The organism is Novosphingobium sp. (genome assembly GCF_040398825.1).
GTDB lineage: Bacteria > Pseudomonadota > Alphaproteobacteria > Sphingomonadales > Sphingomonadaceae > Novosphingobium.
In genome coordinates this window covers 57,245-154,084 of record NZ_JBBATI010000005.1, presented here as the reverse complement: position 1 = coordinate 154,084, position 96,840 = coordinate 57,245, and the positions used below count along the sequence as shown (strand labels likewise).

The 96,840-nt window shown below is 64.7% G+C and carries 86 protein-coding genes, 4 tRNA genes, 1 other RNA gene and 1 riboswitch (1 of these 92 running past the window's edge); of the genes, 28 read left to right on the top strand and 63 right to left on the bottom strand.

The features are described from left to right. Window positions 1–89: 89 nt before the first annotated feature. The 4 genes from ABWP89_RS04870 to ABWP89_RS04855 form a co-directional block, all read right to left on the bottom strand. Window positions 90–4,133 (bottom strand): amino acid adenylation domain-containing protein, encoded by a 4,044-nt coding sequence (locus ABWP89_RS04870; RefSeq protein ID WP_353227622.1) that lies wholly within the window; start codon window positions 4,131–4,133, stop codon window positions 90–92. Between the two features lie 129 nt (window positions 4,134–4,262). Further along, window positions 4,263–5,555 (bottom strand): hypothetical protein, encoded by a 1,293-nt coding sequence (locus ABWP89_RS04865; protein ID WP_353227621.1) that lies wholly within the window; start codon window positions 5,553–5,555, stop codon window positions 4,263–4,265. Between the two features lie 180 nt (window positions 5,556–5,735). Continuing rightward, window positions 5,736–6,290, bottom strand: a complete 555-nt coding sequence (locus ABWP89_RS04860; protein WP_353227620.1) for a YqhA family protein — start codon at window positions 6,288–6,290, stop codon at window positions 5,736–5,738. A gap of 392 nt (window positions 6,291–6,682) precedes the next feature. Then, window positions 6,683–7,009 carry a hypothetical protein gene (locus ABWP89_RS04855; protein ID WP_353227618.1) on the bottom strand — a complete coding sequence of 109 codons (327 nt, stop codon included), beginning with the start codon at window positions 7,007–7,009 and terminating at the stop codon, window positions 6,683–6,685. Window positions 7,010–7,332: 323 nt separating this feature from the next. Between ABWP89_RS04855 and ABWP89_RS04850 the strand changes: the two genes are divergently transcribed. Together ABWP89_RS04850 and ABWP89_RS04845 are read left to right on the top strand one after the other, a co-directional pair. Beyond that, window positions 7,333–8,742 carry a purine-cytosine permease family protein gene (locus ABWP89_RS04850; RefSeq protein WP_353227617.1) on the top strand — a complete coding sequence of 470 codons (1,410 nt, stop codon included), beginning with the start codon at window positions 7,333–7,335 and terminating at the stop codon, window positions 8,740–8,742. Beyond that, window positions 8,739–9,800 carry an alpha/beta fold hydrolase gene (locus ABWP89_RS04845; protein WP_353227616.1) on the top strand — a complete coding sequence of 354 codons (1,062 nt, stop codon included), beginning with the start codon at window positions 8,739–8,741 and terminating at the stop codon, window positions 9,798–9,800. Before ABWP89_RS04850 ends, ABWP89_RS04845 begins: the two co-directional genes overlap by 4 nt. Here the strand turns inward: ABWP89_RS04845 and ABWP89_RS04840 are convergent. Both ABWP89_RS04840 and ABWP89_RS04835 read right to left on the bottom strand, forming a co-directional pair. Continuing rightward, on the bottom strand, window positions 9,790–10,983 hold the full coding sequence (locus tag ABWP89_RS04840; protein ID WP_353227614.1) for an MFS transporter: 1,194 nt from the start codon (window positions 10,981–10,983) through the stop codon (window positions 9,790–9,792). The two genes, ABWP89_RS04845 and ABWP89_RS04840, sit on opposite strands and share 11 nt — an antisense overlap. Beyond that, complete coding sequence (locus tag ABWP89_RS04835) at window positions 10,980–12,002, bottom strand: GlxA family transcriptional regulator (protein ID WP_353227613.1); 1,023 nt, start codon at window positions 12,000–12,002, stop codon at window positions 10,980–10,982. The genes ABWP89_RS04840 and ABWP89_RS04835 overlap by 4 nt, the downstream gene beginning before the upstream one ends. A gap of 170 nt (window positions 12,003–12,172) precedes the next feature. Here ABWP89_RS04835 and ABWP89_RS04830 point away from each other — a divergent pair, with 170 nt between their 5' ends. Genes ABWP89_RS04830 through ABWP89_RS04805 form a run of 6 tightly spaced genes read left to right on the top strand, consistent with a single transcriptional unit; the run spans window position 12,173 to window position 17,729 of the window. After that, window positions 12,173–13,264 carry a TauD/TfdA family dioxygenase gene (locus ABWP89_RS04830; protein WP_353227611.1) on the top strand — a complete coding sequence of 364 codons (1,092 nt, stop codon included), beginning with the start codon at window positions 12,173–12,175 and terminating at the stop codon, window positions 13,262–13,264. A gap of 14 nt (window positions 13,265–13,278) precedes the next feature. Next, entirely contained in the window at window positions 13,279–13,854 is a 576-nt protein-coding gene (locus ABWP89_RS04825; protein WP_353227609.1) for an HD domain-containing protein, read from the top strand. Then, a complete protein-coding gene (locus ABWP89_RS04820) occupies window positions 13,851–15,065 on the top strand; it encodes a TauD/TfdA family dioxygenase (RefSeq protein WP_353227608.1) in 1,215 nt (404 codons plus the stop codon). The genes ABWP89_RS04825 and ABWP89_RS04820 overlap by 4 nt, the downstream gene beginning before the upstream one ends. Beyond that, window positions 15,065–15,817, top strand: a complete 753-nt coding sequence (locus tag ABWP89_RS04815) for a class II aldolase/adducin family protein (protein WP_353227606.1) — start codon at window positions 15,065–15,067, stop codon at window positions 15,815–15,817. Before ABWP89_RS04820 ends, ABWP89_RS04815 begins: the two co-directional genes overlap by 1 nt. Window positions 15,818–15,827: 10 nt before the next feature. After that, a complete protein-coding gene (locus tag ABWP89_RS04810) occupies window positions 15,828–16,742 on the top strand; it encodes an NAD(P)-dependent oxidoreductase (RefSeq protein ID WP_353227605.1) in 915 nt (304 codons plus the stop codon). Between the two features lie 9 nt (window positions 16,743–16,751). Further along, entirely contained in the window at window positions 16,752–17,729 is a 978-nt protein-coding gene (locus ABWP89_RS04805) for an MBL fold metallo-hydrolase (protein WP_353227604.1), read from the top strand. A gap of 43 nt (window positions 17,730–17,772) precedes the next feature. Here the strand turns inward: ABWP89_RS04805 and ABWP89_RS04800 are convergent, their stop codons facing one another. The 11 genes from ABWP89_RS04800 to ffh all read right to left on the bottom strand — a co-directional run bounded on the left by ABWP89_RS04800 (window position 17,773) and on the right by ffh (window position 27,677). After that, on the bottom strand, window positions 17,773–18,798 hold the full coding sequence (locus tag ABWP89_RS04800) for an aspartate-semialdehyde dehydrogenase (protein ID WP_353227603.1): 1,026 nt from the start codon (window positions 18,796–18,798) through the stop codon (window positions 17,773–17,775). A gap of 41 nt (window positions 18,799–18,839) precedes the next feature. Continuing rightward, on the bottom strand, window positions 18,840–21,152 hold the full coding sequence (locus tag ABWP89_RS04795) for a S9 family peptidase (RefSeq protein ID WP_353227601.1): 2,313 nt from the start codon (window positions 21,150–21,152) through the stop codon (window positions 18,840–18,842). Window positions 21,153–21,299: 147 nt separating this feature from the next. Beyond that, window positions 21,300–21,680 (bottom strand): 50S ribosomal protein L19, encoded by a 381-nt coding sequence (gene rplS / locus ABWP89_RS04790; protein WP_353227600.1) that lies wholly within the window; start codon window positions 21,678–21,680, stop codon window positions 21,300–21,302. Further along, window positions 21,658–22,422: a tRNA (guanosine(37)-N1)-methyltransferase TrmD gene (trmD, locus tag ABWP89_RS04785; protein ID WP_353227599.1), complete on the bottom strand. Its 765-nt coding sequence runs from the start codon at window positions 22,420–22,422 to the stop codon at window positions 21,658–21,660. The genes rplS and trmD overlap by 23 nt, the downstream gene beginning before the upstream one ends. Continuing rightward, the gene (locus ABWP89_RS04780; RefSeq protein WP_353227598.1) at window positions 22,419–22,763 is read right to left on the bottom strand and encodes a hypothetical protein; all 345 of its coding nucleotides are present in this window, start codon (window positions 22,761–22,763) and stop codon (window positions 22,419–22,421) included. Before ABWP89_RS04780 ends, trmD begins: the two co-directional genes overlap by 4 nt. A 2-nt stretch (window positions 22,764–22,765) precedes the next feature. Further along, window positions 22,766–23,143, bottom strand: a complete 378-nt coding sequence (locus ABWP89_RS04775) for a type II toxin-antitoxin system VapC family toxin (RefSeq protein WP_353227597.1) — start codon at window positions 23,141–23,143, stop codon at window positions 22,766–22,768. Then, the gene (locus ABWP89_RS04770; protein WP_353227596.1) at window positions 23,140–23,418 is read right to left on the bottom strand and encodes an AbrB/MazE/SpoVT family DNA-binding domain-containing protein; all 279 of its coding nucleotides are present in this window, start codon (window positions 23,416–23,418) and stop codon (window positions 23,140–23,142) included. Before ABWP89_RS04770 ends, ABWP89_RS04775 begins: the two co-directional genes overlap by 4 nt. 53 nt (window positions 23,419–23,471) lie before the next feature. Continuing rightward, a complete protein-coding gene (locus ABWP89_RS04765; protein WP_353227595.1) occupies window positions 23,472–24,992 on the bottom strand; it encodes a serine hydrolase domain-containing protein in 1,521 nt (506 codons plus the stop codon). A gap of 220 nt (window positions 24,993–25,212) precedes the next feature. After that, a complete protein-coding gene (gene rimM, locus ABWP89_RS04760) occupies window positions 25,213–25,716 on the bottom strand; it encodes a ribosome maturation factor RimM (protein ID WP_353227594.1) in 504 nt (167 codons plus the stop codon). A 3-nt stretch (window positions 25,717–25,719) separates the two neighbouring features. Beyond that, window positions 25,720–26,154, bottom strand: coding sequence for a 30S ribosomal protein S16 (gene rpsP, locus ABWP89_RS04755; protein WP_353227593.1), 435 nt, complete (start codon window positions 26,152–26,154; stop codon window positions 25,720–25,722). Between the two features lie 47 nt (window positions 26,155–26,201). Beyond that, window positions 26,202–27,677, bottom strand: a complete 1,476-nt coding sequence (gene ffh, locus ABWP89_RS04750) for a signal recognition particle protein (protein WP_353227592.1) — start codon at window positions 27,675–27,677, stop codon at window positions 26,202–26,204. Window positions 27,678–28,092: 415 nt separating this feature from the next. Between ffh and ABWP89_RS04745 the strand changes: the two genes are divergently transcribed. From ABWP89_RS04745 to ABWP89_RS04715, 7 genes are all read left to right on the top strand, one after another. Further along, the gene (locus tag ABWP89_RS04745) at window positions 28,093–29,859 is read left to right on the top strand and encodes a putative bifunctional diguanylate cyclase/phosphodiesterase (protein ID WP_353227590.1); all 1,767 of its coding nucleotides are present in this window, start codon (window positions 28,093–28,095) and stop codon (window positions 29,857–29,859) included. Between the two features lie 69 nt (window positions 29,860–29,928). Next, window positions 29,929–30,774: a diaminopimelate epimerase gene (gene dapF, locus ABWP89_RS04740; RefSeq protein ID WP_353227589.1), complete on the top strand. Its 846-nt coding sequence runs from the start codon at window positions 29,929–29,931 to the stop codon at window positions 30,772–30,774. Next, window positions 30,771–31,988, top strand: a complete 1,218-nt coding sequence (locus ABWP89_RS04735; protein ID WP_353227587.1) for a MiaB/RimO family radical SAM methylthiotransferase — start codon at window positions 30,771–30,773, stop codon at window positions 31,986–31,988. Before dapF ends, ABWP89_RS04735 begins: the two co-directional genes overlap by 4 nt. 13 nt (window positions 31,989–32,001) lie before the next feature. Beyond that, window positions 32,002–32,928 carry a signal recognition particle-docking protein FtsY gene (ftsY, locus tag ABWP89_RS04730; protein WP_353227586.1) on the top strand — a complete coding sequence of 309 codons (927 nt, stop codon included), beginning with the start codon at window positions 32,002–32,004 and terminating at the stop codon, window positions 32,926–32,928. Between the two features lie 166 nt (window positions 32,929–33,094). Then, the gene (locus tag ABWP89_RS04725) at window positions 33,095–33,760 is read left to right on the top strand and encodes an inner membrane-spanning protein YciB (RefSeq protein WP_353227584.1); all 666 of its coding nucleotides are present in this window, start codon (window positions 33,095–33,097) and stop codon (window positions 33,758–33,760) included. Between the two features lie 192 nt (window positions 33,761–33,952). Continuing rightward, the gene (locus tag ABWP89_RS04720) at window positions 33,953–34,309 is read left to right on the top strand and encodes a type II toxin-antitoxin system RelE/ParE family toxin (protein ID WP_353227582.1); all 357 of its coding nucleotides are present in this window, start codon (window positions 33,953–33,955) and stop codon (window positions 34,307–34,309) included. A 1-nt stretch (window position 34,310) separates the two neighbouring features. Further along, window positions 34,311–34,688 carry an XRE family transcriptional regulator gene (locus tag ABWP89_RS04715; RefSeq protein ID WP_353227581.1) on the top strand — a complete coding sequence of 126 codons (378 nt, stop codon included), beginning with the start codon at window positions 34,311–34,313 and terminating at the stop codon, window positions 34,686–34,688. A 117-nt stretch (window positions 34,689–34,805) separates the two neighbouring features. Here the strand turns inward: ABWP89_RS04715 and ABWP89_RS04710 are convergent, their stop codons facing one another. From ABWP89_RS04710 to rpsB, 23 genes are all read right to left on the bottom strand, one after another. Next, window positions 34,806–35,072: a hypothetical protein gene (locus ABWP89_RS04710; RefSeq protein WP_353227580.1), complete on the bottom strand. Its 267-nt coding sequence runs from the start codon at window positions 35,070–35,072 to the stop codon at window positions 34,806–34,808. A 113-nt stretch (window positions 35,073–35,185) separates the two neighbouring features. Further along, window positions 35,186–36,934 (bottom strand): PQQ-dependent sugar dehydrogenase, encoded by a 1,749-nt coding sequence (locus tag ABWP89_RS04705; RefSeq protein WP_353227579.1) that lies wholly within the window; start codon window positions 36,932–36,934, stop codon window positions 35,186–35,188. A 23-nt stretch (window positions 36,935–36,957) separates the two neighbouring features. Continuing rightward, window positions 36,958–38,880: a potassium transporter Kup gene (locus tag ABWP89_RS04700; RefSeq protein WP_502915231.1), complete on the bottom strand. Its 1,923-nt coding sequence runs from the start codon at window positions 38,878–38,880 to the stop codon at window positions 36,958–36,960. Between the two features lie 112 nt (window positions 38,881–38,992). After that, entirely contained in the window at window positions 38,993–39,715 is a 723-nt protein-coding gene (locus tag ABWP89_RS04695; RefSeq protein WP_353227577.1) for a tetratricopeptide repeat protein, read from the bottom strand. Continuing rightward, entirely contained in the window at window positions 39,712–40,179 is a 468-nt protein-coding gene (locus ABWP89_RS04690) for a cytochrome c-type biogenesis protein (RefSeq protein ID WP_353227575.1), read from the bottom strand. Before ABWP89_RS04690 ends, ABWP89_RS04695 begins: the two co-directional genes overlap by 4 nt. Next, on the bottom strand, window positions 40,176–40,748 hold the full coding sequence (locus ABWP89_RS04685; protein ID WP_353227574.1) for a redoxin family protein: 573 nt from the start codon (window positions 40,746–40,748) through the stop codon (window positions 40,176–40,178). The genes ABWP89_RS04690 and ABWP89_RS04685 overlap by 4 nt, the downstream gene beginning before the upstream one ends. Further along, window positions 40,745–42,721, bottom strand: coding sequence for a heme lyase CcmF/NrfE family subunit (locus tag ABWP89_RS04680; RefSeq protein WP_353227572.1), 1,977 nt, complete (start codon window positions 42,719–42,721; stop codon window positions 40,745–40,747). The genes ABWP89_RS04685 and ABWP89_RS04680 overlap by 4 nt, the downstream gene beginning before the upstream one ends. 37 nt (window positions 42,722–42,758) lie before the next feature. Beyond that, a complete protein-coding gene (ccmE, locus tag ABWP89_RS04675) occupies window positions 42,759–43,235 on the bottom strand; it encodes a cytochrome c maturation protein CcmE (RefSeq protein ID WP_353227571.1) in 477 nt (158 codons plus the stop codon). Next, window positions 43,232–43,372 (bottom strand): hypothetical protein, encoded by a 141-nt coding sequence (locus ABWP89_RS04670; RefSeq protein ID WP_353227569.1) that lies wholly within the window; start codon window positions 43,370–43,372, stop codon window positions 43,232–43,234. Before ABWP89_RS04670 ends, ccmE begins: the two co-directional genes overlap by 4 nt. 35 nt (window positions 43,373–43,407) lie before the next feature. Further along, window positions 43,408–44,136, bottom strand: a complete 729-nt coding sequence (ccmC, locus tag ABWP89_RS04665) for a heme ABC transporter permease CcmC (protein ID WP_353227568.1) — start codon at window positions 44,134–44,136, stop codon at window positions 43,408–43,410. Window positions 44,137–44,385: 249 nt separating this feature from the next. Next, window positions 44,386–44,462, bottom strand: a tRNA-His gene (locus tag ABWP89_RS04660). Window positions 44,463–44,560: 98 nt separating this feature from the next. Next, a complete protein-coding gene (rpmE, locus tag ABWP89_RS04655; RefSeq protein WP_353227566.1) occupies window positions 44,561–44,788 on the bottom strand; it encodes a 50S ribosomal protein L31 in 228 nt (75 codons plus the stop codon). Between the two features lie 225 nt (window positions 44,789–45,013). Continuing rightward, window positions 45,014–45,487 carry a 3-hydroxyacyl-ACP dehydratase FabZ gene (gene fabZ, locus ABWP89_RS04650; protein WP_353227564.1) on the bottom strand — a complete coding sequence of 158 codons (474 nt, stop codon included), beginning with the start codon at window positions 45,485–45,487 and terminating at the stop codon, window positions 45,014–45,016. Between the two features lie 13 nt (window positions 45,488–45,500). Next, a complete protein-coding gene (locus ABWP89_RS04645; RefSeq protein WP_353227563.1) occupies window positions 45,501–46,205 on the bottom strand; it encodes an OmpH family outer membrane protein in 705 nt (234 codons plus the stop codon). Continuing rightward, window positions 46,205–49,234 (bottom strand): outer membrane protein assembly factor BamA, encoded by a 3,030-nt coding sequence (bamA, locus tag ABWP89_RS04640; protein WP_353227561.1) that lies wholly within the window; start codon window positions 49,232–49,234, stop codon window positions 46,205–46,207. The genes ABWP89_RS04645 and bamA overlap by 1 nt, the downstream gene beginning before the upstream one ends. Window positions 49,235–49,521: 287 nt before the next feature. After that, entirely contained in the window at window positions 49,522–50,643 is a 1,122-nt protein-coding gene (gene rseP / locus ABWP89_RS04635) for an RIP metalloprotease RseP (RefSeq protein ID WP_353227559.1), read from the bottom strand. Continuing rightward, window positions 50,640–51,794, bottom strand: a complete 1,155-nt coding sequence (locus ABWP89_RS04630; protein ID WP_353227634.1) for a 1-deoxy-D-xylulose-5-phosphate reductoisomerase — start codon at window positions 51,792–51,794, stop codon at window positions 50,640–50,642. Before ABWP89_RS04630 ends, rseP begins: the two co-directional genes overlap by 4 nt. 282 nt (window positions 51,795–52,076) lie before the next feature. Further along, on the bottom strand, window positions 52,077–52,823 hold the full coding sequence (locus tag ABWP89_RS04625) for a phosphatidate cytidylyltransferase (RefSeq protein WP_353227632.1): 747 nt from the start codon (window positions 52,821–52,823) through the stop codon (window positions 52,077–52,079). After that, entirely contained in the window at window positions 52,789–53,514 is a 726-nt protein-coding gene (uppS, locus tag ABWP89_RS04620) for a polyprenyl diphosphate synthase (RefSeq protein ID WP_502915230.1), read from the bottom strand. The genes ABWP89_RS04625 and uppS overlap by 35 nt, the downstream gene beginning before the upstream one ends. Further along, the gene (frr, locus tag ABWP89_RS04615; RefSeq protein ID WP_353227557.1) at window positions 53,511–54,068 is read right to left on the bottom strand and encodes a ribosome recycling factor; all 558 of its coding nucleotides are present in this window, start codon (window positions 54,066–54,068) and stop codon (window positions 53,511–53,513) included. Before frr ends, uppS begins: the two co-directional genes overlap by 4 nt. 3 nt (window positions 54,069–54,071) lie before the next feature. Then, window positions 54,072–54,794, bottom strand: coding sequence for a UMP kinase (gene pyrH / locus ABWP89_RS04610; protein ID WP_353227629.1), 723 nt, complete (start codon window positions 54,792–54,794; stop codon window positions 54,072–54,074). A 188-nt stretch (window positions 54,795–54,982) separates the two neighbouring features. Beyond that, window positions 54,983–55,909, bottom strand: coding sequence for a translation elongation factor Ts (gene tsf / locus ABWP89_RS04605; protein ID WP_353227555.1), 927 nt, complete (start codon window positions 55,907–55,909; stop codon window positions 54,983–54,985). 153 nt (window positions 55,910–56,062) lie between these two features. Beyond that, complete coding sequence (gene rpsB / locus ABWP89_RS04600; protein WP_353227554.1) at window positions 56,063–56,818, bottom strand: 30S ribosomal protein S2; 756 nt, start codon at window positions 56,816–56,818, stop codon at window positions 56,063–56,065. A 608-nt stretch (window positions 56,819–57,426) separates the two neighbouring features. Here rpsB and ABWP89_RS04595 point away from each other — a divergent pair. Further along, entirely contained in the window at window positions 57,427–57,744 is a 318-nt protein-coding gene (locus tag ABWP89_RS04595; protein ID WP_353227553.1) for a hypothetical protein, read from the top strand. Here the strand turns inward: ABWP89_RS04595 and ABWP89_RS04590 are convergent. Continuing rightward, on the bottom strand, window positions 57,695–58,468 hold the full coding sequence (locus ABWP89_RS04590; RefSeq protein WP_353227628.1) for a CDP-alcohol phosphatidyltransferase family protein: 774 nt from the start codon (window positions 58,466–58,468) through the stop codon (window positions 57,695–57,697). The two genes, ABWP89_RS04595 and ABWP89_RS04590, sit on opposite strands and share 50 nt — an antisense overlap. Window positions 58,469–58,596: 128 nt before the next feature. Then, window positions 58,597–59,346, bottom strand: a complete 750-nt coding sequence (locus tag ABWP89_RS04585; RefSeq protein ID WP_353227551.1) for a phosphatidylserine decarboxylase — start codon at window positions 59,344–59,346, stop codon at window positions 58,597–58,599. A 146-nt stretch (window positions 59,347–59,492) separates the two neighbouring features. Between ABWP89_RS04585 and ABWP89_RS04580 the strand changes: the two genes are divergently transcribed. Continuing rightward, complete coding sequence (locus ABWP89_RS04580) at window positions 59,493–60,749, top strand: MFS transporter (protein WP_353227550.1); 1,257 nt, start codon at window positions 59,493–59,495, stop codon at window positions 60,747–60,749. A 6-nt stretch (window positions 60,750–60,755) separates the two neighbouring features. Here the strand turns inward: ABWP89_RS04580 and ABWP89_RS04575 are convergent, their stop codons facing one another. From ABWP89_RS04575 to ABWP89_RS04565, 3 genes are all read right to left on the bottom strand, one after another. Continuing rightward, on the bottom strand, window positions 60,756–61,247 hold the full coding sequence (locus ABWP89_RS04575; RefSeq protein WP_353227548.1) for a hypothetical protein: 492 nt from the start codon (window positions 61,245–61,247) through the stop codon (window positions 60,756–60,758). A gap of 122 nt (window positions 61,248–61,369) precedes the next feature. Continuing rightward, window positions 61,370–62,305: a DMT family transporter gene (locus ABWP89_RS04570; RefSeq protein ID WP_353227547.1), complete on the bottom strand. Its 936-nt coding sequence runs from the start codon at window positions 62,303–62,305 to the stop codon at window positions 61,370–61,372. A 101-nt stretch (window positions 62,306–62,406) separates the two neighbouring features. Continuing rightward, window positions 62,407–62,492 (bottom strand) — tRNA-Tyr (locus tag ABWP89_RS04565). A gap of 178 nt (window positions 62,493–62,670) precedes the next feature. On the opposite strand from ABWP89_RS04565, the gene rlmB reads away from it, so the two are divergent. Both rlmB and ABWP89_RS04555 read left to right on the top strand, forming a co-directional pair. After that, complete coding sequence (gene rlmB, locus ABWP89_RS04560) at window positions 62,671–63,519, top strand: 23S rRNA (guanosine(2251)-2'-O)-methyltransferase RlmB (RefSeq protein ID WP_353227546.1); 849 nt, start codon at window positions 62,671–62,673, stop codon at window positions 63,517–63,519. A gap of 16 nt (window positions 63,520–63,535) precedes the next feature. After that, window positions 63,536–64,438 (top strand): hypothetical protein, encoded by a 903-nt coding sequence (locus ABWP89_RS04555; RefSeq protein ID WP_353227545.1) that lies wholly within the window; start codon window positions 63,536–63,538, stop codon window positions 64,436–64,438. Window positions 64,439–64,579: 141 nt separating this feature from the next. On the opposite strand, the gene ABWP89_RS04550 is transcribed toward ABWP89_RS04555, so the two are convergent. The 5 genes from ABWP89_RS04550 to ABWP89_RS04530 form a co-directional block, all read right to left on the bottom strand. Then, a complete protein-coding gene (locus ABWP89_RS04550; RefSeq protein ID WP_353227544.1) occupies window positions 64,580–64,852 on the bottom strand; it encodes an HU family DNA-binding protein in 273 nt (90 codons plus the stop codon). A gap of 299 nt (window positions 64,853–65,151) precedes the next feature. Beyond that, complete coding sequence (lon, locus tag ABWP89_RS04545; protein ID WP_353227543.1) at window positions 65,152–67,572, bottom strand: endopeptidase La; 2,421 nt, start codon at window positions 67,570–67,572, stop codon at window positions 65,152–65,154. Window positions 67,573–67,762: 190 nt separating this feature from the next. Next, window positions 67,763–68,917, bottom strand: a complete 1,155-nt coding sequence (locus tag ABWP89_RS04540; RefSeq protein WP_353227542.1) for an MlaA family lipoprotein — start codon at window positions 68,915–68,917, stop codon at window positions 67,763–67,765. A gap of 392 nt (window positions 68,918–69,309) precedes the next feature. Next, a complete protein-coding gene (locus tag ABWP89_RS04535) occupies window positions 69,310–69,645 on the bottom strand; it encodes a YbaB/EbfC family nucleoid-associated protein (RefSeq protein WP_353227541.1) in 336 nt (111 codons plus the stop codon). Further along, window positions 69,642–71,495 (bottom strand): DNA polymerase III subunit gamma/tau, encoded by a 1,854-nt coding sequence (locus tag ABWP89_RS04530; RefSeq protein WP_353227540.1) that lies wholly within the window; start codon window positions 71,493–71,495, stop codon window positions 69,642–69,644. Before ABWP89_RS04530 ends, ABWP89_RS04535 begins: the two co-directional genes overlap by 4 nt. A 79-nt stretch (window positions 71,496–71,574) precedes the next feature. On the opposite strand from ABWP89_RS04530, the gene ABWP89_RS04525 reads away from it, so the two are divergent. Continuing rightward, window positions 71,575–72,084, top strand: coding sequence for a DUF4188 domain-containing protein (locus ABWP89_RS04525; RefSeq protein ID WP_353227538.1), 510 nt, complete (start codon window positions 71,575–71,577; stop codon window positions 72,082–72,084). A gap of 7 nt (window positions 72,085–72,091) precedes the next feature. Here the strand turns inward: ABWP89_RS04525 and ffs are convergent. From ffs to hrpB, 3 genes are all read right to left on the bottom strand, one after another. Further along, window positions 72,092–72,186: signal recognition particle sRNA small type (gene ffs / locus ABWP89_RS04520), an RNA gene on the bottom strand. Between the two features lie 60 nt (window positions 72,187–72,246). Then, on the bottom strand, window positions 72,247–72,525 hold the full coding sequence (locus ABWP89_RS04515) for an ETC complex I subunit (protein WP_353227536.1): 279 nt from the start codon (window positions 72,523–72,525) through the stop codon (window positions 72,247–72,249). 73 nt (window positions 72,526–72,598) lie between these two features. After that, window positions 72,599–75,070: an ATP-dependent helicase HrpB gene (hrpB, locus tag ABWP89_RS04510; RefSeq protein ID WP_353227535.1), complete on the bottom strand. Its 2,472-nt coding sequence runs from the start codon at window positions 75,068–75,070 to the stop codon at window positions 72,599–72,601. 187 nt (window positions 75,071–75,257) lie between these two features. On the opposite strand from hrpB, the gene ABWP89_RS04505 reads away from it, so the two are divergent. Further along, window positions 75,258–75,479 (top strand): hypothetical protein, encoded by a 222-nt coding sequence (locus ABWP89_RS04505; RefSeq protein WP_353227534.1) that lies wholly within the window; start codon window positions 75,258–75,260, stop codon window positions 75,477–75,479. A 36-nt stretch (window positions 75,480–75,515) separates the two neighbouring features. Here ABWP89_RS04505 and ABWP89_RS04500 read toward each other — a convergent pair whose 3' ends face one another. Continuing rightward, a complete protein-coding gene (locus ABWP89_RS04500) occupies window positions 75,516–76,574 on the bottom strand; it encodes a polysaccharide deacetylase family protein (protein ID WP_353227533.1) in 1,059 nt (352 codons plus the stop codon). Between the two features lie 197 nt (window positions 76,575–76,771). Between ABWP89_RS04500 and ABWP89_RS04495 the strand changes: the two genes are divergently transcribed. Then, entirely contained in the window at window positions 76,772–76,921 is a 150-nt protein-coding gene (locus ABWP89_RS04495; protein ID WP_353227531.1) for a hypothetical protein, read from the top strand. Window positions 76,922–77,034: 113 nt separating this feature from the next. After that, window positions 77,035–78,051, top strand: coding sequence for an aldo/keto reductase (locus ABWP89_RS04490; RefSeq protein ID WP_353227529.1), 1,017 nt, complete (start codon window positions 77,035–77,037; stop codon window positions 78,049–78,051). A gap of 285 nt (window positions 78,052–78,336) precedes the next feature. Here ABWP89_RS04490 and ABWP89_RS04485 read toward each other — a convergent pair whose 3' ends face one another. Then, window positions 78,337–79,350 (bottom strand): polyprenyl synthetase family protein, encoded by a 1,014-nt coding sequence (locus tag ABWP89_RS04485; RefSeq protein WP_353227527.1) that lies wholly within the window; start codon window positions 79,348–79,350, stop codon window positions 78,337–78,339. Between the two features lie 112 nt (window positions 79,351–79,462). Between ABWP89_RS04485 and ABWP89_RS04480 the strand changes: the two genes are divergently transcribed. Continuing rightward, entirely contained in the window at window positions 79,463–79,747 is a 285-nt protein-coding gene (locus tag ABWP89_RS04480) for a chorismate mutase (RefSeq protein ID WP_353227526.1), read from the top strand. A gap of 10 nt (window positions 79,748–79,757) precedes the next feature. Here the strand turns inward: ABWP89_RS04480 and ABWP89_RS04475 are convergent, their stop codons facing one another. The 3 genes from ABWP89_RS04475 to ABWP89_RS04465 form a co-directional block, all read right to left on the bottom strand. Then, complete coding sequence (locus tag ABWP89_RS04475) at window positions 79,758–80,126, bottom strand: type II toxin-antitoxin system VapC family toxin (protein WP_353227524.1); 369 nt, start codon at window positions 80,124–80,126, stop codon at window positions 79,758–79,760. Next, a complete protein-coding gene (locus ABWP89_RS04470) occupies window positions 80,123–80,326 on the bottom strand; it encodes a type II toxin-antitoxin system VapB family antitoxin (protein WP_353227523.1) in 204 nt (67 codons plus the stop codon). The genes ABWP89_RS04475 and ABWP89_RS04470 overlap by 4 nt, the downstream gene beginning before the upstream one ends. 71 nt (window positions 80,327–80,397) lie before the next feature. Then, window positions 80,398–80,871, bottom strand: coding sequence for an Lrp/AsnC family transcriptional regulator (locus ABWP89_RS04465; RefSeq protein ID WP_353227522.1), 474 nt, complete (start codon window positions 80,869–80,871; stop codon window positions 80,398–80,400). A 387-nt stretch (window positions 80,872–81,258) separates the two neighbouring features. Here ABWP89_RS04465 and ABWP89_RS18025 point away from each other — a divergent pair, with 387 nt between their 5' ends. The 3 genes from ABWP89_RS18025 to ABWP89_RS04445 all read left to right on the top strand — a co-directional run bounded on the left by ABWP89_RS18025 (window position 81,259) and on the right by ABWP89_RS04445 (window position 85,757). Then, window positions 81,259–84,207, top strand: a complete 2,949-nt coding sequence (locus ABWP89_RS18025; RefSeq protein ID WP_502915229.1) for a histidine kinase dimerization/phospho-acceptor domain-containing protein — start codon at window positions 81,259–81,261, stop codon at window positions 84,205–84,207. A 50-nt stretch (window positions 84,208–84,257) separates the two neighbouring features. After that, a tRNA-Ile gene (locus tag ABWP89_RS04450) sits at window positions 84,258–84,334 on the top strand. 100 nt (window positions 84,335–84,434) lie between these two features. Then, on the top strand, window positions 84,435–85,757 hold the full coding sequence (locus tag ABWP89_RS04445) for an O-acetylhomoserine aminocarboxypropyltransferase/cysteine synthase family protein (RefSeq protein WP_353227521.1): 1,323 nt from the start codon (window positions 84,435–84,437) through the stop codon (window positions 85,755–85,757). Between the two features lie 62 nt (window positions 85,758–85,819). Here the strand turns inward: ABWP89_RS04445 and ABWP89_RS04440 are convergent, their stop codons facing one another. Continuing rightward, window positions 85,820–87,793, bottom strand: coding sequence for a TonB-dependent receptor plug domain-containing protein (locus ABWP89_RS04440; protein WP_353227519.1), 1,974 nt, complete (start codon window positions 87,791–87,793; stop codon window positions 85,820–85,822). Between the two features lie 169 nt (window positions 87,794–87,962). Continuing rightward, window positions 87,963–88,153, bottom strand: a riboswitch (cobalamin riboswitch). 186 nt (window positions 88,154–88,339) lie between these two features. On the opposite strand from ABWP89_RS04440, the gene ABWP89_RS04435 reads away from it, so the two are divergent. After that, window positions 88,340–88,416, top strand: a tRNA-Pro gene (locus ABWP89_RS04435). Between the two features lie 71 nt (window positions 88,417–88,487). On the opposite strand, the gene ABWP89_RS04430 is transcribed toward ABWP89_RS04435, so the two are convergent. The 4 genes from ABWP89_RS04430 to ABWP89_RS04415 form a co-directional block, all read right to left on the bottom strand. Next, a complete protein-coding gene (locus ABWP89_RS04430; RefSeq protein ID WP_353227517.1) occupies window positions 88,488–89,336 on the bottom strand; it encodes a TauD/TfdA dioxygenase family protein in 849 nt (282 codons plus the stop codon). 207 nt (window positions 89,337–89,543) lie between these two features. Beyond that, the gene (locus ABWP89_RS04425; RefSeq protein ID WP_353227516.1) at window positions 89,544–90,476 is read right to left on the bottom strand and encodes an acetyl-CoA carboxylase carboxyltransferase subunit alpha; all 933 of its coding nucleotides are present in this window, start codon (window positions 90,474–90,476) and stop codon (window positions 89,544–89,546) included. After that, window positions 90,473–94,156, bottom strand: a complete 3,684-nt coding sequence (locus ABWP89_RS04420; RefSeq protein WP_353227514.1) for an SDR family oxidoreductase — start codon at window positions 94,154–94,156, stop codon at window positions 90,473–90,475. Before ABWP89_RS04420 ends, ABWP89_RS04425 begins: the two co-directional genes overlap by 4 nt. A 110-nt stretch (window positions 94,157–94,266) precedes the next feature. Further along, on the bottom strand, window positions 94,267–96,840 hold the final stretch of the coding sequence (locus ABWP89_RS04415) for an AMP-binding protein (RefSeq protein ID WP_353227513.1). It continues 2,913 nt past the right edge of the window; the window shows 2,574 of its 5,487 coding nt (coding positions 2,914–5,487); its start codon lies beyond the right edge, outside the window; its stop codon occupies window positions 94,267–94,269.

The following is a 96,840-nucleotide window of genomic DNA, read 5'->3' as shown; positions in this document are numbered from 1 at the left end:
TACCATCATGCTGTGGTGGTCGGGTGGGGAGGCGGGGCGGGAGGTCTGACTGCACGCCAGTGCAGTTTCGCTTTGCGCAAAGGCGCCGATCAGGCCACTTCTTCGCCCATCGCGCGCGACGGCACCCCCTGATAGCGCAGGCCCGGCAGCAGGTGTTCGGCCTTCATCACCACGCTGTTGGCGCCCAGATGCGTGCGGTCATCGATCACCGCGCCGTACAGCGGCACCGTGCCGCGCGCCATCGTCGCGCCGGCGCCGATGCGCACGCGGCCAACCTTCAACACCCGGTCTTCAAATGTATGTGCCTGAAACATTGCGGAAACGGTCGCTCCGTCACCGATTTCGATCATGTCAGGATCGACCACTTGCGCAAATTGCGGCCCCAGCACCACCCGCCGGCCGATGCGCAGCCCCATCAGCCGCAGATAGACCGGCAGCAAAAACGTGCCATCCAGCCGCCGCAAAATGCGCGCGGCATAGCGCGCCCAGGCGACATAGATGTAATCCCAGCGGCTGCACCAGCATGACCACAGCGGATGCTGCCCCGGCTTTACCCGCCCGATCAGCAGCCATTTCAGCATGAGCACCGCGCCGCACAGCGCGACCATCGGCATCAGCGTGACCGCCGGGATCACCGCCAGCGCATAGACCGGGGCCGACACCATGGCGCCCGTATCGTTCAACGCCATGAACCACAGCGCGGTCAGCAACAGCGGCAACACCGGCAGGGCAAAACGCGCAATCTCCCAAAACACACGGTTGGCATAGCGCAGCGGGCCGGGTTCGTGAGTCAGCCGCCGGTCGACCTCGATGACTTCGCGGCGCGGCAGATCAAATGCCGGATGGCCGAATCGCGCCTGCCCCGATGCGATATCATGGCCATTGGCCGGGGTGGCGATGCCGATCAGGATATCATCGGGCAGCTGTTCCCCCGGCGGGATCACCACATGATTGCCCAGGAACGTGCGCGCGCCCAGCCGGGTATGCCCCAGCCGCACCGTGCCATGCCGCACCGTGCCGCCGCCCAGATAGATGCCATCGGCAAAAAACGTTTCAGGCCCGATCGTCACCAGTTCGGGCACGACATCGATGATCGTGCTGATTTCGCAATGCTTGCCGATGTCCATCCCCGCCAGCCGCAACCAGCGCGGCCAGAACACCGTGCCGGTCAGCCATTCACCCGCCAGCGTCAATGCGCCGGCCTTTAACCAGGCACGCAGATAAGCCAGGCTCCAGCGCGACACCAGTCCCGGCCGCACCGGGCCCATCAGCCGCAACAGCACCGCCGTCCACACCAGCGTCAGCGGCAGCGACAATACCGTGACCGCCAGCACCACCGCCCCGGCGCGCGTGGCAAAACTGGGGTGCCAGGCCCAGCGCCACACATCGGCGGCGCGGGTGCCGGTCAACCAGCACAGCCCCACGGCCAGCACCTGTGCCGGGATCGCGGCGGCAAAGCCCAGCCCCGCCTCACCCAGCAGGGCATACAGATCCCACAGTCCATGCGGCAGCGCGCCCGGCGGTGGCGGCGGCGGCGCAGGGGCGTGGCCGATCGACCGCGCCGGCACGCCATCCCACAGTTCGTCTGCGGGCACCGTCATGCCGGGGTTGAGCGCCGACAGCGCGGTCAGCACGCTGCCCGCACCCATCCGGCACCATCCGCCGATGCCGGCGCGCGTCATCAGCGTGGCGCCAGGTTCCAGCACGATCGGGCCGATCACCACATCGCCGCGATCCAGATCGGCCAGCCCGATCATCGCATCCGCGCCGATCGCCACATCATCGCCAATCTCCAGCAGGTCCCACCCGCCGCGCGCCAGATCGACGCCCCGATGAATATGCACCCCGCGCCCGATGCGCGCGCCCAGTGCGCGCAACACCATCTGTTGCAGCGCAGACCCCTGCAGCAGGGGCCACGGGATCAGCCGGGCGGCGGCCACCACCACCCAGTGGCGCAGATACCACGCGCTCCACACCCGCGCGCGGATCGGCCGATAGCGTCCGATCACCAGGCGTTTAACCACGACCGCAAACACCACCGTGGCGGGAATATAGACCGCCAGCGACACCAGTGCGATGGCCGGCGCGGCCAGCACCAGCCCGACTGGCCCGAGCGCGCCATAGACCAGCGGCAACACGCGAAAGGCGAGCAACCAGCCCAGCCAGCCGCTAAGGCACAGTTCACCCGCCAGCCAGCCGATCTGCACCACATTGGCCAGCGCCGGCCGCACCGTGCCGGTGCGCGGCTGATCGAGCTCGGCCGGGGCTGCCAGCTGTGCCTCACCCGACGTGGGTTCGAACAGGCCGTGCGCGGCCCGCGCCAGGGCGCGCACCGTACGGCCATCGTAAATATCGCTGACGGTCACCCATTGCGTGCGCACATCATCGCGCAGCAGCGTGACCAGCAGCGCCGCGCTGAGCGAATCACCGCCCAGATCGGCAAAGAAATCATCGGCCACCGACACACCATCGGGGCGGCGCAGCACGTCGGCCATGGCCGTGGCGATCAGGCCTTCCAGTTCGCCCTCTGGCGCAACCATCGCCCGATCTGCGCCCGTGGCTGCCAGCGCCAGCAGTGGCAGCCGCGCGCGATCCAGCTTGCCCCCCACGCTGACCGGCAGCGCGGAAATTACGGCGATCTGCACCGGCACCATATAGGCGGGCAGCTGTTTGGCCAGCGCGGCGCGCAGCCATTCCGGTTCTGGCGCGCGGGCAGCGTTGACGGGGACGATAAACGCCACCAGTTCGCTGCCATGCCCGGCCGGTTGCATGCGGCAGGCGGCGGCGCGCACCCCGCCCAGCGCCGCCAGCCGCGCCTCGATCTCGCCCAGTTCCACGCGATAGCCGCGGATCTTGACCTGCGCATCGATCCGCCCGTGGTAGGTAAGCGCGCCGTCGCGGCCGCAATCGGCCAGGTCGCCGGTGCGATAGATCCGGCCGTGGCGCGGATGATCGACGAATTTTTCGGCGGTCAGATCGGGACTGTGGCGATAGCCGCGCGCCAGCCCCGCCCCGCCAAGGCACAGTTCGCCGCGCGTGCCCGCCGCGACATCATCCAGTTCGGCGTCCAGCACATAGGCGGTCATGCCCGGTATCGCGCGGCCGATGCCCACCGGTTGCCCCGGCACCACATCGCCACGCACGCAGGTGACCGCACATTCGGTCGGACCATAGCCATTGACCATGCGGCGGCCGGCGGCCCACAGATCAGCGAGGTCCTGCGGCAGCGCTTCCCCGCCCACGTACAACAGCCGCAGGTCGGGCAGCGCGCGTTGCGGATCGGCACAGCCCGAACTGCGCAACAGCGTGGGCGGCGGGCAGAACACCGTCACGCGTTCATCGCGCAACCAGCCGATCACATCGGGGCCAAGCCGCGCGGCTGCGTCGTCCATCACCACCATCGTCGCGCCGGTCGCCAGCGCCAGCCACATTTCTTCGATCGAACTGTCGTAGGCGGTCGATGACCCCTGCACCACGCGGTCGCCTGGGCCGAGGCCGAATTCGGCGATGTCGTATTGCACCAGGTTGGCAATGTTGCGGTGTTCGATCTCCACGCCCTTGGGCCGCCCGGTGGTGCCCGAGGTGTAGATCACATAGGCCAGCCGTGACGATGCCAGATCGGTGGGCAGGTCGCCATCCGCGCCGCTGGCCGCCTGCAATGCCGCCGCATCGACCACCAGCCCCGGGTTCAGCCCCAGCCGTTCCAACCGCGCACGCCCTTCGGCATCGGCCAGTACCACTACCGGATCGGCATCGGCCAGAATTTCGCCCATGCGGTCATCGGGAAACGTCGGATCAAGACAGGTGAATGCCGCCCCTGCCTTCAGCACAGCGATCTGCGCAACATACAACAGCGGCGAAGTCCGCCCGATCAGCAGCGCAACCACGGGCTCCGCACCACTGCGCGCGTTGCCAGTCCTTTCGGCCAGCGCACGCGCCATCTGCGTCGACAGCGCATCAAGATCGCCATAGCTGAGCGTCTGCCGCAGCGGACGGTTGCGCCCCGGCGGCACATCAATGGCCAGCGCAGCAGGATCGCGCGCCAGTGGCACATCAAGAAACGCGTGCAACAGCATTGCCCGCGATGCCTCTGGCGTGGCCGGAACCGGCCCTGGCAGATCGACTGTATTCATGCTTTCCTGCGTGACCGCCAATGCCGTTCGCGTCGTATCTGTTCGCGTTCCGGTGCTTGCGCGTTCCGTCGGATTGCCGGGTTTGTCAAGCGGGCGGCATGGATGGCCGGGGATGTTGCGCGCGCGGTCTTAGGGAAAACGACAGAGCGGTGACCATCCGGTCGGCAGGGCGGTTGGCGCCACCGGTGCGATCCCCAGCGCGGCGGTACCTTCGAGCGCGGCGATGATCTGGTTGTTGGCAGTCGTGCCGCATGCCCCGCCCTGGTTCAGCCCGTTGCGCCAGAAACACAGGGCTTGCGGATTGGACGCCGCCGGCCCGCGCAGCAGGTTGTTGACAAATTGCGCGTCGGCCAGCGTGGTTTTGAGATCGAGCACCACGACCAGCCGATCATAGGGCACCGTGCCGTTGCAGGCATAACCTTTGATCATCGCAATCTGGTTCTGATACGATTGCGCAACGTTTTCGCCAGTGTTGCCGGACCACAATTGCACCGAGGTCAGATCGCAGGTTTTGGTGACAATTGCCGGCAGATTGACGAAGTCCAGCCCATGGGTGTTGGCGGTACGGTTAAGCGGATTGGTCCACAAAAACAGCTTGGCCCCGGCGCCGTGGATGTCGGCCGCAACCGCATTGAGGAACAGCGTCGTAACCTGGTTGCTGCGGTAATCGTTCACCTCGTAATCCAGCACGATGCCGGGCACCCGCGCCTGATTGCCGCTCATCATCGTGGCGCGGGTAAAACTGCCCTGCCCGCCGACGATCGTCGATGGCAACCACGGGATATCGGTCATCACCTGATACGACACGTTCTGCGCGGTAACCACGCGCGTGAAATAGCGTTCCGGATAGTCGAGCAGGTGCGAATAGAACACGAAATCGCTGGCCAGCCCGCCCGCGTCGATCCACGGCTGGGCATAGTCGGCGCGCCCCAGCCAATAGCGGATCAACGACCGGGTAGCGGCATTGGCCTTGGCCACCGTGGTATATTCAACCCGGCATTCCAGATTGTTGTAGATCGGGGTCGGGTTCTGGATCGGGTTGGGTTTCAGTTGCAGGAACTGGTTGCCCGCGGTGACCTTTGCCACTTTGTTGGCGCGGTTGGCCCAAACATACATCCAGCCATTGCCACCGGTCCAGGTCGAGGTGTTCATGCCCGCGTTGACATCCTGCCGCCAGCTGAAGGCATCGGTGCAGGGAAAAGTGGGATAGGTGGATGCGGTGTCATGCGCATTGTCCGCCGGCGGTTGCGCATTTTGAAACACCCGCCACGTGCCAGCCGGGCCCAGCAGCCCGTTGTTGCCCGCGATGCAATCGGCCAGCGCGCGGCCCGGCAACACCAATGCCCCGGCACAGGCCGCACCACCGGCCAGCAATTGCCGACGCCCGATCAGGCCCGCCAGGCCGGTATTGTGCGGTGCCATCGCTGCATCCCCCGATTGTGTCGGTGCCAGCCCCGGCGATCGGCGATACCCGCTGCCCCGCTGCCACCAATCGGGGTCTATGGCGCGATTGCGGCAATGTCAGGCCAATTCCCCGATTGTCACCGTTCCCGCAAAAACCGCACAGCGCGCGAATTTCGGGTGATCGCCCGCCGCGCCGGATCAGTCCGACAGCGTGTCACCGTCTTCGCCCTGCCCGGCCGCGCCATCGGCAGAGCCGGCAGCGCCATCGCCGGCGGGCGCCGCGTGCGACAGCAGGTTCATCGCCGCCAGCAACACCCCCGACACCACGAACAGGCCATAGGCGCCCATCATCCACGCCAGATCGGATTTGGCGATGCCCTGGATGTTCATCGTCGCTTCCAGCAGCTGGATCGCCGAAATCGCCACGATTGATGTGATCAGCTTGATCTTCAGATCGCCAAAGCCGACTTTGCCCATCCACGATGGCCGGTGCGCATCCGGCGCATGATCGATGCTGGACACAAAGTTTTCATAGCCGGCCAGCATCATGATCACCACCAGATTGCCGACCAGCGTGATATCCAGCAGCTTGAGCACGGCAATGATCAGCTCACTGACATCCATGGCAAACACTCGCATGGTCAGGTCGGCCAGTTTCAACCCGAATTTGGCAATCAGCACCAGCAGGACCCAGATCAGCCCGAGATAGAAAACCACCAACAGCTTGCGGCTGGATAAAAGCAGGCGTTCCATCGCATGTTCCATCGCGTCGTGCTCCTCCGTCCGGCGCATGCGCAATAGCAGGGCCATCGGCGCTGCGCCATGGGCGTCGCGCCAGCGCGGGGCGGATGGGCAAGTACGGATCGGGGTGTGCAGACAGGGTCTGACCCGCCTTTTCGATTGGTCATCGCCCGTGCCCCCTTTCCCTGACAGGCACTGTCGGTCGTGGGAGGAAGTTCCGGATACAGCATACACGATCGTGCCGCCCTGAACCTGACTTTCAAGATCGACAAAAAACTGCGAAATCAGTCAGCCCTGCGCGGGGGCGTATTGCCGATGATGCACCCGGAACTCCTCCGCCCTCATGCCGAATAGGTACATCTTGGCCGCTGGAACAAAATAGCCGAAATCGGCGCGACGAACTTTCACAGATTTTTGCGCGGTCCAAGATAGATCGTTCCGTGTTCCCATCCCGGAAAATCATGCCGCGCGCCCAATGCGACACGTTTTACCAGGGATCCGCTATGATCTTCAAGAAAAACCTTTAGTTTCCGGTGTTCTATATAGGCCTGAATTACTGTTTCAATTATTTCCTTCGACCCTTCCAGGGCAAAATCTCTATAAAAAACCGGATCAATGGCCGTGCCATATTCATTGATTTGCGAAAATATAAAGTATGACTTTCCATCATTGTTTATAAACGCCGGAAATTCAATGCTATAAACCGCCCGATCATAATTTGGTTTTTCCATTTCATCATCCTCTTTTTACGATTTTTGGGCTTGCTTTAACAGAGGTGCAAAATCCTGATTGTACACGCCGCCGCATGCTGGTCTGGCGACAAGAGTGATGAAAGCGGGTCCGCGGGTCAAGCCCGGGGCGACGAATGGGGTTTGCTGTGCCGACTGCGGTGGGTTGGCGATTCCGGCATCGGTTTCCGCCCGCCGTTTTTGCTGAACTGCGCCTTTTCCCGACCCAAACCATCCGTACCCCTTTCCCCTGCACGCGCAGTCGGGCATGAAACCGCAGCCGGGCACCCCACCGCCCGGACGATCCCGTACGCGAAAGCCCGCCAATGCCGTTGATTGAAAGCCATTCGATTGATTATGTGCCCTTGGCCGAACGCCATGGCAAAGTGTGGCACCTGTGGCCGATCTGGTTCAGCGGGGATGCGCATCTGGCCACACTGGCGACCGGCGCGATCGGCATGGCAATGGGGCTGGGGTTTGGCTGGTCGGTCATCGCGATCCTGACCGGGTGCGCGCTGGGCACGCTGTTCATGGCGTCGCATTCCAGCCAGGGGCCAGAACTTGGCCTGCCGCAAATGATTCAGTCGCGGCCGCAGTTCGGATACCAGGGCGCGCTGCTGGTGTGGTGCTTCGCACTGGTGACCTATGTCGGCTATACCGTGTTCAACGAAGTGGTGTTTGGCGTGGCGGTGCAGGACCTGACCGGTATGCATCTGTCGCAAACCGCGCTGATCGGGGTGTTTTCGGCATTCAGCCTGGCCGCGCTGGCGTTTGCAGTGGCGGGCTATGACATGATCCACCTGGCGCAGCGCGCGCTGGCCGGGTTTGTGATCGTCGCGCTGCTGATCTATTCGATCGGGGTGGTACGGGTGGCGCATGGCCTGCCGCAGATGGGCATGGGCAAATGGGCGACCATACCTTTTCTGGTGCAGTTTTTTGCCGTGGCCGGATACCAGCTGTCGTGGTCGATCTATGTTTCGGACTATTCGCGCTATCTGCCGCGCGATGTCGGGCTGGTCGCCTCGTTCTGGTGGACTTTCATCGGTGCGTTCATCGGCGGGGCATGGATGATGCTGGTTGGCGACGTGGCCGTGGCGATCTTTCCGGGCCACGAAATCGTTGGCGCCGTGCTGGCGACGGGCAATCTGGTGTTTCCGGGGTTCGGCCCGATCCTGGTGGTGCTGTCATCGCTGTCGCTGGTGACGATCACCACGCTCAATCTGTATGGCGGGTCGCTGACCATGCTGTCGATCGTCGACAGTTTTCACCATATCAAAAACCCCGGGCGCGCGCGGCTGATCGCGCTGGTGGTGCTGGGCGCGGTATCGACCGCGCTGTCGGCGCTGGCCGGGGCCAATGTGCGCGAACTGATTGAAAACCTGCTGTCGGTGCTGATCTATCTGTTCACGCCGTGGACCGCGATCAACCTGGTGGATTTCTTTTTCGTCCGCCACGGGCATTATTCGGTGCGCGAAATTTTCAACCCCGATGGCATCTATGGCCGGTGGAACTGGCGCGGGATTTCGGCCTATTTCATCGGTTTTCTGGCGATGGTGCCGTGTTTTTCCACGCCGGTCTATGTCGGCCCGGTGGCGCGCATGCTGGGCGGGGCGGATGTGTCGATGCTGGTCGGGCTGCCGGTGTCGGCGCTGTTCTACTACGTCGCGTGCCGGTCGATCGATCTGGTGGCCGAACGCGCGCATATTGCCATTGCCGATGCGGGGCTGGAGGCATGATCATGCGCGCCGCGCTGGTGCCGCTGCTACTGGCCTGCGCCGCGCCGGCACTTGCAGATGCGCCCTCTGTGCCCGCCCTGCCCGCGTTTCAGGCGAAGTTTGACGCGATCGGCCCGGCGGTGATGGCGCTGCCCGGCCCGCATGGCCGCGTGCTGCACTATGCCGACACCGGCGAAGCGGGCTGGCGCCCGGTGCTGTATATCGGCGGCACCGGTACCAGCGCGCGGGCGATGCTGATGACCGGGTTTCTGGAAACGCTGCGCCGCCAGTTGCACATCCGCCTGATCAGCGTGGAGCGCAACGGGTTTGGCGACACGGCATTCGACCCGGCGTGGACGCTGGCCGATTATGCCGATGATGCCCGTGCGGTGCTGGACCATCTGGGCGTTGCGCGGTTTGCCGTGGTCGCGATTTCGGGCGGCGGGCCTTATGCTGCCCATGTCGCCGCCGCGATGCCCGACCGCATCGTATCGCTGCATTTCGCCGCCGCGCTGGCCGATGTAACCGTGGGGGGCAGCGCCAACTGTGCCGCCGGGGCCGATGCCCTGGCCGCCGGCCTGGCGCCCGTCATCGGCAATCCGCAAAAGTGGTGGGCATTTCCCGCCACCAGCCCGACCCATGCCATCCCCGGCTTTGCCGACCGCGCCTTTGACGAAGGCGCGCGCACGTTCTTCATCCGTGGCCAGATGGGTGACGCCCGGCCTGAAGCGGCGGAAATGCAGCGCTATTGCACCGCGAAACTGGCCGAACTGCCGCTGAAACGCGTGACCGCGCCGGTGTTCACGTATTATGGCACGGCCGATCCGCTGGTGCCGCCGGGCAATGCCGACCGCTGGAAATCCTGGCTGGGCGGGCCGGTCATGGCGCGCGCCTATCCGGGTGCCGGCCACGATGTGCAGTACCGCCACTGGGACCAGGTGCTGATCGATCTGTCGGGGCTGGCCGGGACCGGGCCAAAGGCGCGCACGCTGGTGTGCAGTGGCGGCCGCGCGCGGCTGGTGGCAGAAATGCCGACAGGCGCGCAGCTGGGACTGTGCCTGTGGCCGGTCAAACCGTGAGCGCAGCCCGCCGCAACCGCGCCTGAAACCAGATGACAATCCCCACGGCACACGCGCACGTGATCATGCCAAGGCACCCGACCAGGCCATAGCCGGCGGTTGCCTGCGCCACAAACCCGGCCGCCAGCGATCCCGCCGATTGCGCCAGCAGCCAGGTGCCGGTGGTGCGCACCGCCAGCCGCCCGTGCGGATCGTGCGCATAGGCCAGCCCCAGCAGCAGCGGATAAGTGATATACCAGCTGACATTGTACAGCTGCAGCGCGATCGCGAACACCAGCTGGCTGTTCACCGTGGTCAGCAGCGCGCACATCGTGCCGCAGGTCATCAGCGCAATTTCCAGCAGCCAGCGCCGGGGCCCCCGCGCCAGCACCATGGTGAGTGTGAAATTGCCAAGGCAGCTCAGCACCATGGCCATGCCCTGATACAGGCCATAAGTGGTCGCGGGCAGGTTGATGGCATGCGCGGCGCGTTCCATGAACGGCCAGATCGCCATCGTGCCGAAGGCAAACAGCGCCATCGCCGCCAGCACCGGCCAGCCGCCCGGCGCCATCGGCGGAATATCATGTTTTTCACCACTGGCGGTGGCGGCGGCATCGGCGCGATCATCGGGCAGCGGGATCATGCCCACTGCCAGCGCGGCCGAAATCATCCCCAGCGCGATGAACATCGCGCCCACCCCGCCAAATTTGCCGATTGTTGGAATGGTCCAGTTCATCGCCGCAAACAGCACAACCTGCAGCGATATCCCCACCGATATCGCGCGCGCCGGCTGTGCGGTGCGACCGGCCGCCACATTGACCGCGGTGTTGAGCATGCCATAGCTGAAACCCGTCGCTACCCGCCCGACCAATAGCAGCGGGAAAAACCCGGTCAGCGACGACACGACCTGCACCGCGGCGATCACCGCGCTGGCCAGCAGGGCCATCCGTCGCGGCCGAAAACTGTGCGCGCGCGGCGCAAACACGAACATCGCAATGGCAAACGACAGCGTTTCGGCAGTGGCAAACACCCCCATCAAGGCCGGGCCAAAACCATATCGGTCAATCAGCCCGCCGACCAGAAACGGGGTATAGTTGATCCCCAGATGCGCCGCGCCACTGGCCGCCGCGATGCCCAGGCAGAACAGCAGCGGGATTTTCGCGTCGATCCGCGCACGGTCATCGGTCATTGGCAATGCGGTCACGGGACCATCCTTGTGGTTATGCGCGGGTGTTCGGCATGGGTGCGGGTCTCGCCGGTAGAATGCCACCGCCCGCGCCCGGCACCAGGTGGCTGGCCGAATTTGCGCGCATAGGCCCGCGCCATCGCGCTTTTGGACGAAAACCCCGTCGCCATCGCCACTTCGATCAGCGGCAGGCCGGTTTGCGCCAGCAGCGCGCGCGCGCGGTCCAGCCGGATATCGCGGTAATATTCCGCCGGACCCATGCCGAACTGGGCGATGAACACGCGTTCCAGCTGGCGCCGGGTCACCCCGGCGTGGGCAGCCAGATCGGCGATCGGCCAGGGGTTTTCGATGGCCGCCTCCATCCGCGCGATCACCGCGTTCAACCGCGGATCGCGCGTGCCGATGCGCGATCCCAGGTCGAGCCGCTGGCGTTCCTCGTGCGGGCGAATGCGGGTATGGATGAACTGGTCCGACACGGCGCGCGCCAGGCCCACGCCCTGACGGCCCGCTATGCGCTCCAGCATCATGTCGATCGCGGCGGTGCCCCCGGCGCAGGTAAACAGCCGTTCGCCCAGGCAAAACAGGTCTTCGGTCACTTGCACCGCCGGATAGTCTTCGCAAAACGCGGGCACCGCCTCCCAATGCAGGGTAACCGGCTGATCGCCGATCAACCCGGCGGCGGCCAGCAGATAGACCCCGGTATCAAGCGCGCCCATCACCGTGCCGCGCCGGGCCATGCGGCGCAGGGCACCGGTCAGCGGGCGGGTGATCGCGCGGCGCGGTTCAAACCCCGCGCATACGATCAGCACGCGCGCAGTTTCATCCAGCGGGCCATCCACCGCCACCTTCAACCCGCACGACGCCTCTACCGGTTGGCCGTCGGCGGAAAACAGCCGCCAGGCAAACACCGGTTGCCGCGACAACCGGTTGGCCACCCGCAACGGTTCCATCGCCGCGACAAAGCCCATCGCGGAAAACCCCGGAACGAGGTAAAAGCAGTAGGTTTCCTGCGCCAGCGGGGCATAGTGTGTCGACATTGCGCGTACTGAAACACACAAATGCGCGGGCGCAAAACCCGTTTTCGCTAATGGTACCCCGGGGCTGGACTGTCACCGATGATGTCGCAAAATCGGTGCGCGATGTCGCAAGCATTTGGGCGCGGGCCGGTTTCGCGGTTATACTGCGGCAGGATATAAGGGAATGCGGCATGGATCTGACGATCACCGATGATGGCCGGTTGCGGGTGGTGGCGCAGGGTGGCGACCCGGTCGTGCTGCACCCGCTATGGCTGCGCGAACGCCTGCCCGATGCCGGCGTGCTGGACCCGCAGACCGGGCAACGGCTGGTGGATGCCGCCGACACCCCGCACGATCTGCGCGTGACCGTAGCGCACACTGATGGGTCGATCACGTTTTCCGACGGGTTTGCCACCCGCCTGCCATCGGCCTGGCTGGCCGGTGCGATTGCCGGCGAACCCGCTGCCCGGCCCCCTGTGTACTGGGACGGCACGCTTGATCCATCAGCGTTCCCTTCGGCTGATCTCAGCGCGGTGCGTGATGATCCGGCCGCGCTGGGTGCACTGCTGGCCGGGCTCGATGCCTATGGCTTTGCGGTTGTGCGCGGGGTGGGGCTCGATCCCGATGGCGGGCTGGCGCTGGCCGATCTGATGGGGCCGATCCGCATCACGAATTGGGGCGGGATGGCCGATGTGAAGGCGATCGCCAATGCCTATGACCTGACCATGACGCCGCGCGCGCTGGAACCCCACAGCGACAATCCCTATCGCGATCCGGTGCCGGGCTATATCCTGCTGCACTGCCTGATCAACGATGCCGATGGCGGGGATTCGACGTTGGTGGACGGGTTTCACGCCGCGCAGATGTTGCGCGAAACCGATCCCGATGCCTTCGCCACGCTGGCCACCACCGATGTTACATTCCGCTATCGCGACGCGACCACGTTTCTGCAGCACGATTGCCCGTTGATCGCATGCAATGCCGCCGGTGACGTGGTGCAGGTGCGCTACAACAACCGTACCGAAATGGTCGGCGCGCTGCCGATCGACCAGTTGGACCGCTATTATGCCGCGCGCGCCGCGTTCTGGCGGCTGATCGCGCCGGCATCACCGCTGACGCTGCGGTTCCGGCTGCAACCGGGCGAATTGCTGATGATGGACAATTATCGCCTGTTCCACGGCCGCACCGGCTATACGCTGGCCAGTGGATCGCGCCATATGCGCCAATGCTATATGGATCGCGACACCGTGGGCAGCCGCCGCCGCCTGCTGCAATCCGCTTGAAGGGGACCACGCCTATGTTCCGCCATTTCGACGAAGCCACCGCCGAGCACTGGAAACCGATCGACGAAAAATTCGTGATCTATCAGCAGAGCCTGGTGACGCAGCTGGTCACGCATCTGCAGGCGCTGGCGCATCACGACCTGGGCTATCCGGTCGATCGCTATGTGCATTCACTGCAAACTGCGACGCGCGCGCTGCGCGATGGTGCGGATGATGAAACGCTGGTCTGCGCGCTGCTGCACGACATTGGTGACACGCTGGCGCCGGTCAACCACGGGGCCATGGCGGGGGCGATCCTGGCGCCATACGTTTCGCCGCTGAATGTGTGGATGGTGGAACATCACGAGGAATTTCAGGGCTTTTACTACGCCGAATTTTTCGGCGGCGACAAACATGCGCGCGACAAATATGCCGGGCACCCGGCGTTTGACCGCACCGCGCGGTTTACCGATGTGTGGGACCAAAAGGCGTTTGACCGCGATTACGACACGCTGCCGATCGAAACGTTCCTGCCCGCCATGACCCGCATTTTTTCGCGTGAGCCGTGGGGGAACCACACCAAGATTGCGTATGAGGACAGCCTGGCATGACCCATGACATTACCGCCGATATCACTGGCGACATCGATGTTGTGCACGATTGGCGCGTGTTCGCCACCGACCACCAGCTGGCCGGCGTGGCGCTGGCGGGCGATTGCGCGGTGGTCACCTGGACCGATGGCCGCGCAACGCCCTACCACCGCTTTTTTCTGCGCGACAATTGCACCTGCGCCGCGTGCTATCTGCCGCTGACGCGCGAACAGCTGTTTGAAATTACCGATGCGCCGGCGGACCTGGCGATCGCCAGCGCGGGCATCGACAGCGCGGGTGACCTGGTGATCGGCTGGTCCGATGGCCATGCCAGCCGGTTCGCCCCGGGCTGGCTGCGCCAGATTGCCGGCGATGCCGCCAGCCGCGCCGAACGCCACGCGGCACGGCCCCGCCCGTTCATCTGGGGCAGCGATTATGCCGATGCGCTGCAATCGTTCGATTATGCCGACATCATGGCCGATGATCACACGCTGTGGAGCTGGCTGGGCGCGCTGCGGTCAGCGGGAATGACGCTGGTCAAAAACGTGCCGGTGGCGCACGAGGCTTTGCTGGCCCCGATCAGCCGCATTTCGCACATCCGCGAAACCAATTTTGGCCGGGTGTTCGATGTCAAATCCAAACCCCGCGCCGACAGCGCCGCCTATACCAGCGTCAATCTGCCGCCGCACAGCGATCTGCCGACGCGTGAATTGCAGCCGGGGGTGCAATTCCTGCATTGCCTGATCAATGATGCCACCGGCGGCGAAAGCGTGTTCGTCGATGGCTTTGCCATTGCGGAGGCGATGCGCAAAGAACACCCGGCCGAATTTGCGTGCATCACCACCACGCCGATGGCGTTCTGGAACCGCGACGACCGTACCGATTATCGTTGGGATGCACCGGCGATCGCGATCGATGCCGATGGCGATCTGGCCGAAGTGCGGTTTGCCAATTTCCTGCGCGGGCCGATCGATGCCCCGGCAGCACAGATGGACGCCATTTATCGCGCGTTGCGGCTGTTTCAGGCGATGTGCCGCGATCCGCGCTTTTATATTGAACGGCGGCTGTCTCCGGGCGACATGTGGGCATTCGACAACCGCCGCGTGTTGCATGCGCGGCGCGAATTTGATCCGCAGACCGGGGAACGCCATTTGCAGGGCGCCTATGTGGATCGTGACGAGATCAATTCGAGGCTGCGCGTGCTGGCGCGTGAACTGGGGGAACCGTGCTGATGGCCAGTGTGCTGAACATCGACGCTGCCGGACTGGATGAGGCCGAACGCCAGACGCGCCACGACCTGGCGGCATGTTATCGGCTGGCGGCGAAATTCCGCATGACCGATACCATTTACACGCACATTTCGGCGCGCATCCCCGGCACCCACGATATCGTGATCAACCGGTTCGGGCTGCAATTTCATGAAGTGACCGCGTCGAACCTGGTGCGGTTTGCGATGACTGACACCCCGTCGGCGCTCGATGTGAATCCGGCGGGCACGGTCATCCATACTGCGATCCATCTGGCGCGGCACGATGTCGGTTGCGTGATGCACACGCATACCGTGGCCGGGATTGGGGTGGCGTGCCAGGCCGGCGGGCTGCTGCCGATCAGCCAGCATGCGCTGCAGTTCTACAACCGCATCGGCTATCACGATTACGAAGGCATCGCGCTGCTGGACGATGAAAAGCCGCGGCTGGTGCGCGACCTGGGCCAGCATGGCGCGCTGATCCTGCGCAACCACGGGTTGCTGACCGCCTATGCCACGATTGCCGAAACCTTTGCCGCGATGTTCAATCTGGAACGCGCCTGCCAGATCCAGATCGCGGCGATGGCCGGCGGCGCGGCGCTTTACCCGGTGCGCGAAGAGATCCGCGAACTGACCGCGCGGCAGAATGAAAATTTTGGTGGACAGGATACCGGCCTGCCTGAATGGATCGCGCTGGTGCGCGATCTGCACCGCACCGATCCCGATTTTGCTGATTGAGACCCCGACGATGACCGCCAGTTTTGCCGTGCTTGCCGATTCCACCGATCTGCTGATCCAGGCCTTTGCCGATGCGGGCGCCGACGACAGCCTGGTCACCCACGTGATCGGCCAGCCTGACGAGGCGACGATGATTGCGCGCATCGCCGGCTATGCAGTGGTGGTGGTCAACGAAAGCCGGATCAGCGCCGCGGCCATCGCGGCCAGCCCGGCGCTGAAACAGATCGTGTTCCTGGGCACCGGTGCCGCCAATTTCGTCGATCTGGATGCGGCCGCGGCGCACGGCATCCCGGTCCACACCATCAAGGGTTATGGCGACCGGGCAGTGGCCGAACACACGCTGGCGCTGCTGTTTGCGGTGTACCGCGACATCGCCGCGCAGGATGCCAGCGTGCGCGCCGGCGGCTGGGCCGGGGCGCCGCTGGGCGAATTGTTTGGCAAGACCATTGGCCTGATCGGCGTCGGCGCGATCGGCGCAGAGGTGGCACGGCTGGCGCTGGCGCTGGGCATGCGCGTCATGGTGTGGGCGCGCCGCCCGGTTGACATCCCCGGGGTCGAACAGGTCGATCTGGATACGCTGCTGGCGCAGGCCGACGTGGTATCGCCGCATCTGGCCTATACCGGCGAAACCGCCGGGTTCCTGGATGCCGCACGCCTGCGCCAGATGAAGCGCGGCGCGGTATTCATCAACACCGCCCGCGCCGAATTGACCGATGAGGCCGAAGTGCTGGCCATGCTGCACGATGGCCACCTGGCGGGCGCCGGGCTGGATGTCTATTCGGCCGAACCCCTGCCCGCAGATCACCCCTTGCGCGCCGCGCCCCATGCGGTGCTGACCCCGCACACCGGCTGGCAAAGCCCGGAGGCGGTGGCGCGGCTGATCGGTCGGGCAGTGGATATCCTGAAGGCAGAGCGGGGCTGGTAAGCGCCGGCCATGCGCAAGAACCGCTATTACGACGGGCCGACAAGCGACCATTTCAACGGACGCTTTTTCAACATTGCGCCGGAAACCCGCGACAAGACCTTTGCCGATATCCGCCAGTGGCGAAAAACGTCACAGCGCGCGCGCTGGCCCGCGCATGTGCCGGTGCAAACCACCGTGCCCGCCCAACGCGTGACCGGCACGCGCATCACGCTGGTCGGCCACGCCACGGCGCTGATCCAGACCGGGGGCCTGAACCTGCTGACCGATCCGGTGTGGTCGGACCGGTGCAGCCCGGTGCAATTCGCCGGGCCAAAACGCGTGTGCGCGCCGGGCGTGCGGTTTGATGATCTGCCGCCGATCGATGCGGTGCTGCTCAGCCACAATCATTACGACCATCTGGATGCGGCAACGATCCGCCGGCTGGTGGCGCGCCACGACCCGCTGATCATAACCCCGCTCGGCAACGATACGCTGGTGCGCAGGGCCGCGCGCAGGGCCAGGATCGTGACCGGCGACTGGTGGGACAGCCACACGCTGCCCGGCGCCACGGTGACGTTTGTGCCCGCCCAGCACTGGTCCGCGCGCGGCATTACCGATGCCCGCATGGCGCTGTGGTGCGGGTTTCATGTGCGTGCGGGCGATCACAGCGTCTATTTCGCCGGTGACACCGGTTATGGCGACGGCAGCCTGTTCACCACCATGCGCGCGCGGCTGGGATCACCCGATGTCGCGCTGCTGCCGATCGGTGCCTATGCCCCGCGCTGGTTCATGGCCGACCAGCATACCGACCCGGCCGAAGCGGTGCGGATCATGCAGGACCTGGGCGCAACGCGCGCGATCGGCATCCACTGGGGGGTATTCCCCCTCAGCGATGAAGGCCGCGATGATCCGGTCCGCGCACTGGCGCATGCCCTGGCAGAAACGGGCATCGCGCCAAGCCGGTTCCGGCATGATGAACCGGGCGGCGTGGTGGATATCGGGGTTTGACAGCATCCTGCCAAAACCTCCCCGATCCGGGGAGGATTTTGGGTCAGCCCTTTTTCAGATGGCGGCGCCCCAGCAGTTCGGCGATCTGTACCGCGTTCAGCGCGGCGCCTTTGCGCAGATTGTCCGACACGCACCACAGCATCAGCCCGTTGTCGACGGTCGAATCTTCGCGCACGCGGCTGACGAACGTCGCGTAATCACCGACGCATTCAACCGGGGTGACGTATCCGCCGTCTTCGCGCTTGTCGACCAGCATGATGCCGGGGGATTCGCGCAGGATATCCTGCGCTTCGGTCGCGCTGATTTCGTTTTCGAATTCAATGCTGACCGCTTCGGAATGGCCGACGAACACCGGCACGCGCACGCAGGTCGCCACCACCTTGATTTTCGGATCGAGGATCTTTTTGGTTTCGACCACCATTTTCCATTCTTCCTTGGTCGATCCATCGTCCAGGAAGTCATCGATGTGCGGGATCACGTTGAACGCGATCTGCTTGGTGAATTTGCGCGGGGTGACCGAGTCCCCGACGAAAATGCCGCGGCTCTGTTCGAAAAGTTCGTCCATACCGTCTTTGCCCGCGCCCGACACCGACTGGTAGGTCGCAACCACCACGCGCTTGATCTTCGCGCGGTCGTGCAGCGGCTTCAACGCCACCACCAGCTGCGCGGTCGAACAATTGGGGTTGGCGATGATGTTGCGCGCCTTATACCCGTCGATCGCATCCGGGTTCACCTCTGGCACGATCAGCGGCACATCGGGGTCCATGCGGTACAGCGACGAATTGTCGATCACCACACAGCCCTGCGCGGCGGCGCGTGGCGCGTGCAGTTTGGTCGGGCCGGACCCGGCAGCAAACAGCGCGATGTCCCAGCCGGTAAAGTCGAAATGTTCGACATTCTGCACTTTGAGCATTTCGCCGGTATCGCCGAATTCAATCTCGGTACCCTGTGACCGCGATGACGCCAGCGCCGCGATCGCATCGATCGGAAACGCCCGTTCGGCCAGGATGTTGAGCATTTCGCGGCCGACATTGCCCGTCGCACCCACGACTGCCACACGATAACCCATCGTCTATACTCCCTTATCCCCGGATCGCGCCGGGACAGACTTTACTTTCCGCCCGGGACGACCCCGTGACGGCTGAGGAAATCGAACACCTGGTCATACAGGTGCACGCTGATCTTTGGACCGCCGATGCCGTGCGTCTGCCCGGGATACAACATCATTTCGAACGGGATCGCCTGTGCCTGCAGCGCGGCCGCCAGCGCGGTGGTGTTGTCCAGCACCACGTTGTCATCGGCCATACCATGGATCACCAGCAGCGGGTCGGCTATCTTTGCCGCATCGGCAATCGCACCCGCGCGTTCGTACACCCCGCCCGGTGCCTTGGGATCGCCCAGATAGCGTTCGGTATAGGCGGTATCATAAAGTTCCCAGCGCGTGACCGGGGCCACCGCCACGCCCGCCGCCCACGCGCCAGGATGTGCCTGCAGCATTTTCAGCGTCATGTACCCGCCATAGGACCAGCCAAACGTGGCAATCCGCGCCGGATCGACAAAATCCAGCGATTTCAGGTAAAGCGTGCCGGCCAGCTGGTCTTCGACCTCCACCGAGCCCATCGCGTGCCAGATCGGGCTTTCAAACGCGACCCCGCGATTGGCGGAGCCACGGTTGTCGATGGCGAACCAGATATAGCCCTTTGCCACCACCGCCTGCGCCAGCGCACCCTGCCAGCCGCGCCGCACCACTTGCGCACTGGGGCCACCATAGTGATAGGTAAACACCGGATAGCGCTTGCCGGGTTCCAGCGGCGGGGTGATCATCAGCCAGTGCAGATCGGTGCCGTCGGCGGCCTTGATCGTGCCGAACTGCGCCGGGCGGTGACCGGCCAGATAGGGGGCATAGGGGTGTGCGCCCTCCACCCGGTTTTCCTCGATCCACGTCAGCCGCTTGCCGGTATTGTCGGCCAGATAGACCTGGGCCGGCTGCGCATCGGCGCTGCGCGTCACGATCAGCGTCTGCGCCCTGGCATCGGCGCTGGCGTGATTGATAAATGCGGGATCGCCCAGCGGGGTCAGCGCATCGGGATGCGCCAGGTCAAGCGCATAGACCTGGCCCCCCAGCGCATCGTCGCGGTTGCCGGTCAGGATCACCCGCCCGGCCTTTTCATCCACGCCGACCAGGTCTGCGACTTCCCACGGCCCTTGCGTCAATTGCTGCCACTGGCCCGCGGCGAAGCGATAGAGATGCCCATGGCCATCGCGTTCCGACCACCAGATCAGGCTGCCATCGGCCAGCCAGCGATAGGCATCGGACAAGTTGATCCAGCTCTTTGGCGCAGCGACTTCGCTGAACAACACATGCGACACGCCGGTGGCGGGATCGACCGCCAGCATGTCCAGCCGGTCCTGCACGCGGTTCAACCGCTGCACGTACAACGTCTTGCCATCACGCGCCCAATCAACACGCGCGAGGTAGATGTCCTTGTTTGCACTTGGATCGCCCGCGCCCAGATCGACGTCCACGCGGGTTTCGCCATCGGCCGATACGATCGCCAGCGACACCACGGCATTGGCCGCACCCGCGACCGGATAGCGCTGCTGCGTGACGCTGGTCGCGCCGGCGCCGATCGCGGCGCGGGTCACCAGGCCGACGCCGCTTTCGTCAAAGCGTTCGACCGCCAGCCGCGATTCATCGGGCGCCCACCAGGTGCCGACAAACCGGTGCAATTCTTCCTGCGCGATAAATTCGGCTTCGCCCCAATGCACATCCGCGCTGGTTTCCACCGGGGTGACCGCGCGCGCATCGCCCACCAGCGGCGTGACCCACAGCCGGCGATCGCGCACGAATGCCACATGCCCGCCGCGCGGGCCCAGCACCGGGTTCAGCACTTCGCCGCCCGCCGCGCCGGCGATCGGCACGACCGTGCCCGCGGTCTTGCCCGCGACATGCGCCAGAAACAGTTGGCCATCGACCGGCACCAGCACGCTTTGCGAATCCGGCGCCCAGTCATAGCTGACCACGCCCTTCAGTTCACCGATGCGCTGGCGTTCGCGCTGCATCTTTGCCGTTTCGGACAAGTCCTTGCCGCTGGCCAGCTTGGCCGAATCGACCAGCATGCGCCAACCGTGCTTGTGTCGGTCAAACCCCCACAGGTCATAACGGTCGCGATCATCGGCGCGGCCGCGCAGCACGGTCAGGAACCGGCCATCGGGTGACAGGCGGGGCATACGCGGCACCGCGCCAGCGATGCCGGGGCTGGCGAACACGCGTTCCAGGCTGATCGTCGCGGGCGCTGCAGATGTGGCGGGCGTTGCGGTCTGGTCGGGCGGGGTCACGGCATTCTCCCGGGCATGGGCAGGCATGATGGCGGCTCCGCACACCAGCGCAGCGGCAATGATCGTGGTCAGGGTGCAACGCATCTGGGATCGGCGCTCGCTGCTGGGGTAAAGAACGGAAATGAGGTTGTGCAGGACACAGCAGCAAAAAGGCGCCCCGGCGGATGTGCCAGGACGCCTTTTTGCAAATGGCCAGCGTGTTACGGCTGCGGGCGTGACCGCCCGTCCTGGTTAACCTTCAGCGCCGGGACGAATGTCACGGCGTTCGGCAATACGTGCCGATTTGCCGCGACGACCGCGCAGATAATACAGCTTTGCACGACGCACGACACCGCGGCGCACCACGGTGATCGAATCGATGTTGGGCGAATAGAGCGGGAACACGCGTTCCACGCCTTCGCCGAACGAAATCTTGCGAACGGTGAAATTCGATCCCAGGCCACGGTTCGAACGCGCGATCACCACGCCTTCATAGGCCTGGACGCGGGTGCGTTCACCTTCGACCACGCGCACGCCGACGCGCACGGTATCGCCCGCACGGAACGCGGGAATTTCCTTCTTTGCCTTGAATTCGGCAATGGCTTCAGCTTCAAGCTGCTGAATCAGGTTCATTTTTTTCGTCCGTCGTTCCACGCTGCGCACCAGAGGCAGACCGGGCCCGAACGCCGATGTGGCGTTCCCAAAGGTCCGGCCTGCGTAGCCGTGTATCGCCCTGTGCCATGGCATGACGCCAGGCGGCGATTTTCGCATGATCCCCCGATCGCAGCACTTCGGGGATCGTGCGCCCTTCCCATTCAGCGGGTCGGGTATAGTGCGGGTATTCAAGAAGACCGTTTTCAAACGATTCCTCATGCCCACTCGAAGGGGCGCCCATTACGCCGGGAAGCAGGCGAATGCAAGCATCGAGCAGCAGCAGCGCGGCACATTCCCCGCCCGACAGCACGACATCGCCCACCGCGATCTCTTCGACATTGCGCCCGGCAAAGATCCGTTCGTCAAACCCTTCAAACCGCCCGCACAGCACGGTGACCCCCGGGCCGGATGCAAGCGCCCGCACGCGCGCCTGCGTCAACGGTGCGCCGCGTGGTGTCATCGCCACCACCGGCGCATCGGGGTGCAACGCGCGCGCGTGATCGATGGCGCGCGCCAGCACATCGGCGCGCAACACCATCCCCGCCCCACCGCCAGCGGGCGTATCATCAACGGTGCGGTGTTTGTCGGCGGCAAAGTCACGGATTTGCACGGTATCGAGCGACCATGTGCCCTCGGCCAGCGCGCGGCCGGCCAGGCTGTGACCCAGGGGGCCTGGAAACATGTCGGGATAGAGCGTGAGGATGGTAGCGGCGAAGGTCATTTGGAAATCTTGGTACTTTCTCTGCCTCTTGTCCGGGGCAGCGGATAGACGACAAGCGAGCTTACGAGAAAGCCGCACAGGAACAGGACCACGACAAAGGCCATGCCGAACTCGATAATTCCCGCCGCTGCGCAAGAATAATCGATGCCGCAATAGCTCGGCGGCGCCTGCCTGGCATGGATCAATTCGATCGCCAGCGGGATCATCAGCAACAACGGTATCGCCGCCGCAGCAAAAAGCGCGATGGCCCACCGCCGCCAATGCGGCCGCCAGCGAAGCAGGCATTTCGCCACGACAAACGGCGGGCCATGCATGAGGACGAGAAAGGTCAGCAGGTCCATGATCAGACCGTCCAATCCTCGATCACCAGTCCCGGCACATCAGAAAAATCCGCGACGTTGTTGGTCACAATCACGGCGCCAAGGCTCAGCGCGTGGGCAGCGAGCAGTCGGTCGAACCGACCGCGCCGGAAGGGCAGCGTCGCGTAAAGTCGCGACGCCGCTTCATCGAACGGGACCAGGGGAACCGCCGCGATCAGGGCATCAAGCGCATCGGATGGCGGCGGTTTTCCGTGCCGGGAACCCAGGGCGACCTCGGCAAAGGTGATGGCCGAAATCGCCAGTGTTCCCGGTTCGGACAGCGCGATCCGGCGTGTAACCGGGGATGCCGCGTCCGCCAGCGCAAAGATCACGCAATTGGCATCGATGAGATACCGGATCACGCGGCCTTGTCATCCGCCAGACGCGCAGCAATCGTGCTCGGGCGCTCTTCAAATTCGCGCAGTTCGGGTGGCAACGGTTTCAGCCACGGTGCCTTGCCGGCAAAGCCGCTGACGTCGATGGTGCGGCGGGCTGCCTGCTTGGGACGCAACACCAAACCGTCAGCCTGTTCGATGACGACCCATTCGGCACCGGGTTCGATACCCAGCGCTGCTGGCATCCGGATCGCCACCGAATTGCCCGACCGAAAGCTTTTGGCGTGGTATTCCTTGCCCATGACCGGCTCCTGTATATACGCCTTGTATATACAAAATTGCGGCACTTGTCCAGTCAGGGCCTGGGCACAAATGCGTAGTGCAGCGCCTGCAATGTGATCGGCCGGGTCGGCGCCAGCAGCACGGCGCCTTCGACTGTGCCATGCGCGCAGGCCCAGGTGAACGTGCCTGCCATCGCGTGATCGGGATGGATCGGCGCCGAAGTATCGCATGGGCCCGATTGCGCCGCCGTTTCGCGCAGCACTTTGGCCCAGTTGGCGTCGGTACGGTCCATCGGAAAATTCATCGCCACTTTGCCTGCCACCGGTGCGACCGTTCCCGCCGCCCACACATCGCGTGACAGCGCGTAGAACGTGGCAAGATCGGGCGACACCAGCGCCGCCGGGCGTTTCAGCAGGCCCTGTTGCAGCAGCAGCACCGCAGAATCCCACACCGGCGCGGTTGGCCCGGCATACGTCTTGTTGGCCAGCGCAAACAGCGCGACGCCGAATTCGGGCAGCAGCAGCACGTGGCTGCCATAGCCGGGATAGCCGCCGCCGTGGTTGAGCGTCAGCCCCAGGCCACAATCCTGCACCACGCGCCAACCCATGCCATAGGCCACTGCACCCGGGCACGCGGTCGCGCCGCTGGCGCCATAGCGATGAAACACCGACTGAAAATTCAACCCTTGCGCAATCTGGCGCACCGTCCCGCGCCGCACCGGGCCCGTGTCCACATCATCGCGCGGCGGCCAGGCCGACACCACGAAGGCCAGCCATTTGGCATAGTCATTGGCGCTGACCGACAGCCCGCCCATGCTGTTGAACGCGCCGTCGTCCATGGTCGGTTCCAGCGCCCAGGCGTCGTTTTCCCAGCGATAGCCCAGTGCGCGGCGTGCAGTCGGCAGCGCATGCACGTCATAACCGCTGGCGGTCATCCCCAGCGGCCCCAGCAGCGTGGATTCGACATAGTTGCGATAGGGCGCATGGGTCACATTGGCGATCACCCGGCCCAGGATCGCATAGCCCAGGTTGGCATATTCGTGGTGCATTTCGGGCGCGCGCGCAAACGGCACCCCGGCTGCCAGCATCCTGGTAAAATCCTCCTGCGGCAATGGCGTCTGGCGGTCACCCCACGGATCATCGGTCACGAACCCGGCGACATGGTGCAGCAGATCACGGATGGTGATGCGCGGCGCATCGGCGGTGGCATTGCCCCAGCCGCGCATTTCCGGCACATATTTTTCGGCCGGGTCATCCAGGCTGAGCAGGCCTTTATCCCGCAACGACAGGATCGACAGCGCGGTGAACGCCTTGGTCATCGATGCAATGCGGAACAGCGTATCGGCATTGACCGGGCGGCGGCTGTCCAGATCCTGCACGCCCAGTCCATGGACATAAGCCAGTTTGCCATTGGCAACTACGCCATAGACCATGCCGGGCACGTGGTTTTCCGCCTGCCACTTTGCAAAGATCGCATCGATCGCGGGTTCGACACTGGCCAATGTGGCGGCGGGCGCCGGTTCGGCGGCGGCCATTACCGGCGTTGCGGCGATCAGTGCCGCGATAACTGTCGTTATGATTGAATGTGCTCGCATGCCCTGCCCCCGCTGTCGTCAGGCTCATTATCCCAAGACCCGCTCATCCTGACCCTGTCGAAGGATGCGCGTCAACGCCCGGAATACAGGGATCGTGGCGCGAGCGGAGGTGGCAGCGCGCATCCTTCGACAGGCTCAGGATGAGCGGGGTTGTTAAGAATATGAAAATTCTGAAAAATTGCGGCCAATGACGATCTGCCGCCCTTTTTAGGCCGCCCGATCAGTCCTGCGCCCACACGGTGGTGATCACCATTCGCTGGTCATCCCATTCGGGCACGGCCTCTACCCGCATCGGCACCATAAAGCTTTTGCCATCGGGGCGGCGCACTTCGATCACATCGCCGGCGCCGAAATTGTCGATTGCCACGCAGATGCCCAGGTCATCGCCATCGGTGGATATCGCGGGCAGGCCCAGCAGGTCGGCGTGGTAATATTCGCCGTCGGCCAGCGGTGGCAGGGTCGAACGCGGCACGGCCAGCGCAGTGCCGCGCAAGGCCTCTGCCGCGTTGCGATCGGGGCATTCGGCAAAACGGGCGATCGCGCCGCCTTTGCCATCATCGCGCAGCACGGTCAGCGTCAGTTTCCCGGCGTTGAACGCGCCCGCGTGGTTGAGGTGGCGTTTCAGCGCCGCCACCCCATCACCAAACAGTTTCAACCGCACATCGCCGGCAATGCCATGCGCGCCGATCACGGCGGCCAGCGTTACCGGGCGATCATTACCCAAGGGTCAGGCTTCTGCGGTTTCGGCAGGCGCCGCATCGTCGGCGGCCGCTTCAACCGGAGCTTCAACCGGTGCATTTGCTGCAGCCAGGGCTGCTGCCGCTTCGGCGGCCTTGGCCGCGCGGTCTTCGGCACGTTCCTTGGACTTCTTGCCCGGAACGCCCTGGTTGGGGTTGTTGGTGGGCGCGCGTTCCTTGATGCCCTGCTTGTCGAGCAGACGGGCAACGCGGTCGGTCGGCTGCGCGCCAACGCCCAGCCAATAGCGCACACGGTCCTCGGTCAGGCGCACGCGGGTGGCATCATCCTTGGCCAGCAGCGGGTTATAGGTGCCGACCTGTTCCAGATACTTGCCATCGCGCGGGGCGCGGCTGTTGGCGACGACGATCTTGTAATAGGGGCGCTTTTTGGAACCGCCGCGTGACAGACGCAAAGAAACAGACATTGATACTACCTTTCCGAAAATTGTATAAAATGTTCAAATTCAAATAATTACTTACGTTTCAAAAGATCACCCAGGTTGCCCGGCATACCGCCCAGGCCCGGCAGCTTTCCGCCGCCGCCCATGCCACCCATGCCGCCGCCCAGACCGCCAAGCCCGCCGCCGGCCTGGTCCATCCCGGGCATTCCGCCTTTGCCAAACATCGCGGCCAGGCCTTTCAGCCCGCCCATCTTGCGGATCTGTTTCATCGCGCGCGCCATTTCCTGGTGCATCTTGATGACCTTGTTGATGTCCTGCACTTGCGTGCCCGATCCTTTGGCAATGCGGATCTTGCGCTTGGCGTTCAGCAATTCGGGCTTGGCGCGTTCGCGCGGCGTCATCGAGCCGATAATTGCGTCCATGTGCAACAGCACGCGGTCGTCCATGCCGGAATTGGCCATCGCCTGTTTGGCCTTTTTCATCCCCGGCATCATCCCGGCCAGCGCGCCCAGGCCGCCCATGCGCTGCATCTGCTGCAATTGCGTGCGCAGATCGGTCATGTCGAATTCGCCCTTCGACATGCGCTGCGCCAGCCGATCGGCCTCATCCGCGCTGACCGCCGCCGCCGCCTTTTCGACGATCGACACGATGTCGCCCATGCCCAGGATGCGGCCGGCCACACGCTGCGGGTCAAACGCCTCGATCGCGTCAAGTTTTTCACCGGTGCAGGCAAATTTGATCGGCTGGCCGGTCACCGCACGCATCGACAGCGCCGCGCCGCCGCGCGCATCGCCGTCCATCCGCGTCAGCACCACGCCGGTCAGCGACACCTGCCCGGCAAAATTCTGCGCAACGTTGACCGCGTCCTGCCCGGTCAGCGCATCGACCACCAGCAGCGTTTCGCGCGGGGCAGACACGGCGCTGACCGCCTTCATTTCGTCCATCAGCGCGGCATCGACATGCAGCCGCCCGGCGGTATCCAGCAGCAGCACGTCCACCGCCTGCAGCTTTGCCGCGTTGACCGCGCGCGTGGCGATCGCCACCGGTTGCTGCCCGGCCACGATCGGCAGTGTGGCTACGCCGGCCTGTTCGCCCAGCACTGCCAGTTGTTCCTGCGCGGCCGGCCGGTTGACGTCGAGCGACGCCATCAGCACCTTTTTGCCGTGCTTTTCTTTCAGCAGCTTGGCGATCTTGGCGGTGCTGGTGGTCTTGCCCGAACCCTGCAGGCCGACCATCATGATCACCACCGGCGGGGTCGCCACCAGGTCCAGCTCTGCCGTACCGCCGCCCAGCATGTCGATCAGCGCGTCGTTGACGATCTTGACCACTTGCTGACCGGGGGTGACCGATTTCAGCACCTGGCTGCCGATTGCCTGTTCGGTCACCGCATCGATGAAGCGGCGCACCACTGGCAGCGCGACATCCGCCTCCAGCAGCGCGATCCGCACTTCGCGCATGGCGGTGCGCACATCCTCTTCGGACAGCGCGCCACGACCACGCAGGCGGTCAAAAACCCCGCTCAGCCGATCTGACAGACTATCGAACACCGCGCACCACTCCTGCCTTCATTTTCGCACCCGCACCCCATGCCCTGGCGTCTGATATCGGGCCATCCCGTATCAAAACGACAAAAACGCCGGTGGGCGAAACCTCGCCGACCAGCGTGGGCTTTGGGCTGCATCAGCCGAAAGCGAATCCAGCAACCCGGTCACAATCGACCGGTTTGCCGCGCGGCCTTAGGCTGTGGCACACGGTTTGGCAACCCGCCGCCATGGCGAACGGCCATCCGACCCGATCGCCCAGACGAAGCGACCACAAAACGGCGCGCGCTTAACCCAAATTTCAGCAAACCTGGTTAGACCGGCATACGAAGAACCACGTCACCACAGGAGCGGACCAGGCGCAATGCCCCGGCAGGATGTTCAGCATGAACCGCAGCGCGTGCCAGCGCCGGGACCGGTCATGCCCGGAACACCGCCCGGAACACTGGCCGGAACACCGCCCGAAACACTGGCGGATCCCCAACCCGATCAGGCCACGGTGCATCCGGTGCAGGCGCCGCCGCTGCCTGTCACGCTGAACGCGGCAGCAGCCGCGCCGGTCGCCGCAATCGCCCGGACAGAGCGCGACATCGTGGCACTGGGCATCATTTTTGCCGCAATCATCCTGTTTGTCGGCACCGGGTCATCGGTGCTGACCGGGCTGGCGCGCCACTTGCTGTTTGGCGAAACCAACGTCGACAGCCTGCTGACCAATGCCCTGCTGTTGAATATCGCGCTGATCGTGTTTGGCTGGCGACGCTATACCGACCTGTTGCAGGAAGTGGCAGCGCGCCGCGATGCAGAGGCCGCCGCGCTGCGGCTGGCGGATACCGACCCGCTGACCGGATTGCTCAACCGCCGCAGTTTCGATGTCACGCTGATCCGGCTGGCCGCCGACGTGGCCGCGCGCGGCGGCAGCCTGGCGCTGATGCTGATCGATCTTGACCGGTTCAAGCGCGCCAATGATTCGCATGGCCACGGCGTGGGTGATGCGGTGCTGGTCGAAACCGCGCGGCGCACGGCGGCGATGCTGCCGGCCGACGCGGTGCTCGCGCGGCTGGGCGGTGACGAATTTGCCGCGCTGGTGCCGTTTTCGCGCGGCGCCGACGGCATGGCGCAGACCGAACGACTGGCCGCGCGAATCGGCCATGCCATCGCCCTGCCGATCCAGTGCGGCGAACACACCGTGGGCGTGACCGCGTCGATCGGTGCGGTATGCGCCCCGATCACCACCGACCAGACCCTGGCAGAGGCCACCGACACGCTGCTGCACCGCGCCGATGTGGCGATGTATCAGGCCAAAAAGGGCGGCCGCAGCCAGCATTGCTGGTTCGACCCGGCGATGGAAGCCGACATGCTGGCGCGCAACCGGCTGGAACAGGCGATTCGCGCGGGGCTGAAGAACGGCGAATTCCGCCCCTATTATGAAAAGCAGGTCGATCTGGCATCGGGTGCGATCACCGGGTTTGAAATGCTGGCGCGGTGGAATTCGCCGACGCTGGGCGTGGTCGGCCCCGATGTGTTTGTGCCTGTGGCCGAAGAGATCGGGGTCATGCCCGACCTGTCAGAGCACCTGATTCGCGCCGCGTTGATCGATGCGCGCGACTGGGCCCCGCACCTGACGCTGGCGATCAACATTTCGCCGGTGCAATTGCGCGACCCGTGGTTTGCCCAGCGCCTGTTGAAACTGCTGGTAGAGGCGCGCTTTCCCGCCGGCCGGCTGGATATCGAAATTACCGAGGTCAGCTTGCGCGAAAACCTGCCAATGGTGCGATCGCTGGTCACATCGTTGCGCAACCAGGGCATCCGCATCAGCCTGGATGATTTTGGCCATGGCGCATCAAGCCTGGCGCATCTGCGCACCCTGCCGTTTGACCGGATCAAGATCGACCGCAATTTCATCGCCGGGCTGGGCCAAAGCCGCGACAGCGCCGCCGTGGTCGAAGCGATCGCGGCAATCGGTCGGGGGATGGACCTGCCGATCACCGCCGAAGGGGTCGAAACGCCGGAAATTCTGGCCGAACTGCGCAAATTGGGTGCGCTGCAAGGGCAGGGTTATCTGTATGGCCAACCGCTGAGCGCGCAGGCGCTGTATCAAGAACTGGCCGGATGCAGCCTGCTGGCACAGCCCGTGCCGACCGCGACTGTGCCGCCCGCATCCCCGGCGACGGATTCGCGGACTGCCTGATCGCGCTCCCCAGCGCGCTCCGCTGCGGCGCGTTTGCAAACCGCGCCCATTGCTCTACTAGGCGCAGCCATGCGCATCCCCTTTCGCAAGATGCATGGCCTGGGCAATGATTTCGTGGTGATCGACGCCCGCGATGCCGCGCCCGCGCACGGCCTGGCCATGACCGCGCGCCGCGCCGCTGCGATTGCGGCGCGCACCACCGGGATCGGCTGTGACCAGCTGATCGTGCTGGAAAGCGCCGTGCATGCCGATGTGCGCATGCGCATTTTCAACCATGACGGCAGCGAGGTAGAGGCCTGCGGCAATGCCGCGCGCGCGGTCGGGCTGCTGCTGGCCGACGAGCGCGGCGGCGAAACCCGCATCGAAACGCTGGGTGGCATGATCGTCGCCCAGTCCAGCGCCGCTGGTGCCGATGCTGCGGTCAGCGTCGCAATGGGCGTGCCACGCTTTGACTGGGACGCAATCCCGCTGGCCTTTGCGATGGATACGCTGGCCATGCCGGTGGCGTGGGAGGATCTGGCCAACCCGGTCGCGGTCAATGTCGGCAATCCGCACGTGGTGTTTTTTGTGACCGACACCCATGCCGTCGATCTGGCGCGGCTGGGGCCGATGATTGAAACCGATGCGCTGTTTCCTGCGCGCATCAACGTCAATGTCGCCACGCTGACCGGGCCGGACACGCTGGACCTGCGCGTATGGGAACGCGGCGCGGGGCTGACCCGGGCGTGCGGCACCGGCGCCTGCGCCACCGCTGTGGCGGCGATGCGCCGGCGGCTGACCGGGCGGCGTGTGGTGGTCACGCTGCCGGGCGGGCCGCTGACCATAACCTGGGGGCCTGATGGCATGATCACCATGACCGGGCCGGCCGCCTTGAGTTTTGAAGGCGTGTTTGCCGCGGACGATTATCCGGCATGACCGCGCCCCAACGCCGAAATACCGACCCTACGGTGGTCACGCTTGGCTGCCGGCTGAACCTGGCGGAAAGCGAATCGATCCGCGCGATGCTGGCGGATGCACCGGACGCGACGGTGGTGGTCAACACTTGCGCAGTAACCGCAGAGGCGGTGCGCCAGTCGCGCCGCGCGGTGCGCCGCCTGCGTCGCGATCATCCCGCCGCGCGGCTGGTGGTGACCGGCTGCGCGGCCACCATTACCCCCGATGATTTCGCCGCCATGCCCGAAGTCGATGCCGTGGTGGCCAACCCGGCCAAGCTGTTGCCGCGCAGCTGGCAGGCCGCACCCGCGCCGGTGGTGCAACCGGCATCGGCGCAGCATACCCGCGCGTTTGTGCCGGTGCAGAACGGTTGCGACCATGCCTGCACGTTCTGCATCATCCCCGCCGGGCGCGGCGCCAGCGTGTCCAGCCCGGTGGACGACGTGGTGCGGCGGATTGCCGCACATCTGGACCACGGTGTGAACGAAGTGGTGCTGACCGGGGTCGATGTCACCGGCTGGGGCGCCGATCTGGCGGATGGTGCGCGCCCCTCGCCCCGGCTGGGCGATCTGGTCGCGGCCATTTTGCGCGCGTTTCCGGCGCTGCCCCGGCTGCGGCTGTCCTCGCTCGACGGGGTGGAAATCGATGATCAGCTGTTCGACATCGTCACCGGCGAGCCGCGCGTGATGCCACATATTCACCTGTCGCTGCAGGCGGGTGATGACATGGTGCTGAAACGCATGAAACGCCGCCACACGCGGGCGCAGGCCATCGGCCTGATCGACCGCATGCTGGCCCGCCGCCCCGAAATCGCCATCGGTGCCGACGTGATCGCCGGTTTCCCGACCGAGACCGAGGCGATGCACGCCAACAATCTGGCGCTGATCACCGATGCGCGCATCGTGCACGGCCATATCTTCCCCTATTCGCCGCGCCCCGGCACGCCGGCGGCGCGAATGCCACAGGTCGATCCGGTGGTGGTGCGTGCGCGCGCGGCGCAATTGCGCGAACGTGTGGCGCAAAACCGTGCGGCGTGGTTGCAGACACTGGTTGGGCTCCCACGCGAAGTGCTGGCCGAACGCGACGGCACAGGCCATTCGGGCGAATTTGCGCCCTATCGCCTGCCCGCGGGCACGGTACCGGGCACACTGGTCACACTGACGCCGACCACGATCGACGAAGGACTGCTGGCATGAGTGAAGAAGCGCCATGAGTGAGGAAACCTGGAGCGATCGGCTGCTGGGCGCCTTCAGCAAGACCACCGAACGCCTCGCTGAAAATCTGGCCGGGCTGACCGGCGCGACGCGGCTGACCAGCGAACAGCTCGACGATATCGAGGACGCGCTGATCGCATCGGACCTCGGCCCGCGCGCGGCGGGGCGGATTCGCGCGCGGCTGGCCGCCGGGCGGTTTGAATCCGGGCTGGATGAAGCGGCCCTGCGCGGATCGGTCGCCACCGAGATCGAGGCGATCCTGCGCGTGGTCGCGCGGCCGCTGGACATCGTGGCGTTCCCCCGGCCGCAGGTCATTCTGGTGATCGGGGTCAACGGTTCGGGCAAGACCACCACCATCGCCAAACTGGCGCACCTGTTCCAGGAACAGGATTACAGCGTGATGCTGGCCGCCGGCGACACTTTTCGGGCGGCGGCAATCGGCCAGTTGCGCGTGTGGGCAGACCGGCTGGGCGTGCCGATCATCAGCGGCGACGAAGGCGGAGACCCGGCCTCGATCGTGTTCGATGCGGTGCGCGCAGCGACCGAGGCGGGCACCGACGTGCTGATCGTCGATACCGCCGGCCGCCTGCACAACAAACGCGAACTGATGGATGAACTGGCCAAGATCCGCCGCGTGCTGGGCCGGCTGAACCCGGCCGCGCCGCATGACGTGGTGCTGGTGCTGGATGCCACCAATGGCCAGAACGCATTGCAGCAGATCGAAATTTTCCGCGAAGTGGCCGGCGTGACCGGGCTGGTGATGACCAAGCTGGATGGCACCGCGCGCGGCGGCGTGCTGGTGGCCGCGGCAGAACAATACGGATTGCCGATCCATGCGATTGGCGTCGGCGAAAAGATCGATGACCTGCGCCCGTTCGACCCCGCGCTGGTCGCCCGCGTGATTGCCGGAGATGTCGCGTGACCGCGCCCCACACATCGGCCAACCCATCGCCCAGCACATCACCCAGCACATTTCGTCATTCCGGACTTGATCCGGAATCCAGCAAAACATCAGACGCGGCAGCGTCTTCGGCGCCTTCACCCTGCACGACAGCGGGCATAACGCGCCAAACCATCGGATGGTTGCCATGACCGCACAGCCCGCCCCCGCCAAACGCCCATCATCATGGATCAACCTGGCGGTCGATTACGGCCCCTTGCTGGTGTTTTTCCTGGCCTATCGGTATTTCACGCCCAAGGGCGGCGATCCCGGGCTGAGCGCGGTGATCGCGGTGACCAAAAGCACGATGGTGTTCATGGTCGCCACCGTGGCCGCGCTGGCGCTGTCCAAATGGCGGCTGGGCAAAATTTCGCCGATGCTGTGGCTGTCATCCACGCTGATCATCGGGTTTGGCACGCTGACGGTGTTTTTCGGCGATCCGACCTGGATCCAGATCAAGCCGACGGTGATCTATGTGCTGTTTGCCACCATCCTGTTCGCGGGCTTGCGCTTTCAACGCCCAATGCTGCGCGATCTGCTGCAATCGGCGTTCGACGGGCTGGACGATGCCGGCTGGCTGAAACTGTCGCGCAACTGGGCATGGTTTTTCGTGTTTCTGGCGGTGCTGAACGAAGTGCTGCGCCACTGGTACAACAAGGACAACGGCGGCTTTGAAACCTGGCTGACGATCAAGGTATGGGGCGTAACCGCGCTGTCCTTCGCGTTCACCTTTGCGCAAGTGCCGATGCTTATGCGCCACGGCCTGGGCGATGTGGCCGAGGCCGAGGCGGAGACCACCACGCCACACGATTGAGCGCCACCATTAGGACAGCATAGCGCGGGATTTGTGGTGATTGGGGGTCGCGCGTGACACCGCAATCACGGTCTCGGCTTGCCACCCAACCCGGCGCCGCCAATGCTGCCGAGGCACTGCTCGCCCAGCTTGATGCCGAGGGGAGCGAAGAGTTGGATTCGACAAATAATAACATCTAGGTTATATGACCCCATGGAATGGACGGTCACCAACCACGAAGCGTTCGAACCCGAATATGCCGCGCTGCCCACGTCAGTGCGGCTTGCCTTGCTGGCGGAATTGATGCTGCTACGCACCTATGGCCCCGCTCTGGCGCGGCCCCATGCCGATACGCTGACAGGATCGAAGTATCCCAATATGAAGGAGCTTCGGTTCAACGCGGAAGATGGGGTTTGGCGGGTGGCTTTCGCGTTCGATCCCAAGCGCAAGGGGATTATCCTCGTTGCGGGCGACAAGACCGGGGTGGCGCAGAAGCGGTTTTACAAAGCGCTGATTGGCAAAGCTGATGCCCGGTTCGCCGAGCATCTCGATGCGTTGAAAGGAAATTAGCATGGCAGCCAAGGCAAAGTCCGCCAAGACCAGTGTGCTGGGGCGCACCCTTGAACAGTTGCTCGATGATCTGTCGCCTGACGAACGCGCACAGGTCGAAGCGCGTAGCGCCGAACTCCACGCTGAGGTCGAGGGGCTGAAAGCCCTGCGCAAGCTGGCAGCGCGTTCGCAGGAACAGATCGCCCAAAGCCTGGGTGTAAAACAGCCCGCCGTCCACAAGATGGAACGGCAGGCCGACCTCTACCTGTCCACCCTGCGCCGGTTTGTCGAGGCTGCGGGCGGCACGCTGGAACTGCGGGTGGAACTGCCAGGTAGCGGTGTGATGCGCCTTACCGGCATGGGCGAGCTAAGCGATGATGCAGACCGCTCCGCCGCCTGACCGCGCTGGAGATACCGCGAGGCATCTTGCGGCCGTGAGGCGGGGAGTTCAGGCGATTTGGTAAAGTGGCACCGTAATGCCTGTCACCGTAATCCTGCTCCTTCTGCGGCAACAGAGTTATCGCTTCTTTATGAAACTCCACTCAGCCGGCGCGCTGCGGAGCTTCATTATCTCTTCTGATGATACACCATATGTAGATTCGACATATCGCGCATCTACCTCAATAGCTTCGTCTTGTGAATTACCTCGAACATCTGGCACCGTGCTTAACAGCTCGATGAACTGATCTTTCGCTGGCAGGTAGACAATAAATCCTTGCCACCCCGACTTGATAGCACTCCAGCCATTGATGACATCCACAACGGCATCCAGGTCGAATTCCAATGTCTGACCATTCAAGGCCTCGTAGCTCGACGGCATCATTTCAGCACCCGCACCTGTCCGTTGGGCTGAATTACCGTGACAGGTGCGAAAACCCCATAATCCACCTGACCAATTCAGCGCGAAGAATGCCCCAGCGTCCACACATAAGCGGCCACCGCCTTCACATCGGCCGCATCCAGTGGTGACCCGCCCAGCGCGGGCATCGCGCCGCTGGCGTGTTTGGGGTGGGCCACGCCGGCTGTGATCGTGGCGGAAAGGCCGTCGACCGAACCGTCGCTCCATTGGTATGCCGGGCCGACCAGCGATCCGCCGGCCGCGCTGCCGCGTCCGTCTGACCCGTGGCAGCCGACGCAGGCGCCGGCTTTGGCTTCGCCGAAATAGATGCGCTGGCCCAGTGCGACCTCTTCGACGGTGGAACCGGCGGGCGGTTTTGGCGGCGCGCTGCTGAACCCGTTACCCACCGAAAGCGCGCTTTTGATGGCGGCGGGCGGGGCATCGGTCAGGGCGGCGTCGGCGGGGCCGTGATAGGTGACGCGCCAGATCGTGCCGCGCACATCATCGGCGATATACAGCGCGCCATCGCGGCCGACTGCCACCCCGGCGGGGCGGTGCGCGGCGCGGCCCGGTTCGCGGTATTCGCCGGCAAAGCCATCGGCAAAGCGAATCCATTGCCCGGCCGCCTTGCCATCCTTCAGCGGCTGAAACGCCACCAGATAGCCGCCCTGCGGCGCGGGTGCACGGTTCCATGACCCGTGAAAGGCGATGAACGCGCCCTCTGCAAAGGCGGCCGGAAACGCGCGCGCGGTATAGATTGCCACGTCGTTGGGCGCCCAGTGCGCGGGGAATGCGGCAACGGGCGGGGTTTTGGTGGCGCAGCGCCCCTGCACATGCCCGCCATCGCCGCCATATTCGGGCGCCAGCACGTGATGGCCCTGGGTCGCGTCGTAATAGCAGGTGGGCCAACCGAAATCCGTGGCTTTTGTTGGCGAAAACAGGATTTCGTTGGGCAATTCAGCGCCCTGTTCGGCGTTGTACAGCGCCGGCCAGTTCTGCGACAACTGGTCACGGCCATGCTGGGTGGCGAAAATGCGCCCCGCCGAATCGAACGCCATGCCGCCAGTGTTGCGGATGCCGGTGGCCCAGCGGTCGGCGGGGGAGAACGTCTGCCCCAGCTTGTCTGCGCGATAGGCCCAGATGCCGCCGCGCGTCTGCTGTTCGATACACGGATCGGCGCCCTTTGCGCCCGGCTGGCGATTGGGGTGTTCACAGGTGTTGGTGGCCGAACCCGAATTGACCAGCAGCGTGCCCGACGCATCGATCACGAACGGGTGCATCGGGTGATCGCCACCCAGCACCAGCCCCGATACCACCACTTGTGCGGGGCCGCTGGGCGCCATCTGCCCGGGCGCCATCGCATAGCGCACCACGGCGTCCTTTTCTTCGACAAACAGTCCGCCGTGCCACAGCGCAATGCCGGTGCCACCCCGGCCACCACGCGCCACGCTGGGGCCAAAGCGTTCGACCACATCGGCCACGCCATCGCCATCGCGATCCTTCAACGCCACCACCAGGCCACCGGTGGGCGACGGAGCATGCGGGAAATAATCGCCGCTTTCCCAGGTGTTGACATAGACCGTGCCGTCATCCGCCACTGTCATGTGGCGGGCATGGCCCAGATTGTCGGCAAAGACCGTTGCGCAGAAACCCGGCGGCAGCGTCAGCCCGCCATTGTCGGCGGCGCAATCGGCAGGGACGGTGGCGGGCGACGCCGTTACGCGGCCCTGGCCGGGTACCATGGCCACACCAGTGGCCAGCATCGACACCGCTGCCAGCGCGGACAGACGAACGATCGGCAGCTTCATCGCATCACTCCATTCCCAAAAATTCAGATTTTGATCTGGCTGCCCAGTTCGACCACGCGGTTGGTGGGCAGGCGGAAAAATTCCATCGCGCTGGCCGAATTGCGCAGCATCCACGAAAACAGTTTTTCGCGCCACAACGCCATGCCCGGTTTATCTGATGGCAACAGCGTCTGGCGCGACAGGAAAAAGCTGGTGCGCATCATGTCGAACGGTTCGCCGCCCAGCGTCATCAGCTTGAGCGCGCCGGGCACATCGGTTTCTTCCAGAAAGCCAAAGCGCAGTTTCAGCCGGTAAAAGCCGTTGCCAAACTCCTTGATCACCGCGCGCGTGGCCGGATCGACAAACGGCGTGTCCTCGATCTGTATCGTCATCAGCACGATACGTTCGTGCAGCACTTTGTTGTGCTTCATGTTGTGCAACAGCGCCGAGGGCACCCCGGCAGCGGCCGAGGCCATAAACACTGCCGTACCGGGCACGCGGATCGCGCTGGAATGCGCCGACTTGGTAAACACTTCGAGCGGAATGCCCGAGGCCGACATCGTCTGGCGCAGCAGCGCGCGACCACGCGACCAGGTCGTTAGCAGGATGAACACGACCACCCCCATCAACAACGGCACCCAGCCGCCATCCGGCACTTTTGTCAGGTTAGCGGCAAGATATAGCCCGTCGACCGCAAAAAACAGCGCCAGCAGCGGCACCGCAAAAATCGGTTTCCAATGCCACAGCCGGAACAGCACCACCGCCAGCAGCACGTTGTCGATCAACATCGCGCCGGTTACCGCCACACCATAAGCTGCGGTCAGATTGGTCGACCGCTGGAACACCAGCACCAGCAGCACGACCGCCACCAGCAGCGCCGTGTTGATCGCGGGGATATAGATCTGTCCGGCGGCCAGGCTGGTATGACGGATCGTCATGCGCGGAATAAACCCAAGCTGAATCGCCTGTTGCGTCACCGAAAACACCCCCGAAATCACCGCTTGCGAGGCGATGATCGCGGCCAGGCTGGCCAGGATCAGCAAGGGCCATTGAAACCAGTGTGGTGCGAGCAGAAAGAACGGGCTGGCCAGCGCCTCGTGCTGGCGCAGCAACAGCGCCGCCTGCCCCAGATAATTCAGGACCAGCGCCGGCAAAACCACCGCCAGCCACGACAGGCGGATCGGGATGCGCCCGAAATGGCCCATATCGGCATAAAGCGCCTCGGCCCCGGTCACCGCCAACACTGCCGCGCCCATCGCCAGAAACCCCCGCCACGGATCGGTAGCGAACATTACCACGGCAAAGTGCGGCGACAAGGCGGCGAGCACTTGCGGATGGACCGCGACACTGGCCACGCCAAGCACCGCGATGGTGCCGAAATAGGCAAGCATTATCGGCCCGAAAAACGTCGCCAGCCGGGCGGTGCCGCGCGATTGCGACAAAAACAGTGCGATCAGGATCAACACCACCAGCGGCACCACCATAAACCGCATTTCGGGGCGATAGATTGCCACCCCCTCAATTGCGCCCATTACCGACACCGCCGGGGTAATCATCGCATCGCCATAAAACAGCGCGGTCGCAAATACCCCGAGCAGGATGACGCCGCGCCCCCACCTCCGCTCGGCGGTTTCGCGGTTGATCAGCGCGAGCAGCGCCAGGCTGCCACCTTCGCCCTTGTTGTCGGCACGCATCAGAATGATCACATATTTGAACGTGACCATGATCAGCATCGACCAGAACATCAGGCTGACAATGCCGTGGATATGCAGCGAATCGAGCGGCAGGCGGTGGCGCCCGGCAAACGTATCGCGCAGGGCATACAACGGGCTGGTGCCGATATCGCCAAATACCACCCCCATCGCGCCGACGGCCAGCCGGGCGACGCTGGCGCCTCGTTCGGCCACCGGCCGGTTTACCGCGACCGCCTCGGTCGGCACGATCGCTTCGCCCTGGTATGTGGTCATGATGCGATGGCCCCTGGCCTGCTCCTGGCGGACAGAGTCATGCCGGGTCGGGCAGCTGTGTCATGGTGTCGCGCCCTTAGCATCGCCCACAGACCCGGGCAATGGTCGCGCATCAAGGGTTGGTTGATGCGGGCGCAGACGGGGACGCTGGCGCAGGTTGCGGGTTCGCTGGTGGCGCCGGTGCGGGTGCGCCGTCAGCGGCTGGCGGGGCGTTGCTCATCGCGATCAGCTGGTCCAGCCGGTCAAGCCGCGCCACCAGATCGGCACGGAACGGGGCATTGGCAGGCGCGCGTTGCAACAGCCCAGCCCACAGCTCGCGCGCTTCGGTCAGATGGCCCGATTGCGCCAGCGCCATGCCCATAAAGAACGGCGGACCAGGATGATCGGGGTTGATTGCAGCCGCGCGGCGGAAAGCAAATTCGGCCGCCGGGGTGATCGTGCCGTCGCTGTGCCCGGTCAGCGCATTGCCCAGCGCCACCCACAGATCGGCATCGCGCGGATTGCGGCGCACCGCCTGGCCCAGAAAATCGGCCGCGGCGCGAAACTGCCCGGCGCGCGACAGCGCATCCGACACCACCAGCCACGATTGCCCCTGGCCAAATTTGTCGCCCATCGTCTGTTGCTGCCGCAGCAATTCGGCATCGGCGGTGCGCTGGTCCTCCAGCGGCGCCTTGGGCGCGCCGGGTGCACCCGGATGCCCCTGCACGGCATAGCCGGCCAGCCCGAGCATCAGCGCCGCACCGACAATTTCCCACGCCGGGCGCGGCATTTTCAGCACAAACGCCATCAGCGCGAACACCACGGCAGCCAGCCCGAGGATTACCACCCAGGTCATGCGCGATCTCCCTCGTCGGCAGGGGCCGACACACTGGCAACGTCGGCCCGGGCCGGCGCGCCGCCGAAAAAGCGCCGGCGCAACAGCAGCGCCGCCAGCAGCAGGATCACCAATGGCGCGGCAAACAGCGGCCAGGTGATCGGTTTGACCTGCGGGGTGTAACTGACATAATCGCCATAGCGCGCGATCAGCCACTGGCGGATATGTTCGGGGTCTTCACCCTTGGCGATGCGCATGCGCACTTCGCTGCGCATATCACCGGCAATCGGCGCGTCGGAATCGGCGATCGACTGGCTTTGGCACATCACGCAGCGCAGCGTGACCATCAGCGCCTTTGCCCGCGCCTCCTGATCGGGATTGTCCAACTGCCGATAGGCATAGGGCGCCGGCGGCACGTTTTCCTGCGCCATGGCTGGCGTCGCCGTCAGCATGAGCACCAGCGCGGCAAGAATGGCGCGTATCATTGCCCCGCCCCCGCCGCTTTCAGTTTGTCGAGCAGCATCGGCACATCGCTTTCACGGATATCGCCGATATGCTGGTACCGGATCACCCCGTGGCCATCGATCACATAGGTTTCAGGCACGCCCGACGACCCGATCGCCAGTTGCACCGCACGCTGGTCATCCCGGCCGATCGCGGCATAGGGATTGCCATTGCGGGTGAGGAATTGCGCCAGATCATCGGGGCGGTCGTGGATCGCCACGCCATCGATTTCCACGCCGGCCTGCGCCAGCGTCGCCAGTTGCGGCGCCTCTGCCGCGCAGGGCACGCACCAACTGGCAAACACGTTCAGCAATTTGGGCTTGCCGGTCTGAAACGCGCGCATCGCCAGCCCTGGCCGGTCGGCCGTGGCGGGGGGCAGATCGAACGGGGGCAACGGGTTGCCGACAAACGCGCTGACAACATTGTGGTCGCCCGGGCGCATCAAGCCGTGCACAAACAGCGCAAACAGCCCGGCAAAGATCGCCAGCGGCAGCCACAGTGCCAGCCGCGCGCGCGGCTGCGTTGCTGATGGTGCGGTGCTATCGCTCATCGCCGCCGATCCGCCTGCCGCACCGAGATGCGCGTTTTGGCCACCCAGCGGCGCAGATCGCTGAACACCCGGCCCGTCAGCGCCAGCAATCCGCCCAGCGCGACCATCGCCCCGCCCAGCCAGATCAGTGGCACAAACGGTTTCCACCACAGCCGCATCTGCCAGCGGCCATCGGCGCCGTGTTCGCCCAATACGACATACAATTGCCCGTTCCAACGCGTGGACAGCGCAGATTCGGTGCGGGTGCCGGGCGGGTTGGTAAAGGTTTCCGCCTTGGGGTGCAGCGCGATCGGCGCGTTGCCGGCATAGCGCGCCTCAACCCCGGCCTCCAGCGCAGTCCAGTTCGGGCCGGCGACGGGCATGATATTGTCCAGCCGCACCTGCCACGGGCCGACATCGCGCGCCTCACCCACGTTGAGCGCGGCCAGCCGTTCGACCGAAAACGCGCTTTCGCTGGCCATACCGAACAGCGACACCGCGATCCCGGCATGCGCCAGCACCATGCCCCACACCGGCAGCGGGGTGCGGCGCAGATTGCGCCCGACCAGCGGCAGCATGGCGGCAGGCAGCAGCGCCGACGCGAGCGCCAGGCCGATCGCCGGCAGCACGGCAATCTGGTGCGCCAGCAGTTCCACCCCGGCGAACACCGCCAGCGCCAGCCCGGCACAGACCAGCAGTGGCCAGGTTACGCGTGCGCGCCGGTCGGCGCCGCCAGTGCCGGTCAACCGGTCGCGCCGCCAGCGCAACAGCGGGCCTATGCTCATCACCACAAACATCGGAAAGGCAAAGAACGCCGCGACCGGGTTGAAATAGGGCGGCCCGACCGACACCTTCACCCCATAGGCCTCGGTCAGCAGGGGATAGAGCGTGCCGATCAGCACGATCCCCAGGATGCCGCACAGCATGACGTTGTTGAACACCAGCGCCGCCTCACGACTGAGGAACGCAAAGCGGGCGCCCTCGGTCACGGTGCCTGCGCGCAGGGTGAACAGCGCCAATGCGCCGCCGATGTCGATCGCCAGCAGCGCCAGGATGAAGGACCCCCGCTGCGGATCGACCGCAAAGGCGTGGACCGAGGTCAGGATGCCCGATCGCACCAGAAACGTACCGACCATCGACATCGAAAACGCCAGCACGCCCAGCATCACCGTCCAGGTGCGCAGCGCGTCGCGGCTGGACAGCACCGACACCGAATGCAGCAGCGCGGTCGCCGCCAGCCAGGGCATCAGCGACGCGTTTTCAACCGGGTCCCAAAACCACCAGCCGCCCCAGCCCAGCGTGTAATAGGCCCAGTACGATCCGGCGGTGATGCCCACGGTCAGAAAAATCCACGCGCCCAGCACCCACGGGCGCATCGCGCGGGCAAACGCCGGCCCGACATTGCGCGTGACCAGCGCACCGATCGCAAACGAAAACGCAATCGATAGCCCGACATAACCGACGTAAAGCGTGGGCGGGTGAAACGCGAGTCCGACATCCTGCAGCAAAGGATTCAGCCCCTGCCCTTCCTCTGGCACCGGCGACAGCCGCGCGAACGGGTTCGACGCAAACAGCAGAAAGGCATAAAACCCCAGGCTGATGAACGCCTGCCCCGCCAGCGTGGCGATCAGCGTCGGTTCATCCAGCCGGCGTTCGATCACCGCCACCACCGCGCCGGCGACCGCCATGATCGCCACCCACATCAGCATCGAACCTTCGTGGTTGCCCCAGGTCCCGGCGATCTTGAAAATCAGCGGTTTGGCCGAATGGCTATTTTCGGCCACCAGCTTGACCGACAGATCAGTGCTGACAAACAGCGAAATCAGCGCGGCGAACGCCACCAGCACCAGCACGCCCTGCATCACCGCCACCGGGCGCACCAGCCCCACCAGCGCGCGGCCTTCGGGGCGCAGTGCGATTGCGCCGGCCACCAGTTGCAACACCGCCAGCGCCGCGGCCATCCACAGCACGGCAAGCCCCAGTTCCGCAATCATGGCGCCAAAATCCCGGTTATCCGGCCAGTATGCGTGATCATTTGGTCTGTGCCACCACTTGTTTGGCCTGGTCCGCGCTCATGTTCTGCATTTCGCGCGGGACATATTTTTCATCATGTTTGGCCAGCAGATTGTCGGCCACAAAACTGGTGCCCTCCATCCGCCCTTCGGCGACCACGCCCGATCCTTCGACGAACAGGTCGGGCGTGATCCCGGAAAACCGCACGGGCACACGCGCCTTGCCGTCGGTGACGGTGAAATGGATGGTCACCCCGTCGGTCATCGTTTTGATCGAGCCTTTTTCGACCATCCCGCCCAACCGCACGGCCCGGCCCATTTCGGGCGGGTGCGCGACGATGTCGCTGGGGATATAGAAATAGCTGGCCTGCCGGCTGAGCGCCCAGGCCGCCAGCAGCCCGGCGCCGACCAGCGCGACCAGCGCCAGCACGACGAGCACCAGCCGCTGGTGCTTTGGCTTGATCATCGGACCACGGATGGTTTCGGCTGCGCTCATTTGCGGCGCACCGCATCACGCCGGCGTTCGGCGCGGATCATCGCCCACAGCGACCACACCACCATCACCAGCGTGCCGGCCACGCCGATTGCCAGCGCCGCCCACACGAATTCCCATTGGTTCAATCGTTCATGCATTGGACTGGTCTTGTGCTTTCATGGTCAAGTCAGGTTCAACCAAGCGCCTTGCGCCGCAACCGGGCCTCGGTCTGGATCTGGGCCAGCAGCATGCGCATGCGCGCCAGCACCACCCCGCCAAACACCAGCGAAAATCCCACTGCCGCGATCAGCAGCGGCCACAGATACGTGCCATCAATCGACGATTTGCCCATGGTGATTGATGCCGGCTGATGCAGGCTGTTCCACCACACCACCGACCGGTTGATGATCGGGATGTTGATTGCGCCGACCAGGCCAAAGATGGCCGCCACGCGGCCCGCGCTGCCGCTGTTGCCGGCATCGCGCTGCGCTGCCTCTGCCAGCGCGATATAGCCGAAATAGAGGAACAGCAGGATCAGGAAACTGGTCAGCCGGCCATCCCACACCCACCAGGTGCCCCAGGTCGGGCGACCCCAGATCGATCCGGTGATCAGGCCCAGCGCCGTGAACACCGCACCGGGCACCGCCGCCGCGCGCGCCGCAATCCCCGCCAAGGGGTGGCGCCAGACCAGTTCGGCCACGCTGGCCATGGCGATCGTCGACCAGCCGGCCATGCCCAGCCATACGCAGGGAACATGGATAAACAGGATTTTGACCGTGACGCCCATCAGATGGTCGGGCGGCGCCAGCGCCAGCCCCCACGCCAGCGCGCCAAATGCCATGACCAGGCCCGGAATCAGCGTAAGCGGCAACATCCAGCGGGCAATCCGCAGGAACCGGGCAGGATTGGCAAAGCCGTGCATGGGTACGCCGTCAATTCCCGAATTCGTGGGGCCTGCTGCGTGTCTGCCGCCGGACCCGTGATACAGACCGACTCGGTCGTACAACGGTCCACATCAAAACGCGACCTGCCAAAATGCGAAACCTGTCACAAAGTCACACGCCGGTGCCTTTGCGGGCGCGGCCCGCTATGCCAGCGACCGGCATACAAAAAGCGCCGCCTTTGGCCAAGACAGCGTGCGCACAGCGTGAAACGATGGGGGGTGGAAAAATGGGGCGACCAATGGGGTTCGAACCCACGACCTCCGGTACCACAAACCGGCGCTCTAACCAACTGAGCTATGATCGCCACACACCGGCGCCCCTGTTGCAAAAAGGGGCGCCGATGGAAAGAAAAAAATCGCCAACGCCGGTCATTCACCGGCGCAGGCCAAACCACTTGTCGGATCAGCCCTTTTTCAGGGTCAGCCCGCCAAAGCGTTTGTTGAACTGGGCCACGCGGCCACCCTGGTCCATCATGCGCTGCGCACCGGTCCAGGCCGGGTGCGACGTCGGATCGATATCCAGCGTCATGGTCTGGTCTTCCTTGCCCCAGGTCGAACGGGTGCGGAACACGGTACCATCGGTCATCTGGACATTGATGAAGTGGTAATCGGGGTGAATCTTGGCCTTCATGACTTTGCTCCATGGCGCGCCCGGTTCCGACCGGCCGCAGGAATTGCGAAGCGCGCCCCTAGCCCACGGCGACGGGGTTGTCGAGATGAGTCTTGTTCTGCTGTTCGCTTGCGTGAACAGCAGACCATCCGACCGGCCTCCCCGCTCGACCACCATATCATGATGGTATCAGTGGTGGTCGGGCGGGGACGCGGGGCGGGCGGTATGCATCGCGCGTTAGCGCGATCAAGAATCAGCGATCATCGCGGTAAAGCTGCATTCGGTGGCGATCTTGTCGCCCAGCATGGCGCGGCCGGCAAATTTGCACACGCGCGCGCGTTTCTGCGTAAACGACACGTGCAGATCAAGCAGGCAACCGGGGGTGACCGGGGTGCGGAACTTGGCCTCTTCGATCGCCATGAAATAGACCAGTTTGCCGGTGCCGGCCAACCCCAGCGTTTCCACCGCGAGCACGCCCGCGGCCTGCGCCAGCGCCTCTATCTGCAGCACGCCGGGCATGATCGGCCGCCCCGGGAAATGGCCCTGGAAAAACTGTTCGTTCATGCTGACCGCCTTGATCGCGTGGATTCGCTCCCCCACGATCAGTTCGACCACGCGATCGACCAGCAACAGAGGATAGCGGTGCGGCAGCGCCGCCATCACCCCGACAATGTCGAATGCCAGCGGCGCTGCCGCTGGCGTATCATTGCTTTCCGTCATCGACGCCGCAGCCTTAACGGCCCTGCGGGGTCTTTTTGGGAGCGGCAGGCGCAGGTGCAGCGGCACCAGCCTGTGCTGCTTCCGCGGCAGCAGCGGCCTGGGCCTGGGCCTGCTGTTCGCGCTGCGCGCGCGGCAGCCAGCCAGCCGGCGGGCTGACGCTGACCGACGGCACGATCAGGTTGAGCTGTTCCAGGATATCCTGGTTGAGGTTGTAGACCTGGTCCGCCTTGAGGATCGACTGCGCATCGAGCACGATGGTGATCTTGCGCTTGGTCATCGCGGCCTGCGTTGCGGCGTCCAGCTTGTCACCGATCTGTTCCAGCGCATATTGGCGCGCCAGGTTCACCGGTTCGATGATCTGCTGCAGTTCGCGTTCGCCCGCCTGTTCCAGCTGCTGGATCTGCGCATATTGCGCCTGCAGCTTGGTACGGTCGGCATTGGGCACCTTGGCATCAGCATCCAGCTTGTCGTACAGCGGCTTGATCTGGGCCTGAATCTGCGCCTTGCGCGTGTTGGCCTGGTCGATCTGCGCCTTGTAGGTGGCGGGCAGCTGCTGGATCGCCGCCTTATAGGCGTTGGACGAACCGACCACGGCCTGCTGGCTGGCGACGGCCAGCCCGGGCGCAACCAGACCACCGACGGTTTGGGCATGAGCAGCCGGAATCAGGCTGAGCGAAACACCCGCGACGAGCGCGGCTGACAAAGTACGGAGTGTCATCAGAACTGGGTTCCCACGTTGAAGCTGAAGGTTTTACGAGTATCGCCATCGACATAAGTCAGGGACTTGGCGATATCGATGCGGAACGGTCCGAACGGTGAATTCCAGTTGACCCCGAACCCGATCGAGATGCGGGGTTTTGGACTGTCGCCGACGAAGTCTTCTTCGAATTTCTGCGCGATGGCATTGGCAATGCCGTTCGAAGCCGTTGCATTGGTTGTATATTTGCCGGTCACGGCATCGGTGTACAGGATCGTCGTGCCCACCGCGGCGGGGCGCGTTACCCCGAATACCGCGCCAGCGTCCATGAACAGCGATGGCCGCAGGCCAAGTTCGCGCGCGCCAGTGCCCAGCGGAATTTCCAGCTCGGCATGGCCCAGGTAATAGTATTTGCCGCCCAGCGCATCGTTGACCCAGGTGTTCTTGTCGGTGCTGACCGTGCCACCGTTGCCGCTGGTCGGGTTGAAACCGCTAAAGTATTTGCGCAACACGCGCGGCCCCACACCGCGGATGTCGAACCCGCGCATCTGCGGTTCGCCCAGGAAGAACCGGTCGGTCAGCCGCACCGAGTCCTGAAATGCATTGGCCGCGTTGTTTTTCAGCGCGCGGATGGCGCCTGCCTCTCCACGCAGCGAAAAGATGAAACCGCGCGGCAGCGCGATGTAATGGGCCGCGTTGATCGACGCGCGCGCATATTTCACCGATCCGCCCAGCCCGGCGACATCCACACCGGCGATAAAGGTGTTGCCACGCGTCGGATGCAGGCGGTTGTCCAGCGTATCATAGACATACGATGCGCCCAGGATCGAACTTGTGCGCGTGCCGATGGCATCGCACAAGTATTGCCCGGCCAGATAGACCGAGCACGATCCGTTGATGTAATAGGTCGCCTGATCCAGCGAGACCTGTTCGTAATTGAGCGTGTAACGCCCGATCAGCGAACTGAATTCGGTCAGCGGCACCCCGGCGCGCAGCTGGAAACCGGTGGTGTTCTGCCGATAGGTGGTGTTGCGGTTGGCGTTGTAGAAATTGAAACTGGACGAATCGCGGCGGTAAAGATCGACACCCAGCGAAACGTTGCGGTCCGACACATACGGTTCGGTAAAGTTGAGCTGCACCGCCTTTGAATAGGCCGAATAGTTGACCGTCGCGCCGACGGTTTCACCGCGACCACGGAAATTGTTCTGCTGGATCGACGCCTGAAAGATAAAGCTTTCCAGACTGGAATAGCCGGCTGACAGCTGCAGCTGCCCGGTTGGCTTTTCCTCGACATTGGCCTCCAGCGCGACGCGGTCGGCGCTCGATCCGGGCTTTTGTTCGATTTCGAACTTTTCCTGGAAATAGCCCAGCGATTTTATGCGGTTGGACGACCGTTTGATCTGATACGAATTGAACGCATCACCTTCGCCCAGGCGGAATTCGCGGCGAATGACCTTGTCTTCGGTCAGCGTGTTGCCGTTGACGTCGATGCGTTCGACATAGACGCGCGGCGCTTCCGCAATGCGGAAGGTGACCGACATCGTCTGCTTGTCCTTGTCGCGCTGAAAATCGGGGCGCACATCGGCAAAGGCATAGCCAAAGCTGCCGACCGTTTCGGTCAGCGCGTCGACGGTGTCTTCAACCGCCTTGGCATTGTACCATTGCGCCTTTTTGATCGCGAGACGCTTGGCCAGCTGCTCACCGTTGAAATCGCGCAGCTGGCTTTCAACCTTCACATCGCCGAATTTGTAGCGTTTGCCTTCTTCGACCACATAGGTGACGATGAAATCGCGCTTGTCGGGCGTCAGTTCGGCCACCGCCGATACCACGCGGAAATCGGCATAGCCCTGCGTCAGGTAATATTGGCGCAGCTTCTGCTGGTCGAACGCCAGCCGATCCGGATCATAGCTGGTGCCCGACGAAAACGCGCGGAACGACCGCGATTGCTTCGTCACCATCACCGCGCGCAACTGGGTAACCGTAAAGGTCTTGGCACCCAGAATGTTGATCTGGCGGACCTTTGATTTTGGCCCTTCGGTGATTTCAAACACGATATCGACGCGGTTCTGGTCGAGCGACACCATCTTTGGTTCGACCGAGGCGGCAAACCGGCCTTCGCGCTTGTACAGCTCGATAATCCGGGTGACGTCGGCGCGCACTTTTGACCGGGTAAAGATCTGCCGCGCCGACAGCTTGATTTCGGGAAGGATCTTGTCCTCTTTCAGGCGCTTGTTGCCTTCGAGAATGATCCGGTTGACCACCGGGTTTTCCTTGACCTCGATCACCACCGCGCCATTGTCATTGCGCAGCTGGACATCGGCGAACAGTTCGGTCGCAAACAGGTCCTTCAGCACCTGGTCGGCGCCGGCCTGGGTATAGCGATCGCCGACGTGCATGCGGATGTACGACAGGATCGTATCCGCCTCCAACCGCTGCGCGCCTTCGACCGTGATCGACCGCACCGGTTCGCTCACCTGTGCCGGCACCGCCGCGGCGCGCGGGGCGGCCGGGGTCGGCGCATCAAGCGCAATCGGCACCGCGGCGCCCGTTTTGGCCGGGGCGGAACGCGTGGGCGCACGGGTGGCAGCCGGTTTGGCCACAACCGCAGGCTTGATCGCCACCGCGCGCGCTGGACGCGGGCGGGGGGCGGGTGCCACCGCCGGTTCCGGGCTGGCGGTGTCGGCAACAGTTGGTGCGGGCGCGACCGGTTCCGGCGCGGCGGCGACAGGCATGGGCGCGGCGGGCGGTTCGGCCAGCGCCGGTGCAGCGGCTGGTGTCGCAGCGATAACAGGGGCTGCAGCCGCAGTGGGGGCAGGTGCTTCGGCGGGGACAGGGGCTTCGGCCTTGGCGCGGCGGTGCTTGGCGAACAGCGCGTTGAAATGGCGCGGTGCCGGCGCCGGCGCTGCCGTCGCATCCTGTGCAGCATCCTGCGGCGCGGCCAGAACGCTATCCGGCAAAGCGGCCAGGCAGCTGGTGGCCAGAAGCATCGCCACCGATGCGGTCGCGCCCCATTGGCCAGCGGCAGTCCGGTTCGCGTTCCATGCAATCATCACCAAGCGCCATCCCGTTCTATCACGCGGCCGATCATACCGGCCGGAAACCCAAAGTCGTCTGGCCTATCGTCATCGACCAAGCCGTAAACTGGCCGAAAATGGCCTGCGGTCCGCTTGCCCTCTGCCCGAACCCGGCCCGTCGCGCAAGCAAGCTTGGCGCGATCATGCCAGATAGCGGCGCGTTTTGCCGCAAACTTTGTGGCTGCGCACGGGCCGTTTTGCCGAAGGCCGGTGCGCAAGCCGTTTGTCGCCTGCCCGCGTGCGTTCAACGCAGAGCGGCGGGGTTACCCTCCGAACAGTTTAAGCGATCCGGCATCGTTGAACGTGACAAACAGCATCAGCATCAGCACCAGCGCCAGGCCGGTACCAAACGCCAGTTCCTGTGCACGCTGGCTGACCGGTTTGCGGCGGATTGCCTCAAACGCGAACAGCACCAGGTGCCCGCCATCCAGCACCGGGATCGGCAGCAGGTTGATAAACCCCAGGTTGATCGAAATCAGCGCGATGAACGTGACAAAATTCTGCCAGCCCGACACCAGCTGTTCGCCCGAATATTTGGCAATCTTGATCGGTCCGCCCAGCTCGCTGGCCGATCGCCGCCCGGTCAGGATCTGGCGCAGCCCGGTTACCGTCATGCCGATGATGTCGCGCGTCTGCCCCAATCCTTCGGCCAGCGCGCCGATCGGGCCGACCGCGCGGCGTTCGACCGTGGCCGGCGCGATCCCCAGATAACCGATCGACTGGGTGTTGCCGAACCCGTCGGTTTCCACCTTGGTCGCGGGCGTGACGGGAATGGTCAGGCGCTGCCCATGGCGGTCAACCACCAGATCGATGCGTTCGTTGGGGCGTTCGGCCACCGCCAGCTTGATCGTTTTGAAACTGTCGAGCGAGGACCCGCCCAGCAGCACGACACGGTCACCAACCTGCAGCCCGGCGCGTTGCGCGACCGAGCCCGGCGCCACCAGCCCGATCACCGGAGGGGCCACCACCGTGCCATAGGCCAGCGCAAACCCCGCCAGGATCAGCACCGCCAGCGCCAGATTGGTCAGCGGCCCGGCCGCCACGATCACCGCGCGTTGCCATAGTGGCCGACCCTGCAGCGTGGCATTGCGTTGTTCCGCCGGCAGCGCCAGCCATTCGGCGCTGGGCTGCCCGGCCGGGTTGGCATCGCCGGCAAATTGCACATAACCGCCCAGCGGCAGCGCCGACAGTTTCCAGCGCGTGCCGCGCCGATCGGTAAAGCCGATCAATTCCTTGCCAAAACCGATCGAAAACACATCGGCCTTTACCCCGCACAGACGCCCGGCGAGGTAGTGGCCAAATTCGTGGATGAACACCAACGGCCCCAGCACCAGGGCAAATCCGATCAGCGTCACCAGCAATCCGGGGGCATGCAACGGGGTCAAATGAGCAACTCCATGGCCACGCGCGCCTTGGCGCGGGCTTCCTGATCGACGGCAATCACTTCGTCCAGGCACTGCGGCGGCGCGGGCGGCGTTGCTGCCAGGACGTTTTCACAACATTGCACGATGCGGGTGAACGCAATCTTGCCAGACAGAAACGCGGCCACCGCAATTTCGTTGCTGGCGTTCAGCACCGCGGGCAAGGCGCCACCGGCCATCACCGCCTCTCGCGCCAGGCGCGTGGCGGGAAAGCGCAGTTCATCGGGCGCGCGAAAGGTCAGCGTGCCGATCGCGGCCAGATCGAGCGGTTCGCACGGCGTTTCCATCCGCGCGGGCCACGCCAGTGCAGAGGCAATCGGCACGCGCATGTCCGACGGGCCCAATTGCGCCAACGTCGATCCATCGCGGTATTCCACCATCGAATGCACAATCGATTGCGGATGGATGATGATCCGCAACCGTTCCACGCCGACCGGAAACAGGTGGTAGGCCTCAATAAATTCCAGGCCCTTGTTCATCATCGTGGCCGAATCGACGCTGATCTTGGCGCCCATCGACCAGTTGGGATGGCGCACCGCCTCGGCCGGGGTAGCGGTATGCAGGCGTTCGGCGGTCCAGTCGCGAAACGGCCCACCGCTGGCGGTCAGCGTGATCCAGCGCACATGCGCCGGGTCGTTGCCGGCCAGGCACTGAAAAATCGCGTTGTGTTCCGAATCGACCGGCAGCAGCGTGGTGCCGTATTGCGCGACCGCGCGCGTCATCACGCCGCCGGCAGAAACCAACGCCTCTTTGTTGGCCAGCGCCACGGTGCGGCCCTGTTCGATCGCGGCCATGGTGGGCGCAAGGCCGGCACAGCCGACGATCGCCGCCACGGTCACATCCGCCGGGCGCTGCGCCGCTTCGATCAGCGCGGCTTCACCGCCCGCGCTGGCGATCCCGCTGCCGGCCAGCGCATCGCGCAGTTCGGGCAGCCGCGCTTCATCGCCGACGACCGCGATTTCCGCGTCAAATTCGCGCGCCAGCGCGGCCAGCACGGTAACATTGCTGTGCCCGGTCAACGCGACCACGCGAAATCCGTCGCGGTTGCGCCGTACCAGATCGAGCGTCGATGCGCCGATCGATCCGGTAGCGCCAAGGATGGTGAGCGTGCGTATTGTCAAAAAACCTCTGATCCCGTTGAAACGTCATCACCACCGGGTCGGTCGCCGCCTGTGCGCTTCACCAGCCCACCCTAGCCCGATCGCGACCCTCGGGAAAGCGTGAACCTTAACCCGTTGTCGTCACCCCAACCCTTTGTCGTCGCCGTAACCCCTTGTCGTCGCCCCGGGCTTGACCCGGGGTCCCGCTGCCTTTGGCACACCCGCCTGGACCAATCCACAACGCCGCACCCAAATCTCAACAATTCATAGGCTTGCAAAAAACAGCTGGGCCCCGGGTCAAGCCCGGGGTGACGAAATCACTATCAGAATGCCAATTGTAAACAGCACCGCAAGCAGGCCGTCAGCGCGATCGAACAGCCCGCCATGTCCCGGTATCAGACGCCCCGAGTCCTTGACCCCGGCGCGGCGCTTCATCCAGCTTTCGAAAAAGTCGCCCGATTGGGCGATGATGGCGGTCAGAGTGCCCATCGCCACGGCCGAGCCCCAGCGGTACACTTGCCGAATCGAAACTTCGCCCACACCGAGATCGGAAAAGACCCTGGCTATGATATACGCGATGACCAGATAAAATGCGCTTGCCGCCAGAACACCGCCCAGCAAGCCGCTCCATGTTTTCGACGGACTGATCGCAGGTGCAATCTTTGGTCCGCCAAACGTACGTCCGGCAAAATAGGCGCCGACATCAACTGCAATCACGCTCAGCACCACCGCCAGCAATTGCCCCGGCGGCAACTGCGGTGACAACGCAGCCGCGCACGCCAGCCCGATGTAACCCAACCCTGCCGCCTGCCACAGACACCGCGCCCACCATCGCGGTTCGAAGGCCAGCACCAGCGCGGTCCATTCGGCAAAGATGCCGAGCCCGACTGCCACGATAAAACAGACCAGAAACCAGCCACCCAGCCAGAACGCACCGCCCGCCACCGCGACCATGACCACCGCCGAAGCCACCCGTACCGGCAGGTCAGACCGCTTCTTCGCAGCCAGCTCAGCGTCCGCCAAAACGCCGCTCCCGCCGGTCATATTCGGCAATCGCCTCTTCCAGGTGCGCGCGCCCGAAATCGGGCCACAGCACGTCCAGGAACATCATTTCGGCATAGGCCGCCTGCCACATCAGGAAATTCGACAGCCGCACTTCGCCCGATGTGCGGATCAGCAGATCGAGCGGCGGCAGGTCAGCCGTATCGAGTTCGGCGGCGATCGTTTCGGGGGTGATTTCGCCTTTGGCGGCGGCGGCGCGGGCGGCGCGGGCAATTTCGTCCTGCGATCCGTAATTCAGTGCGACCACCATGGTCATTCCCGTATTGCCCGTGGTGCGTGCCAGCGCGTGTTCGACCAGTGCGACAATATCGGGCGCAAACACGCTGACATCGCCGATCACCTTCAGCCGGATGTTGTTCGACGCAAATTCTTCGAGATCGGACAGGATGAAGTGTTTCAGCAGGCCCATCAGCGCCGACACTTCGTCTTGCGGCCGGCGCCAGTTTTCGGTGGAAAAGGCATAGAGCGTCAGCGCCGACAGCCCGAGTTCGGCAGCGGCGCGCACGGTGCGGCGCACCGCTTCCACCCCGCGCTGGTGGCCCAGCACGCGCGGCAGATGGCGGCGCCGCGCCCAGCGGCCATTGCCATCCATGATGATCGCGACATGACGGGGCCCAGCCCCGCCACCCCCTTTTGCGGGTTTGCCGCCGGTGGTGGCTGAAACGGCGCTCACCGCCCCAGGATTTCCTTTTCCTTTTCGGCCGCGACTTCATCGGCGGCCTTGATCGCTTCGTCGGTCAGTTTCTGCACCTCGGTTTCGGCGCGCTTGCGCTCGTCTTCCGAAATTTCCTTTTTGTTTTCATCGGCTTTCAGGTTTTCCATGCCGTCGCGGCGCACGTTGCGGATGGCGATGCGCGCTTTTTCGGCATATTGGTTGGCCAGCTTCGCCAGTTCCTTGCGCCGTTCTTCGGTCAGATCGGGGATCGGCAGGCGCAGGGTGGTGCCATCGTTGATAGGGTTCAGCCCCAGCCCGGCCGAACGGATCGCCTTTTCCACCGGGCCAACGCTCGATTTGTCCCACACCTGCACCGAAATCATGCGCGGTTCGGGCACCGAAATCGTCGCCACCTGGTTCAGCGGCATGCGTGATCCATAGATTTCGACCATAACCGGTTCCAGCAGCGCAATGTTGGCGCGGCCGGTGCGAAGGCCCCCCAGATCGTGGCGCAGCGATTCCACCGCGCCCTTCATCCGGCGATCGAGATCGGCCTTGTCATATTTGGCCATGGTTCAGCTGTCCTTCCTGACGATTGTCTGGGTGCCCCTACCGGCCAGAACCTGGGCCAGATTGCCCTGTTCCCGGATCGAAAACACCACGATGGGTATCGCATTGTCACGGCACAGCGCCACGGCCGAAGCATCCATCACCTGCAGATTGGCCGCCAGCACGGTGTCATAATCAATGGTGTCGTAGCGCTTGGCGGCCGGGTCTTTCTTGGGATCGGCGTTGTAGATGCCGTCCACGCTGGTGCCCTTGAACAGCGCATCGCACTGCATTTCTGCCGCGCGCAGCGCAGCGCCGGAATCGGTGGTGAAATAGGGCGCGCCGACGCCGGCGGCAAAGATCACCACGCGGCCCTTTTGCAGGTGGCGTTCGGCGCGGCGGCGGATGACCGGTTCGCACACCGCATCCATCTGGATCGCCGATTGCACGCGCGTATCCACGCCCAGCTTTTCCAGCGCCGATTGCATCGCCAGCGCGTTCATGATGGTGGCCAGCATGCCCATGTAATCGGCCTGGGCGCGGTCCATGCCCTTGGCCGCGCCGGCCATCCCGCGAAAGATATTGCCCCCGCCGATGACCAAGCACAGTTCCAGCCCGGTATCCTTGGCCGCCTTCACCTCCGCCGCCAGGCTCGCCACGAAATCGGTGTCGATGCCGTAGGACAGATTGCCCATCAAGACTTCGCCCGACAGCTTCAAGAGGATGCGCTTGAACGCGAAGGACGGCATGGGGTCGGTCATGGGTTCTCGGGTCTTGTGGTGTGGCAGGGCCGGGTGACGGCGCCCTTATACGCACCGGGCCAAGCGTGCCAAGGGTCGCGCAGGTGTTTTTGATGGCACAAAAATCCCCGCGCTTTTGCAAACGCGGGGATTGATGTCATCCATGGGGCGCAGTCGTACGCCGACAGGTGCCGATATTAACGGATGCCGGCCGCTGCGGCGACTTCGGCAGCGAAATCGGTTACTTCTTTTTCGATGCCTTCGCCCAGCTGGAACCGCACATAATCGACCAGCGCGATTTTCGTGCCGGCGGCCTTGCCCGCGGCCTCGATCACCTGGGCAACCGGCGTCTTGTTGTCCATCACGAACAGCTGCGACAGCAGTGCGTTTTCCTTGGCGTACTTGGCCACCGCGCCATCGACCATCTTGGCCTGCACTTCGGCGGGCTTGCCGCTTTCGGCAGCCTTTTCGGCGGCGATCTTGCGTTCGCGCACGATCAGTTCGGCATCCAGATCATCGGCGGTCAGTGCCAGCGGGAATGCCGCGGCAATGTGCATGGCGATCTGTTTGCCCAACGCTTCCAGCACGTCGGCGCTGGCGGTGGATTCCAGCGCGACCAGCACGCCGATCTTGCCCAGCGCAGGCGCGGCGGCGTTGTGCATATAGGGCACGACCACGCCCTGGTTCACGGCGACATGCTTCAACCGGCGAACCTGCATGTTTTCGCCAATGGTGGCGACATTGCTGGTCAGCTTTTCGGTCACCGTGCCGCCGTCGGGATAGGCAGCAGCCTTCAACGCGTCGATATCCGCGGCTGCCGTGTCGAGCGCCACTTGCGTGGTCTTGCGCACGAAATCCTGGAACTGGTCGTTCTTGGCGACGAAATCGGTTTCCGAATTGACCTCGACCGCGACGCCGTGCGTGCCCGAAACGGCCACGCCAACCAGCCCTTCGGCGGCGGTACGGCTGGATTTCTTGGCGGCGGCGGCCAGGCCCCTGGCGCGCAGCGCGTCAACCGCGGCTTCAAAATCGCCGTCGGTTTCGGTGAGTGCCTTTTTGCAGTCCATCATGCCGGCGCCGGTGCGCTCGCGCAGGTTTTTCACGTCAGCGGCGGTATAAGCCATTGCGTCTGTCCTTTGTGTTTTCGAACAAGTTAGGGCCTGTGTTTCCAAACAGGTGGGGCCGCGGCAACACCTGCCGCGGCCCGTATTCGCAATGCGGGACAGTTTGGTGACGGCGCCAGTCCTGGCGCTGGCAGCCCTGCCCGTCTGGCAAACTTATGCCTCGACCACTTCTTCGGCGATCGGTTCATCCATCGCGCCAAGGTCAACACCCGACTGGATCTGCGCATCACGTCCACCGCGCGTGGCAGCCGCGGCCACCGCATCGCAATACAGACGCACAGCGCGGCTGGCATCGTCGTTGGCCGGGATCGGGAATGCGATGCCATGCGGGCTAACGTTCGAATCGAGGATGGCCACGACCGGGATACCCAGCACGTTGGCTTCCTTGATTGCCAGTTCTTCCTTGTTGGCGTCGATCACGAACATCACGTCGGGAATGCCGCCCATGTCGCGGATGCCGCCCAGCGACAGCTCCAGCTTGTCGCGTTCGCGCGTCAGCTGCAGCACTTCCTTTTTGGTCAGGCCGGTGGTGTCGCCCGACAGCTGTTCTTCCAGCGACTTGAACCGCTTGATCGAACCCGAAATGGTCTTCCAGTTGGTGAGCATGCCGCCAAGCCAGCGGTGGTTGACATAGTGCTGGCCGGCAGCGCGTGCGGCCTGGGCAATCGGTTCCTGCGCCTGGCGCTTGGTACCGACAAACAGCACTTTGCCGCCGTTCTGGACCGTTGCGGAAATGAATTCCAGCGCGCGCGCAAACAGCGGCACGGTCTGTGACAGGTCAAGGATGTGGATGCCGTTGCGCGCGCCGAAAATGTACGGCTTCATGCGCGGGTTCCAGCGATGGGTCTGGTGGCCAAAATGGGCCCCGGCCTCAATCAATTGCTGCATCGTGACGACTGGTGCCGCCATAGGATAATTCCTTTCCGGTTAGGCCTCTGGGCGGAAGGAACCCCAGGCATCGCGCGTGGGGCACCGGTATGAGATCCGCCCATGTGGATTTTCACTTGGGGTTGGCCGTACAGTATTGATCCGTGCTGGACTGCAGCGAATCACCGTGCGGCTGACCGCGCCGGTAGCCGCTTGGCCCGTGCAAATCCAGCATAAATCGGCATACCTGCGAATCAGTTCGCATGCGTCCGGATGCCGTTCCGCTACGTAACGGTCCGCAACGGAGCGAAAAATGCGATACGTTTTCAGGAATTTGCGTCAGACCTTGGGCAGCGCAGCAGAATGGCGCTTGACGCATTAGAACAAAAGTGGAACAAACGGATCACCGCAAAGGGTCGGGCCTGACTCCGCACGGCGACGTTATCCACAGATCATCCACAGGGTGTCAACCCGGTTTTGCGCGATCCGCGCATCGCCCCTGCTTTGCCAGGCGGGCTGGTGTGCGGACGAGACGACGACTGACCGAATTGAGGCCTGAAATTTTGTAAAACAGTATTGTTTTCACGCGATTTTGGTTTTCCCGTGCGGGTTTTGCGGGACACACGATCGCCGAACGGGGAACCACGGTGATGTTCGGATTGTTTGCCATGCTTGTGTTTGCGACCGCCGGTATCGCCGGGGTTGCGGTGATCGGGTCCAGCGTACGCGGCGCCTTGCCGATGGTGCGCCATCTGGCGGCAGAACGGCGCGCGCTGGCGGATGACCGGGTCTATCTGTTCTCGCTGATCGAAACCCCGCGCCATGCCGGCTCGTGCGCGCCAGTGGCCGCCGCGCTGTCGCCCCAGTCCACGCTGACGGCGCCCGCAGGCACAGCCCGCATCGCCGCCACGGCGACGGTCAATCGGCGCGCCCGTTCGTTGCCCGTACCGCTGCGCGCTGCCGCATGACCCGCCGATAGCGCAGCACGCCGACCGGCAACAGCGCGACATAAACGGCGCATATCCCGACGAGCGTCCACCACGGTTCCGTCAGCAAAGCGGCAACCACCAGCCCGATCAGCCCGATCACCTCCAGCCGGATCGATCGGCGCGGGCGCAGCGCCACCCAGCCGAGCGTGGCGGTGTTGGAAATCATCAGAAACGCGATGGCCATGATCCACAGGCCGACCGCAAGCGGGGCGCGGAATTCATCGCGCCCGCTGGCGATCCACAGGTAGAGTGGCATCATCGCCAGTCCGGCCCCCACCGGCGCCGGCACACCGGTCAGAAACCCGGCGCTTTTGTGCGGCTGTTCGGCCATGTCGATCTGCGCGTTGAAACGCGCCAGCCGCAGCGCGCAGCATACTGCCAGCGCCAGCGCGGCATACCAGCCAAACCGCGGCGCCTGTTGCAGCGACCACAGATAGACAATCAGCGCCGGCGCCACCCCGAATGAAATGGCATCGGACAGGCTGTCAAGCTCGGCGCCAAACCGCGACTGCGCGCGCATTGCCCGCGCCACCCGGCCATCCAGACCATCCAGCACACCGGCCAGAATGACTGCGAGCACCGCCGAATGAAAATCCGCACCGATGGCAAAGCGGATACCGGTCAACCCGCAACACAGCGCGGCCGAGGTGATCGCATTGGGCACCAGCGCACGCAAGGTCAGCCCACGCGGCAGCCGCCGCATGCCAAATTCATAACCGCTGTCGTCCCCATCATCATCATGCTGATCGGGGTCGCGCTGATCGGCCTGCAACGCGATGCCAGCGATTACCGTTTGCGGATCACCGTCCACGTCGCCCTCTGGCACCCGGGTCATTGCCGCACGCCTTCGATCACTGGCGCCTGGCCCAGTTCCGCCAGCACGGTTTCGCCTGCCACCACGCGTTGGCCGATCAACACCCTGGGTTCGGTCCCTTCGGGCAGATAGACATCCACCCGGCTGCCGAACCGGATCAGCCCGATCCGCTGGCCGACCGCGACGATGTCGCCGCCCTTCACAAACGGCACGATCCGCCGCGCGATCAGCCCCGCAATCTGGGTAAAGCCGATCTGCAATCCGTCGCCGCGTTCGATCAGGAAATGCTGACGCTCGTTCTCTTCGCTAGCTTTGTCGAGATCGGCATTGAGAAACCGGCCGGGGATATAGACCACCCGCCGCACCGTGCCGCCGATCGGCGCGCGGTTGATGTGGACATCGAACACCGACATGAAAATCGACACCCGCGTCAGCAGCGCACCGCCCAGCGGAATGACACCGGTACCATCGTGGGCCGAAAGTTCGCGCGGCGGCGGCACTTTCTGGATCAGCGTGATCAGACCATCGGCCGGTGCGATGATGAAACTGTCATCGCGCGGGGTAACCCGTTCAGGATCGCGAAAAAACGCAAACACCCCCAGCGTCAGCAGCACCATCGGCCAGGCAATTATCCCCCAGCCGAAAAACCCGATGACCGCGGTGGCAACTGCCGCAATCGCCCCGAATTTGCGACCTTCGGGGTGGATCGTGGGCCAGCTCCAGCCGGCAGTACCGCGACCACGGTTGTCTGTAATATCTCCGGGCATGGCGGGCTCATAGTCGATGGCGAGGGAAATGCCAAACCCCGGCTGCCGCCCGCCTTTTTTGCGTGGCCCGCTGGCACCCTCTTGCCGCGTTGCAAACGCGCGGTACGCTGCACCCACCCAAGCTACAGCGGAACAAGGCAGTTTCAATGCCCGCACACAGCGACCCGATTGCCGATCCTGCAGATGATACCGGCCTGCCCGTGCTTCACCGGTTGTGGGTGCTGATGCCCCTGCTCGCGCCTTTCGGCATCAGCATCGGTTTCATCGGCGTCACGCTGGGCTTTCAGCTGCAGGCTGCGGGGATGGCGATCGGGCTGGTCACCGCGATAGTGGCCGCCGCGATTGGTACCCAGTCGCTGAAATTCCTGTGGGCGCCGCTGGTCGACACGCTGCTAACCCCGCGTCTGTGGTACGCAATCGGGCTGGTGCTGGTGATCACGACCATGATCATCACCTGCATCCTGCCGCGCACCAACGCCATGGTACCGTTCTATATGCTGTTGGCGGTGGCAAGCGCGGTGGGCAGTTCCCTGACCAGCATGGCGGCAGAAGTGATCATGACGCGCTGTGTCCATCCGTCCCGGCGCGGCACGGCGAGCGGCTGGTCGCAGGCCGGCAATGTTGGCGGCACCAGCATTGGCGGTGGGCTGGGGCTGGCTGTGGCGCAGCATGTGGCGTCTCCAGTGATGCCCGCGCTTGTGCTCGGGGTGATCTGCTTGGGCTGCATGGCCTGCCTGTGGCTGGTTCCCCGGATCGTGCGTGGCAACGAACGGCTGGCCTATGCCGCCCGCCTGACCGAAGTGGGCCGCGACGTAATCACGGTGGTGCGCACCCGCACCGGCATGCTGGCGCTGGTGCTGATGCTTTTGCCGATCGCATCGGGAGAGGCGCCGTTCCAGCTGATCGGGGCGCAGTGGCAGGTTGGCGGGGACATGATTGCGCTGTTTTCGGGCACGCTGGGCGGGTTGACCTCGGTGGTGGGGGCCTTGATCGGCGGATACCTGACCGACCGCCTGGGTCCGCGCACCACGTATATCGGTGCGGGGCTGGCCAGCGGGCTGGTGGCCACGGCCATGGCCTTGGCCCCCCACACGCCGATCGCCTTTCTGGTGGGCGTGTTGTCTTATTCGGTGCTGATCGGCGGGGGCTATGCCGCCTATTCCGCGGTCGTGCTCGAAGCGATCGGGCGGCGTTCCGCGGCAACCAATTTCAATCTGATGTCGGCAATGTCCAACGTGCCGCTGGCCGCGATGACCGCGTTTGACGGGTGGATGGTCGATGCCCATGGGACCAGCGCGATGTTGTTCGGTGAACTGTGGTTGCAGGCGCTGGCAGCGGCGGGATTCGGCCTGTTCGTGCTGGCCACCCGGCCCCGCGCAGTCCCCCGCACGGCGCCGGCCTGATCGCCGTTACGACTTGGCCTTGGCCTTCGTCGCCGCGGTGGGGCACGCCGTGGCCATGCGGTGATGGTGATGGTGGCGATGCATTCGCCGCGCCGCCCTGGCATGCTCCAGCCGGTGGATGCGCTGTTCCAGCGCGCTGATACGCCCATCCACACCCTGGCCGGCCGCAAGCGCCGCCTGGGCCGAACTGCCCGCACCCTGCGCCGTGGCGGCCGCGCCATCGGCCGTGCCCTGCGCGTGCTGGGCCGCATTCATGGCGGCATCCGCGCTGCCTTGCGCATGTTGCGCCGCATCGCCAGCTGCGCCCGCGCGTGCCATCGCGGCGTCAGCGGCTGCCTGCGCCCGTTTGACCGAACCGGTGGTGGCACATCCGGCAAGCGCCAGTGGCAGCAGTGCCGCGACAAGAATCACGGGCGGTAAGCGGCGTCCGATTGGGGCCTGGGCAAAAACAGGGTGCATGCGACCGTCCTTTCCTGATGTCATCGCGTTCGACGGCATCTGATTGCTCTGCCAGACTTGTCGCGCTGATGAACAGGATTGGTTCGTTCCAACCAACGATCGACCGCCAAGGGCGCTTTGACGCAGCGGACGATGAACCGCCCCGGTTATGCGACGCACCGTCAATCGGCCGTACGGCACGCCTCATCGACCAATGGCGCGGCGGCCTGGCCCTTGTTCGCGCTGGTCCACAGATACCACGCGACTGCACCCAGCACGACCGAGCCGCCCACCAGCACCGCCGGCCCCGGCGCCTCGGCAAAGGCCAGCCACACCCAGAATGGCCCCAGCACGACATCGAGCATGGAAATGAACCCGACCTCGCCCGGCGGCACGCGCCGCCCGCCTTCCAGCGCCAGCACATAGGCAAACCCGGTGGTCAGCGCCCCGTAAAAGGCGCAGGACAGCAATTGCAGCGTTGACGGAATCATCCATTGTGCAAACGGCAGCATCAGTGGCACGCACAGCGCCGCAGCACAGGCATTCAGGACCATGACATCGACCCGGCCATAGCGGCGGATCGCCACCAGTTGCCAGGCAAAGCCGCTGGTCATCACCAATGCCGCGGCAATCCCGGCCAGATCGCCCGCACCGGTCGAAGCGCCGGCCATCACCAGGATACCGCCCGCCGCCAGCGCGCCCGCCACCAGAAACCGCGCACTGACGCGTTCACGAATCCAGAAAAATGCGATCGCCGTCCCGATAAACGGCAGCGCGGCATAGACGGTCATGACATTGGCCACCGTGGTCAGCCGCAGCGACAGCACATAGGCGGTGCCCGATATCACCGAGGTGCACACGAACAGCAGCCCAACCCAACCGCTGCGCATACCCGCGGCCAGCCGTGCCGGCCCTCCGCGCGCCAGCGCCAGCGCGCCCAGCGTCAGCGCGCCGAACAGCGACCGCCACAGCACCAGCGTGGGCGTATCCAGCGTTGCCAGACGCACAAACACCCCGGCCGTGCTCCACAACACCGCCGATGCCACGACCATGGCAATCCCGCGCCGGCGTTCGGAGCGGTCGATTGCCGGTGATGATCCTGATGTTGCTGTGGCCACCGCTGCGCTCCTGTCACCGTTGCGCGCGCCCTCCGCATGGCGGCGCGGCGCGGCTGGGCTTACCTTTCAAGGCGGCTGGGCAATGCCTTACAATGATCTGATGGTGGACAGGGCTAGATTCGAACTAGCGTACGCTCTCGCGGGCAGATTTACAGTCTGCTGCCATTAACCACTCGGCCACCTGTCCACACCAGATCCGCTGGTACCGGGCCCTGGTCGGGGCCTGGCCTGTGCCGCATTGCCAAAGCAAAAAGCGACGCTCCAGCCGAGCGAGGCGTCCCTTTGGCGAAGCGGGGCTTGCCTGTCAATGGGGGGGCTGGCACAGGGCGGAGGAATTTTCCGCGATTACGAAAGCATACCTTGCCATGGCCCCGCCGCAACGACCATCCGATAACCGCCCCGACGGTACCCGCGCCAAATCATCGCTGCGCGGCCGCGAAGGACGCATGAAAACCGGCGGACGCGGGTCCGGTAAGGGCACCGGCGGCGCGATACGCCTGTGGGGGCGCCATGCGGTGGAGGCGGCGCTGACCAACCCCGAACGCGATGCCAAAAAACTGTGGGGCACGCGCGAAGCGATTGCAGAAATGCTGAACCATCACGATGCCGATCTGCCCGTGTCGTTGCCGGTCGAATATGCGCAGGCCGCCGATCTGGGCCGGCTGGTCGCGCGCGACGCGCCGCATCAGGGCCTGGTGCTCGATTGCCTGCCGCTGGATGATCTGTCGCTGGATGATGCACTGGAAGAGGCACGCGGCCGTACCGTGGTGGTGCTGGACCAGGTGACCGACCCCCACAATGTCGGCGCCATCCTGCGCAGTTGTGCGGCCTTTGATGTCGCCGCGCTGATCACGCAGGACCGCCACGCCCCGCCCGAATCCGGCACGCTGGCCAAATCGGCATCGGGCGCATTGGAAATCGTGCCGTGGGTGCGCGTGGTCAACCTGTCGCGCGCGCTGGATATCCTGTCAGAGGCGGGCTATTGGCGCATCGCGCTGGATGGCAAGGGCAAACAGGCGTTCCCCCAGGCGCTGCCCAGCGGCCCGGTGGCGCTGGTGCTGGGCGCCGAAGGGGAAGGCATCCGGCACAATGTGATGCAGCATTGCGATGCGATCGCCCGCCTGCCGATCGGCGGCGCGATCGAAAGCCTTAACGTCTCGACGGCGGCGGCGGTTGCGCTGTATGCTGCGGCGATCCGCGAAACACCCGAATAGATCAGGAGAAGGCCGCATGAACCGCTGGGCGCTGGCTATGCTGGGGGTGTTGTCGGTCATGCTGGCCGGGTGCCTGATGCTGCCCGGGCGGTTCGACAGCGCGCTGGACTGGCGCCGTGATGGCACCTTCCATTTCCGCTATACCGGCGAAGTGGTGTTCCTGCCGTTGACCCAGGCGGCAAAATCGCATGCCGTGCCAACGGCATCATCCACCGCGCACGCCGAAGAACAGACCGCAGAACAGACCGAGGTGTTTGCCGAAGAAAACTGCAGCGATACGCACAGCGGTGAACCGCGTGCCTGCACCGCGGCAGAGATCGCCGCGCAGCGCCGCGCGTGGCAGGCGCGCAAGACACATGCGCCCAGACCTTTGGGCGCCAAACCATCGGATGAGGCGCAGGCCAGTGCGATGATGGCGATGCTGGGCGGGATAGACCCCGGTGATCCGCGCGCTGGCCCGGCGTTTGCCGATGCGCTGCGCCGGCAGGCCGGCTGGCGCAAGGTGGTGTCAAAGGGCAACGGCGTGTTCGAAGTGGAATACGACATTGCCGGGCGGCTGGACCACGACTTTACCTTTCCCACTGTCGAACATGTGCCGATGATCATGCCGTTTGTTGCCGTCACACGCCACGCCGATGGATCGGTGCGGGTGGAGGCGCCCGGTTTTGCGCCCGGTTTCGGCAATATCGGCGCCCTGGGCGGCGGGCTGCCGATGGGCGGCGGGTCGGTCAACCCGATGGATGGCGCGCTGAAAGGCCTGCCCAAGACCGACGGGGTGTTTACCGTGACCACCGACGGCGTGATTGCCACCAACAACACCGAAGATGGCCCCACCGCCAGCACCGGATCGCAACGGCTGACCTGGAAAGTCGGCATCGGCCACGCCGCCGCACCCGCCGCGCTGATCCGGCCGAACTGAGCGCCTGGCTGACCGCAGCGGGCACAAAAAAACCGCGTTCGGCGTGGCCGTGGCGCGGTTTTTTTGGTGTCGGTGACCCGGGTTCAACACCCGGACCAGGCCGCCAGAGTCTTGGTTGAACGCGTCTTGGTTGAACGCGTCTTAGTTGACGGCGTCCTTCAGGCCTTTGCCGGCCTTGAACTTCGGCTGAGCCGAAGCCTTGATCGACATCGGTTCACCCGTGCGCGGGTTGCGGCCGGTCGAAGCTTTGCGCTTGGCCACCGAAAACGTGCCGAAACCGACCAGGCGTACTTCGTCGCCCTTGGCCAGCGCACCGGTGACCGCCTCAAACACGGCTTCGACCGCCTTGGTCGTGTCACCCTTGGTCAGGCCGCTTGCGTCGGCAACAGCGCTGATCAGATCGTTCTTGTTCATACCGGGAACCCCCTACTCTGCTATTGTTCAGGTTGTTTGTGCGTCGGAATCATTATCTAAGGTTGGCGGACATGAACGGGAAACCACGCCCCTGTCAAAGGCAAAAGCGACCGATTGGCGTGAATTATCCCCGGATTCCGGGCGATTCCGCCTCGGCAATGGTTTGTGTGTAACAGGGCGCCGCAATTTGGTCGTCAAACCACGCACAAATCCACCATCGCAAGGCGCCGTCATGCCGCACCCCCGCGCTGCAACAGGCAGCACGGGGGTGCGATTGTACCGATCCCTGGCGGGGTCGATCAGTGCGCGGTGGGTGGTACGACCAGCGCCGGCCCTTGTGTGGCAGGCTGGCTGGCCAGATCATCGGCCTCGGTCCATTCGATCGGCTCCACCCGCGAAACCAGCGCCAGCGCCAGCACTTCGTCGACATGGCTGACCGGGATGATTTCCAGCCCGTTCAACACATTGGCGGGGATTTCGGCCAGGTCCTTGCGGTTTTCCTCAGGAATCAGCACCGTGGTGATACCGCCACGCAGCGCCGCCAGCAGCTTTTCCTTCAGACCCCCGATGGCCAGCACCCGCCCGCGCAAGGTGACTTCGCCGGTCATCGCCAGGTCGGCGCGCACCGGGATGCCGGTCAGCGTCGATACCATGGCGGTGACCATGCCGATCCCGGCGCTGGGGCCATCCTTTGGCACCGCGCCTTCGGGCAAGTGGATGTGCAGGTCCTTGCGGTTGAAGATCGACGGCTTGATGCCATAGCTGGGCCCGCGCGACTTGACGAAGCTGAACGCCATCTGGACGCTTTCGCTCATCACTTCGCCCAGTTTGCCGGTGGTCTTGACCGTGCCCTTACCCGGCACTGTCACGCTTTCGATCGTCAGCAATTCACCGCCGACTTCGGTCCAGGCCAGCCCGGTAACCGCACCAACCTGGTTTTCGTCGTCCGACATGCCGTGGCGGAATTTGCGCACCCCGGCAAAATCGGCAAGGTTTTCGGGGGTGATGGTCACCGCCGCCTTGCCATCAACAACGGCCTTGCCTTCCAGAATGCGCCGCAGCGATTTGCGCGCCAGCCGCGCAATTTCGCGTTCCAGCGTGCGCACCCCGGCCTCACGCGTGTAATAGCGGATAAGGTCGCGCAGCGCGTCGTGTTCCAGCGTGAATTCGCCTGGTTTCAACCCGTGCGCGGCCACCTGCTTGGCCACCAGATGACGCTCGGCGATTTCCACCTTTTCATCCTCGGTATACCCTTCGAGCCGGATGATCTCCATCCGGTCGAGCAGCGGTTGCGGCAGGTTGAGGCTGTTGGCGGTGCACACGAACATCACGTCGGACAGATCGACGTCGATTTCCAGATAGTGGTCCTGGAACTTTGCGTTCTGTTCGGGGTCCAGCACTTCCAGCAGTGCCGATGCCGGATCGCCACGGAAATCCTGCCCCAGCTTGTCGATTTCATCGAGCAGAAACAAGGGATTCATCGTTTCCGCCTTGCGCAGGTTGGTCACGATCTTGCCCGGCAGCGAACCGATATAGGTGCGGCGGTGGCCACGGATTTCCGCTTCATCACGCACGCCGCCCAGCGATTGGCGGATGAACTGACGCCCGGTAGCCTTGGCCAGCGATTTGCCCAGGCTGGTCTTGCCCACGCCCGGCGGGCCAACCAGACACAGGATCGGGCCTTTCAGCTTGTTGGTGCGCGCCTGCACCGCCAGATATTCGATGATCCGGTCCTTGACCTTGTCCAGCGCATAGTGATCGGCATCGAGTACGCTTTGCGCGGTGCTGATGTCCTTTTTCAGCTTGCTGCGCTTGCCCCACGGCAGGCCCAGCAACACGTCGAGGTAATTGCGGATCACCGTCGCCTCTGCGCTCATCGGCTGCATGCCTTTCAGCTTTTTCAGCTCGGCATTGGCCTTGGCGCGCGCGTCTTTTGACAGTTTGAGCTTGTCGATCTTGTCCTGCAGCTCGTCCAGTTCGTTGGCGCCGCCTTCATCGCCGCCGCCCAGTTCGGACTGGATCGCCTTCATCTGTTCGTTCAGGTAATATTCGCGCTGGGTCTTTTCCATCTGGCGCTTTACGCGGCCACGGATCTTGCGTTCGACCTGCAGCACGCCCAGTTCGCCCTCCATGAACGAGAGCACCATTTCCAGCCGCTTCAACGCGTCGCCTTCGGACAGCACGGCCTGCTTGTCAGACACCTTGGCGGCCAGATTGGCGGCAACCGCGTCGGCCAGTTTGCCGGCATCGTCGATTTCGCCCAGTTGCGATCCGGCATCCTGCGGCAGTTTTTTCGACAGTTTGGCATATTCGCCGAACTGTTCGACCACCTGGCGCATCATCGCCGACACTTCTGCGCCGGTCACCACCACCGGTTCAATCGGTTCGACCCCGGCCACCAGCATCGCGCCATGCGCGCCGGATTCGGCGGCCAGATCGGCCAGTCGCGCGCGCTGGTGCCCTTCGACCAGCACGCGAACGGTGCCGTCGGGCAGTTTCAGCAGCTGCAGCACTTTGGCAATGACGCCGGTGTCGTACAGGTCATCGTGATCGGGGTCATCGATGCCGGGATCAAGCTGCGCCAGCAGAAAAATGTCCTTGGCGCCGCCCATCGCCGCCTCAAGCGAGGCAACCGATTTTTCGCGCCCGACAAACAGCGGCACGACCATCCCTGGGAAAACCACGATATCGCGCAGCGGCAAAAGAGGGTAATGTTGCATGGGAGTTCCGGTTCCTTTCCCCCGCAGCCATGGGCCCGATCATGCGGCCAGAACCGCGTGCCCGGGCCGTCGCATCACGGGGCCAGACCGGGATATGGGATCGCGATGCGGCCGCCGCAATGCCCTATCCCCAAAGACGGTTGACAAGGGTGGAGTTTCAGCCGCCGCCGGGCAAAAATTGCCCGATTGGTCAGTGCCCGGCCGGCAGCGGTTGCACCACGGGCTGTGATACAAACACCGGCGGCAGCGGTGCGACCGGCGCCGGTGGCGCGACAGGCGGTGATGCGTCAGATGGCGGCGGCGGCGCGGGTGCGGCAACCGGGGTGGCGGGCGTTGGCGCTGGCATTGCTGCATCAGCCTCGGGATGGAGCGGCTTGGCAAACACGCCGATGCCTTCTTCACCCCCGGCCAGCGGACCGCGCCCGTGCAGCGCCTCAATCTCCTGGAACCGGGTTTTCATATAGAGCTGGCGATAGCTGCTATAGGCGTTGCCGCCTGCACGCATCTTGTTCAGATCGTCATCAATGGTCACACGGTAATCGAGCTGTGTGATGATGCCCGACGCGGTGACGTAATAATAGTTTTTGAATATTCTGGGTGCGATTCCGGGCAGCACCGCCTGGCTCAGCAGCGTGCCCACCAGATCGCGCAGCGTGGTCGGGCCGACCAGCGGCAGAAACAGATAGGGCCCCGGACCGATCCCCCAATAGCCGAACGTGTTGCCAAACCCGTTAAAGCGGTAATGCAGGTTGAACGGCTTTTTCTTGGCCACATCGACCAGCCCGGCCACGCCGATGGTGGAATTGATGCCGAACCGCGCAACCGTCCTGACCGCGCGCCCGGGGTGCAGTTGCAACATGTCGTTGATGGCGTTGACCGGTTCGGTCAGGTTGTAAAAAAAATTGTGCAGCCCACTGCGCACCGGCGGCGGCAGCGCATCGCGGTAGAGATGCGCGACCGGGCCCACAAACGCCTTGTCCACCCCCTCCATCACCGCGAACGAGGTCTTGTTCAGGGCCAGCACCGGGTCAATTTTCAGCGTGTTGTGCGCGCCGGACACCACGATTTCGCCATTGGCCGGGGCCCTGACGGCAGGGGCTGTGGCGGATGATGGCGCCGCGGCGGAAGGCAGCACTGACGGTTCTGCAGACGGCGTCACCGTACCTGATGGTGGAGCCGTCTGGCTGGCGTCCGGGCCGATCGCGTCGCTGTCGGACACGTCGGCCAGCGCCAGGGTGACGGTCGGCGCGGGGGCCATCACAGGGACAGTCACGGGTTCGTTCAACGCGGTGGCCGGCGCCGATGTGGCAATTGATGCCGCGATGGCGGCAGTCGTCAGAATCAAAACGGGTCCTTTCGCCGCGCCAGGTGGCGCGGGTTCCGGACAGGCGGGGGACTGCCCGGATCAATTCGCAGGCGCGGCATCGCAGTTTGCGACTCGTCGCGACGTTGCGCGCGACCGCGATGGGCGCTGGTGCAATAGCATCATGCCGTCAAAAATCAGTATGATTTATGGCATAAAGTGTAACAGACCGCCGCGTGCCAGGCCCTTTTTAACGCAGGTGCAGCATAGCCGTGGTCTGCTCCAACGGCAGCCGTCTGTTGCTTTGACTCATCGGTTGGCATGCACCGGCAGCGGCGGAGGACGGAGGTGCCGGTGCGATTGCACAGGACCACTCCCCCGCGCACGGTGCGCCATACGGTATAGTCCCGGACAGAATGCCCGGCAAGATCAGGTTAAAACGGCAGTTTGAAACCCGGTGGAATGCCCGCGGCCATTTGCACTTTCTGCATTTCGGCGGCGGCAGTGGCGTCGGCGCGGGTGCGCGCATCGTTGAACGCGGCGGCGACCAGATCCTCCAAAATGCCCTTGTCCGCCACCACCAGCAGGCTGTCATCGATCGCCACGCCGATCACGCGCCCTTTGGCAGAGGCGCGGATGCGCACCAGCCCGCCCCCCGCAACGCCCTCAACCTCGATCGCGTCAAGCCGGCCTTGCGCATCTTCCATCTGCTTCTGGATCGTTTCGGCAGCCTTTTGGGCGGCCTGGATCATCTCTTCCATCGATTTCATGCGCGCTTGCTCCACGGTCTGGCACCCGGCTCGGCCGAGCCTGGCTCATTGACAATCTGTGCTGCGGGAAAGGCCGCCAGGACCGCCTTTACCAACGGGTCTTCGTGCATGGCCGCATCCTGCGCGGCCACCTGCGCGGCGCGCGCCTCTTCCAGGCTGGGCGCGGCGATGCCTGCGTCCGGGCCTTCTGCGCGCACGACATCCCAGGCCGATGCGGTCGCCAGTTCCAGCGCGCGGCGCATGTCATTGGTCGGATCGCCGGGGATGCCGGGCGCCAGCGCATAGCGCAGCGTTCCCGGTGCGAGGTCGATCACCCGCACCGCCAGCCGCATGGTCGATCCGACCAGCGGCGCCGATGCCTCTACCTGTTCGACCAGCGCCGCCCAATCGACCGCCGCGCGCGGGCGCGGCGCCGGCGTGCCGGTGGCCACCGGCGCATCACCCGCACCAGCCTGCGCAGGGGCACCGGGTGCGGCGTGCGCGGCATCGCGCAACATGCCCTCGATCTGGCGCACCAGCCCGCCCGGATCGGGCATGTCCGCCGCATGCATCACCCGCAACAGCGCCATCTGCACCGCCGCCAGCGGGTCTGGCGCACTGCGCGCTTCGTCGTATCCCTTCAATGCCAGTTGCCACAGCCGGTGCAGCGGCCCCGCGCCCAGCGTTTTGGCCCAGTGTTCGATTTCCGCGCGTTCGTCTTCGCCAGGGGCATCGCAGGCGCCGGTGACTTGCGCCAGGGTGACCCGGTGCACCAGATCAAGCTGCGCGCGCATCAGCGCGACCGGTTCAACGCCCAGCGCATATTGCCCGGCAATTTCATCAATCAGCGCGCGGGCATTGCCCGCCAGCAGCGCGGCAAACAGCCGCCGCTGCATCGCCCGGTCGGCCAGCCCCAGCATTTCACGCACTTGCGCGGCGTTGACCTGCGTGACGCCGCCATCCACCCCACCCGCAGAGGCCAGATCGGCATGGCTGATCGCCTGATCGAGGATCGACAACCCGTCGCGCACCGATCCTTCGGCAGCGGCGACAATCAACGCCAGCGCCTCATCATCGATCGCCACCGCTTCCTTTTCGCAGATCATGCGAAAATGCGCGGTCAGCACCGGCGCCTCGATCCGCCGCAGATCAAACCGCTGGCACCGCGACAGCACGGTCACCGGCAGCTTTTCCACATCAGTGGTGGCGAACAGGAATTTCACATGCGGCGGCGGTTCTTCCAGCGTTTTCAGCAACGCATTGAACGCGTTCTTGCTCAGCATGTGGACTTCGTCGATGATGTAGATCTTGTAACGCGCGGTCACCGCCATATAGCGCACCGCATCGATCACCGCCCGCATGTCATCGACACCGGTATGGCTGGCGGCGTCCATTTCGATCACATCGATATGCCGCCCTTCGGCGATCGCGCAGCACGGTTCACACACCCCGCACGGGTCGATGGTCGGGCCGCCCTGCCCGTCGGCGCCGATGCAATTCAGCGCCTTGGCAATCAGCCGCGCGGTAGACGTTTTGCCCACACCGCGAATGCCGGTCATCAAAAACGCATGCGCCAGCCGCCCGCGCCGGATGGCGTTGGCCAGCGTCTGCACCATCGCGTCCTGGCCGATCAGTTCGGAAAAGGTCTGCGACCGGTATTTGCGCGCCAGCACGCGATAGGGTTGCGGGGGCGCGGCTACGGCGGACGCGGGCGCAGCAGTGGCGGGCGCAGCAATGGCGGCTGGCACAGATGGCGGTGGCGCAGGATCGCCAAACAGCGCGGATTGCCCGGCCGCCTCCAGCTCGGCGGCGGTCGGGGTGTCATCGTCCGGGCCGGACGGATCGCCAAACATGTCATTGGAATCGGGCATCGCCGTGATAGGTACCGGCTTGGCGGGCGAAAGTCGAATGGATGGTCCCGGATCGTCCACATGCAAAACGGGTGCAGGGATGGCGATGACACAGGTGCAACCGGGGCGGTTGGCCGCCGATCACAACGGCCCCTTGGTGGTGTTTCTGATCGGCATGCGCATCAACCATTTTCACAAGGTCGGAAAATGGCTGCCAGTGGTGCGATCGATGGGCCCGATGCTGAACGAACTGTACCGCGATCCGGCCAGCGGATTTCTGGGCGCGGAAACACTGTTGCAGCCCTGGCGGACCATCATGCTGGTGCAATACTGGCGCGATTTCGACAGTCTGGAACGCTATGCCCGTGCGCGCGACCGGCAGCATTGGCCGGCATGGACCGCGTTCAACCGCGCGGTGGGCAATGACGGCACTGTCGGCATCTATCACGAAACCTATTGCGTGCCGCAGGACGGCCACGAATCGATCTATGCCAACATGCCGCCATTCGGACTGGGCAAGGTCATGGGCACCGCGCCCGCGACCGGATCACGCCTGACCGCACGGCTGCGCATGAAGGCGGTGGCCGGGACGGATGATGCCGGGATATAGAGATGATGGAAAAGGAGCCGGGCGACCCGCCGCTGATCGTTGTGGCTGCTTCCTTCCGGACCTGACCAGGTTGGCGAACGCAAACGTCCACCCGACTCCCGGCGCGGCCTATGACGCCGATGCGCCACAATTGCAAGCCGGGAACGGGCGGCGTGGCCAGTCCTAGCGGAAGTTGTCGGCGTAGCTTTGCAGTTTCAGCCGGCGCGGCGGAGTCGCGGTGACATGTGCGGTGATGCCGTGGCGGTCGGCATAGGCCTGCGCCTCCGCCTGGCTGGCAAAGGTCAGCACCACTTGCGCCTGGGTGTCGCCCGATCCGGCCCAACCGGTCAACGGGTCGGGCTGCCTGGCCTCTGCGGGTGCGAATTCCAGCAACCACTGGTCGGTGCGGGCCCGGCCCGACTGCATGGCGTTTTTGGGGCGCTGATAGATGCGTGCGGTCATGATCTGCGCTTGCGACCAAAGCGCGGCGCAAATCAAGTGTGTTTTTGCGTCGCAGCAAGATTCGCGAGGCGAGTCATTTCTTGCTTTCGCGCTCAAACGCGTTGCGCGTCTTCAAACTGGCGGATTCCGTCCACGGTGTCTCCGGCCAGCGGTGTTTGGGATAGCGGCCCTTCATGTCCTTGACCACGTCGCGCCATGATCCGCGCCAGAATCCGGGCAGATCGGCGGTGGTCTGGATCGGGCTGCCACCGGGCGAGGTCAGCGACAGCAGCAGCGGGCGCGGCGGCTGGCCAATCAGCGGGTGACGGTCCAGCCCGAACAGCGCCTGCACCCGCAATTCCACCGTCGGGCCGCCATCATGGTCGTAATCAATGGCATGGCTGGTGCCGGCGGGGGAGATGAATTCGGCGGGCGCCAGCCGGTCCAGCGTCTGCCGCTGGCCCCAGTCGAGCCGCGCCAGCAGCGCATCGTGCAGCCGCGCCGGCGCAATCGCGAAATCGCGCCGCCCGTCGAGCAGCGGCGCCAGCCACAGTTCGACATCGGCCAGCAGCTGCGATTCAGACAGCGCAGCCAGCCCGGCATGGCGCGCGCGTTCGATCAGCGCGGTCGCGGCCTTGCCCAGCGGCAGCAGTGCCAGCCCGTGGTCGCGCACCGCCATGATCAGCCGCGCGGTGACAGCAGTGCGATCGGGCGCGGGATCGGGCACGCGTGCCAGCACGATCGCACCCAGCCGGCGCTCCACCCGCGCCTCTACCCGGGCGTCATCGGCGTTCCATTCCAGCGTGGTGCGCTGGGTCAGCCGGTGCGGCAGATGGCGCAGCAGATCAGCTTCGTCCAGCGCCAGTGCGGCGGTGATGCGGCTGCCGCGTGCCGACCCTTGCGCATCGCCGATCACCAGCCAGCGCGCGGTCACCAGCGGCGATGCGGTGTCCAGCCGATAGCCGCGCCCGCCCGCCGCCAGCCATTCTTCACCGCTGGACGACCGCGCGCGGGCGATGCGATCGGGGAAAGCCTCGGCCAGCAACACCGCTGGCGGCACATCAACCGGGACCGCTTGCGGCACCAGGTGCAGCGCCGCGCGGGCCCAGCGCTGCGCCAGATCGCGCGCGGCGCCGGCCCGCGCCGACCGGTCGGCGGCCAGGCCATCCAGCCGCCGCGCCAGATCATCGCTGCGCCCGCCCAGCCCGCGTTCCTGCAACAGCAGCGCCAGCCGCGCCGCCATCGCGCACGCATCGCGGCCGCAGCCCGCCGCAAACAGCAGCATGTGCGCCAGCGCGGGTTCCATCGGCAATTGCGCGCAAGCCCGCCCGTGCGCGGTAATCCGCCCGTCTTCATCCACCGCGCCCAGCGCCACCAGCGCCGCGCGCGCCGTCGCCAGCGCGGCAGCGGGTGGCGGGTCCAGCCAGGCCATCGTGCCGGGATCGGCGGCACCCCATTGCGCCAGCGACAATGCCAACGGGGCCAGATCGCTGACCAGCACTTCGGGCGGGGCAAAGCCGGCGCGCCCGGCATGCGCCGCCTCTTCCCACAGGCGATAGGCAATGCCCGGGCCCTGCCGCGCGGCGCGCCCGGCGCGTTGCGCGGCGGCGGCCTGGCTGGCGCGCGTGGTGACCAGCCGGGTCACCCCGGCAGCCTTGTCAAATTCGGCCTGGCGCGACAGCCCGGCATCGATGACCACCGTCACCCCATCCAGCGTCAATGATGTTTCGGCAATGCTGGTCGCCAGCACCACGCGGCGGCGCCCATCGGCATCGCGGCGGATGGCGGTGCGCTGCGCCGCCGGTTCGACCTGCCCGTGCAGCGGCAGGACCAGCGCCTGTGGCAGCCGGCTGGCCAGCAATTCGGCCGTGCGTTCGATTTCGCGCAGTCCCGGCAGGAATGCCAGCATGTCACCGGTGGTTTCGCCCCAGGCGCGCGCGATCGCGGCGGCCGTCTGCGCCTCCACCGGTTGATCGGCGCGCCAACCCAGCCAGCGGATCGCCAGCGGATGGGCCATGCCGGCGCTTTCGATCAGTGGCACCGGCACGCCGGTAGCGCCGGCGATCAGATCGGTAAACCGCGCGCCATCCAGCGTTGCCGACATCACCAGCAGGCGCAGATCGGGGCGCAATACCGTAGCCGCCTCGATGGCCAGCGCCAGGCCCAGATCGGCATCAAGGTGGCGTTCGTGCGCTTCATCGAACAGCACCGCGCTGATCCCGGCCAGTTCGGGATCGTTCAGGATCGTCGCCACGAAAATGGCTTCGGTCATCACCACGATCCGCGTGGCTGCCGACCGCCGGCTGTCCAGCCGGGTGACATAGCCCACCGTCGCCCCGGCCGCTTCGCCCAGTTGTTCGGCCATGCGTTCGGCCGCTGCGCGCGCCGCGACCCGCCGCGGGCTGAGCACGATAACCGTGCCCTGGCACCACGGCTGGCGGATCAGCGCGGGCGCCACGGCGGTGGTCTTGCCCGCGCCCGGCGGCGCGATCAGCACGGCGGCGCTGGTCTGCGCCAGCACGGCCAGCAGATCATCAAGCACATCGTGGATCGGCAATCGGGTCACGGCGACAGCCCATAACCGCGAAATGGCCGCGCCAACAGTGTCGTCGCATCGGCCTGTCGCACTTTTGTACCAAACGCCAGGCCTGCCCCACATGGGCCATTTACGCCCCGAATCCGTGTGTTACTGTCATACAAACGACGCTGGAATCGGGGTGATGGTATTATCACCGCCGCAAGCAGCGATCGCGATGAGAGGTATCGCCATGTTTCTGGATCTGCGCGATCAATGGCCCCCGGTGCCACCACCGACGCCCCGCCCGGCATCGGGGCAGCGCCGGCTGAGCAAGCGTGGCGAACGCATCCTGGGCCTGATCGTGGTGGTCAACCTGGTCGCGCTGATCGTGGCGCCGATCGCCGGCAGTTCGGTGGTAAAGGCGGTGAGCGCGGCGCTGACAGCCCTGCAACGCTAAGGTTGCCGGGCAAGACGGCGCCATGGCCGGCAGAGCTTACTGGCTGTCGAGCCGGTCATATTCCTTCACGATCCCCTTGGGCACGTCCTCGTAATCGTCCCAGGGCAGTTCCTTGTGCAGCGTCAGCGACCAGCGTTCCAGCCATTCGACGCCGTCCTTGCCGACATAGCTGTCAGCGGTCTGATAGGCGGGATCGCGCAGGGCCTGGTCCAGCGTGACCGGTTGCAGGTTTTGCCGCGCCAGTATTGCGGCAAAGCCCTCAAATGTGTCGGCGTTCAGCCGGGTGTCGTGCAACAGCATGACATAGGCAATATCGCGCCCGAACAGTGCCAGCGACCCGCGCCGGTACCAGCCGATGGTACGTTCGGTATAGGCGAGATATTCGTTGCGAATCCGCGCCGCCTCAACCTTGTTGCCGGCCATCACCGCGTTGTCATAGGGTTCGGCAAATTCCCAGTCATCGCAATCGATGGTGACCGGCGCGATGCGATAGCCGTGCGTGGCCAGCCAGTGGTTGATCGGGGCGCGCACAGCCTCGGTATTGCCGGTTTCCAGATAGGGATGGCGAAACCATTGCAGCACGCGGTGGGCGCGCGTCATCATCGGCCGGATCACCGTTTCGCCGCGGGCAATATCCTCGATATAGGCGGCCGCGCCGATCTCGTTGGGGGTTGAATGCGAAAAGGTGTGGTTGCCCAGGTCATAGCCGGCCCTGATCCACCATTTCAGCACGCGAATCTGGCGCTTGCGCACGATTTCGTCCAGCTTGCCTTCGTTGACGAACCCGATCGCGGGAAAATGGTGGCGCTTCAGCCCGCGCAACAGCGCGCGGTTGGTCGCATCCAGATAGGCCTGATCGGGTTTCAGCACGATCCCGGGCAAATCGTCATAGGTCAGCGCCACGGTTGCCAGTGGTGGCGCCGGCGGCTTTACAGCGGCGACGGCCACAGTGTCGGTCACGGCTGCGGGCGCCGGGCGGGCAGTGGCTGGCGCCACACCCGTTCCGACGATGGCAAGTGCGCCTGCCGGCACCGACCGGGCGATGCAGAGCAACAGTTTGCAGAGCAGCGATTTGCCAAAGGGCCAGGTGGGCACGGACGATCCTGTAATACGAGCGGGGCAAGTGGAGAGTACCGGGCCGTATAAACACGTGGATTGTACAATGCAGGGCCTGCCTGGTTCAATTCGTCGAAAATCGGGGAAAACTTGCCCGCGCGAGCCCGGTTTGTGGCAGAAGCGGTGCCGCGTTGGTGATTTTTGCCGGCCAGGACAGGCGCGTTGGAAATAGGGCGATGAAGACCGCGATTACCGTGGTGGCCGATCTGGTGCGGTCGCTGGTGCTCAGCGGCCTGGCCGCTGCCGCCACAGCGCTGCTGATCGGCGCGGTGTCCGCCACGACCACGTGGTGCCTGTGGCGCCTGTGGCGGCGGCCGCGGCGGTGACCGATCGGTGCGCCACCCCTTGACCGCGCGCGGCGATGTCGGGCAATCAGGTTGCAAGCTGCAACGTTCTTGCGCGGCTTAATCGATCAGACCCGATCACGGAGAATTTCCCGATGCAACATCGCCGTCTTGGCACGTCCGCCATTGTCGTGTCCGACATCTGCATGGGCACGATGACCTTTGGCAGCCAGACTGACGAGGCCACCGCGCTGCGCGTGCTGGACCGCAGCTATGACGCCGGCATCAATTTTTATGACACGGCCGAAGGGTATCCGGTGCCGCCCGATACCAAATGGGTGGGCGTGACCGAGGAAATCGTCGGCAAATGGCTGAAAACCAAGCCGCGCGATGCGATCATCCTGGCCACCAAAGTGTCCGGCCCCAGCCATGTCTGGTTCAAAAGCCCCAAGCGCAACGGCATGACCGCGCTGGACCGGCGCAACATCATGGTCGCGGTCGAAGACAGCCTGATCAAGCTGGGCACCGATTACATCGACCTGTACCAGACCCACTGGCCCGACCACGGTACCGCCTATGACGAAACCATGGACGTGCTGGACGAACTGGTGCGCGCCGGCAAAGTGCGCGTGCTGGGCTGTTCCAACGAAACAGCGTGGGGCCTGATGAAATCGATCGCCGCGTCGGAAAAACTGGGCGCGGCGCGCTATCACACCATCCAGAACAATTTCAGCCTGATCAACCGCCGGTTCGAAGATGAGCTGGCGCAAGTCTGTCGCCAGGAAGGGGTCAGCCTGATCCCCTATTCACCCATCGGCGGTGGCGTGCTGGCGACCAAATACAGCGCCGGCGCGCGGCCACAGGGCGCGCGGTTCAGCAACTATCTGGCCATGGGCGGCCGGCAGGAGGCGATGGCGCGTCGCTTTGTCAACGACAAGTCGGTCACCGCCGCCGAACGTTATGCCGCGCTGGCGGCCGAACACGGGATCGACCCGGTAACCTTTGCGGTGGCGTGGTCAAAACAGCACGACTTTGTCGCATCGACCATCGTCGGTGTCAGCAGCGAAGACCAGCTCGATCCGATTCTGGCCGCGATCGACCTGGTTCTGCCCGATGACGCGATGAAGGCGGTCAACGGCATCAGCCGCGAGATCATGTATCCGATGGGCTAGAGCCTGATGACATTAGATTGACCCACCGTGACGGAGCCGATTTTGGCCCAGCGCGAGAAGAGAGGAGGGAGCAATGCGGGCCATTGTGACCGACGATCGACGCTGCGATGGGCCAAAATCGGCCCGCCCCGAAGGGGTTACCCTGAAAAGCCCCGTGGCAGCGTCGCAGCGCTTGTCCGGGCAACCAGCCCGGCCTTCGCGCCGCTCCTCCCCACGGAGCTTTTCAGGGCAATCCCGGTGGGTCAATCTAATGTCATCAGGCTCTAAATGCGGCAGCGGCGGGGATCAGAACCGCCGCGCCACCGCAAATTCGGCCGCTTCGATCATTGCCGCCTTGGCATCGCCACCAGGAAAAGCGGCAATCGCGTCGATCGCGCGCTGCGCATAGTGGCGCGCGCGTTCGCGGGTGGCGTGCACGGCATCATGTTTGCGGATCAGCGTGATGGCGTGCGCCAGATCGGCATCGCTGTTGCGATCCCCGGCGATCGCCTCTTTCCAGAAAGAGCGCTCCGCCTCGTTGCCGCGGGCATAGGCCAGGATCACCGGCAGCGTCATCTTGCCCTCGCGGAAATCGTCGCCGGCATCTTTGCCCATTTCGGCGGTGTCGGAATCATAATCGATGGCATCGTCGGCCAGCTGGAACGCAATGCCCAGGTTGCGGCCATACGAATCGAGCGCCAGCTCTTCCGCTTCGGGCCGTTCGGCCACCACCGCGGCGACGCGGCAGGCAGCGGCAAACAGCGCGGCAGTCTTGCCATTGATAATCGACAGATAGCGTTCTTCGCTGGTTTCGATCTGGCGTTGCGCGACCAGCTGGTCCACTTCGCCCTCGGTAATCACCGCCGCCGCGTTGGACAGGATGCGCAGCACCTTGATCGACCCGTCCTCCACCATCAGTTCAAAACTGCGGCTGAACAGGAAATCACCCACCAGCACGGTGGCCGGATTGCCATAGACGATATTGGCGGTCTGCTTGCCGCGGCGCATGTCGGACCCATCGACCACATCATCGTGCAGCAAGGTGGCGGTGTGGATGAATTCAACCGCGGCGGCCAACTGGTAATGGCGGCTGCCGCCATAGCCGACCAGCGCCGCACCCGCGAGCGTCAGCATCGGGCGCATCCGTTTGCCGCCCCCGGCAATCAGGTGCCCGGCCAGCGTCGGGATCAGCGGGATGCGCGATTGCATCCGGTCAAGGATCACCGCGTTGACACTGTTCATGCCTTCGGCAACGAGCGCCATGAGCGGCTGCAGCGAGGGTGCCCCACGGCGGGGCAGCGGATGGATCGTGGCAGACATCGCCCCATCGATTGGCCTGTGGGCCGGCGCTTGGCAAGTCACAAGTTACATGGTTAAGCGTTCCCAAGGTGCAATTGAGCCGCGCCGGCCCGCCCGGGGGGATGGAGAGACGATGAGCAACGACGCCGTGCTGGATGGCTATCGCCAAAGCATCGACAACATCGATGCAGCGATGATCCACATCCTGGCCGAACGGTTCCGCATCACCCAGGCGGTGGGCGCGTACAAGGCCGAACACGGTTTGCCGCCCAGCGATCCTGGCCGCGAGGAACGCCAGATCACACGCCTGCGCAAACTGGCCGAGGACGCGCGGCTGGACCCCGAATTTTCGGAAAAATTCCTGCGCTTCGTGATTCAGGAAGTGATCCGCCACCATGAGCGCGCGCAGGCGAAATAGGGCAATTGGTTCAGTGGATCGCAGCCGCCACCCCAAAGTGTGCCGCCACGGCATGCAATCGTCGGTCGCGCGTCCATAGCGTTGTGCCCTGGCTCAACCGCGCCGATGCCAGCAAATGCACGTCGATATAGCCGATGCCCTGGCCATGCAGGCCGTGATCGTCGATGAAAGCCATGACTTCATCGTCATTCGCAACCACTGCCCTTGGCAAACCCTGAAGCGCGCCGATGATTGTGGCGCGTGCGCGAAAACTGCCCAGCGCCAGTTCGCCGATGACGAACGGATGGCACACCACCCGGGCGCGATTCAGCAAATCCGCCAGCACGCCATCGGCCTGACGCAAGTGATCGATCCACACCGAACTGTCGACCAGAATCAAGCCGGATCGGCCCCTGGGCGACGACGCGGCACGGCCACTGCGTCTGGCTCGCTTCCGCCCAGCCTGGCCAGGCGACGCGCGCTTTCACGTTCGATCAACGCGGTCAGCGCCTCACGCACGAGCGATGATTTTTCCTTCAACCCGGTAAATGCCTGGGCTTTGGCGACAAGGTCGTCATCGAGGGCGAGCGTGGTGCGCATGAACGGTTCCTGGGTCAGGCACGATATATCGCATCAAATGGTGCTGATTACAATGCCAATCGCGCCTGGCGTCAGCCCAGATCCTCCAGCGGCACGCCCGGGACCTGTTTGGCGGTGCGGATGGTCAGCGAGGTTTTGACGCTGGCGACATTGGGCGCGGGCGTCAGTTTGCTGGTCAGGAATTCCTGAAAGCTTTGCAGATCGCGCGACACGATCTTGATGATGAAATCGATCTCACCATTCAGCATGTGGCATTCGCGCACTTCGGGCAGGCCGCGCATATGCTCTTCGAACTGGCGCAGCGCCTCTTCGGCCTGGCTTTTCAGGCTGACCAGCGCGAACACGGTGATGGCAAAACCCAGTTTGGATGGATCAAGATCGGCGTGATAGCCGCGAATCACCCCTGATTCTTCCAGCGCGCGCACGCGGCGCAGGCACGGTGGCGCGGTCAACCCGACCCGCTGGGCCAGTTCGACATTGGTAACCCGGCCTTCGGCCTGCAGTTCGGCAAGCAGTTGCCGGTCGATTGCATCCAGTGTCGCCATGGTCCTCGTTGCTACCTGGTCAGAGCGTCGGCCATAAGGACAGCCGGACGTGTGTGGAAAACGAAAAAAAACGAGCGTTCCGGCGGGCCATCGGTCTGACAGCCCGTGCGGTCAGGATTTACGCGATCAAGACTCGCGCAATCAAGAATCGAAGGGCGCAAGATTCGCAGAGCCAAACCGTGCCTGATTATAATTTTATTCTGCCTTTGCGCAATCGTCCCACATTGCAACGCCGTCAAGGTCGCGCTTTTCCCGCGCCCGCTTTTTGTTAGGGTTAACAAGGCATAGCGTCACGACCATGACCGGTTGCGGGATCGATCCGTTTCGGGACGCGGGCCAAACAAGTCGCGTGACAGGGGCCACCGGTGTCGGCAAAGCGGAGCACAGATGATCGTTGATGACCGCCTTGATACCGTACTGCGCACGCAGGCGGCCGGCCGGGCGGGCCTGAACACGCAACTGCGCCAGCTGGTGGATATCCTGGGCCGGATTCCCGATTCGCACTGGGGCACGCGCGAAACCACGGCTTTGCAACGGCTTGACGACCTGCATGCCACGCTGGGTGATGCAGCCGCGGCCGTGCTGACAAAGACGTGCACGCTGCAATCGCCACGCTTGGTGGCGCATCTGGTCACGCGCGGCCCGCGCACCGCCCAGGCCGCCATCGCGCACAGCACGCTGACCGATGCGCAATGGGTGCAGCTGGTGCCCGGCCTGCCGATCCACGCGCGCGGGCTGTTGCGCCATCGCCGCGATCTGGGCCCGCCGGTGGTCGCACTGCTGAACCGGCTGGGCATCGATGATTTCGTGTTGTCGGCACCCCAGGCCGAGGCCATTGTGCAACCTGCCCCCGTGGATGGCGCCGACGCCGCCCAGCTGGATCAAGCGGTGCCGGATCAAGCGGTGCCGGATCAAGCAGTGCCGGATGCAACCGTGATCGCTGCGGCGGCCGGCGCAGGCGCGGGCGGCGTACTGCTGTCGCTGCCGATCGATCCCGCGCGCCGCGCCGACCCCGCCGCGCGCGAAGGGATTGGCGCGATCGTCCGCCGGATTGAGGCGTTTCGCCGCGACCGCGCGACCAGCCACCCGCACGGAGACGTGCCCACCATTGCCGGCCAGACCCGCCTGCCCTTTGCCGACGAACCAGGTGCGGAACCGATCGCGACGACGGCAGACATCGTGATCGATGCGGCGGGCACGATCATTGCCGCCGACGGCGTCGATCCGGCGCAGATGGTCGGGTACACGCCGTTTGTCATTGCATCACCGGCAACCACCGCATCGGTCGATGCCCGTTCGCTGGCGGCGTTTCGCGCGCGCCGGCCGATTGTCGCGGGTGCGCTGGCGGTCGATGGCGCGGCGCGGATTGCCGGGACCTGGCGGATCGACGCGGTGCCGCAATTTGGCGCCGACGCCGGGCAGTTCACCGGATACCGCGCACGGCTGCGCCGGCCTGCGCCGGATGCGGCCGCACCCGCCGCGGGCGCAGCCGGCCGGCCGCCACACGACACCGGCACCGACACGCTGCACCAGCTGCTGCACGAACTGCGCACGCCGATCAACGCGATCCAGGGCTTTGCCGAACTGATTCAGCAACAGCTGCTGGGCCCCACGCCGCACCAGTACCGCAGCCTGGCCGCATCGATCGCGGCCGATGCGGCGCGGATGCTGGCCGGGTTTGAAGATGTCGAACGGCTGGTACGGCTGGAAACCGGCCGGATCGACGCGCCGGCGACGCCTGACGAATTGGCCGGCGCCGATCTGACCGCCATCCTGACCCGGTTGATCGCCCAGCTGGAACCAATGATGGCCCCGCGCGAAATCCGCCTGCGCTGGGCCGTCCCCGATCACCCCCTGCCGGTGACGATGCCGGTGGCAGAGGCGGAACGGACGCTGTGGCGGCTGGTATCGACGCTGATGGCCGCGGCGGCACCGGGCGAACGCCTGACGCTGACGCTGACCGACGGTGGCGGCGCGGGCACAAATGCCCACCTGGCGCTGACGCTGCCGGCCGCACTGGCGCAGCGTGATGACAATGCGCTGTTCGCGCCCGACCTGGCGCGCGCCGGTTCTGCGCACGCCACCGGCATGCTGGGCGCGGGTTTTGCGCTGCGGCTGTGCGCGGCTGAAATTGTCGCGGCGGGCGGCCGGGTCGACCGGCCTGGCCCCGCCAACAGCGCTATTCTGGACGTGACTCTGCCGCTGACGGGCCGGGTCGCACTTGACCGCGCCGCGGTTGCTTCCGAGCCAGCGATGCAGGCGGCGCAATCTGCGGCAGCAAAGGGATTGGTTTTGTCAGACGGCGGCCGTGAGCCGGATATCCGCGATATCCCGCAACCGGATGACTTTGTGCAATTCACCCCGGGTTTTGGCCCGCGCTTTGTGGTGACCGTCGATACCGAAGAGGAATTTGACTGGACCAAGCCGTTCAACCGGTTTGGTCATGGCCTGCGCCACGTGCCGTGGATCGGCCGGTTTCAGGCATTTTGCGAAAACATCGGGATCGCGCCGATCTATCTGATCGATTATCCGGTTGCCTGCGATGCCCGCGTCATCGACGCGCTGGGGCCGGCGGTGGCCAGCGGCCGTGCCGAAGTGGGCGTGCAATTGCATCCCTGGGTCAGCCCCCCGCATGATGAGGATATCAACGTCCACAACAGCTATGCCGGCAATCTGCCGCCAGCGCTGGAACGCGCAAAATTCGATGGCCTGCGGCACACGATCGAAACCGCATTTGGGCAAGTGCCGCTGATCTATCGCGCCGGCCGCTATGGCGTGGGCGCGCGGACAGCGCGGATGCTGGCCGATGGCGGCGTGACCTTTGACACGTCGGTGCGCGCGCGGTTTGATTATTCGGCACAAGGCGGGCCCAATTTTCGCACGCATCCGCCGCAACCCTGGTGGATCATCCGGCCCAGCGCGGACGATACTGGCGGGGCGAAGCAGGCCGGCCTGATGGAACTGCCGCTGACCACGGTCTATTGCGGATTGCTGCGCGGCCAGGGCGGGTGGCTGTACCACGGCCTGTGGCGAATTCCGCGTGCGTGCGGCGTGCTGGCGCGGCTGGGCCTGCTGGAACGCGTGCCACTAACCCCCGAAGGCGTCGATGCCCGCGCCGCGCTGCGCGCCATCGATGCCGCGCTGGCAGACCGGCTGCCGTTGCTGGTGTTTTCGTTCCACAGCCCGTCACTGTTGCCGGGGCATACCCCCTATGTGCGCGATGATCATGCGCTGGACCGCATGTATGACTGGTGGCGGACGGTGTTTGCGCATCTGCGCGCGCGCGGTGTGGCACAGGCCAACCTGGCCGAAATTGCCGCTGCGGCACAAGCATGACGCCGCTGCTTGCCAAGCGGCGATCACACCTTTACCTGCTTCGCGTGCGTGGGCCTGTAGCTCAGTTGGTTAGAGCTGGCCGCTCATAACGGCTAGGTCGCGGGTTCAAGTCCTGCCGGGCCCACCACACATTTTGCTGGCACCAGATACTCAACCATAATAATAGACATTTTGGCAGGGCGGGACCCCTGCGCCATGCCCGACCAACCAGAGGATCGCCCGAAACCATGTCCGACACCCTGCCCGATCTTTCCAACGCCCATCCGGCGACGCTGGCGCTGCATGCCGGCTGGCGTGCCGATCCGACCACCGGGTCGGTCGCCGTGCCGATCCATCAGACCACATCGTACCAGTTCCGCGACACCGGCCACGCGGCCAATCTGTTTGCGCTGAAAGAGCTGGGCAATATCTATACCCGCATGGGCAATCCGACCACCGACGTGCTGGAAAAGCGCATCGCGGCGATCGAGGGCGGCGTGGCCGCGCTGGCGGTGGCATCGGGCCAGGCGGCATCGACTTATGCCGTGCTCAATCTGGCGCGCGCGGGTGACAACATCGTCACCTCCACCGACCTGTATGGTGGCACCTGGAACCTGTTTGCCAACACGCTGAAAGACCTGGGCATCGAGGTCCGCTTTGTCGATCCTGTCGATCCCGAAGGGTTCCGCCGCGCCACCGACGACCGCACCCGCGCCTATTATGCCGAGGCGCTGCCCAATCCCAAACTGATCCCGTTTCCGATTGCGGAGGTGGCCGCGATCGGCCGCGAATACGGCATTCCGCTGATTGTCGACAACACCGCGGCGCCGCTGCTGATCCGCCCGTTTGACCATGGCGCGGCGATCATCGTCCATTCGGCGACCAAGTATATCGGCGGCCACGGCACATCGATCGGCGGGGTGATCGTCGATGGCGGCAATTTCGATTGGGATGCGTTCCCCGAACGCCAGCCTTTGCTCAACACCCCCGACAACAGCTATCACGGGGTGGTGTGGGCGCGCGATATCAAGCCGCTGGGGCCGATCGCCTATATCATCCGCGCGCGGGTGATCCTGTTGCGCGACATGGGTGCGGCGCTGTCACCGTTCAACGCGTTTCAGATCATTCAGGGCCTGGAAACGCTGGCGCTGCGCATCGAACGCCACAGCGAAAACGCCGTGAAGGCCGCCGCGTTTCTGGCCGCGCACCCTAAGGTCGCCAATGTCATCCACCCGTCGCTGGCCACTGGCCGGGCCAAGGCGCTGGCCGACCAGTACCTGCCCCATGGCGCCAAAGGGATTCAGGCCGGCGGCCTGGTCGGGTTTGAGCTCGCCGGCGGGCTGGAGGCGGGTCAGGCGTTCATCAACGCGCTGAAACTGTTCTATCACGTCGCCAATATCGGCGATGCGCGCAGCCTGGCGATCCACCCCGCGTCAACCACCCATTCGCAACTGACGCCCGATGAACAGGCCGCCACCGGGGTCACCCCGGGGTATGTGCGCCTGTCGATCGGGATCGAGCACATCGACGATATCCTGGCCGACCTGGCCCAGGCGCTCGACGCCGCCTGATTGGCGCCGGTAACAAGGGACTGCCGCCGCCGGTGTGATCACTGGCGGCAGCAGTCGCTGCATCAAAAATGCCCGCGCAGCCCAATGAACGCGGTGCGGCCCAGGCTGTTGTAACCCGCTGCGGTCTGATATTGGCGATCGCCCAGGTTTTCGACCCGGCCGAACAGCGTCACGCCCCCGGCCGTGGTCCATTCGGCGCGCCAGTCGACCACCGCATAGCCGCCCAGCACCGCAGCGCTGGATGCCCGATCGAACGACGCGCCCGACCAGCGCACGGCAATGCTGGTGGTCACCCCACCCGGCAAATCATACCCCACCACGCCGTTGAACAAGTGGCGCGGCACGCGCGGCAATTGCACCCCGTTGGTCAGCGCGCCCGGCGTGCGGTCTTCGTTGACGACAATGCTGTAATTGGCCTGGGCATACAGCTGCCCGGCCCGCGCCTGCGCGGTCAGTTCCAACCCGCGCCCACTGGCGGCAGCGACATTGGCGTAATAACCATAGCCATTGATCAGGCAGGCCGGCGGGGTCGCGGGATCGGCCGGATCGATCGGATAGGGGCAATAGGCAAAGCCGATCAGGTTGGTTGACCGGCGCTGCCACCAGACTGCGCCCAGCTGCACCGCTTTGCCAAACAGCGAACGTTGCACGCCCACTTCCCACCCGCGCGCATGTTCAGGCTGAAGGTTGGCCGCGCCGTAATCGCTGTACAACTGATACAGCGACGGCGCCTTGAACCCCTCGTCATAACTGGCGCGGAGCAGCGTTTTGCCCAGATCGGGCGTATAGGCCGCACCCGCGCTGAACACGGTGTTGCCACCAAACTGCGAATGATGGTCATACCGCACCCCGCCATTCAGCGTCAGGCCGGCAACCGGGGAAATGCGCAGCTCCCCGTAAACACTGTTGGTATTGGCCAGTTTAAGCGACAGATCATAGGGTTGCAGCGCATCATAGGGGCTGCCGACGCGCATCTGCTGTTCTGCGCGTTCGGCGCCAAACACCAGATCGACGCCTTTGGCCGCATTGAAGCTGCCCTGGTATTCATACCGCCGGGTGCGGCCATGGCCGACAAACACCAGCGGCGAACTGCTGAGTGGATAGAAATCCTCGTTATCGGTCTGGTTTTGCAGCACCGCGATACGGTTTTTGAACCGCCCCCCGGCCACCGCAAAGTTCAGCCCGGCATAGGCCGACCATTGCTTTGTCAGCGCATAATCACCGGCATAAATGCCCGGCGGCTGGCTGAACGTGTCGGAAAAACTGTTGCGCGCGCTGTCCCAAAATCCACGCAGATCCAGCGAAACATCCTTGCCCAGATGAAACACGGTGGTCGCGCTGGCTGCCTGCCGGGTATAGCCATTGGGCTGTGTGCCGCCGATCAGGGTCGGGATGCCTTCGGTCGAAAACGCCGTCCCCGACACCCGCCAGTCAACCAGTGCCGATGTCCCGCCGATCCCGGCGTGGGCATCGACCGTCTGGTGCGATCCGCCGCCGATCGACAGATCAGCCTGCAGCGGCCGGGTCGGCGCGACGGTGGTGATATTCACGATCCCGCCAATCGCATCCGACCCCCACAAGATCGATTGCGGCCCGCGCAGGACTTCGATGCGGGCCGTATCGTCGATAAAACTGCGCGAAAAATCAAAACCGCCGGTGATCGCGGTGGGGTCGGCCAGGCGCATGCCATCGATCACCACCACCGTGTCGGCCGGATCGGCGCCACGAATGCGCAGCGTGGCCGGTTGACCATAGCCGCCGTTGCGCGCCACACTGATGCCGGGCGTGGTGGCCAGCACATCGGTCAGCGCCAGCGGTTGCGCCTGTTGCAGCGCCGCGGTGTCGATCACCGTCACGCTGCTGGACACACGGTCCTCTTCAACCGGCACGCGCAATGCCGAAACCACAATCGCATCACCACCCTCTGCGGCACCATCCGCCGCAGCAACGGCGGCATGCGCGCCGGCGGGCTGTGCCCCCAGCGCAAACACCGCCAGCGCCATACCATCGCGCCACGTTCCCATAAATTTCATCATTACCCATCCCCATCGCACAGTCACACGCGGCGACGTGCGCCATGCGCATGCGAAGGGATGGGGTGCAGTCACCACGCACAGCCAAGCCCGACGCGGGCGCACAGCCCACGCAGCCAGTACTGTCGCTCACCAGGGAAACCCCGCTCGCACCGAACACCCCTGTCGGTACGAAGAACGACCACGACAGGCAGGTCTCCTGGCTCACGGGTCAGGGCTTACCGGCCGCCTTCTCGGGACAAGTGTCCCAATGGCATGGATGGCCGGTTGGCTCGCCGCTTACAGTTGCAGGGGCAGTCCGGGATTTTCACCCGCGTTCCCTTTTGATCCCCATCACAGGGAACCTGTCGCAATGCGGCAAATATCGCCTTCGCACCGACTTGGCAACAGGCACGCGCCTTTGCGCTTGCACGAACGGCGTCGTGGTTGCGCCTTTGTGCTTGCGCGAACGGCGTCCTGGTTTGCGCCTTTGTGCTTGCGCAAACGGCGTCCTGGTTGCGCCTTTGTGCTTGCGCAAACGGCGTTGCGAACCTAAGGGCTTGGCTCAGTCGGGGAGTAGCGCAGCCTGGTAGCGCATCTGGTTTGGGACCAGAGGGTCGTAGGTTCGAATCCTATCTCCCCGACCACATCACCATATTTTTTCAACACATTGCATACGGTGCGACAGCATGGTCGGCTGGCGCGCGCCTGACCAAGCTTAATGCAGCGCCTCACCCGCGATGGTTATGCGGTGCATTTCGCGGCGGTGCCCATGATAATCGTTGTGGGCATAGTGCCAGGTGGCACGATTGTCCCACAGCGCAACCGATCCGGGTTGCCAGTGAAAGGTTTCCTGAAACCGCGGATCGATCGCATGCGCATAGATTTCATCAAGCAGGTCGCGCGATTCCTCCGGCTCAAGCCCGGCAATCGCGATCGTAAAGCCCGGGTTGACATAGAGCGCGCGTTTGCCGCTGAGCGGATGGGTGATCACCACCGGATGTTTTACGTCTTCGAGCACGTCGGCGGTGGCGGCGTTGCCGATCCGGCCATCGCGACGCGTATCGCGCGTCGCCTCATAGGCGGTGGACCGGCTGCCGAACACATGCCGCGCGGAATGCACCGCATATGCGCCATCGATCCGCGCGCGCAGCCGATCGGGCAGCGCGTCATGGGCGGCATACATCGATGCAAAGGCAGTGGCCCCGCCCTCCGGCGGCAATTCGCGCGCGACCAGCACCGATCCCAGCGCCGGTTCTGCATCATAGGAATGATCAGTGTGCCAGCCACCGCCGATATTGTCGCGCTGCCCGGGTTCCTTCAACACCAGCGCGATTTCGGGATAGCGCGGGTGCGCGGCGAAAAAGCGGTTGATGTTGATCGGCCCGATCGCCTGCGCAAACGCGATATGCGCGGTTTCGTCAATCGCCTGATCGCGAAAGAACACCACGCCATGATCGGCAAACGCGGCGCGGATCTGCGCCAGGTCCGCATCCGACAGGCGGGCAAGATCAGCCCCCAGAATTTCCGCACCGACCCGGCCATGCGGGCGAATGTCCAGCGCCATCTTTAACTCCCCCCGTGCCAACGCCGCCGGTCAGGCGGCCACAGACGCGTGACCCTTGCGTACCGCGCGGGTTTGGCGGCCGTCAATGCCCACCGCGATATCGCCGCTGATCGTCGCGCGGGCGCGGACCAGGCTACGCTGGCGCGCAAGGGTTGGCGCCGGCCTGGCCGAAGCCGCGCCAAGACCCTGATCACGCGCCGCGCGGTGTTACCAGGTGCCCAGTTCCAGAAAGAATTTCGCCCGTTCGGCGCGCAGGTCTTCGGGCGACTGGTGCGCCAGGGCATCGATTTCGGTGCGCAGCGCCATCGCCAGGCGGCGGATCGCTTCGTCATGATCGCGGTGCGCGCCGCCGGTCGGTTCATAGACGATGCGGTGGATCACCCCCAGCCGCAGCAGATCGGCGGCAGTGATCTTCATTGCTTCGGCCGCATCGGGCGCGCGATCGGCGCCGCGCCACAGGATCGATGCACAGCCTTCGGGCGAAATCACCGAATAGATCGCGTGTTCGAACATCAGCACGCGGTTGGCCGATGACAGCGCGACCGCGCCGCCCGATCCGCCCTCACCCACGATAACCGCGACCATCGGCACGCCCAGTGCCAGGCATTTTTCGGTGCAGCGCGCGATCGCTTCGGCCTGGCCGCGCGCCTCCGCATCGACGCCGGGAAACGCGCCCGGGGTATCCACCAGCGTGATCACCGGCAGGCCGAAACGGTCGGCCATATCCATCAGCCGGATCGCCTTGCGATAGCCTTCGGGCCGCGCCATGCCGAAATTGTGGGTCAGCCGCGACGCCGTATCTTCGCCCTTGGCATGGCCGATCACCATTACCCGGCGCCCTTCGAACCGGGCAAACCCGCCAATGATCGCCCGGTCATCGCCATAGCGGCGGTCACCGCCCAGCGCCACGAAGTCATCGAACAGCCCGGCCACCAGATGCGCAAAATGCGGGCGCGCGGGATGACGCGCGACCTGCGTGCGCTGCCACGGGGTCAGCCGGGCATAGACATCGGCCAATTGGCGCTGTGCGCGTTCGTCCAGCATCGCGGCTTCGGCTTCGTGCCCGCCGGACGCGCGCAATTGCGCGGCGCTGGCGACCAGCGCCTCGATCGGTTTTTCAAAGGCCAGATACGTCGTCATACCGTCATCGACATGCCGCGGTAGATGCGCGCGCGATAGCGCGAATCTTCCGCATCGGGCAGCGGCGCGCCCACCAGCAGCACCGCGCGGGTGAACCGTTTGACCTCTTCCAGATGTTCTTCCAGATCGCGCGGTTCTTCCGATCGCACGCGCCGGGTCAGGTTGATCTGGTTGACCGGGACATTGTGCACCAGCCGTTCGTTTTCCACCGCCAGCGTGGCGGTGAAGGCATGCAGCGTGGTCTTGATGAAATTCGCCAGCGCAAACGCCGGGCTCTTGTCCCCCATCGGCACATCGGGAGAGGCGAGCACCAGCTGGCAATCATCATACAACGATGCCTTGCGCGCGACGCGGAACTGCGCGGTCAGGTTGTCGGCCACCACCGCGCGGAATTCTTCGGGCGTCAGCAGCGCGTCGGTCTGGAACAGCCGCGTCGGCAGCGCCTCCAGCGCGGTGGACAGCACCGTAGTCGGGCGGCCCCAGCGCAGCAGCGCCGCATCCATCGCCGATTCCACCCCGTCATCCAGCAGGATCGATTCGAGCGGGGCATCGGCGATGTCCGCCAGCGCATCGCGCACAGCGGCAAACCCGGCCTCGGTCCGCGTCAGCAGCACGACGCGCGCGACATGGCATTCGGTGATGAACTGTCGCGCGGTTTCGGCCAGAAAATCCACCAGATGTTCGCCAATGATCCACACCGTGCGGCCGCGCATCTGGTCCAGCCGTTCCTGGTTCGGGCTGCCGAACAGTTCGCGTTCGGTGGTCGACCGTTCAACGCTCAGCCCGCCCGACGGCATGAAGGTTTCGCCGCTGACCGCACGATCGGCCAGGAAGAACACCGTGGCCTGCGCCACGTCGGTTTCGGTGGGCATTTTGCCCAGGTACAGCTGCGACAGCACGCCCTTGCCCACTTTGCCCGCCTCTGTGGCGATCGCCGCGGCCGGCAGGAACGGCACGTCGGCGGGCGGCACTTTCAACAGCCAGCTGCGGTTGTCCTCCAGCGTGTCCGCGCGATCGGACCAGCCGGGTGCATCGAGGAAATAGCCACCCCCGCGCAACCGCGACACCAGCCGCGCGGCAATTTCCGGGGTCATCAGATATTGGTCCCAACTGCACACCCCGTCGCCTTCGCGTGCGCAGGCCAGCGCCAGATCGCGCAGTTCGCGCGGGTTGTCGGTATCGTGTGAAATGCGCACGGTGTCGTTGCGCGCCAGCCGGTTCAGCAGTGCCTCTACCCGGCTGCCGCGGCGCAACGCCTTGACCACCGCGGCGTGGATCGCATTCAGCCGCTTGTTTTCCAGGATCAGCTTGCCACGCCGGTCGAACAACCCTGGCCGGCCGGCCGTGCCCGCCAACCGGTCGCCATCGACCGGCCCGGGGGCGATGGCGTTGAACTGCACTTCTGGCCCCAGATAGCGCGACATCGATTCGACCATGGCCCGCTGCCCCGATTTCGACACCGCGTAATCGGCGCGGTTGGGATAGGCGACCGCCAGGTTTTTTTGCCCGCCGAAATACGACGATACGTTCAGGACATAGCCCGACCCTTGCGCCTTCATCAGCGGCACGACGTGGTGCATCAGCACGAAATTGGAAATCAGGTTGGCATCGAGCGTGTAGTTCCACGCATCCAGGCTCATATCGACCACCATGTCCTCGGCGCCGGCGACCCCGGCGTTGTTGATCAGGTAATCGATCCGGCCAAACGCCTTGATCGTGGCGTCAACCGCGTTTTTCAGCGAGGCCAGGTTGCTGACATCCAGCCCGGCCATGGTCTGCACGCGGCGTTCGACCCCGGCAAAACCGATATCCTCCAGCTCACTGACGATGCGCGCGCGCGCGACCGCAAGCTCGCTTTCGCGCCGCGCCACGATCATCACTTTGGCCCCGGCCAGCGCCAGCAGCCGGGCGATCTGCCCGCCGATGCCGGCCGAACCACCGGTGATCAGCGCGACTTTGCCCAGGTGCAGCCCGGTGATGTTTTCGCTGAAACCGGGCATCGCCTTGCGCGCGCCGGTGGCATCGCCGATGCTGGTGGGCAGGTACAGCGTGACTTCGGCAATCTTGCTTTCCTTGATCAGCACGCGCGCGGCATGGCCGGCGGTAAAGCGCGTGTTTTCCGGCTCCGCATTGGTAAAGCGCACCATCTGGTTGCCCCATTCGGTCAACCGGCGGCGGCCATGCGCCACGTCCACTTCGGATTCGTCGCGCCAGATGCGCACCAGCTGTTCGGTCGCCGCGCGCAGCACCTGCGCATAGACATCGCCCTTGCCATCGGTGGGGTTGGACATGAACAGAAAGCGCGGGTTCTGCAGCAGTTGATCATGCTGTTTCCAATAGCGGCTGAGCGTGCGCGCCAGCGCAATCGCACCGGCCAGTTCGGCATCCATGAACCGTTCGACATCCTGGTCAGACGCGCTGACCAGATTGCCCACCAGTTCACCGGGTGCCAGCATCGGCATGAAAATCGCACCGGTCAGCGGCGCATGGTCTTCGCCATAGGCGGCCAGCGCGGCCTCCATCGTCGCGGGCTGCGTGCGGCTGAACCGCACCACTGTCAGCGCATCGCCGATCCCGGCGGCCTTGGCGCGCGCCTGCGCAATCGCCACATCGGCCTGGCGCGACAGCCCCAGCAGCACAGTGGCGCCAGAGGCAATCTGCACGCGCGCAATTTCCAGCGCATCGTCCCAATCATCGCCCGCCGCGATCAGTATCGCAAGGCCCACCCCGTCAATCGACCGCATGGCCGGGCGAGTCAGAAATACCGACCGCGATTCCTTGCGCAGGCTCATGCCGTGCGTCACTTCAAAATCGTGGCCGTTATAGCTGGCGGATTCGTCGCTGCCGAGAAATACGCACGTTGCGGCGATATCCTCGGGCACCGGAAAAGTCTTGGCCTTGGGCTTGCCGCCGGTGCTGCGTTCCAGCGACATGGTGTCGAAAAACTGGTTGGCGGTGGTGCCGGGCTCATCGCCGCGCAGCTTGTCCATGGTGGCGAACACCGAACGGATGCGTTCGCCTTCGATTGGGCCGGGAAACACCAGATTGACGCGGATGCCGCGTGGCCCCAGTTCCAGCGACAGTTCGCGCGACCAGGCGTTCATCGCCGCCTTTGGCACGACATAGGCCGCGCGCGCGTAATAGACCGTGCGCGAAAAGATCGTCGAAACGTTGATGATCGAACCGCCCTCGCCCATCGCCGGGGCGGCGGTGCGCGCCAGATTCCACGCCACGCCCAGAATGTTGCGCATGGCATCGCCAACGGTTTCGGTGTCGGTTGATCCGCGCTTGCGCTGTTCGGCCAGTTCGGCGGCATCAAACGGCAGCTGTTCGATCGGCTGTTTCGGCCCGGCCGATCCGGCATTGTTGACCAGGATGTCGATGCGGCCAAACTTCGCCACCACTTCGGCAATCCCGTCGCGCACAGATTGCGCATCGGCGCCATCGAGCACCACGGTGGCCAGTCGCGCCGGTTCTACCCCGGCTTCGATGCGCAAGGCATCGGCGGCGGCGTTCAACCGGTCCAGCGTGCGTCCGGTCATTACCACGGTCGCACCTTCGCGCAGGTAGTGCCGCACGATATGCCCGCCCAGGTTGCCGGCGGCGCCGGTCACGACGGCGATCTTGCCTGCCAGCCGGCCGGTTGCGTCGGGACCAGCCTGTTTCACTGCCTTTGCCATCGTTCCTGTATCCCCTGAATTTATGCGTTTTTGTCGGCAGTTCTCTTATTTCAACAACACTTTGCGCCAGCGTTATGTTTGGTCAGCGGCGCTCTGTGTCGGCCTTGCTTTCATTCAGCGACGCTTTGCGTCGCCCAGGCTTCCAGCAGTGCGTCACGGCTGCGCAGGCCCAGCGCGGGCAAGGCATGATTGACCACATACGTCGCGCCCGAATGGCGGTTTTCCCACATTGCCTGGTGTGCCTCTGGCAAACCGTCCCACGGCACCACCAGCGGTTCGGTCACTTCCAGCAATCCGGCGGCGATCATGTCGTTCATCCGCGCCACTTCAAACGCGTTGCACAGATGCGTGCCCAGGATCGACGCAGTCGGCATCAGGATCTTGCGCTGGCGCGTCCACACTTGCGGGGCATAAAACGTGAACCGCTGCCCGGTCAGATCCTCGGCATAGACCACGCGGCCGGTGAACGGTTTGACCAGCGACGTGGAAACCCCCAGCGTATCTTGCCCCGCCCGTTCGAAAATCAGGTCGGGCGCGCCGCGCGGATTGTCGGGTGATCGCAAGATGCGGCCGACGGCATTGCCGAACGGCTTCATCACGCGGTCCTGGTAATCGCGCACTGCCGCCTTGAACACTTCGATATCGGCCTTGGCATCGGGCAGGCGCGGCATTGTCGCCGGCCACACGAAATTGTCGCCTTCGCGGCGCTGAATACCCTCCAGGCTCACGATCCCGGCAATGGTGTCTTCCAGGCCGAGCGATTGCAGGAATTCGCGCTGGCCGTCGGTGGTGGTCGCCACCACGCTGCGCGCGTTGAACCGCCGCGCCGCCTCAATCAATTCGAGGCCGGTCGCATCGAGCAAGTCGGTCGAACCGGGGCCGTAATAGATCAACACCGCCTCACCGCCGCGCAATTCGGCCTTGCGCAGCATGTCTTCCGGCGATCCCGCACCGGGTTTGCCCATAAAGCTGAAATGATAGCCGGAAGACGCGCCATAAAACGCCAGCGTGCCGCCCGGCGCCAGCAGTTGGAAACTGCGCGGAAACGCGGTTTCGCCGGCATGGCTGACCACGTAATCGGCGCGCCGGCCGCCATTCAGAGCCTCGTATTCGGCGACCAGCACGTCACCCGCAGCCTCCCACGCGCGCGCCGCCTCGGCGTCTTCGGGAACGGTGGTGTACAGCGCGGCAAAGCGCGGATCGCGGCGGTTGATCGCGCCCGCCGCGCCCTGCTGGCCGGTGATGAACGCCGCGCGTTCGGCGCTGGAAACCAGCCCGGTCACCTGCAACCCGGTGCGCACCGAACTGCGCAATGCATCCAGCCCGGTGCCAGTCGCAGCACCTTCGACAAACAGCGTCTTGCCCGGGGTGATCTGCAGCGTGGTGAACAGGCAGCGCGAAATCGTGCCCAGATTCAGCACATAGCTGCCCGCCTGTTCCAGCGTAAGATCGGGCGGCAGCGGGTGCATCTGCGGCGCCTGCACAGTCAGGAACTGCGCATGGCTGCCGGTTTCGGTTTCATAGCCCTGGATGGCAAACCCGGCGAACATCGGGTCATTGCCAACCTGCGGTGACAGCAGCGCGTTGGTGCCCGAATAGACCGTGACCAGATCGCCGACCTTCACCCGGCCCTCCGCACGGGTTTCGCTGCCCAGCGCGGCGACCAGCGCGATCCCGCCCGATCCGGTGATCTGCACATCCTGCTCGTGCGAATCGAATGGAGACACCGGGATGCCGGTCAGCGCCCAGATATCGTTGAAATTGACCTCGCTGGTCAGCATGTACAGCAGCGCTTCGTTGGGCGCAGGTTCCGGCACTTTGACGATCAGTTCGCGTTCGTGCGTCGCCGGCGGGCCAAAGCGCGGCGCGCCGGTCACGGGATCGCGCGCAATGCCGAACGCATATTGCCATTCCGGGATCGGCGTGACGGCGGGATAGAACGGCGCGCCGACGGGCAGCAGATCGCCGCTCGCCTCCAGCGCGGCGCCACGGCTGGCGTGTTCGGCGTCGATCCACACCCCGTCGCGGCGCACCGGCAGCGGCGGGCTGACTTTGTCCATGAACTGGCGGATGCCGGTCTTGCCGCCATCGGGGTCGACAATCGCCTCGGCAAACAGCGCGGCTTCGCGCGCCAGACCGGCGGCCATGCCCTGGGTCAGCCCGGTGCGCACCGCATCGATCGCGCGCGCGCCGGCTGTGCCGCGCCCGGCCCAGTCGAGCTGGTGCAGGATCGTCTGCAGGAACGGATCGGCCAGCACCGCATCCAGATCGGTCTTGGCGGGGGCCGCCCAGCGCGCGGTCATCGCCTGCCGCGCGGCAAAGGCGGCGCCCAGCGCGCTGTTTGCACCGTGCCGCACGAAATCGCGCACCGCCGCATGCGCCTGCGCCAGCGCATCGTGCGACCCTTGCGCCAGTTCATCGATCAGCCCGATGCCATACGCCGCCTCGGCATCGATGCTGCGCCCGCCCAGGATCAGGTCCAGCGCATCGCGCACGCCCACATCGCCATGCTTTTCGCCCAGCAGCCGCGGCAACCGTTGCGTACCGCCATAGCCGGGCAACAGCCGCAAACGGATTTCGGGCTGGCCGAACCGCGCGGTGGTTTCGGCAATGCGGTAATGGCACGCCAGCGCAAATTCCATGCCCCCGCCCAGCGCCACGCCCTGCACCGCGGCCACGCACGG

What these genes read in the sequence shown, in the direction of transcription:
- ABWP89_RS04870 (WP_353227622.1), bottom strand. Translation starts at nt 4,133, where the DNA reads ATGAATACAGTCGATCTGCCAGGGCCGGTTCCGGCCACGCCAGAGGCA.
- ABWP89_RS04865 (WP_353227621.1), bottom strand. Translation starts at nt 5,555, where the DNA reads ATGGCACCGCACAATACCGGCCTGGCGGGCCTGATCGGGCGTCGGCAA.
- ABWP89_RS04860 (WP_353227620.1), bottom strand. Translation starts at nt 6,290, where the DNA reads ATGGAACGCCTGCTTTTATCCAGCCGCAAGCTGTTGGTGGTTTTCTAT.
- ABWP89_RS04855 (WP_353227618.1), bottom strand. Translation starts at nt 7,009, where the DNA reads ATGGAAAAACCAAATTATGATCGGGCGGTTTATAGCATTGAATTTCCG.
- ABWP89_RS04850 (WP_353227617.1), top strand. Translation starts at nt 7,333, where the DNA reads ATGCCGTTGATTGAAAGCCATTCGATTGATTATGTGCCCTTGGCCGAA.
- ABWP89_RS04845 (WP_353227616.1), top strand. Translation starts at nt 8,739, where the DNA reads ATGATCATGCGCGCCGCGCTGGTGCCGCTGCTACTGGCCTGCGCCGCG.
- ABWP89_RS04835 (WP_353227613.1), bottom strand. Translation starts at nt 12,002, where the DNA reads ATGTCGACACACTATGCCCCGCTGGCGCAGGAAACCTACTGCTTTTAC.
- ABWP89_RS04830 (WP_353227611.1), top strand. Translation starts at nt 12,173, where the DNA reads ATGGATCTGACGATCACCGATGATGGCCGGTTGCGGGTGGTGGCGCAG.
- ABWP89_RS04825 (WP_353227609.1), top strand. Translation starts at nt 13,279, where the DNA reads ATGTTCCGCCATTTCGACGAAGCCACCGCCGAGCACTGGAAACCGATC.
- ABWP89_RS04820 (WP_353227608.1), top strand. Translation starts at nt 13,851, where the DNA reads ATGACCCATGACATTACCGCCGATATCACTGGCGACATCGATGTTGTG.
- ABWP89_RS04815 (WP_353227606.1), top strand. Translation starts at nt 15,065, where the DNA reads ATGGCCAGTGTGCTGAACATCGACGCTGCCGGACTGGATGAGGCCGAA.
- ABWP89_RS04810 (WP_353227605.1), top strand. Translation starts at nt 15,828, where the DNA reads ATGACCGCCAGTTTTGCCGTGCTTGCCGATTCCACCGATCTGCTGATC.
- ABWP89_RS04805 (WP_353227604.1), top strand. Translation starts at nt 16,752, where the DNA reads ATGCGCAAGAACCGCTATTACGACGGGCCGACAAGCGACCATTTCAAC.
- ABWP89_RS04800 (WP_353227603.1), bottom strand. Translation starts at nt 18,798, where the DNA reads ATGGGTTATCGTGTGGCAGTCGTGGGTGCGACGGGCAATGTCGGCCGC.
- ABWP89_RS04795 (WP_353227601.1), bottom strand. Translation starts at nt 21,152, where the DNA reads ATGCGTTGCACCCTGACCACGATCATTGCCGCTGCGCTGGTGTGCGGA.
- rplS (WP_353227600.1), bottom strand. Translation starts at nt 21,680, where the DNA reads ATGAACCTGATTCAGCAGCTTGAAGCTGAAGCCATTGCCGAATTCAAG.
- trmD (WP_353227599.1), bottom strand. Translation starts at nt 22,422, where the DNA reads ATGACCTTCGCCGCTACCATCCTCACGCTCTATCCCGACATGTTTCCA.
- ABWP89_RS04780 (WP_353227598.1), bottom strand. Translation starts at nt 22,763, where the DNA reads ATGGACCTGCTGACCTTTCTCGTCCTCATGCATGGCCCGCCGTTTGTC.
- ABWP89_RS04770 (WP_353227596.1), bottom strand. Translation starts at nt 23,418, where the DNA reads ATGGGCAAGGAATACCACGCCAAAAGCTTTCGGTCGGGCAATTCGGTG.
- ABWP89_RS04765 (WP_353227595.1), bottom strand. Translation starts at nt 24,992, where the DNA reads ATGCGAGCACATTCAATCATAACGACAGTTATCGCGGCACTGATCGCC.
- rpsP (WP_353227593.1), bottom strand. Translation starts at nt 26,154, where the DNA reads ATGTCTGTTTCTTTGCGTCTGTCACGCGGCGGTTCCAAAAAGCGCCCC.
- ABWP89_RS04745 (WP_353227590.1), top strand. Translation starts at nt 28,093, where the DNA reads ATGCCCGGAACACCGCCCGGAACACTGGCCGGAACACCGCCCGAAACA.
- dapF (WP_353227589.1), top strand. Translation starts at nt 29,929, where the DNA reads ATGCGCATCCCCTTTCGCAAGATGCATGGCCTGGGCAATGATTTCGTG.
- ABWP89_RS04735 (WP_353227587.1), top strand. Translation starts at nt 30,771, where the DNA reads ATGACCGCGCCCCAACGCCGAAATACCGACCCTACGGTGGTCACGCTT.
- ftsY (WP_353227586.1), top strand. Translation starts at nt 32,002, where the DNA reads ATGAGTGAGGAAACCTGGAGCGATCGGCTGCTGGGCGCCTTCAGCAAG.
- ABWP89_RS04725 (WP_353227584.1), top strand. Translation starts at nt 33,095, where the DNA reads ATGACCGCACAGCCCGCCCCCGCCAAACGCCCATCATCATGGATCAAC.
- ABWP89_RS04720 (WP_353227582.1), top strand. Translation starts at nt 33,953, where the DNA reads ATGGAATGGACGGTCACCAACCACGAAGCGTTCGAACCCGAATATGCC.
- ABWP89_RS04715 (WP_353227581.1), top strand. Translation starts at nt 34,311, where the DNA reads ATGGCAGCCAAGGCAAAGTCCGCCAAGACCAGTGTGCTGGGGCGCACC.
- ABWP89_RS04705 (WP_353227579.1), bottom strand. Translation starts at nt 36,934, where the DNA reads ATGAAGCTGCCGATCGTTCGTCTGTCCGCGCTGGCAGCGGTGTCGATG.
- ABWP89_RS04700 (WP_502915231.1), bottom strand. Translation starts at nt 38,880, where the DNA reads ATGACCACATACCAGGGCGAAGCGATCGTGCCGACCGAGGCGGTCGCG.
- ABWP89_RS04695 (WP_353227577.1), bottom strand. Translation starts at nt 39,715, where the DNA reads ATGACCTGGGTGGTAATCCTCGGGCTGGCTGCCGTGGTGTTCGCGCTG.
- ABWP89_RS04690 (WP_353227575.1), bottom strand. Translation starts at nt 40,179, where the DNA reads ATGATACGCGCCATTCTTGCCGCGCTGGTGCTCATGCTGACGGCGACG.
- ABWP89_RS04685 (WP_353227574.1), bottom strand. Translation starts at nt 40,748, where the DNA reads ATGAGCGATAGCACCGCACCATCAGCAACGCAGCCGCGCGCGCGGCTG.
- ABWP89_RS04680 (WP_353227572.1), bottom strand. Translation starts at nt 42,721, where the DNA reads ATGATTGCGGAACTGGGGCTTGCCGTGCTGTGGATGGCCGCGGCGCTG.
- ccmE (WP_353227571.1), bottom strand. Translation starts at nt 43,235, where the DNA reads ATGAGCGCAGCCGAAACCATCCGTGGTCCGATGATCAAGCCAAAGCAC.
- ABWP89_RS04670 (WP_353227569.1), bottom strand. Translation starts at nt 43,372, where the DNA reads ATGCATGAACGATTGAACCAATGGGAATTCGTGTGGGCGGCGCTGGCA.
- ccmC (WP_353227568.1), bottom strand. Translation starts at nt 44,136, where the DNA reads ATGCACGGCTTTGCCAATCCTGCCCGGTTCCTGCGGATTGCCCGCTGG.
- rpmE (WP_353227566.1), bottom strand. Translation starts at nt 44,788, where the DNA reads ATGAAGGCCAAGATTCACCCCGATTACCACTTCATCAATGTCCAGATG.
- fabZ (WP_353227564.1), bottom strand. Translation starts at nt 45,487, where the DNA reads ATGACGGAAAGCAATGATACGCCAGCGGCAGCGCCGCTGGCATTCGAC.
- ABWP89_RS04645 (WP_353227563.1), bottom strand. Translation starts at nt 46,205, where the DNA reads ATGACACTCCGTACTTTGTCAGCCGCGCTCGTCGCGGGTGTTTCGCTC.
- bamA (WP_353227561.1), bottom strand. Translation starts at nt 49,234, where the DNA reads ATGATTGCATGGAACGCGAACCGGACTGCCGCTGGCCAATGGGGCGCG.
- ABWP89_RS04625 (WP_353227632.1), bottom strand. Translation starts at nt 52,823, where the DNA reads ATGACCGGCGGGAGCGGCGTTTTGGCGGACGCTGAGCTGGCTGCGAAG.
- frr (WP_353227557.1), bottom strand. Translation starts at nt 54,068, where the DNA reads ATGGCCAAATATGACAAGGCCGATCTCGATCGCCGGATGAAGGGCGCG.
- pyrH (WP_353227629.1), bottom strand. Translation starts at nt 54,794, where the DNA reads ATGCCGTCCTTCGCGTTCAAGCGCATCCTCTTGAAGCTGTCGGGCGAA.
- tsf (WP_353227555.1), bottom strand. Translation starts at nt 55,909, where the DNA reads ATGGCTTATACCGCCGCTGACGTGAAAAACCTGCGCGAGCGCACCGGC.
- rpsB (WP_353227554.1), bottom strand. Translation starts at nt 56,818, where the DNA reads ATGGCGGCACCAGTCGTCACGATGCAGCAATTGATTGAGGCCGGGGCC.
- ABWP89_RS04595 (WP_353227553.1), top strand. Translation starts at nt 57,427, where the DNA reads ATGTTCGGATTGTTTGCCATGCTTGTGTTTGCGACCGCCGGTATCGCC.
- ABWP89_RS04590 (WP_353227628.1), bottom strand. Translation starts at nt 58,468, where the DNA reads ATGCGGCGGCTGCCGCGTGGGCTGACCTTGCGTGCGCTGGTGCCCAAT.
- ABWP89_RS04585 (WP_353227551.1), bottom strand. Translation starts at nt 59,346, where the DNA reads ATGCCCGGAGATATTACAGACAACCGTGGTCGCGGTACTGCCGGCTGG.
- ABWP89_RS04580 (WP_353227550.1), top strand. Translation starts at nt 59,493, where the DNA reads ATGCCCGCACACAGCGACCCGATTGCCGATCCTGCAGATGATACCGGC.
- ABWP89_RS04575 (WP_353227548.1), bottom strand. Translation starts at nt 61,247, where the DNA reads ATGCCGTCGAACGCGATGACATCAGGAAAGGACGGTCGCATGCACCCT.
- rlmB (WP_353227546.1), top strand. Translation starts at nt 62,671, where the DNA reads ATGGCCCCGCCGCAACGACCATCCGATAACCGCCCCGACGGTACCCGC.
- ABWP89_RS04555 (WP_353227545.1), top strand. Translation starts at nt 63,536, where the DNA reads ATGAACCGCTGGGCGCTGGCTATGCTGGGGGTGTTGTCGGTCATGCTG.
- ABWP89_RS04550 (WP_353227544.1), bottom strand. Translation starts at nt 64,852, where the DNA reads ATGAACAAGAACGATCTGATCAGCGCTGTTGCCGACGCAAGCGGCCTG.
- lon (WP_353227543.1), bottom strand. Translation starts at nt 67,572, where the DNA reads ATGCAACATTACCCTCTTTTGCCGCTGCGCGATATCGTGGTTTTCCCA.
- ABWP89_RS04535 (WP_353227541.1), bottom strand. Translation starts at nt 69,645, where the DNA reads ATGAAATCGATGGAAGAGATGATCCAGGCCGCCCAAAAGGCTGCCGAA.
- ABWP89_RS04530 (WP_353227540.1), bottom strand. Translation starts at nt 71,495, where the DNA reads ATGCCCGATTCCAATGACATGTTTGGCGATCCGTCCGGCCCGGACGAT.
- ABWP89_RS04525 (WP_353227538.1), top strand. Translation starts at nt 71,575, where the DNA reads ATGGCGATGACACAGGTGCAACCGGGGCGGTTGGCCGCCGATCACAAC.
- ABWP89_RS04515 (WP_353227536.1), bottom strand. Translation starts at nt 72,525, where the DNA reads ATGACCGCACGCATCTATCAGCGCCCCAAAAACGCCATGCAGTCGGGC.
- ABWP89_RS04505 (WP_353227534.1), top strand. Translation starts at nt 75,258, where the DNA reads ATGAGAGGTATCGCCATGTTTCTGGATCTGCGCGATCAATGGCCCCCG.
- ABWP89_RS04495 (WP_353227531.1), top strand. Translation starts at nt 76,772, where the DNA reads ATGAAGACCGCGATTACCGTGGTGGCCGATCTGGTGCGGTCGCTGGTG.
- ABWP89_RS04490 (WP_353227529.1), top strand. Translation starts at nt 77,035, where the DNA reads ATGCAACATCGCCGTCTTGGCACGTCCGCCATTGTCGTGTCCGACATC.
- ABWP89_RS04485 (WP_353227527.1), bottom strand. Translation starts at nt 79,350, where the DNA reads ATGTCTGCCACGATCCATCCGCTGCCCCGCCGTGGGGCACCCTCGCTG.
- ABWP89_RS04480 (WP_353227526.1), top strand. Translation starts at nt 79,463, where the DNA reads ATGAGCAACGACGCCGTGCTGGATGGCTATCGCCAAAGCATCGACAAC.
- ABWP89_RS04470 (WP_353227523.1), bottom strand. Translation starts at nt 80,326, where the DNA reads ATGCGCACCACGCTCGCCCTCGATGACGACCTTGTCGCCAAAGCCCAG.
- ABWP89_RS04465 (WP_353227522.1), bottom strand. Translation starts at nt 80,871, where the DNA reads ATGGCGACACTGGATGCAATCGACCGGCAACTGCTTGCCGAACTGCAG.
- ABWP89_RS18025 (WP_502915229.1), top strand. Translation starts at nt 81,259, where the DNA reads ATGATCGTTGATGACCGCCTTGATACCGTACTGCGCACGCAGGCGGCC.
- ABWP89_RS04445 (WP_353227521.1), top strand. Translation starts at nt 84,435, where the DNA reads ATGTCCGACACCCTGCCCGATCTTTCCAACGCCCATCCGGCGACGCTG.
- ABWP89_RS04440 (WP_353227519.1), bottom strand. Translation starts at nt 87,793, where the DNA reads ATGATGAAATTTATGGGAACGTGGCGCGATGGTATGGCGCTGGCGGTG.
- ABWP89_RS04430 (WP_353227517.1), bottom strand. Translation starts at nt 89,336, where the DNA reads ATGGCGCTGGACATTCGCCCGCATGGCCGGGTCGGTGCGGAAATTCTG.
- ABWP89_RS04425 (WP_353227516.1), bottom strand. Translation starts at nt 90,476, where the DNA reads ATGACGACGTATCTGGCCTTTGAAAAACCGATCGAGGCGCTGGTCGCC.
- ABWP89_RS04420 (WP_353227514.1), bottom strand. Translation starts at nt 94,156, where the DNA reads ATGGCAAAGGCAGTGAAACAGGCTGGTCCCGACGCAACCGGCCGGCTG.